96 protein-coding genes and 1 tRNA gene (2 of these 97 cut by a window edge) are annotated in these 115,343 nt (G+C 71.4%); 54 read left to right on the top strand and 43 right to left on the bottom strand.

Features of this window, described 5'->3' with window-relative positions; all coding sequences use genetic code 11:
- Window positions 1-49 carry the 5' portion of a hypothetical protein gene (locus ACLJN9_RS23185; protein ID WP_410813593.1) on the bottom strand. It extends 746 nt beyond the left edge of the window, so 49 of the gene's 795 nt are visible here — the first part of the coding sequence; the start codon lies at window positions 47-49; its stop codon lies beyond the left edge, outside the window.
- Window positions 50-216: 167 nt separating this feature from the next.
- Here ACLJN9_RS23185 and ACLJN9_RS23180 point away from each other — a divergent pair, with 167 nt between their 5' ends.
- Window positions 217-1,029 carry a DUF3097 domain-containing protein gene (locus ACLJN9_RS23180; protein WP_410813592.1) on the top strand — a complete coding sequence of 271 codons (813 nt, stop codon included), beginning with the start codon at window positions 217-219 and terminating at the stop codon, window positions 1,027-1,029.
- Window positions 1,030-1,080: 51 nt separating this feature from the next.
- On the opposite strand, the gene ACLJN9_RS23175 is transcribed toward ACLJN9_RS23180, so the two are convergent.
- Entirely contained in the window at window positions 1,081-2,394 is a 1,314-nt protein-coding gene (locus ACLJN9_RS23175; RefSeq protein WP_410813591.1) for a serine hydrolase domain-containing protein, read from the bottom strand.
- A gap of 133 nt (window positions 2,395-2,527) precedes the next feature.
- On the opposite strand from ACLJN9_RS23175, the gene ACLJN9_RS23170 reads away from it, so the two are divergent.
- From ACLJN9_RS23170 to ACLJN9_RS23155, 4 genes are all read left to right on the top strand, one after another.
- Window positions 2,528-3,001: an NfeD family protein gene (locus tag ACLJN9_RS23170; protein ID WP_410813590.1), complete on the top strand. Its 474-nt coding sequence runs from the start codon at window positions 2,528-2,530 to the stop codon at window positions 2,999-3,001.
- 5 nt (window positions 3,002-3,006) lie between these two features.
- Window positions 3,007-4,113 carry an SPFH domain-containing protein gene (locus tag ACLJN9_RS23165; RefSeq protein ID WP_410813589.1) on the top strand — a complete coding sequence of 369 codons (1,107 nt, stop codon included), beginning with the start codon at window positions 3,007-3,009 and terminating at the stop codon, window positions 4,111-4,113.
- 152 nt (window positions 4,114-4,265) lie between these two features.
- On the top strand, window positions 4,266-5,033 hold the full coding sequence (locus tag ACLJN9_RS23160) for a hypothetical protein (protein ID WP_410813588.1): 768 nt from the start codon (window positions 4,266-4,268) through the stop codon (window positions 5,031-5,033).
- A gap of 231 nt (window positions 5,034-5,264) precedes the next feature.
- Window positions 5,265-7,469: a transglycosylase domain-containing protein gene (locus tag ACLJN9_RS23155; protein ID WP_410813641.1), complete on the top strand. Its 2,205-nt coding sequence runs from the start codon at window positions 5,265-5,267 to the stop codon at window positions 7,467-7,469.
- A 44-nt stretch (window positions 7,470-7,513) separates the two neighbouring features.
- Here ACLJN9_RS23155 and ACLJN9_RS23150 read toward each other — a convergent pair whose 3' ends face one another.
- On the bottom strand, window positions 7,514-9,394 hold the full coding sequence (locus tag ACLJN9_RS23150; RefSeq protein WP_410813640.1) for a thiamine pyrophosphate-requiring protein: 1,881 nt from the start codon (window positions 9,392-9,394) through the stop codon (window positions 7,514-7,516).
- 50 nt (window positions 9,395-9,444) lie between these two features.
- Between ACLJN9_RS23150 and ACLJN9_RS23145 the strand changes: the two genes are divergently transcribed.
- Both ACLJN9_RS23145 and ACLJN9_RS23140 read left to right on the top strand, forming a co-directional pair.
- The gene (locus ACLJN9_RS23145; RefSeq protein WP_410813639.1) at window positions 9,445-10,302 is read left to right on the top strand and encodes a TrmH family RNA methyltransferase; all 858 of its coding nucleotides are present in this window, start codon (window positions 9,445-9,447) and stop codon (window positions 10,300-10,302) included.
- Between the two features lie 77 nt (window positions 10,303-10,379).
- Entirely contained in the window at window positions 10,380-12,131 is a 1,752-nt protein-coding gene (locus ACLJN9_RS23140; RefSeq protein WP_410813587.1) for a PucR family transcriptional regulator, read from the top strand.
- A 30-nt stretch (window positions 12,132-12,161) separates the two neighbouring features.
- On the opposite strand, the gene ACLJN9_RS23135 is transcribed toward ACLJN9_RS23140, so the two are convergent.
- Complete coding sequence (locus ACLJN9_RS23135; protein ID WP_410813586.1) at window positions 12,162-13,511, bottom strand: hypothetical protein; 1,350 nt, start codon at window positions 13,509-13,511, stop codon at window positions 12,162-12,164.
- Window positions 13,512-13,592: 81 nt separating this feature from the next.
- On the opposite strand from ACLJN9_RS23135, the gene murD reads away from it, so the two are divergent.
- Entirely contained in the window at window positions 13,593-14,942 is a 1,350-nt protein-coding gene (murD, locus tag ACLJN9_RS23130) for a UDP-N-acetylmuramoyl-L-alanine--D-glutamate ligase (protein WP_410813585.1), read from the top strand.
- Between the two features lie 54 nt (window positions 14,943-14,996).
- Entirely contained in the window at window positions 14,997-15,536 is a 540-nt protein-coding gene (locus ACLJN9_RS23125; RefSeq protein ID WP_410813584.1) for a hypothetical protein, read from the top strand.
- A 36-nt stretch (window positions 15,537-15,572) separates the two neighbouring features.
- Here ACLJN9_RS23125 and ACLJN9_RS23120 read toward each other — a convergent pair whose 3' ends face one another.
- Complete coding sequence (locus ACLJN9_RS23120) at window positions 15,573-16,595, bottom strand: hypothetical protein (protein WP_410813583.1); 1,023 nt, start codon at window positions 16,593-16,595, stop codon at window positions 15,573-15,575.
- A gap of 141 nt (window positions 16,596-16,736) precedes the next feature.
- Between ACLJN9_RS23120 and ACLJN9_RS23115 the strand changes: the two genes are divergently transcribed.
- Window positions 16,737-18,035 carry an aspartate aminotransferase family protein gene (locus ACLJN9_RS23115; protein WP_410813582.1) on the top strand — a complete coding sequence of 433 codons (1,299 nt, stop codon included), beginning with the start codon at window positions 16,737-16,739 and terminating at the stop codon, window positions 18,033-18,035.
- Window positions 18,032-19,519 (top strand): CoA-acylating methylmalonate-semialdehyde dehydrogenase, encoded by a 1,488-nt coding sequence (locus ACLJN9_RS23110; protein ID WP_410813581.1) that lies wholly within the window; start codon window positions 18,032-18,034, stop codon window positions 19,517-19,519. The genes ACLJN9_RS23115 and ACLJN9_RS23110 overlap by 4 nt, the downstream gene beginning before the upstream one ends.
- A gap of 235 nt (window positions 19,520-19,754) precedes the next feature.
- Here ACLJN9_RS23110 and ACLJN9_RS23105 read toward each other — a convergent pair whose 3' ends face one another.
- Window positions 19,755-20,744, bottom strand: a complete 990-nt coding sequence (locus ACLJN9_RS23105) for an N-acetylglucosamine kinase (RefSeq protein WP_410813580.1) — start codon at window positions 20,742-20,744, stop codon at window positions 19,755-19,757.
- 205 nt (window positions 20,745-20,949) lie between these two features.
- On the opposite strand from ACLJN9_RS23105, the gene ACLJN9_RS23100 reads away from it, so the two are divergent.
- The 5 genes from ACLJN9_RS23100 to ACLJN9_RS23080 are packed head-to-tail and all read left to right on the top strand — an operon-like array spanning window position 20,950 to window position 25,979.
- Window positions 20,950-21,912, top strand: a complete 963-nt coding sequence (locus tag ACLJN9_RS23100) for a MurR/RpiR family transcriptional regulator (protein ID WP_410813579.1) — start codon at window positions 20,950-20,952, stop codon at window positions 21,910-21,912.
- Window positions 21,909-22,658, top strand: coding sequence for a sugar isomerase domain-containing protein (locus ACLJN9_RS23095; RefSeq protein ID WP_410813578.1), 750 nt, complete (start codon window positions 21,909-21,911; stop codon window positions 22,656-22,658). The genes ACLJN9_RS23100 and ACLJN9_RS23095 overlap by 4 nt, the downstream gene beginning before the upstream one ends.
- A 26-nt stretch (window positions 22,659-22,684) precedes the next feature.
- The gene (gene ngcE / locus ACLJN9_RS23090) at window positions 22,685-24,121 is read left to right on the top strand and encodes an N-acetylglucosamine/diacetylchitobiose ABC transporter substrate-binding protein (RefSeq protein WP_410813577.1); all 1,437 of its coding nucleotides are present in this window, start codon (window positions 22,685-22,687) and stop codon (window positions 24,119-24,121) included.
- A 20-nt stretch (window positions 24,122-24,141) separates the two neighbouring features.
- Window positions 24,142-25,050 (top strand): carbohydrate ABC transporter permease, encoded by a 909-nt coding sequence (locus tag ACLJN9_RS23085; RefSeq protein ID WP_410813576.1) that lies wholly within the window; start codon window positions 24,142-24,144, stop codon window positions 25,048-25,050.
- Entirely contained in the window at window positions 25,050-25,979 is a 930-nt protein-coding gene (locus ACLJN9_RS23080) for a carbohydrate ABC transporter permease (RefSeq protein WP_410813575.1), read from the top strand. The genes ACLJN9_RS23085 and ACLJN9_RS23080 overlap by 1 nt, the downstream gene beginning before the upstream one ends.
- 12 nt (window positions 25,980-25,991) lie before the next feature.
- Here ACLJN9_RS23080 and ACLJN9_RS23075 read toward each other — a convergent pair whose 3' ends face one another.
- Together ACLJN9_RS23075 and ACLJN9_RS23070 are read right to left on the bottom strand one after the other, a co-directional pair.
- Window positions 25,992-27,701, bottom strand: coding sequence for an ABC transporter ATP-binding protein (locus tag ACLJN9_RS23075; RefSeq protein ID WP_410813638.1), 1,710 nt, complete (start codon window positions 27,699-27,701; stop codon window positions 25,992-25,994).
- Between the two features lie 50 nt (window positions 27,702-27,751).
- Complete coding sequence (locus ACLJN9_RS23070; protein ID WP_410813637.1) at window positions 27,752-29,506, bottom strand: ABC transporter transmembrane domain-containing protein; 1,755 nt, start codon at window positions 29,504-29,506, stop codon at window positions 27,752-27,754.
- A gap of 134 nt (window positions 29,507-29,640) precedes the next feature.
- Between ACLJN9_RS23070 and ACLJN9_RS23065 the strand changes: the two genes are divergently transcribed.
- Both ACLJN9_RS23065 and ACLJN9_RS23060 read left to right on the top strand, forming a co-directional pair.
- Window positions 29,641-31,320 (top strand): bifunctional 3'-5' exonuclease/DNA polymerase, encoded by a 1,680-nt coding sequence (locus ACLJN9_RS23065; protein ID WP_410813574.1) that lies wholly within the window; start codon window positions 29,641-29,643, stop codon window positions 31,318-31,320.
- A 142-nt stretch (window positions 31,321-31,462) separates the two neighbouring features.
- Window positions 31,463-32,056, top strand: a complete 594-nt coding sequence (locus ACLJN9_RS23060) for an NTP transferase domain-containing protein (RefSeq protein WP_410813573.1) — start codon at window positions 31,463-31,465, stop codon at window positions 32,054-32,056.
- Window positions 32,057-32,149: 93 nt separating this feature from the next.
- Here ACLJN9_RS23060 and ACLJN9_RS23055 read toward each other — a convergent pair whose 3' ends face one another.
- The 6 genes from ACLJN9_RS23055 to ACLJN9_RS23030 form a co-directional block, all read right to left on the bottom strand.
- On the bottom strand, window positions 32,150-33,037 hold the full coding sequence (locus ACLJN9_RS23055; protein WP_410813636.1) for an amidohydrolase family protein: 888 nt from the start codon (window positions 33,035-33,037) through the stop codon (window positions 32,150-32,152).
- Between the two features lie 14 nt (window positions 33,038-33,051).
- Window positions 33,052-33,861 (bottom strand): metal-dependent hydrolase, encoded by an 810-nt coding sequence (locus ACLJN9_RS23050; RefSeq protein ID WP_410813572.1) that lies wholly within the window; start codon window positions 33,859-33,861, stop codon window positions 33,052-33,054.
- Between the two features lie 99 nt (window positions 33,862-33,960).
- Entirely contained in the window at window positions 33,961-35,610 is a 1,650-nt protein-coding gene (locus tag ACLJN9_RS23045; protein WP_410813571.1) for a protein kinase domain-containing protein, read from the bottom strand.
- 99 nt (window positions 35,611-35,709) lie between these two features.
- Window positions 35,710-37,383: a serine/threonine-protein kinase gene (locus tag ACLJN9_RS23040; protein WP_410813570.1), complete on the bottom strand. Its 1,674-nt coding sequence runs from the start codon at window positions 37,381-37,383 to the stop codon at window positions 35,710-35,712.
- A gap of 83 nt (window positions 37,384-37,466) precedes the next feature.
- Window positions 37,467-38,801, bottom strand: coding sequence for a glycosyltransferase family 4 protein (locus ACLJN9_RS23035; protein ID WP_410813569.1), 1,335 nt, complete (start codon window positions 38,799-38,801; stop codon window positions 37,467-37,469).
- A gap of 141 nt (window positions 38,802-38,942) precedes the next feature.
- Window positions 38,943-40,886, bottom strand: a complete 1,944-nt coding sequence (locus tag ACLJN9_RS23030) for an amylo-alpha-1,6-glucosidase (RefSeq protein ID WP_410813568.1) — start codon at window positions 40,884-40,886, stop codon at window positions 38,943-38,945.
- Between the two features lie 42 nt (window positions 40,887-40,928).
- On the opposite strand from ACLJN9_RS23030, the gene ACLJN9_RS23025 reads away from it, so the two are divergent.
- The 5 genes from ACLJN9_RS23025 (at window position 40,929) to ACLJN9_RS23005 (ending at window position 47,373) form a co-directional block, all read left to right on the top strand.
- On the top strand, window positions 40,929-43,667 hold the full coding sequence (locus tag ACLJN9_RS23025; RefSeq protein WP_410813567.1) for an MGH1-like glycoside hydrolase domain-containing protein: 2,739 nt from the start codon (window positions 40,929-40,931) through the stop codon (window positions 43,665-43,667).
- A 296-nt stretch (window positions 43,668-43,963) separates the two neighbouring features.
- Window positions 43,964-44,998 carry a PQQ-binding-like beta-propeller repeat protein gene (locus ACLJN9_RS23020; protein WP_410813566.1) on the top strand — a complete coding sequence of 345 codons (1,035 nt, stop codon included), beginning with the start codon at window positions 43,964-43,966 and terminating at the stop codon, window positions 44,996-44,998.
- A gap of 121 nt (window positions 44,999-45,119) precedes the next feature.
- On the top strand, window positions 45,120-45,743 hold the full coding sequence (locus tag ACLJN9_RS23015) for a TetR/AcrR family transcriptional regulator (RefSeq protein ID WP_410813565.1): 624 nt from the start codon (window positions 45,120-45,122) through the stop codon (window positions 45,741-45,743).
- A 42-nt stretch (window positions 45,744-45,785) separates the two neighbouring features.
- Window positions 45,786-46,496: an HAD family hydrolase gene (locus tag ACLJN9_RS23010; protein ID WP_410813564.1), complete on the top strand. Its 711-nt coding sequence runs from the start codon at window positions 45,786-45,788 to the stop codon at window positions 46,494-46,496.
- A gap of 91 nt (window positions 46,497-46,587) precedes the next feature.
- The gene (locus ACLJN9_RS23005; RefSeq protein WP_410813563.1) at window positions 46,588-47,373 is read left to right on the top strand and encodes a L,D-transpeptidase family protein; all 786 of its coding nucleotides are present in this window, start codon (window positions 46,588-46,590) and stop codon (window positions 47,371-47,373) included.
- 9 nt (window positions 47,374-47,382) lie between these two features.
- Here the strand turns inward: ACLJN9_RS23005 and ACLJN9_RS23000 are convergent, their stop codons facing one another.
- From ACLJN9_RS23000 to ACLJN9_RS22985, 4 genes are all read right to left on the bottom strand, one after another.
- Window positions 47,383-47,658: a hypothetical protein gene (locus ACLJN9_RS23000; RefSeq protein ID WP_410813562.1), complete on the bottom strand. Its 276-nt coding sequence runs from the start codon at window positions 47,656-47,658 to the stop codon at window positions 47,383-47,385.
- A 47-nt stretch (window positions 47,659-47,705) separates the two neighbouring features.
- On the bottom strand, window positions 47,706-48,137 hold the full coding sequence (locus ACLJN9_RS22995) for a hypothetical protein (protein ID WP_410813561.1): 432 nt from the start codon (window positions 48,135-48,137) through the stop codon (window positions 47,706-47,708).
- 583 nt (window positions 48,138-48,720) lie between these two features.
- Window positions 48,721-49,416: a hypothetical protein gene (locus ACLJN9_RS22990; protein ID WP_410813560.1), complete on the bottom strand. Its 696-nt coding sequence runs from the start codon at window positions 49,414-49,416 to the stop codon at window positions 48,721-48,723.
- 2 nt (window positions 49,417-49,418) lie between these two features.
- Window positions 49,419-49,796 (bottom strand): PadR family transcriptional regulator, encoded by a 378-nt coding sequence (locus tag ACLJN9_RS22985; protein ID WP_410813559.1) that lies wholly within the window; start codon window positions 49,794-49,796, stop codon window positions 49,419-49,421.
- A gap of 201 nt (window positions 49,797-49,997) precedes the next feature.
- Between ACLJN9_RS22985 and ACLJN9_RS22980 the strand changes: the two genes are divergently transcribed.
- The 5 genes from ACLJN9_RS22980 to malQ all read left to right on the top strand — a co-directional run bounded on the left by ACLJN9_RS22980 (window position 49,998) and on the right by malQ (window position 56,407).
- The gene (locus tag ACLJN9_RS22980) at window positions 49,998-51,287 is read left to right on the top strand and encodes an ABC transporter substrate-binding protein (RefSeq protein ID WP_410813558.1); all 1,290 of its coding nucleotides are present in this window, start codon (window positions 49,998-50,000) and stop codon (window positions 51,285-51,287) included.
- Window positions 51,284-52,249 carry a carbohydrate ABC transporter permease gene (locus tag ACLJN9_RS22975; protein ID WP_410813557.1) on the top strand — a complete coding sequence of 322 codons (966 nt, stop codon included), beginning with the start codon at window positions 51,284-51,286 and terminating at the stop codon, window positions 52,247-52,249. The genes ACLJN9_RS22980 and ACLJN9_RS22975 overlap by 4 nt, the downstream gene beginning before the upstream one ends.
- Window position 52,250: 1 nt before the next feature.
- Window positions 52,251-53,093, top strand: coding sequence for a carbohydrate ABC transporter permease (locus ACLJN9_RS22970; protein WP_410813556.1), 843 nt, complete (start codon window positions 52,251-52,253; stop codon window positions 53,091-53,093).
- 9 nt (window positions 53,094-53,102) lie between these two features.
- Window positions 53,103-54,311: an ABC transporter ATP-binding protein gene (locus ACLJN9_RS22965; RefSeq protein ID WP_410813555.1), complete on the top strand. Its 1,209-nt coding sequence runs from the start codon at window positions 53,103-53,105 to the stop codon at window positions 54,309-54,311.
- A 116-nt stretch (window positions 54,312-54,427) separates the two neighbouring features.
- Window positions 54,428-56,407, top strand: coding sequence for a 4-alpha-glucanotransferase (gene malQ / locus ACLJN9_RS22960; RefSeq protein ID WP_410813554.1), 1,980 nt, complete (start codon window positions 54,428-54,430; stop codon window positions 56,405-56,407).
- Window positions 56,408-56,416: 9 nt separating this feature from the next.
- Here malQ and ACLJN9_RS22955 read toward each other — a convergent pair whose 3' ends face one another.
- Window positions 56,417-57,526, bottom strand: a complete 1,110-nt coding sequence (locus ACLJN9_RS22955) for a winged helix DNA-binding domain-containing protein (protein ID WP_410813553.1) — start codon at window positions 57,524-57,526, stop codon at window positions 56,417-56,419.
- A 121-nt stretch (window positions 57,527-57,647) separates the two neighbouring features.
- On the opposite strand from ACLJN9_RS22955, the gene ACLJN9_RS22950 reads away from it, so the two are divergent.
- The 4 genes from ACLJN9_RS22950 to wrbA all read left to right on the top strand — a co-directional run bounded on the left by ACLJN9_RS22950 (window position 57,648) and on the right by wrbA (window position 60,130).
- Window positions 57,648-58,040 (top strand): hypothetical protein, encoded by a 393-nt coding sequence (locus ACLJN9_RS22950; protein WP_410813552.1) that lies wholly within the window; start codon window positions 57,648-57,650, stop codon window positions 58,038-58,040.
- A gap of 56 nt (window positions 58,041-58,096) precedes the next feature.
- Window positions 58,097-58,855 (top strand): HipA family kinase, encoded by a 759-nt coding sequence (locus ACLJN9_RS22945; RefSeq protein ID WP_410813551.1) that lies wholly within the window; start codon window positions 58,097-58,099, stop codon window positions 58,853-58,855.
- The gene (locus ACLJN9_RS22940) at window positions 58,852-59,220 is read left to right on the top strand and encodes a DUF3037 domain-containing protein (protein WP_410813550.1); all 369 of its coding nucleotides are present in this window, start codon (window positions 58,852-58,854) and stop codon (window positions 59,218-59,220) included. Before ACLJN9_RS22945 ends, ACLJN9_RS22940 begins: the two co-directional genes overlap by 4 nt.
- A 292-nt stretch (window positions 59,221-59,512) precedes the next feature.
- Window positions 59,513-60,130 (top strand): NAD(P)H:quinone oxidoreductase, encoded by a 618-nt coding sequence (wrbA, locus tag ACLJN9_RS22935; RefSeq protein WP_410813549.1) that lies wholly within the window; start codon window positions 59,513-59,515, stop codon window positions 60,128-60,130.
- Between the two features lie 89 nt (window positions 60,131-60,219).
- On the opposite strand, the gene ACLJN9_RS22930 is transcribed toward wrbA, so the two are convergent.
- Entirely contained in the window at window positions 60,220-62,142 is a 1,923-nt protein-coding gene (locus ACLJN9_RS22930) for an anthranilate synthase family protein (RefSeq protein ID WP_410813548.1), read from the bottom strand.
- A 262-nt stretch (window positions 62,143-62,404) separates the two neighbouring features.
- On the opposite strand from ACLJN9_RS22930, the gene ACLJN9_RS22925 reads away from it, so the two are divergent.
- From ACLJN9_RS22925 to ACLJN9_RS22915, 3 genes are all read left to right on the top strand, one after another.
- Entirely contained in the window at window positions 62,405-63,790 is a 1,386-nt protein-coding gene (locus ACLJN9_RS22925) for an FGGY family carbohydrate kinase (protein WP_410813547.1), read from the top strand.
- A 127-nt stretch (window positions 63,791-63,917) separates the two neighbouring features.
- On the top strand, window positions 63,918-66,461 hold the full coding sequence (locus tag ACLJN9_RS22920) for a nitrate- and nitrite sensing domain-containing protein (protein WP_410813546.1): 2,544 nt from the start codon (window positions 63,918-63,920) through the stop codon (window positions 66,459-66,461).
- Window positions 66,462-66,466: 5 nt separating this feature from the next.
- Window positions 66,467-66,880 carry a roadblock/LC7 domain-containing protein gene (locus tag ACLJN9_RS22915; RefSeq protein WP_410813635.1) on the top strand — a complete coding sequence of 138 codons (414 nt, stop codon included), beginning with the start codon at window positions 66,467-66,469 and terminating at the stop codon, window positions 66,878-66,880.
- A 78-nt stretch (window positions 66,881-66,958) separates the two neighbouring features.
- Here the strand turns inward: ACLJN9_RS22915 and ACLJN9_RS22910 are convergent, their stop codons facing one another.
- Window positions 66,959-68,302, bottom strand: a complete 1,344-nt coding sequence (locus ACLJN9_RS22910; protein WP_410813545.1) for a GH1 family beta-glucosidase — start codon at window positions 68,300-68,302, stop codon at window positions 66,959-66,961.
- Window positions 68,303-69,109: 807 nt separating this feature from the next.
- Between ACLJN9_RS22910 and ACLJN9_RS22905 the strand changes: the two genes are divergently transcribed.
- Window positions 69,110-72,010: a glycoside hydrolase family 48 protein gene (locus ACLJN9_RS22905; RefSeq protein WP_410813544.1), complete on the top strand. Its 2,901-nt coding sequence runs from the start codon at window positions 69,110-69,112 to the stop codon at window positions 72,008-72,010.
- Between the two features lie 313 nt (window positions 72,011-72,323).
- On the opposite strand, the gene ACLJN9_RS22900 is transcribed toward ACLJN9_RS22905, so the two are convergent.
- Window positions 72,324-73,004: a DUF3159 domain-containing protein gene (locus tag ACLJN9_RS22900; protein ID WP_410813634.1), complete on the bottom strand. Its 681-nt coding sequence runs from the start codon at window positions 73,002-73,004 to the stop codon at window positions 72,324-72,326.
- A 136-nt stretch (window positions 73,005-73,140) separates the two neighbouring features.
- On the opposite strand from ACLJN9_RS22900, the gene ACLJN9_RS22895 reads away from it, so the two are divergent.
- Both ACLJN9_RS22895 and ACLJN9_RS22890 read left to right on the top strand, forming a co-directional pair.
- The gene (locus ACLJN9_RS22895; RefSeq protein ID WP_410813633.1) at window positions 73,141-74,028 is read left to right on the top strand and encodes a phosphatase PAP2 family protein; all 888 of its coding nucleotides are present in this window, start codon (window positions 73,141-73,143) and stop codon (window positions 74,026-74,028) included.
- On the top strand, window positions 74,025-74,699 hold the full coding sequence (locus tag ACLJN9_RS22890; RefSeq protein ID WP_410813632.1) for a maleylpyruvate isomerase N-terminal domain-containing protein: 675 nt from the start codon (window positions 74,025-74,027) through the stop codon (window positions 74,697-74,699). The genes ACLJN9_RS22895 and ACLJN9_RS22890 overlap by 4 nt, the downstream gene beginning before the upstream one ends.
- A 7-nt stretch (window positions 74,700-74,706) precedes the next feature.
- Here the strand turns inward: ACLJN9_RS22890 and ACLJN9_RS22885 are convergent, their stop codons facing one another.
- Window positions 74,707-75,570 carry a DUF1028 domain-containing protein gene (locus ACLJN9_RS22885; protein ID WP_410813543.1) on the bottom strand — a complete coding sequence of 288 codons (864 nt, stop codon included), beginning with the start codon at window positions 75,568-75,570 and terminating at the stop codon, window positions 74,707-74,709.
- 51 nt (window positions 75,571-75,621) lie between these two features.
- Window positions 75,622-76,842: a low temperature requirement protein A gene (locus tag ACLJN9_RS22880; RefSeq protein ID WP_410813542.1), complete on the bottom strand. Its 1,221-nt coding sequence runs from the start codon at window positions 76,840-76,842 to the stop codon at window positions 75,622-75,624.
- Window positions 76,843-76,996: 154 nt separating this feature from the next.
- Here ACLJN9_RS22880 and ACLJN9_RS22875 point away from each other — a divergent pair, with 154 nt between their 5' ends.
- Window positions 76,997-77,980 (top strand): LLM class F420-dependent oxidoreductase, encoded by a 984-nt coding sequence (locus tag ACLJN9_RS22875; protein ID WP_410813541.1) that lies wholly within the window; start codon window positions 76,997-76,999, stop codon window positions 77,978-77,980.
- Window positions 77,977-78,768: an SDR family oxidoreductase gene (locus ACLJN9_RS22870; protein ID WP_410813540.1), complete on the top strand. Its 792-nt coding sequence runs from the start codon at window positions 77,977-77,979 to the stop codon at window positions 78,766-78,768. Before ACLJN9_RS22875 ends, ACLJN9_RS22870 begins: the two co-directional genes overlap by 4 nt.
- Before the next feature lie 77 nt (window positions 78,769-78,845).
- Here the strand turns inward: ACLJN9_RS22870 and ACLJN9_RS22865 are convergent, their stop codons facing one another.
- The 5 genes from ACLJN9_RS22865 to ACLJN9_RS22845 form a co-directional block, all read right to left on the bottom strand.
- The gene (locus tag ACLJN9_RS22865; RefSeq protein WP_410813631.1) at window positions 78,846-81,215 is read right to left on the bottom strand and encodes a DUF3488 and transglutaminase-like domain-containing protein; all 2,370 of its coding nucleotides are present in this window, start codon (window positions 81,213-81,215) and stop codon (window positions 78,846-78,848) included.
- Between the two features lie 77 nt (window positions 81,216-81,292).
- Window positions 81,293-82,501, bottom strand: coding sequence for a DUF58 domain-containing protein (locus tag ACLJN9_RS22860; protein ID WP_410813539.1), 1,209 nt, complete (start codon window positions 82,499-82,501; stop codon window positions 81,293-81,295).
- Between the two features lie 14 nt (window positions 82,502-82,515).
- Entirely contained in the window at window positions 82,516-83,511 is a 996-nt protein-coding gene (locus tag ACLJN9_RS22855; RefSeq protein WP_410813538.1) for an AAA family ATPase, read from the bottom strand.
- A 26-nt stretch (window positions 83,512-83,537) separates the two neighbouring features.
- Window positions 83,538-86,162: a fibronectin type III domain-containing protein gene (locus ACLJN9_RS22850; RefSeq protein ID WP_410813537.1), complete on the bottom strand. Its 2,625-nt coding sequence runs from the start codon at window positions 86,160-86,162 to the stop codon at window positions 83,538-83,540.
- Between the two features lie 191 nt (window positions 86,163-86,353).
- Window positions 86,354-88,954 (bottom strand): hypothetical protein, encoded by a 2,601-nt coding sequence (locus ACLJN9_RS22845; RefSeq protein WP_410813536.1) that lies wholly within the window; start codon window positions 88,952-88,954, stop codon window positions 86,354-86,356.
- Between the two features lie 233 nt (window positions 88,955-89,187).
- Between ACLJN9_RS22845 and ACLJN9_RS22840 the strand changes: the two genes are divergently transcribed.
- A tRNA-Leu gene (locus ACLJN9_RS22840) sits at window positions 89,188-89,271 on the top strand.
- A gap of 19 nt (window positions 89,272-89,290) precedes the next feature.
- Here the strand turns inward: ACLJN9_RS22840 and ACLJN9_RS22835 are convergent.
- The gene (locus tag ACLJN9_RS22835) at window positions 89,291-90,586 is read right to left on the bottom strand and encodes a recombinase family protein (protein ID WP_410813535.1); all 1,296 of its coding nucleotides are present in this window, start codon (window positions 90,584-90,586) and stop codon (window positions 89,291-89,293) included.
- Between ACLJN9_RS22835 and ACLJN9_RS22830 the strand changes: the two genes are divergently transcribed.
- Window positions 90,585-91,445 (top strand): nucleotidyltransferase domain-containing protein, encoded by an 861-nt coding sequence (locus ACLJN9_RS22830; RefSeq protein ID WP_410813534.1) that lies wholly within the window; start codon window positions 90,585-90,587, stop codon window positions 91,443-91,445. The two genes, ACLJN9_RS22835 and ACLJN9_RS22830, sit on opposite strands and share 2 nt — an antisense overlap.
- A 176-nt stretch (window positions 91,446-91,621) precedes the next feature.
- On the opposite strand, the gene ACLJN9_RS22825 is transcribed toward ACLJN9_RS22830, so the two are convergent.
- Window positions 91,622-92,062, bottom strand: coding sequence for a hypothetical protein (locus tag ACLJN9_RS22825; protein WP_410813533.1), 441 nt, complete (start codon window positions 92,060-92,062; stop codon window positions 91,622-91,624).
- On the bottom strand, window positions 92,059-92,727 hold the full coding sequence (locus ACLJN9_RS22820; protein ID WP_410813532.1) for a DUF433 domain-containing protein: 669 nt from the start codon (window positions 92,725-92,727) through the stop codon (window positions 92,059-92,061). Before ACLJN9_RS22820 ends, ACLJN9_RS22825 begins: the two co-directional genes overlap by 4 nt.
- A gap of 240 nt (window positions 92,728-92,967) precedes the next feature.
- Between ACLJN9_RS22820 and ACLJN9_RS22815 the strand changes: the two genes are divergently transcribed.
- The 10 genes from ACLJN9_RS22815 (at window position 92,968) to ACLJN9_RS22770 (ending at window position 102,137) form a co-directional block, all read left to right on the top strand.
- On the top strand, window positions 92,968-93,351 hold the full coding sequence (locus ACLJN9_RS22815; RefSeq protein WP_410813531.1) for a hypothetical protein: 384 nt from the start codon (window positions 92,968-92,970) through the stop codon (window positions 93,349-93,351).
- Between the two features lie 265 nt (window positions 93,352-93,616).
- On the top strand, window positions 93,617-93,904 hold the full coding sequence (locus ACLJN9_RS22810) for a GNAT family N-acetyltransferase (RefSeq protein ID WP_410813530.1): 288 nt from the start codon (window positions 93,617-93,619) through the stop codon (window positions 93,902-93,904).
- A complete protein-coding gene (locus ACLJN9_RS22805) occupies window positions 93,905-94,126 on the top strand; it encodes a hypothetical protein (RefSeq protein ID WP_410813529.1) in 222 nt (73 codons plus the stop codon).
- Between the two features lie 299 nt (window positions 94,127-94,425).
- Complete coding sequence (locus ACLJN9_RS22800; RefSeq protein ID WP_410813528.1) at window positions 94,426-95,097, top strand: Crp/Fnr family transcriptional regulator; 672 nt, start codon at window positions 94,426-94,428, stop codon at window positions 95,095-95,097.
- 110 nt (window positions 95,098-95,207) lie between these two features.
- Window positions 95,208-96,029 (top strand): hypothetical protein, encoded by an 822-nt coding sequence (locus ACLJN9_RS22795; protein ID WP_410813527.1) that lies wholly within the window; start codon window positions 95,208-95,210, stop codon window positions 96,027-96,029.
- Entirely contained in the window at window positions 96,026-98,080 is a 2,055-nt protein-coding gene (locus ACLJN9_RS22790) for a hypothetical protein (protein WP_410813526.1), read from the top strand. Before ACLJN9_RS22795 ends, ACLJN9_RS22790 begins: the two co-directional genes overlap by 4 nt.
- 1 nt (window position 98,081) lies before the next feature.
- Window positions 98,082-98,840: a hypothetical protein gene (locus tag ACLJN9_RS22785; protein WP_410813525.1), complete on the top strand. Its 759-nt coding sequence runs from the start codon at window positions 98,082-98,084 to the stop codon at window positions 98,838-98,840.
- Window positions 98,837-99,346 (top strand): Pycsar system effector family protein, encoded by a 510-nt coding sequence (locus tag ACLJN9_RS22780; protein WP_410813524.1) that lies wholly within the window; start codon window positions 98,837-98,839, stop codon window positions 99,344-99,346. Before ACLJN9_RS22785 ends, ACLJN9_RS22780 begins: the two co-directional genes overlap by 4 nt.
- A gap of 236 nt (window positions 99,347-99,582) precedes the next feature.
- Entirely contained in the window at window positions 99,583-101,814 is a 2,232-nt protein-coding gene (locus ACLJN9_RS22775; RefSeq protein WP_410813523.1) for an EAL domain-containing protein, read from the top strand.
- A complete protein-coding gene (locus tag ACLJN9_RS22770) occupies window positions 101,811-102,137 on the top strand; it encodes a hypothetical protein (protein ID WP_410813522.1) in 327 nt (108 codons plus the stop codon). The genes ACLJN9_RS22775 and ACLJN9_RS22770 overlap by 4 nt, the downstream gene beginning before the upstream one ends.
- 616 nt (window positions 102,138-102,753) lie before the next feature.
- Here the strand turns inward: ACLJN9_RS22770 and ACLJN9_RS22765 are convergent.
- The gene (locus tag ACLJN9_RS22765) at window positions 102,754-103,020 is read right to left on the bottom strand and encodes a hypothetical protein (protein WP_410813521.1); all 267 of its coding nucleotides are present in this window, start codon (window positions 103,018-103,020) and stop codon (window positions 102,754-102,756) included.
- 23 nt (window positions 103,021-103,043) lie between these two features.
- Between ACLJN9_RS22765 and ACLJN9_RS22760 the strand changes: the two genes are divergently transcribed.
- On the top strand, window positions 103,044-103,919 hold the full coding sequence (locus tag ACLJN9_RS22760) for a tyrosine-type recombinase/integrase (RefSeq protein WP_410813520.1): 876 nt from the start codon (window positions 103,044-103,046) through the stop codon (window positions 103,917-103,919).
- Window positions 103,920-104,189: 270 nt separating this feature from the next.
- Here ACLJN9_RS22760 and ACLJN9_RS22755 read toward each other — a convergent pair whose 3' ends face one another.
- Entirely contained in the window at window positions 104,190-104,963 is a 774-nt protein-coding gene (locus ACLJN9_RS22755; RefSeq protein WP_410813519.1) for an SDR family NAD(P)-dependent oxidoreductase, read from the bottom strand.
- Between the two features lie 102 nt (window positions 104,964-105,065).
- Between ACLJN9_RS22755 and ACLJN9_RS22750 the strand changes: the two genes are divergently transcribed.
- Window positions 105,066-105,935 (top strand): helix-turn-helix transcriptional regulator, encoded by an 870-nt coding sequence (locus ACLJN9_RS22750; RefSeq protein ID WP_410813518.1) that lies wholly within the window; start codon window positions 105,066-105,068, stop codon window positions 105,933-105,935.
- 115 nt (window positions 105,936-106,050) lie between these two features.
- Here ACLJN9_RS22750 and ACLJN9_RS22745 read toward each other — a convergent pair whose 3' ends face one another.
- The 9 genes from ACLJN9_RS22745 to ACLJN9_RS22705 form a co-directional block, all read right to left on the bottom strand.
- The gene (locus tag ACLJN9_RS22745) at window positions 106,051-106,500 is read right to left on the bottom strand and encodes a hypothetical protein (RefSeq protein WP_410813517.1); all 450 of its coding nucleotides are present in this window, start codon (window positions 106,498-106,500) and stop codon (window positions 106,051-106,053) included.
- A gap of 22 nt (window positions 106,501-106,522) precedes the next feature.
- On the bottom strand, window positions 106,523-107,557 hold the full coding sequence (locus tag ACLJN9_RS22740) for an amidohydrolase family protein (RefSeq protein ID WP_410813516.1): 1,035 nt from the start codon (window positions 107,555-107,557) through the stop codon (window positions 106,523-106,525).
- Between the two features lie 11 nt (window positions 107,558-107,568).
- The gene (locus ACLJN9_RS22735) at window positions 107,569-108,246 is read right to left on the bottom strand and encodes an alpha/beta fold hydrolase (protein ID WP_410813515.1); all 678 of its coding nucleotides are present in this window, start codon (window positions 108,244-108,246) and stop codon (window positions 107,569-107,571) included.
- Window positions 108,247-108,373: 127 nt separating this feature from the next.
- Window positions 108,374-109,348 (bottom strand): Lrp/AsnC family transcriptional regulator, encoded by a 975-nt coding sequence (locus ACLJN9_RS22730; RefSeq protein WP_410813514.1) that lies wholly within the window; start codon window positions 109,346-109,348, stop codon window positions 108,374-108,376.
- Window positions 109,349-109,657: 309 nt separating this feature from the next.
- Window positions 109,658-111,838 carry a xanthine dehydrogenase family protein molybdopterin-binding subunit gene (locus ACLJN9_RS22725; protein ID WP_410813513.1) on the bottom strand — a complete coding sequence of 727 codons (2,181 nt, stop codon included), beginning with the start codon at window positions 111,836-111,838 and terminating at the stop codon, window positions 109,658-109,660.
- Entirely contained in the window at window positions 111,835-112,833 is a 999-nt protein-coding gene (locus tag ACLJN9_RS22720; protein ID WP_410813512.1) for an FAD binding domain-containing protein, read from the bottom strand. Before ACLJN9_RS22720 ends, ACLJN9_RS22725 begins: the two co-directional genes overlap by 4 nt.
- Entirely contained in the window at window positions 112,830-113,291 is a 462-nt protein-coding gene (locus ACLJN9_RS22715) for a (2Fe-2S)-binding protein (protein ID WP_410813511.1), read from the bottom strand. The genes ACLJN9_RS22720 and ACLJN9_RS22715 overlap by 4 nt, the downstream gene beginning before the upstream one ends.
- Window positions 113,292-113,609: 318 nt before the next feature.
- Window positions 113,610-114,257 carry a TMEM175 family protein gene (locus ACLJN9_RS22710; RefSeq protein WP_410813510.1) on the bottom strand — a complete coding sequence of 216 codons (648 nt, stop codon included), beginning with the start codon at window positions 114,255-114,257 and terminating at the stop codon, window positions 113,610-113,612.
- A gap of 132 nt (window positions 114,258-114,389) precedes the next feature.
- Window positions 114,390-115,343, bottom strand: the 3' portion of a protein-coding gene (locus tag ACLJN9_RS22705; RefSeq protein WP_410813509.1) for an SDR family oxidoreductase. Its footprint extends 75 nt past the window's final position; the window shows 954 of its 1,029 coding nt (coding positions 76-1,029); its start codon lies beyond the right edge, outside the window; the stop codon is at window positions 114,390-114,392.

Below are 115,343 nucleotides of genomic sequence, written 5' to 3'. Positions count from 1 at the left end.
TCGACCGGCGCGGCGTGAGTGTGGCCGCGCCCGTTGCGGGGGTGGACATGCCGAAAGGGTACGTGGTCACGACCGGCCCTGTCTCGACTGCCGCTCCGGCCGCCCGGCCTGCCCCGAACTGCTCCTTTCGCCCTGATAATCACCTCCGATGGGGTGGGGGCCGCGGGCGGTGTGTCGAGATCGTCGCCGGGTGCGGCGGGGGTTAGCGTGATCGACATGGCGGGGCGATACGGCGAGGACGTGTTGGCGGGAGACTGGCGGCGACGAAAGGTCACCCCCGAGGTGGACGCCGAACCGGATCTCGTGGTCGAGGACGCCGACTCCGGGTTCTGCGGCGCGGTCGTGGGTTTCGAGTCCGGCGCGGTCGTGCTGGAGGACCGGCACGGCAAACGGCGCAACTTCCCGCTCCTGCCGGCGGCGTTCCTGCTCGACGGTCGCCCGGTGACGCTGCGCCGCCCGACCCGCGCGCCGGTGCCGGCCGCCCGTCGGCGTACCGCGTCCGGTTCGGTGGCGGTGGACAACGTCCGCGCCCAGGTGGCCAAGGCCAGCCGGATCTGGGTGGAGGGCATCCACGATGCGGCGCTGGTCGAACGGGTCTGGGGTGACGACCTGCGCATCGAGGGTGTGGTCGTGGAGCCGCTGGACGGCATCGACGCCCTCGACGCGGAGGTCCGCGACTTCACTCCCGGGCCGACCCGGCGGCTCGGTGTGCTCGTCGACCACCTGGTGCCGGGCAGCAAGGAGAGCCGCATCGTGGCCCGGGTCACCTCGCCGTACGTGCTGGTGACCGGGCATCCGTACGTGGACGTCTGGCAGGCGGTCAAGCCGTCGGCGCTGGGCATCGCCGTCTGGCCGGTGGTGCCGCCGGGGCGGCCGTGGAAGGAGGGCGTCTGCGCCGCGCTCGGAGTGGCCGAGCCGGCCGACATGTGGCGGCTCATCCTGTCCCGGGTGGACAGCTTCGCCGACGTGGAGACTCCCTTGATCAACGCCATGGAACGCCTGATCGACTTCGTCACCGAGCCGGCCTGACCCGCCGAGCCGGCCTGCTCGGTGAAACTGCGCAGATGTGGGCGGCGTGGGTCAGAAGTCCTGGTCAGGGGTGCGGGTGTGGACGAAGGTGGCGATGTCCAGCGCGATCGCCCGGCCCTGCTCGTCGCGCAGGACGGTGAGGATCTCGCCATTCTCTCCGCCTGCGCGGCCTCGCCAGCGGTCCGGTCCCTCGGCGACGAAACGCAGGTCCGGCGCACCGACCCGGCCGGCGCGCAGCTCTCCGGCGGCGTCCACGAACACCTCGATCTCGATGCCCATCCACCACCAGCGGCCGGTCAGCTCGGCCAGCTCGGCGGGCGGCGCGGCGGTGGCCGGCCGCCACGGGGTGACCGGCGCGGGTTCGGCATCCAGCACCAGGGTGAGCAGTTGCCGGCTGAGAGCGCCGATGTGCCCGGTGCGGAGGCCGTACGAGTTGGCGAAGCCGACCACGGCGGTGCGGGTGGGCCGGTGTACGGCCAGTGCGGCGACGTAGCCGGGCATCGAGCCGCCGTGCCCGACGTACACCCGGTTGCCTTCCCGGAAGAGCTCCAGCCCGAGGCCGTGCCCGTGGGTCCAGGAATCGAGATCGCTGATCACCACGGGCGAGCACATCTCGGTCAGTGTCTCGGCCGCGAGTACGGCGGGGTCCGGGTCGGCCAGGAACGCCGCCCACCGGCCCAGGTCCCCGATCGTCGACCAGAGCTGCCCGGCGGGGGCCATCGCCCCGGTGTCGGTGCGGGGCTCCTCGCGCAGCGTGTCGTGCCACGGGTGGACGACGTAACCGCGGGCGAACGGTTCGGTGGCCGCGTACGTGGTGCGGCGCATTCCCAGCGGGGTGAGGATCCGTGCGCCGAGCAGGTCGGCCCAGGGCGTCCCGGTGAGCTGCTCGACGACCCCGCCGAGCAGCCCGTACGCCAGGTTGGAGTAGTGGTAGGTGGTGTGCGGCGGGTAGGCGATCTTGCCCGCGCTGAGCCCGGCGAGCAGGGTGTCCAGGTCGACGCCGGCGGCCCGCTCCCACCAGTCGCCCTCGGGTTCGCGCTGGATGCCGCTGGCGTGCGCGAGCAGTTGCCGCAGCGTGAGCGAGCCGACGCCGGTGCCCGGCAGGTGGCGCTCCAACGGATCGTGCAGCGTCAGCCGACCGGCGTCGCGCAACTGCATGATCAGCGCGGCGGTCATCGTCTTGCTGATCGATCCGAGCCGGTACTGCAGGTCGACGTCCGGGCGGGGGTGCTCGCCGGCGCAGGCCAGATGCGCCAGCGCGCCGTCGCGGACCACGCCCATCACCAGCGACGGTGCGCGGCCGTCGAGCTGCGCCTGGGCGACCTGACTGTCGACCTGTCGGGCGGTCTCGGGCAGCAGGGTCAACGGGATCTCCTCGCTCGTCGGCTCGGGCCGGGGCCGTCGGCGCGCGGTGTTTTCGGCGGCCGTGGTGGGTGTCGCCGAGCCTACTGATCATCGCGGGGCGGCCGCGCGTGCATTTGCGTGTCACGATCGGGGGGTGGACGCCGTGGTGTGGATCGTGTTGGGTGTGGTGCTGGCGGTCGCCGAGATCTTCACGACGACGCTTTTCCTGGTCATGTTCGCGGCCGGCGCGTTCGCCGCTGCCGGTGCCGCCGCTCTGGGCGCGCCGACCTCGGTGCAGGCGCTGGTCTTCGCGGTGGTGTCGGCGTTGAGTCTGGTGGTGGTCCGGCCGGTCATCCGGCGGCACCGTCGCTCCGCGGTGGAGAGCGGTGAGCAGGCGTTCGGCGTGGAGGCGATCGAGGGCTCCACGGCGCTGGTGCTCGAGCGGGTGGACGCCGACCACGGTCTCGTCAAGATCGACGGTGAGCTGTGGAGCGCCCGGCCGTACGACACGACGCAGACGTTCGAGCCTGGTCAACGGGTTCGGGTGATAAGAGTCCGGGGCGCGACCGCCCTGGTCTGGCAGGACGAGGTTTCTTCCGCCGGCGAGTTGCCGGAAGCGAGAGGGTGAACGGGATGACGGTCATAGGCGTGCTGGTGCTCGCGGTGGCGTTGATCGCCGTGGTGACGCTGGCCAAGGCGGTGCGGATCGTGCCGCAGCAACGCCAGGACGTGGTGGAACGGCTCGGAAAGTACAAGCGGACTCTCAGCCCCGGCCTCAACCTGCTGGTGCCCTTCATCGACGCGGTCCGCACCAAGGTCGACATGCGGGAGCAGGTCGTCAGCTTCCCGCCGCAGCCGGTGATCACCTCGGACAACCTGGTGGTCTCGATCGACACGGTTCTCTACTTCAAGGTGGTCGACTCGGTCCGGGCGACGTACGAGATCTCCAGCTTCCTCCAGGCCATCGAGCAGCTCACCGTCACCACGCTGCGTAACGTCATCGGCTCGCTGGACCTGGAGCGGGCACTGACCAGCCGGGACGAGATCAACCGGCACCTCTCCGGCGTGCTGGACGAGACCACCGGTCGCTGGGGCATCAAGGTGACCCGGGTGGAGATCAAGGCGATCGAGCCGCCGGCCAGCATCCGCGACTCGATGGAGAAGCAGATGCGCGCCGAGCGGGACCGTCGCGCGGCGATCCTCACCGCCGAGGGCCACAAGCAGTCGGTGATCCTCACCGCCGAGGGTGACAAGCAGTCCGCGGTGCTGCGGGCCGACGGTGACCGGCAGGCCCGGATCCTGCAGGCCGAGGGTCAGGCCAAGGCGATCCGGACGGTCTTCGACGCGATCCACCAGGCGAACCCGAGCCAGAAGGTGCTCGCCTACCAGTACCTGCAGGCCCTGCCGCAGATCGCCCAGGGCAGCGCCAACAAGGTGTGGATCATCCCGGCCGAGCTGACCAAGGCCCTGGAGGGGATGGGTGGCGCGCTCGGCGGGCTGAGCCAGATGGTGGGAGATCTTCCCGCGCCGGAGGCGGCCGAGCACGCGAGCCAGGTCGAGCGCGAGGCCGCGGAGGCCGCCCAGGCCGCCGCGGCCGCGGCCCAGCAGATCCACGACGAGGTACGCGTCGTCGAGGCGCAGGCCACCGGCGCCAAGGGGCCGCAGGGGCTGCCCGCGCCGGAGCCGGTCTCCCCGACCAGCCTGGTCGCGGACCCGACCGACGAGCGCGAGCGCGGCTGATCCCGTACACCGGCCGTTCGGCCGGATAAATGCGAGAAAGACTCATGGGGCGCTCCGAGGCCTGCCACGATCGGTCCTAGGACGGGTGGTGACCAGGCAATCGGGGCGCCCCGGCGCGTCGGAGCACCACTCGCGGACGAGCGAGGTGACGCATGAAGGATCCGGCGAACAGTGTGTGGTCCTCGGCCCCGGTGCCCGGCGCGCACGACCCGGCCGGCCCGCTGGGTTCCCGGAGCACCGGCGGTGGGTTCGGCGTACTGCCGTTCGTGGGCGAACCGACCCCGGCCGGGCCGGCGACGAACGCCAGTTGGGCCTGGTCGGTGCGCCGGTTCGCGCGCGCGGCGGTGTGGCTGCTGCCGGCGTACGCCATCCTCTACGGCGTGGTGGCGATGGCCAGCGACGGCGGGGTGGGCAACGACCCGTATCCGGCCGACGGCCGGGCGGCGTACCTCATCGGTTGGGTGGCCGCGGTCTGGCTCGGCCTGCTAGCACTGCTGGCCCTCACCGGGCTGCTCGCCGCGACCCGCAGCCGCCGGGTTGCCGCCGCCGGGCTGCTGGTCAGCATCGCCGGGACCGTCCTGATGCTGCCCTTCGCCGGGCTCGCCGAGCAGACGCCGGTCTTCGGCACCACCGCGCGTTCGCTGGTCCTGGCCGGCGCCACCTTCTACAGCGTGGGCTGGTTCCTGACCGGCTGGGCGGTGGCCCGCTCGGGCGCGTTCAGCCTGGGAGACGGGATCATGCTGATCATCGCTGCCCCGCTGCTCGGCCTGGGGGGCGCGCTGATCGGCTCGCTGCAGACGTTCGGCGCGATCTTCGTACTGATCGCCGGCATCGGCATCGGCTACCGCTCCGGCCGCCTGATGCCCCGCGAAACCGCAAGGGACGCCGCCAGCGCCAGCCTCTCCACCCCAACCCCCTGACAAAAGCCCCCGGCAGCCCCCGCCCGCGCCGCGCCCCGCCCCCACCCGGTGATCATGAAGTTATTGCCCTCGATGTCGGCGAGTCGTGGCAATAACTTCATGATCAACAGGGGTGGGGCGGGGTGGGTGGGTGGGGGTTGGTGGGGACTTGCTGGTGGGGGGCCGTGAAGTTGCTGACAATCTGCCTGCGGCACTGGTCGGTTGGCGGCTTTCGTGGCAATCCTGGGAGGCATGGCCGCCCAACGCTCGCCGCTGTCGCGGCTGTTCACCGTGCTGCTCGCTGGCTTGCTGGCCGGGCTTGCCCTGGCAGTCGCCGCGCTGCCGGGCAATCTGCTAGTCGGGTTCGCTGCCCGCTCCGCGCTCGGGTCGTACGCCGCGTTGCCCGCCTCGCTGCGTACCCCGGCCACCCCGCAGCGGTCCTACCTGTACGCCAATGACGGCAAGACGCTGATCACGACGTTCTACGACGTGAACCGCACCGACGTGCCGCTGGCGGAGATCGCCCCGGTGATGCGGCAGGCGATCGTGGCGGCCGAGGACCGGCGGTTCTACGCGCACGGCGGCGCGGACCTGCGCGGCCTGGGCCGTGCCGTGGTGGCCAACGTCAAGGGCGGCGGCACCGAGCAGGGCGGCTCGACGCTGACCATGCAGTACGTCCGGAACGTCCTCAAGACGGACCCCGCCCGCACCGACGAGGAGCGGGCCGCCGCCACCGATCCCACCGTCGGTCGGAAGATCCAGGAAATCAAGTACGCGGGTGCGCTCGAGCAGAGCCTCGGCAAGGACGAGATCCTCAACCGGTACCTGAACATCGCCTACTTCGGCTCCGGCGCGTACGGGATCGCGGCGGCCAGCCAACGCTACTTCGGCAAGCTCCCGGCGCAGCTGACCCTCGGTGAGTCGGCCATGCTCGCCGGCCTGGTGCAGTCTCCTGACGCGTACAGCCCGATCGACGGCAGCAAGGACGACGCGCTGGCCCGACGCTCGTACGTGCTGGACTCGATGGTCGCCACCGGGGCGATCACCGCCGCGCAGGCCGTGCAGGCGAAGGCCGAGCCGTTGACCCTGCACCCCACCGTGCAGCCCAACGGCTGCACCGCCGTGACCCAGGGTCATGACGACTGGGGCTACTTCTGCGACTACCTGCGCCAGTGGTGGCTGACCCAGCCGGCGTTCGGTGCCACGGTGGCCGAGCGCGAGCAGGCCCTGCGCGCGGGCGGCTACACCGTGGTCACCTCACTGGATCCGAAGATCCAGGCCACCGCGCAGCAGCAGGCCGCCAAGGTCTACTCGTACGACAACAAGCGTGCCCTGCCGATCGCGGCCGTGCAGCCGGGCACCGGTCAGGTGCTGGCGATGGCGGTCAACCGGCACTACAGCCTCGCCGACAATCCCGCCGGGCAGGCCAACTACCCGAACACCGTCAACCCGCTGATCTCCGGCGGAGCCAGCGTCAACGGCTACCAGGCCGGCTCGACGTTCAAGCTGTTCACCATGCTCGCCGCGCTGGAGTCCGGGCGTACCCTCTCGACCGGCTTCGACGCCCCCGCCAAGCTGCCCACCCGCTTTGTCGAGCAGGGTCCGGGCACCTGTGACGGCCACTGGTGCCCGGCCAACGACAACCCGGACTGGATGGACGGATACCGGATGATGTGGGACGGCTTCGGCCGTTCGGTGAACACCTACTTCGTCTGGCTGGCCGAGCAGGTCGGCCAGGACAAGGTGGTGGAGATGGCACAGCGGCTCGGCATCACCTTCCGGGCCAGGTCGGACGCGGACTTCGCCAAGGACGACGCCGCCAACTGGGGTTCGTTCACTCTCGGCGTGGCCGCCACCACCCCGCTGGACCTGGCCAACGCGTACGCGACGGTGGCCGCCGAGGGCACCTACTGCACGCCGGTGCCCGTGGTGTCGGTGACGGCGGCGAACGGCGCGAAGGTGCCGGTGGGGCAGCCGTCCTGCAAGCGGGTGCTCGACGCCGACGTGGCCCGCGCCGCGACCGACGCCGCGCGCTGCCCGGTCGGCCAGCAGTCGGCCTACGGGCAGTGCAACGGTGGCACCGCGACCAGTGTCACGAACATCCTCGACGGCCGCCCGGTGGCCGGCAAGACGGGCAGTTCGGAGCAGAACTCCACCGAGACGTTCGTCGGATTCACCCCGCAGGTCGCGGTCGCCGGTATCGCCGTCAACCCGGACGACCCGGCCGACTCGGTGGGCTCCGCGGTGCAGGCCAAGGTGATCGACGCGGTCGCCCGGGTCATCGCCACCGCGGTCAAGGGGCAGCCGGAGAAGACGTTCGTCGCGCCCAGCCGCGAACTGGCCGGCGACCCCCGCCGCCCGGTCGAGCGCGCCCCCGTCGTTCCGGACCGACCGCAGAACCGCGACAACGACCGTCGCTCCCTGCTCGAACGCTGGCTGGACGACCACCGCGGCTGACCCGAATTCCGCCATACGCCGTCGATCGAGGACGGGACCGGGGGTCAGCGCTCGCGGCGGCGGGGACGGAAACTGCTGATCGTGGCGGGCAGACCGCGCCGCACGATGCCGGCCCAGTCGGTGTCGCCGCGCAGCACCGCCGCCGCTGTCTTGCGCGCCTGGTCGAGGGTGAAGTGCGGCGGCAGCATCAGCTCCGCCGGGTCCACCAGTGCGTTGATCACCGTCGGCCGGTCGGCGGTGAGCGCACGCTCCCACACGCCCGGTACCTGGTCCGGAGCGTCGACCAACTCGCCGTGCAGCCCGAGCACCTGCGCCCACTGGTGGTAGGCGATGTCCGGTAGTTGCTGACTGTCCGGGAACATCGGCGTTCCCTCGCTGGAGCGCTGCTCCCAGCTGACGAACGCCAGGTCCCGGTTGTTGAGCACCAGCACCACGAACCGCGGGTCGGCCCAGCTCCGCCAGTACTTGGCCACGGTGATCAGCTCGTTGACCCCGTTCATCTGCATCGCACCGTCGCCGATCAGCGCGACCAGCGGCCGGTCCGGGTGGGAGAACTTGGCGCCCAGCGCGTACGGCATGGCACCGCCCATGGACAGCAACGTTCCGGAGAGGCTGGCCAGCATCCCGGGACGTACCTGAACGTGCCGGGCGTACCAGGCGGTCGCGGTGCCGCAGTCCACGGCGAGCATCGCGTCGTCGGGCAACCGCTCGCTGAGCGTACTGAACAGCAGTTGCGGGTTGACCGGGTCGGCGGTCTGCTCGGCCAGCTCGCGTTGGGCGCGCCGCCAGGCCGAGGTGTCCTCGGCGATCTTCTCCCGCCAGGCGGTCGGGCCGGGCCCGGGACCCAGCTCGTGCAGCAACGCGCGCAGCGTGGGCGCGGCGTCGCCGGTCAGGTTGACCTCGGTCGGATAGCGCAGCCCGAGCTGCGTGCCGTCCAGGTCGATCTGCACCGCGCGGGCCTGCCCCTCCTCCGGATAGAAGTCCGAGTACGGCATGTTGCTGCCGACGATCAGCAGCCGGTCGCAGCCGTCCATCAACTGCCAGCTCGGGCGGGTGCCGAGCAGCCCGATCGCCCCCGTCACCCACGGCTCACGGTGGTCGACGACGGTGAAGCCGAGAAGCGCGGTGGCCACCCCGGCGCCGAGCCGGTGGGCGATCTCGCGTACCTCGTCCCGCGCGCCGAGCGCGCCCTGGCCCACCAGCATCGCCACCCGCTGCCCGCCGCGCAGCACCTCGGCGGCCCGGCGCACGTCCGCCTCCGGCGGCGCCGTCGGCGTGCTGCTCGGCACGTTGCTGGTGTGGTAGTAGCCGTGCGCGTGCGGCGGGTTCGGGACGGCCGGTTCGTCCTGCAGGTCCGCGGGGAGGATCAGGGCGGTGACGGTACGCCGCGCCAGCGCCGTACGGCACGCCCGGTCGACCAGGTGACGGACCTGGGACGGGTGGTCGAGCTGGGCCAGGAACGCGGCGGCCACGTCCTTGTAGAGGGCGAGCAGGTCGACCTCCTGGTAGTAGCCGCCGCCTTCGGCGGTCACCGCGGTGTGCCCCACCAGGGCGATCACCGGCTGGTGGTCGAGCTTGGCGTCGTACAGCCCGTTGAGCAGGTGGATGGCACCCGGCCCGCTGGTCACCAGCGCGCAGCCCAGCGGGCCGCCGCCGTACTTGACGTGCGCCGAGGCGGCGAAGCCGGCGGTCTCCTCGTGCCGCACCTGGACGAACTGGGCCCGTTCGTCGGTGCGTTGCAGCGCGGAGGTGATGCCGTTGATGCCGTCGCCGGGGTAGCCGTAGTAGCGGTGCACGCCCCAACTGGCCAGGCGGGCGACGATGTGATCCGCGACGGTCGCGTGCCGGGGCAGTTTGGGCGATCCATCCGGTGCCGTGCGGCCTGTGCTCACCTGTCTGCTGCCTTCCGTCGGGTCCGCTTTCATCACCGGCCATTCCCGTCCCGTACGGTGCGAAACACCACCGCCGGTGCGGGCTGGACCGGCAACGCCGGCACCGGTCGGCCGTCCGGCAGAATCGTCGGGTGCCCGTGCATGAGATCACCGACCCCGAGGACGACCGGATCGCCGACTACCGCGCGCTCACCGACGTCGAGCTGCGCACCCGCTGGGAGCCGCCGCACGGCCTGTTCATCGCCGAGGGCGAGCTGGTGCTGCGCAGGGCACTTCGCGCCGGCTACCCCGCCCGGTCGTACCTGGTCGACGCCAAACGCATCGACCAGCTCGCCGACCTGGACACCGGCGACGCACCGGTCTACGCGGCGACGCAGGACGTGCTGCAACGGGCCACCGGCTTCCACGTACACCGAGGGGTGTTGGCGTCGTTCCACCGCCGGCCGCTGCCGACGGCGGCCGAGGTGCTCGCCGCCGCGCGCCGGGTGGTGATCCTGGAGGACGTCAACAACCACACCAACCTCGGCGCCGTCTTCCGGGGTGCCGCCGCGCTCGGCGTCGACGCGGTGCTGCTCTCACCGACCTGCGCCGATCCGCTGTACCGGCGCAGTGTGCGGGTCAGCATGGGGGAGGTCTTCGCGGTGCCGTACGCCAAGCTCGAGCGCTGGCCGGCGGGCCTGGACCAGGTGAAGGAGGCCGGCTTCACCGTGCTGGCGTTGACGCCGGCGGCGGACGCGTTGCCGATCCAGCGGCTCTCCCCGGACCAGCGGGCCCGGGCGGCGTTGCTGTTCGGTGCCGAGGGGCCCGGGCTGACCGGGGTGGCGCAGGGCGCCAGCGACGTGCGGGTGCGGCTCCCGATGCGGCGTGGAGTGGACTCGCTGAACGTGGCGGCCGCCGCGGCGGTGGCGTTCTGGGAACTGGGGCGCGACGACCCGCTGTGAGGCGTCCGACTGATCCGGATGGCCGGCCACCCGGCGGCCGGCCGTGGATGTCGGATTCCGGCGTCACTGACGGTAGCGTGGCGGCCGTGTTCCCTACCGTCCGTGAGGTCCTCGCCCTGGACCCGGTCCGCCACGGCGCGCCGCGCGTGGTCGCCGGAGACGCCGGGCTGGACCGGCCGGTCCGCTGGGTGCACGTCGCCGAGGTGCCGGACATCGCCACCCTGCTCGGCGGCGGCGAGCTGGTACTCACGACCGGCATCGGGCTGCCCGGCGACGACGCGGGGTTGCGCGCGTTCATCGGGGACCTGGCCGACGTCGGCGTCTCCGGGCTCGTCGTCGAGCTGGGCCGCCGCTACGTCAGCGGGGTGCCCCGGGTGATGGCCGCCGCCGCCGAACGGCGCGGCCTGCCGCTGGTGGAGCTTCGCCGGGCCACCCCGTTCGTGCGGATCACCGAGGCGGTGCACGCGTTGATCGTCGACTCGCAGCTCACCGAGTTGCGCGCCACCGAGGAGATCCACCAGCGGTTCACCGACCTGTCCGTCGAGGGCGCCGACGCCGCCGAGGTGATCCGCCAGGCCGCCGAGCTGTCCGGTTGCCCGGTGGTGCTGGAGAACCTGTCCCGGCAGGTGCTGGGTTACGACCCGGCGGGGGAGAGCGCCGAGCTGCTGCTGGACGGCTGGGAGCAGCACTCCCGGCGGATCCGGCCAGCCGGGCGGACCGCGTACGACCAGGACAGCGGCTGGCTGGTGACGGTGGTCGGCGCCCGGGGGCAGGACTGGGGGCGGCTGCTGCTGCGCTGGCCCGCAGGCGGTGAGCTGCCCACCCGCCGGGGCGTCGACCCGGCAGAGCCGCAGCCGCGCCCCGGCAACGGGCCACCGACCCGGCTCACCATCCTGATCGAGCGGGCCGCGTCGACCCTCGCGCTCGGCCGGCTCATCCGCCGCGACGCCGAGGGTCTGGAACGGCAGAATCACCGGACCCTGCTCACCGCGCTGCTCGACCACTCCCGGCCGGTGGACGAGGTGGCGCTGCGGGCCAAGGCGCTCGGCGTGGTGCTCGACCGACGGCACCTGGTCGGCGTGATGGTTCGACACCGGGCCGACGACCCGGCCGCCGACGGCGGCCCCGAGGCGGGCCCGGCCCGGCTGCGGGACCTGTCCGAGGCGGTCGGTCAGGCACTGCGCGAGGCGAAGCTGACCGCGCTGACCAGCGCCGTCGACGACCACTCGGTGGGCGCGCTGCTGGCCCTACCGGATGCGTCCGCCGAGGACCGCGCGCTGTCCGCGTTCGCCGTCGCGCTGCGCCGGGTACGCCTGGACGCCGGCGCGTCCCGGGCGGCGTCCGGCGCCGACGTGTCCCGGGCTGTCGGCGGCGCTCCGGGCGCCCTGATCGTGGCGGCCGGCTCGGGGGTGGGCAGCCTACGGGAGGCGCGACGATCACTGGTCGAGGCGCGACAGATCGCCGAGGCGGCCCGTCGGGACCGTCGGGACCTGCCGATCTTCCGCCTCCCGCACGTCGGCCTGGCCGGGCTGCTGCACCTGCTGCGCGACGAGCCCCGGTTGCAGACCTTCGTGGAGCGTGAACTCGGGGCGCTGCTGGAGTATGACGCCCGGCACCCCCGGGAGCGGCTGCTCGACACCCTGCGCGCGTACCTGGAGCAGGGGCGCAACAAGTCGGCCGGCGCGGTAGCCGCCCACCTGTCCCGGCCCGCGTTCTATGAGCGCCTCGCCCGCATAGCCCGCATCCTCGACGTGGACCTCGACTCGGTGGAAGCAACCCTCTCGCTACACGTGGCCCTGGTGGCCCTGGACGCCGTCCGCACCCCCTGATCCCCCGCCGCGGGCGGGGGTGGGGCGGGATCAGGTGAGGGAGGTCAGGGCTTTTGCATAGGTTGGCGGGATGTGGTTGGGGCCGCCGGGGGTGAAGACGTCGGAGGTTGCCACCGCGGACCAGGCGGTGGCCGGTACGGCGTCGACCAGGGCCTGGATCACCGGGGCGTCGCGCCACTGGTCCTGCTCGGCGAGCAGGCCGAGGGCCACCACCGACTCCTCGACCTCGCCCACGCACTCGAACGGTTTGTGGCCGTCCACGCCCAGCAGCTCCCGGTAGCCGGGAATCTGCTCCGGATCGGCGAGCAGGTCGCCGCCGAAGATGTGGGTGACCCGCTCCCGCGACATGTTCGGCGCCATGGCCAGGAAGACGAACCGGCACTTCGGGCAGTTCCGGCACCAGCGCTCGCTCGCGTCGCGCAGCTTGAACGCGGCGTTGCAACTGGTCACCACGTCGTCGTACCGGGTGAACTCGGCGAAGAGCCGGGCGATGTGCAGCTCGGAGAGCGAGCGCAGCAGCGAGAAGTACGGCTCGGTCAGGCCGGCGTGCTCGGCCAGCGCCCCCCGCAGCAGCCCTTCGGCCTCGACGCCCTTGGACCACTGGTGGTTGATCTCGTGACCGTTCCAGATCAGGTTCGGATCGGACGCCGAGCGCTCGTTGGACATCACCACCGGGCCGAGCCCGTGCAGCACGGCGGTGGCCACCGCGATCAGCGAATTGATGGCCGTGACCGGAATGTGCCCGTTCAGCCCTCCGGCCGCGTTCAGGTCGAACAGCGCCGGGTCGAGCCGCCGCCGGGCCGCCAGGGGGGTCAGCCCGGACGCCTCGTTGACCGAGACGATCACGTGGTTCGGGTTGACCGAGAACGGCACCGGGTCCAGTTCGGCCCGGCGCAGCGCCTCCAGGGTGACGATGGAATCCTTGCCACCTCCCACCGTGGAGAGCGGACGACGGTCGGAGTCGTCGTACACCCGTGGCGGCTCCGGCGAACCCGCCGGCACCTCCGGGCGCAGCTCCAGCACGTGCGGCAGCGCGTTGCGGTACGCGTACTCCGCGAGGCCCCTGCGGTAGATGGCCGTGACGTAGTCGACGGTCGCCGCGCCCAGCGGCGCCGGCAGCACGAGCCGGGGCGGTGCGGCGGCCTTGTAGTAGCTGACGCCGGCAACCAGGTGCAGCACCTCCAGCACCCGGCCGAGGGTGGCCACCGTCTCGTCCGAGGGCGGCTCCGCCGGCAGCGGCAGGGTGACGACCTCGGTGAACCGCTGCTCACCGGCCGGGCCGGTCAGGGCGTAGTCGAACAACACCTCACCGGTGGAGAAGTCGATCGAGTAGGACGGGAAGGTGAAGGCGTCCATCCGCCGGAGCTGCTCGTTGGGCACACGCCATACTAGGCCCTGGTTCGTCCGGCCGTGTCCGGACCAGGCCCGCCCTGCCGCCGCCGTGACCCTGAGGAGAGCCCAGTGCGCCTGTCTGACCTGCGCGGACGTACCGTCGCCGTCTGGGGGACCGGCCGGGAGGGCCGGGCCGCGGTGACCGCGATCGCCGCGCACGGCCCGGCCGAGCTGGTCGCCGTCGACGACAGCGCCAACTTCCTCTCGCTGCCCTGGGACGGCCCGCTGGCCGAGGCGGCTCCGCTGGTCACCGGCGAGGCGGGCTTCGAGCGGCTGGCCGCCGCCGACGTGGTGGTCCGCTCGCCGGGTGTGCCGCAGACCCACCCGTGGATGGTCGAGCTGCGCCGCCGCGGCGTGCCGGTCACCCAGGGCACCGCGCTGTGGATGGCCGACCACGCCGCGCGCACCGTCGGAGTCACCGGCAGCAAGGGCAAGAGCACCACCTCCAGCCTGATCAGCCACCTGCTCACCGCGATGGGCCGGCCGAACGTCTTCGGCGGCAACATCGGCGTGCCCACCCTCGACCTGCCGGAGGCGGAGCTGTACGTGCTGGAGCTGTCCAGTTACCAGTGCAGCGACCTCACCGACTCACCCCGGGTGGCGGTGGTCACCGCCCTGTTCCCCGAGCACCTGGACGCGCACGGCGGGGAGCGGGAGTACTACCGGGACAAGCTCAACCTGCTCGCCCACGCCCCGGAAACGATCGTGGTGAACGGCGCCGACCCCCGGCTCGACGCCGAACTGGGTGACCTGCCGGTGGTCCGCGCCGGTCGTCCCGACACCACCCGTGTCGCCACCGGCGGGGACGGTACGCCCTGGTTCCACCTCGGCGACCAGCCGCTCTTTCCGCGTGCCGTGCTGCCCCTGGTGGGCCGGCACAACGAGGGCAACCTCTGTGTCGCCCTCGCCGTGCTCGATGCCCTCGGCGTCGACGTGGTGGCCGGCAAGGACAGCCTCGCCGTCGCGGTCGCCGGGTTCCAGGGGCTGGCCCACCGGCTCACCGAGATCACCGACCCGTCCGGGTTGACCTTCGTCGACGACACCCTCGCCACCAGCCCGTACGCGGCCATGCACGCCATCGACGCGTACGACGGGCGGCCGTTGACCGTGATCGTCGGGGGCACCGACCGGGGGTTGGACTACACGCCGCTGGCCGAGCACCTGGCGGAGCGGGAGTTGACAGTCATCGGCATCCCGGACAGCGGCAGCCGGATCGTGGCCGCCCTCGAAGGGTTGCCCAAGGTGCGTACCGAGATCGTCGACGACCTGGTGGAGGCGGTGCGGCTGTCCCGCGAGCTGACCCCCGTCGGCGGTGTGGTGCTGCTGTCGCCGGCCGCGCCGAGCTATGGCCGGTACCGCAACTTCGAGCACCGCTCCGAGGTCTTCGCCCAGGCTGTCGAGGACACCATCGCCGGCTGAACTGGTCACCCGGCCACGGGTGGCACCCACGTACCGCGGCGAGAGGAGAGACCCGTGATCCCGATGTGGGCACGACTGACCGCGGTGGCGGTGCTCGCCGTGGTCGGCGGTGCGCTCGCGGCCTGGACCGTCGGGCTGTGGGCGGGGGACGATCCACATGCCACCGTCGACCACTGCTACATCACCTACGACCGGCAGGAGCAGGTGCACAGCCGGTGCGTGGGCAACTGGACCCGAGGGGGGCGTGGTCACTCCGGCCCCGTCCACGGGATAACGGTGAGCCGGTCCTGGCGGGTGCTGAGCACCGAGCCGGACGCGGCGTACGAGTGGGAGGTGGCGGTGCCCGACGACGAGCGGCGGCCGCGCGTGCTCGCCGACAGCGGGCAGGCGTGGACGCTGTCCGCCGCGGCGGCGCCAGCGGCCCTGACCCCGGCGGCCGGCGGGGCGCTGTTCGTGGGCCTCGCCTGGGCCGTCGTCTCGACGCTCAGCGCCCGGCGGCGGGCCCAGGCGGCCCAGCCCGCCCGGCTGATCGACGGTCGGTCGGCTGACGCGCCCGCTCCGCCCGACCGGCCGGCGGCCCCTCTCAGCGGCTGATCGGCGACGCGGCGTTCCCAGCCGCCGGCCGGGTCACTAGCGGGCGAGCTGGTCGTGCAGGGCGCGCATCGCGCGGATCGCGGAGCGGATCTCCTGGAGGTAGCGGCCCGGGCTGAGCGTCGGCTCCGGCAGCCGGGTCAGGTCCGCGATCGTGGGGTCCACGCCGACGGTGTCGATCCCGCAGCCGTACGGCACGGCCAGGGTACGCAGCGCGTCACAGTGCTGGAACGGCACGTAGATCGGCGCGGTCACCATCAGCACCGCGTCGCCGGGGGCGAGTTGGACGTGCCCGGCCCAGAACCGCTGGGTGTCGGCGGTGTGCGCGCGCCGCCGTTGGGGTTCGCTGGACGGTGCGGCCAGGACCCGCACCGGTGGGAGGCCCGCCGATCGGTAGGTCCGCGACGACCAGGACTGGTGCGGGTGCCCGGCGTCGACGCCGTCCCGCTCCACCGCGGCAGGCACCCCGAACACCCGCCGGACCGCCGTGTCCAGCACGTCCACCTCGGTCTCGTCGGCGGGCAGGCCAGCGTCGGCGAGCGTCCGGCGTTCCCAGTCCGACAGCGGCCGGAAGCTGCCCAGCATGGCGACCTCGCCGTGCACCCGCAGGCCGGTGTGCAGCAGGTGCGCGGCGTACGCGACCCGGCGCAGGCACGCGTGCGCCAGGCCGCCGAGCACCACCAGGTGGGCGTACGCCGGTCGTGCGGGGGGCACGGGCCGGACGAGCCCCAGCGCGGTGGCCACCGCGCGTACCAACTCGGCGGTGCCCGGGTCGAGGTCCGGCTCCCGGGCGTCGGGCCGCTCCCGGCCACCGCGGAAATCCCAGTGCAGGGCGGAGAACTCGTCGAGGAACCGCAGGGTGTCGGCGAGGTCGCCGGCCGGCCAGGTGCCGCCGAAGCGGGCGACGAGCCGGCGCAGCGGGTCGGCGCCGAGCCAGCCGGACATCCCGGCGATCATCGCGGGTACGCCCGCGGTGCCCGCCGGCAGCGCCACGTCCGGCCCGACGGTCGGCGGTCCGGTGCGTACCGGGCCGGACGGCGGCGACGCGGGGAGATCGGGCACCGTCGGATCGTACCGGCGTCGAACACCGGCTGACGCAGTGTCAGCAGCGGGCGCCCGCTGCGCTACAGAGTGGCAGTTGTCCATTCCGGTCACCGGTGGGAGCGTGCGGTATCCACGAACGCCGCTGGAAGGGTTACGCCGATGACCGACGACCTGCTGGCCCGGCACCGGGCCGTGCTCCCGTCCTGGATGCCGCTGTACTACGCCGAGCCGATCGAGCTGGTCGCCGGCTCGGGCCGCCGGGTCACCGACGCCCGGGGGCGCAGCTATCTGGACTTCTTCGGCGGTGTGCTGACGAACATGATCGGCTACGACATCCCGGAGATCCGCGAGGCGGTCGAGCGTCAGCTCGCCACCGGCGTCGTGCACAGCTCGACGCTCTACCTGATCCGGCAGCAGGTCGAGCTGGCCGAGAAGATCGCGCAGCGTTCCGGCATTCCGGACGCGCGGGTGTTCTTCACCAACTCGGGCACCGAGGCCACCGAGGCGGCCCTGCTGGTGGCCACCAACCACCGCCGCTCGCACCAGATCCTGGCCGTGCGCAACAGCTACCACGGCCGGTCGTACGCGGCGATGGGCGTCACCGGCAACCGCAACTGGTCGGCCAGCGGGCTCAACCCGCTGCAGGTCGCCTGGCTGCACTCCGGCGACCGGGTGCGCGGGCTGCTCGCCCGGTTGAGCGCCGACGAGCAGGTCGACGCGGCGGTGGAGGACCTGCGTGAGGTGCTGGCGACGCAGACCTCCGGCGACGTCGCCGCGCTGATCGCCGAGCCGATCCAGGGTGTGGGTGGTTTCGTGCACCCGCCGGACGGGCTCTTCGCGGGGTGGAAGAAGGTCCTCGACGAACACGGGATCCTGTTCATCGCCGACGAGGTGCAGACCGGTTGGGGGCGTACCGGGGAGCACTTCTGGGGCTACCAGGCGCACGGCGTCACCCCCGACCTGCTCACCTTCGCCAAGGGCATCGGCAACGGATTCGTGCTGGCCGGGGTGGTCGGCCGGGCCGAGGTGCTGGAGTCGGTGCCCGCCATCAGCTTCTCCACGTTCGGTGGCAACCCGATCTCCACGGCGGCCGGCAACGCGGTCCTCGACTACCTGGTCGCGCACGACCTGCAGGCCAACGCGGCCCGCGTCGGCGCGATCCTCGCCGACGGCCTGCGCGCCGCGGTGGGTGGGCTCGACTGCGTCGCCGAGGTACGCGGAAAGGGACTGATGCTCGGCGTCGAGTTCGTCCAGCCGGGCACCAGCGAGCCCGACCCGGCGTTGACCGACCGGGTCTTCGAGGGGTGCCGCAGCGGTGGCCTGCTGGTCGGCAAGGGCGGCCTGTACGGCAACGTGCTGCGGATGGGTCCGCCGTTGACGCTCACCGAGGACGAGGCCCGTGAGGGCCTGGCGATCCTCGTCGACGCGATCCGCTCGGCGGCCGGGGTGACGGCGTGAGTATCGGGCACTTCGTGGACGGTAAGCGGGTCGGCGGCACCTCCGGGCGGCGCGGCGACGTGTTCGATCCCGCCACGGGTCGGCGTACCGCCGAGGTGGAGCTGGCCTGCACCGCGGACGTCGACGTCGCGGTGCAGGCCGCCGCCCGCGCCGCCCGGGGGTGGCGGGACGCGTCGCTGGCGAGGCGGTCGGCCGTGCTCTTCGCCTTCCGGGAGCTGGTGCACGCCCGCCGGGACCGGCTCGCCGAGGTGATCACGGCCGAGCACGGCAAGGTCCTCGCCGACGCCGCCGGCGAGGTGCAGCGCGGCCTGGAGGTCATCGAGTACGCCTGCGGCCTGCCCTCGGCGCTGCGGGGCGCGTTCAGCGAGAACGTCTCCACCGAGGTCGACTCGTACACCATCCGGCAGCCGCTCGGGGTCGTCGCGGTGATCTCGCCGTTCAACTTTCCGGTGATGGTGCCGCTGTGGTTCGTGCCGGTGGCGGTGGCCTGTGGCAACGCCGTGGTGCTCAAGCCGAGCGAGAAGGACCCGAGCGCGGCCTTGCTGCTGGCCGAGTGGTTCGCCGAGGCGGGCCTGCCCGACGGGGTGCTCAACGTGGTCAATGGCGACTCCGAGGCGGTCGACGCGCTGCTGGAGCACCCCGAGGTGCGGGCCGTGTCGTTCGTCGGCTCCACCCCGATCGCCCGGTACGTCTACCAGCGCGGCACGGCCGCCGGCAAACGGGTGCAGGCGCTCGGCGGGGCGAAGAACCACATGGTGGTGCTCCCCGACGCCGACCTGGACCTGGCGGCCGACGCGGCGGTCAACGCCGGGTTCGGTTCGGCGGGGGAGCGGTGCATGGCCATCTCGGTGCTGGTGGTGGTGGAGCCGGTGGCGGACGCGCTGGTCGAGCGGATCGCCTTCCGGATGGCCGGTCTGCGCACCGGCGACGGCCGGCGGGGCTGTGACGTTCCTCCGCTGGTCACCGCCGCACACGAGGCGAAGGTGCGCTCCTACGTGGACGCCGGGGTCGCCGCCGGCGCGGTGCCGGTGGTGGACGGTCGCGACGTGACGCCGGACGGTGACCCGAAGGGTTTCTGGCTGGGCCCGACGTTGTTCGACCGGGTGACCCCGGACATGTCGATCTACACCGACGAGGTCTTCGGGCCGGTGCTGAGCGTGGTCCGGGTCAGGTCCTACGACGAGGCGGTGGAGCTGGTCAACGCCAGCCCGTACGGCAACGGCACGGCGATCTTCACCAACGACGGCGGTGCGGCCCGGCGCTACCAGCACGAGGTGGAGGTCGGCATGGTCGGGATCAACGTGCCGATTCCGGTGCCGACGGCGTACCACTCGTTCGGCGGGTGGAAGTCCTCGCTCTTCGGCGACCTGCACGCGCACGGCGAGGACGGGGTGCGCTTCTTCACCCGCGGCAAGGTGGTCACCAGCAGGTGGCTGAACCCCCGGCACGGCGGGGTCAACCTGGGGTTCCCCACCCAGACCTGAGGTGGGGCGGCGCTCTCGCCGCGGTCGACCACTGACCGATCCTGATCGCGCTCGGCCACGCTCCCAGCCGGGCCTCCGGCGATGATCGCGCTCGATCGTGGAAAGAGTCCCCACCTCGATGCCGGAGGGGACTGATTCCTGGATCGAGCGCGATCTTGCCGTCGCGTGGGGCGACGCGCGTGGGGCGACGCGCGGTGTGGGGCGATGCGCGGTGTGGGGTGTGGGCGGCGTGGGTTCAGGGGGTGGGTGGGAAGAGGCGGGCGTGCAGGGCGGCCGGGTCGGTGACCTCGGGGAGGTCGCGGGCGGCGAGCCAGGCCGCGGCGGCCGCCCCGTCCCCGGCGGTGCGCAGCGGAGCCTGCGGCCAGCGCCGGCCGACCTCGGCGCGAACCGCGGCGGCGAGCGGGGTGTCGCCGGTGAGCAGCCCGCCGCCGAGCACGACCGGCGTTTCGGCCCCGGCCGGGCGGATCCGGCCCATGCTCGCCACGAGGTGTTCGGCGGCCTCGGTGACCAACGCGGCGGCGACGGGTTCGCCGTCGGTGGCGGCGGTGACGACCAGCGGCGCCAGCCGGGCCAGCTCGACCGGGGGACGGCGGGTCACCACCTGGATCGTGGCGTCCACGGTGTCCCGGGGGCGGGGGGCGATCTCGGCGCTGCCCGTCAGTTCGGTGAGCACCGCCGTGGCCAGCGCGCCGGGGGTGTGGCCGGCGTCCAGGTCGGCGAGCAGCCGGCGGACCGCCTCGCGGCCCAGCCAGAAGCCGGACCCGGCGTCGCCGAGAAGCCAGCCGTGGCCGTCGGCGACCCGGTCCAGCCGCAGGTCGCGGACCTGGGCGGTGATCGCCCCGGTGCCGGCGATGAGCACCGTGCCGTCCGGGGCGGCACTGCCGGAAGCGTAGGCGACCAGGGCGTCGCCGTGCACCGTGTACGGGCAGCGCAGGCCGGCGTCGTGCCAGCTCTGGTCGAAGGCGGCCCGTCCGGCCGGGTCGGCGAGCAGTCGGGCCGCCCCCGCCAGCCCGATGGTGCCGGCGGCGACCCGGTCGGGGTCGACGTCGGCGAGTGCCCCGCGCAGGGCGGTCGACAGTTCGGCGGCGGCCCGGTCGGCGCCGTGGCTGGTGGGGTTGCCACCGCCGGCACGACCGGTGCCGAGGCGTACGCCGGTCAGGGTGAGGGCGGTCGCCCGGGTGGACGTACCCCCGACGTCGAGGCCGACCACGACGGTGTCGGACATCGGCACGGGCCTCCTCGCGGCGGGCGTTGGTGGGCTCGTTCATGCTGGTCGGCGTCGTCTCACAGGGCAAGACGCGATGGGTTCGACGGGCTGTGCGCCAGGTAACAGTTTGAAAACTTCGCCCACAGTCTTGACACGGAGGGCCCTTCAGTAAGAACTTTTACCACTAACAGTTAACAGTCTTTTCGGAAAGGTGAGGCGTCCCATGGTTGATCACGAGGTGGACACCGCCGCGGGGACCGCGGTGGTCGACGCCGACGCGTTCGACCGGCGGGGCGCGCTCGGATCGGCCTCCGACGGGGTGCTGGCCCGGGTCCGCAACGGGCTCGGCGAGCTGACCGGCGCGCTTCGCCGCGTCGCCGAGCACGTGCTGAGCGACCCGGAGGCCGCCGCCCGCGCCACGATCGTGGAGCTGGCCGAGCGCAGCGGCACCTCACCGGCGACCATCACCCGCTTCTGCCGGGCGATGGGCTTCGAGGGGTACGCCGACCTGCGGCTGGGCATCGCCTCCGAAACCGGCCGGGCCCGTTCGGCCGGCTGGACCGTCGACATCGGACGCGAGATCCAGCCGAGCGACCCGCTGGTCCGGGTGCTCGACCAGATCATGGCCGCCGACACGCGGGCCATGCACGACACCGCCACCCTGCTCGACCTCGCCGAGGTGGAACGGGCGGCCGTGGCGATCGCGGGCGCCAGTCGGGTGAACATCTTCGGCGCCAGCGGCAGCGCACTGGTCGGCGAGGAGATGCAGTTCAGCCTGCACCGCATCGGTGTGGCCGCGTGGGCCTGGAACGACGTGCACGAGGGGCTGGCCAGCGCCGCGCTGCTGCGTACCGGCGACGTGGCGCTGGGCATCTCGCACACCGGGCAGACCCGGGAGACCATCGAGATGCTCGCCGAGGCGGGCAGCCGGGGCGCCACGACCATCGCGCTGACCGGCTTTCCCCGTTCGCCGTTGGCCGAGCTGGCCGACATCGTGCTGCTCACCGCCAGCCAGGCGACCACCTTCCGGCCGGACGCGCTCTCCGCCCGGCACCCCCAGCTGGTGGTGCTGGACCTGCTCTACATCGCCGTCGCCCAGCGCACCCACGACCGCGCCCACGCGGCGTTCCGACGTACCGCGCAGGCCGTCGACGGGCACAAGGCCGCGAAGGGAGCCGTCTCATGATCAGCGCCCAGGGGTACGCGGACGCGGTCCGCCCGGTGCTCGACCGGCTGCTCGACTCCGAGGCCGACGGGATCACCCGGGCCGCCGACCTGATAGCCGAGAGTCTGCGGGCCGGGGGAGTGCTCCAGGCGTTCGGCGCCGGGCACTCCGAGGCGTTCGCCGCCGAACTGGTCGCCCGGGCCGGCGGCCTGGTGCCCACCAACCAGCTCTCGGTGCGTGATCTGGTGGTGCACGGCGACGCCCCGCGAGGCGTGCTCGCCGACCCCAAGCTGGAACGCGACCCCTCCATCGCCCACCAGATCTACGCGCTCGCGGCACCGCAGCCGCGCGACGTGTTCGTGGTGGCGTCCCAGTCCGGCATCAACGGCTCGGTGGTCGAGCTGGCGGCGCTGGTCACCGAGCGCGGTCACCCGTTGATCGCGGTCACCTCGGTCGAGCACACGGGACGGGTCGCCCCGCGGCACCCGTCCGGTCAACGGCTCGCCGACCTCGCCGACGTCGTGCTGGACAACGGCGCGCCGTACGGCGATGCACTGCTGCCGCTCGAGGGCGGCGGCGCGGTCTGTGCGGTCTCCTCGGTCACCACGGCGCTGCTGGCGCAGCTGTTGACCGCGGAGGTCGTACGACGGTTCCACCAGGCCGGAGAGGTACCCCCTATCTACCTCTCCGCCAACGTCCCCGGTGGGGACGAGCACAACATCGCCCTCGAGTCGCGGTACGCCGGGCGTCTCCGGCGTACCGCCTGACCCGAATTCCACAAGGAGAGACGACGATGTCGATTACCCCCGAGCACCCGGCCGCACTCGACCGGCGCACGGTGCTGCGTCGCGCCGGCGCCGTGGGCCTGCTCGCCACTCCGGCCATCGGCCTGCTCAGCGCCTGCGCCACCAGCGGCAGCGACAAGGAGAACGAGCAGGTCGCCGGCGGCACGAAGAGCGCCAAGAACCCCCTCGGCGTGAAGGAGGACGCGCCGATCGAGGTGGTCATCTTCAACGGCGGCTACGGCGAGAAGTACGCCACCGACGTGCACGAGCCGCTGTACAAGGCGGCGTTCCCCAAGGCGGAGATCAAGCACCAGTCGACGCAGGCGATCTCCACCATCCTGCAGCCGCGTTTCGCCGCCGGCAAGCCGCCGGAGTTCGTGAACAACTCGGGCGAGAAGCTGATCGACTTCGGCTCGCTCGTCGCCGACGGTCAGCTGCAGGACCTCACCGAGCTGTGGGACGCGCCGTCGGTCGACGACCCGGCCAAGAAGGTCCGCGACACCGTGGTGCCCGGCACCGTGGAGACGGGCTCCTTCAACGGCAAGCCGTACGTCCTGTACTACGTCTCCACCGTCTTCGGCATCTGGTACTCCGGCAAGCTGTTCAAGGACAACGGCTGGGTGCCGGCGAAGACGTGGGACGACTTCATCAAGCTGCTCACGGCCATCAAGGCCAAGGGCGTCACGCCGTACGGCTACGCCGGGGCGAACGCGGCCTACTACCAGTGGAACGTGATCCTCACGCAGGCCGCGAAGATCGGCGGCACCGACGTGCTGAAGAACATCGACAACCTGGAGGACGGCGCCTGGAAGCAGGACGCGGTCAAGCAGGCGGCCACGGCGTGGGCCGAGGTCGGCGCGAAGTTCACCGACAAGAGCTTCGAGGGGCTCAAGCACACCGACGTGCAGCTGCGGCAGAACCAGTACAAGGTGGCCCTGTACCCCAGCGGTGACTGGCTGGAGGGCGAGCAGAAGAAGGACACGCCGTCCGGCTTCGACTACCAGCTCATGCCGGTGCCGGGCCTGACCGCGTCCGACAAGCTGCCGGCCACGGCGCTGCGGGCCACCGCGGGTGAGGGCTACTTCGTCTCGGCGAAGAGCGCGAACCCCAAGGGCGGCCTGGAGTACATGCGCCAGATGCTCTCCAAGGCGGGCGCGAAGGGCTTCACCGAGGTCGTCAAGGCCCCGACCGTGGTCACCGCCGGCTCGGAGGGCTTCGCCTTCCCGCCCGGTGTGGCCAGCTCGCAGGCCGCGCTCAAGGCGGCCGGCCAGGACGTGTTCAACCTGTACTTCGACGGCTGGTACAAGGAGCTTGACACGGAGGCGCGGACCGCCACCAACGAGCTGATGTTCGGCCGGATCAACGCGGACGCCTTCGTGGAGCGGATCCAGAAGCGCGCCGACGCGATCAAGAAGGACAGCTCCGTCGCCAAGTTCAAGCGCTGATCGATCGGAGCGTAGGGGTCATGCGGCACGGCAAGTATCCATTCGTGATCGGGTTCCTGTTCGCCCCGGTCGCGCTGTACGTGACATTCGTGATCGCGCCGTACGCGCAGGCGTTCCAGATCTCGATGACCAACTGGAAGGGGCTCTCCGCTCCCCAGTGGGTGGGCTTCGACAACTACCGGAAGCTGCTCGACGACGGCGCCTTCTGGAAGGCGGTCCAGCACCACGGCGTACTGCTGCTTGCCCTGCCGCTGATCACCATCGCCATCGCGTTGTTCTTCGCCTTCCTGCTCAACGTGGGTGGCAAGAGCAGCGGAGGCCAACGCCAGGGGGTCTGGGGGGCGAAGTTCTACCGGGTGGTGTTCTTCTTCCCCCAGGTCCTGGCGGTGGCCATCATCGCGGTGCTGTTCCAGATGGTGTACCGACCGAACGAGTCGGGCCTGATCAACGGCGTGCTGATGAAGCTCGGCCTGGACCCGATCCTCTTCCTCATCCGGCCGAACCTGGCCCTGTGGTCGATCATCGCGGTCCTGGTCTGGCAGGCCGTCGGCTTCTACGTGGTGCTCTTCTCGGCCGGGATGGCCTCCATACCGGGTGAGATCTACGAGGCGGCGGAGATGGACGGGGCGACCCGGGTGACGTTGTTCTTCCGGGTCACCCTGCCGCTGCTCTGGGACACCCTCCAGGTGGCCTGGGTCTACCTGGGCATCGCGGCGTTCGACGCGTTCGCCATCGTCGCGGTGCTCTCGGTGGACGCCGGCGGCCCGGACGGCGCCACCACGGTGCTGGCCGTCGAGATCTACCGCAACGCGTTCGTCTACTCGAAGTACGGCTACGCCTCGGCGATGGGCGTGGCGCTGTTCTTCCTCACCCTCACGTTCGCGGCGTTGACGCTGCGGCTCACCAAGCGGGAAAGCGTGGAGTACTGATGAACCCCCAGTCGACGCTGCCGCCCACACCGGCGGCGCTACCGCCGAAGACCGGCGACCCGGACGCCACCGGTGGACGGGGGCGCAAGGGTCCCCGCTCGGAGGTGCGGCTCTTCGCCAGCCTGGGGCACATCGCGCTCGCCGTGTGGGCGGTGATCGTGATCGTGCCGATCCTCTGGACCTTCCTCGCCGCGTTCAAGAACACCAGTGAGATCTTCAGCAGCCCGTGGACGCTTCCCGCGGAGCTGCGCTGGGAGAACTTCGGCCGGGCCTGGACCAAGGCGCACGTCGGCCGGTACTTCCTCAACAGTGTCTTCGTGGTCTCGTGCAGCACCTTCGGCACCATGCTGCTCGGCTCGATGGCGGCGTACGTGTTGGCGCGGTACAAGTTCTGGGGCAACCGGGCGATCTACTACCTGTTCGTCTCCGGGCTGGCCTTCCCGGTGTTCCTGGCCCTGGTGCCGCTCTTCTTCGTGGTCAAGAACCTGGGCATGCTGGACACCTACCGAGGCGTGGTGCTGGTCTACATCGCGTACTCGCTGCCGTTCACGATCTTCTTCCTGGCCGCGTTCTTCAAGACGTTGCCGTCCTCGGTGGCCGAAGCGGGCTTGATCGACGGCTGCGGGCACACCCGGCTGTTCTTCCAGGTCATGATGCCGATGGCGAAGCCGGGCCTGATCAGCGTGGCGATCTTCAACATCATCGGGCAGTGGGCGCAGTACCAACTTCCCCTGGTGCTGCTCTCCAATTCCAAGGACAAGTGGGTGCTCACCCAGGGCATCGCGGACATCTCGGTCAACGCGGGCTACGAGGCGGACTGGTCCGGGTTGTTCGCCGCACTGACCATCGCCATCCTCCCGATGATCATCGTGTACGCGATCTTCCAGCGGCAGATCCAGGCCGGCCTCACCTCCGGCGCGGTGAAGTAGGGCTCGCCCCTCTCATCGGGTGGGCGGCCGCTCGTCGGCGTGGGCGTGGGCGTGCCAGGAGTGCCAGAGAGCGGCATACGCCCCGCCGGCGGCGACGAGCTCGTCGTGGCTGCCGATCTCGGTGATCCGTCCGTCCGCCAGGACGGCGACCCGGTCGGCGTCGTGCGCGGTGTTCAGCCGGTGCGCGATCGCGATGACGGTCCGCCCGACGAGGACGGCGGCCAGCGCCCGCTCGGTACGCCGGGCGGTGGTCGGGTCGAGCGCGGCGGTCGCCTCGTCCAGGATCAGCGTGTGCGGGTCGGCGAGCACCAGCCGGGCCAGCGCCAACTGCTGGGCCTCGGCCGCACCGAGTTGCCGGGCCCCGTCACCGAGCAGGGTGTCCAGCCCGTCGGGTAGTCCGGCGAACCAGTCGGCGCCCACGGTGGCCAGAGCGGCCCGCATCTGCTCGTCCGAGGCGTCCGGGGCGGCGAAGCCGAGATTGTCGCGTACCGAGCCGAGGAACACGTGGTGCTCCTGGGTGACCAGGGCGATCCGGCGACGACGCTCGGCGGGGTCCAGGTCGGTGACCGGGCAGCCGCCGATGCTGACGACGCCGCGGCGCGGTGCGTCGATTCCGGCGAGCAGCCGGGCCAGGGTGGACTTGCCGGCACCCGACGGCCCGACGACGGCCAGCCGCTCGCCGGGCCGTACCTCCAGGTCGATGCCGTGCAGCACGTCGTGCCCGCCGGCGTAGGAGAACCGCGCCGCGCGGACGACGAGTCGCGCCTCCCGGGACGGGGCCGTCGTGCCGGGCGGCTCCGGCGGGACCAGGCCGACACCGAGCACCCTGGCGAACGAGGCGAAGCCACGCTGCGCCTGCTCCGTCCACTGCAGCACCCGGTCCAACGGGTCGATGGCCTGCTGCAGGTAGAGGGCGGCGGCGACGACCGCGCCGAGCGTGACCATGTCCCGGGAGAGCAGGTAGCCGCCGACGAGCAGGACCAGGGCGACCGGCAGCGGATAGCTGGCCTCCACCACCGAGAAGAAGACGGTACGCAGCGCGAGGGTCGCCCGACGGGCCTGCCACACCTGGTCGATGTGTGTACGGCCGTGCCGGATCCGATCGTCGGCCAGGCGTAGCGCCTCGACGGTGCGGGCGCCCTCGGCGGTGGTGGTCAGCGTCTCGGTCAGCTCGGCCGACGCCGCGCCCTCGGTGATGTACGCGGGGCTGGCCCGCCGCAGGTACCAGCGGCTGACCGACAGGATCGACGGGAGCCCGGCCAGCGCGGCCAGCCCGAGCAGCGGATGCAGCAGGAAGATGGCCCCGAACAGCAACGTCAGCTGGACCGACGCGATGACGATGGTGGGCACCACGTCCCGGACGGTGGTCCCGACCGTCGCCACGTCGACCGAGCTGCGGGTGGCCAGGTCCCCGGAACCGGCGCGTTCGACGACCGAGACGGGCAGCTCGAGCGTCCGGGCGACGAACTCCTCGCGCAGTTCGGCGATGGCCCTCTCGCCGAAGCGGTGGCCGGCGTACTGGGCGTAGCGGGACAGCAGCGCACCCAGCAGGACGCACGCGCCGATCGCCAGCGCCAGCCGGTCGACCGTGGCCACGTCCGTACCCGTGCCGACCCGGTCGACGATGACACCGAGCAGCCAGGGCGGGGCGAGCCCGGCGATCGCGGCGGCGCTGTGCAGCGCCAGGACCATGCCGACCGAGCGCCGGTGCCGGCCGATCATTCGTCGTAGCTCACGGCGGACCACCCGACGGTCGGCAACCGGCAGCCGGGTCACGGAAGGACCCCCTCGACGTCGGCGGGCCGCTCGGTGTCGGGGTCGGCGCTGTCCCGGGCCACCAGGCGCCGGTAGCCGGGGTCCTCGTCGAGCAGGTCGGCGTGGGCGCCGGTGGCGACGACCCGGCCCGCGCGCAGGTGCGCGACGACGTCGGCCCGGGTGAGCAGCAGCGGCGACGTGGCGAGCACGACCGTCGTCCGGCCGGCCCGCGCGGTCCGCAGACGCTCGGCGATGCGGGCCTCGGTGTGCGCATCCACCGCCGATGTCGGGTCCACGAGGATCAGCACCTCCGGTTCGGCGAGCAGCGCCCGGGCCAGGCGCAGGCGTTGGCGCTGCCCGCCGGAGAGTGTCCGAGCACGTGCGTCGACCGGAGTGTCCAGCCCGGCCGGCAGGGCGTCGACGACATCCTCGGCCGACGCGGCCCGCAGCGCGGCACCGACCCGGTTGTCGCCGTCGGCCGCCGGATCGGCGAGTAGGACGTCGCGCAGCGTGCCGGCGAAGAGGTAGGAGTCGTGGTCGGCCACCAGGATCCGGGCCCGGACCTCGTCCAGGGCGACGCCGGTCAGCGGCACGCCGCCCCAGGTGGCCGCACTGGCGACGTACCGGCCGAGACGGTCGGCCAGCGCCAGCGCCGCCGCCGGATCGTCGGCCGCCACGCCGGTCAGCCGGCCGGCGGAAACGGTCAGCCCGGTCGCCGGGTCGTGCAGGTCGGCCGGGGCGTCCGGTCCGGCCACGGCGGTCGGCGCGGCGTACGGCCGGCGCGCGTCGGGGACGATGCCCGCACCGCGCCGACCCGGACCGCCGACGTCGTCGGGGGTGAGCCTGAGCAGGGCGATGATCCGCCGGGCGGCGACCCGGCCCCGGATCAGCTCGTAGCTGCCCATGAGCAGGAACCACACCGGCACGATCAGGGTCGCCACGTAGCCGTAGACGGCGACCAGCTCACCGACCGTGACTCTCCCGGCGACCGCCATCCGGGCGGTCAGCCACACCACCGCCGCCAGGAAGAGGCCGGGAATGGCGACCGTGGCCGCGTCGATCCAGCTGCGGACCGCGCCGACCCGGTAACCCTCGGCGAGCAGGTCCCGGGACCTGGTGGCGTACCGGCGGGCGAACAGGTCCCGGCCGCCGACTCCGGCGAGCACCCGCAGCCCGGCAACGATGTCGCCGGACCGGGCGGTGAGTGCGCCCTGCTGCCGGCGGTACACCGACTCGGCCCGTTCGAGGCGACGCAGTAGCGGCCCGACCACCAGCCCGACGGCCGGCACCCCCACCAGGACGCAGAGCGCGAGCAGCGGCGAGATCGACCAGAGCAGCACGGCTACGACGCCGTACGCGATGATCGCCCCGACCCCGGGCCCGGTCAGCGTCAGCACCCCCGCGGCCCAGTTGATGTCGGAGCCGACGACGGTCGCCACCTCGCCCGGGGCGACACGGCGGGGCAGCACCCCACCGATCCGGGACAGCTGGTGCAGCAGGACGGCCGCAGAGCGGGCCTTGGCGTCTTCCCGCATGAACGTCATCGTGCGGTGCCGCATGATGCCCACGTACGACAACGCCACTCCGGCGACCACGATCGCGGTGACCCAGATCGCGAGGGCGCGGCCGTCGTGGGCGCGGAGCCCGTCGTCGATGGCCCGGGCGATCAGGTAGGGCCGGGCCGACAGCCCGACCATCCAGGCCGTCCCGAACATGCTGCCGCGCAGCACCCGCCAGGGCTGGCGGCGGGCCAGCCACCACAGGTACCGCATCGGACCGCCGATGGCCGGAGTGCCAGGGTCGGGATGCGGGATCTGCGGAGGCACCCGGCCACGCTACCGAGCGCCCGGCCGACTCACCGACCCGTTTTCCGTTCCTGTCACAGGGGCGAGGAAGAATTGCGTTCGTGCTGGTGGCGGTGGTGGCGGGCGAGCGAGGTGGGGGCGTGCTGCGCCCGTTGGACGCCGCCGGCCGGCCCGCCGGCCCGAGCGAGACCGTCAGCGACCTCGCGGCGGCGGTGGCCGTCCGGGAGGCGGCCGAGCATCCGCGCTGGGTGTGGCCGGCCGCCTCCCCGGTCTACCCGGCGCTGCTGCGGGCCGGTGTGCGAGTCGAGCGCTGCCACGACGTCGAGCTCACCGAGGCGTTGCTGCTCGGCCACGCCGGCCGCTGGGGCGAGCCACGCTCCCTCGCCGCGGCCTGGGCTCGGCTCAGCGGCGCGCCGGTGCCCCCCGATCCGCCGTCCCGCCCGCCCGCTCCGCCCGGGCACGGTCAGGGCGCACTCTTCGACGCGCCGCCCGGCCCGACCGGTCCGGGCATCGACGCCCTGATCCAGGTGTACGCCGACCAGCTCGCCCGGGTCGCCGTCACCGAGCACCCCGGCCGGTTCCGGCTGCTGGTGGCCGCCGAGTCGGCCGGCGCACTGGTCGCGGCGGAGATGGGCGTCGCCGGTCTGCCGTGGCGGGCCGACGTGCACGACGCCGTCCTCGGCGAGCTGCTGGGTGAGCCGTCGCCGGTCGGTGGGCCGCCGCGCCGGTTGGCCGAGCTGGCCGCGTCGATCGCCGACGCGCTCGGCGTCCGCCGGCTGCACACCGACTCTCCGGGGGAGTTGCTGAAGGCGTTCGCCCGCGCGGGTGTGGAGCTGCCCAACACGCGGGCCTGGGTTCTGCGTGGTGTGGACCATCCGGCGGTGCCGCTGGTTTTGCAATACAAGGAGCTCTACCGGATCTGGACGGCACACGGCTGGTCCTGGCGCGAGCAGTGGGTGCGCGACGGGCGGTTCCAGCCGGAGTACGTGCCGGGTGGGGTGGTGTCCGGCCGCTGGGCCACGCGGGGCGGTGGCGCGTTGCAGATTCCCAAGGTGATCCGGCGCGCGGTGATGGCCGATCCGGGTTGGCGACTGGTGGTCGCCGACGCCGGCCAGTTGGAGCCCCGGGTGCTGGCCGCGGTCTCGGGTGACGCCCGGCTGGCGGCGGCCGGTGGGGCCGGCGACCTCTACGCCGCGCTGGCCCGGGACTCGTTCGCAGGTGACCGTTCCCGGGCCAAGGTGGCCCTGCTCGGTGCGATGTACGGGCAGACGGGCGGGGCCGCGGTGCCCGCGTTGGCGGTGCTGAAGCGCAGCTACCCGACGGCGTTCGGCTACGTCGAGGCCGCCGCGCGCACCGGTGAGGCGGGCGGGTTGGTGCGCTCGTGGCTGGGCCGGACCTGCCCGCCCGGCTCGGCTGGGTTCGGCGATCCCGACGACGTGCCGACCGACCCGGACGGCGCGGCCGACCCGCAGGGTCCCCGGGCTCGTGCCGCGCGGTCGCGGGGGCGCTTCACCCGCAACTTCGTCATCCAGGCCACCGCCGCCGAGTGGGCGTCCACGCTGCTGGCGACGCTGCGCAACGAGCTGGCCGGCACCGACGCCGAGCTGGTGTTCTTTCAGCACGACGAGGTGGTCGTGCACTGTCCGGCGGCGCAGGCCGAGGCGGTGGCGGCGGCGGTGGACCGCAGCGGTGAGCGGGCCACCGGGCTGCTGTTCGGGGACACACCGGTGCGGTTTCCGCTGGATCTGTCCATCGTCGACTGCTACGCCGACGCGGCATAGCGCACAATTTTCCGATTTGCCCCGCCACCCGGGGCCGGCCGCGCTCGTTGCATCCGGTGTCCGTAGGACGGGACGGACCGGGCGCCGTTGTGCCCGGTCCGCTCCACCGTGGAGGGGAGCGCAGCTGAACCGGATCGCAGGAATGATCATCGCCGCGGGTGGGGGACGCCGCATCGGCGGTCCCGAGGCGCTGCTGCACCAGGGGGAGAAGCCCCTGGTCAACCAGATGATCGACACGATGACCGAGGCGGGCTGCGAGCAGATCGTGGTCGTGCTGGGTGCCGCCGCCGAACAGGTCCGGGAAACCGCGGACCTCCACGACGCGACGGTAGTGATCAACAAGGCGTGGGGCACCGGGGTCGGCTCGTCCATCCGGGCCGGCCTGGCCGCCATGGACGACGACGAGATCGAGGCGGTGGTGGTGGTTCCGGTCGACATGCCGGGCATGACCGCAACGGCGGTCCGGCGGGTGGCCGCGCTGCCGTACCCGGATGTACTGGTCTGCGCCACGTACGACGGCCTGCGGGGCTACCCGATGCTCTTCGGGCGTCGGCACTGGTCCGGCATCGCCACCCTGGCGAGCGCCGACGTGGGCGCCCGTCCGTATCTGCTGGCACACAAGGACCAGATTGTCGACATCGCGTGCGACTCGGTGGCCGACGGCAGTCGGGTCGACACACCGGAGCTCATGGAGCTCTACGGGCTCACCGTCCCGCCACAGCGAATCGGCGTCTGAGTGGCGCCGGCTCGCTGCCCACGACACACCGGGCCGCTCCGGTAGCATCGCCCCTCCGACGCCATCGGCCCTGCCCGGGTGGGGAGTGGCGCGTCAGGACAGGTCGAACAGGGCGGCGGCGCTGTCCCAGCAGACCGCGCGCAGCCAGTCGTCGCCCAGGTCCAGCCGGGCCAGCCCGGTCAGCTGATCGGCGTACGGATAGGGGATGTTCGGGAAGTCGCTGCCCAGCAGTACCTTGCCCGCCAGCCCCAACTCACGCAGCCGGGGCAGCTCGTCGAGGGGGAACGGCACGAACCGGTCGAAGAACGGGGTGAACGCCATTGTGGTGTCCAGCCGGACCTGCTCGTACGTCTCGGTGAGGTCCAGAAAGGCCCGGTAGTCGGGGGCGCCGAGGTGCGCCACCACGGCAGTCAGCCCGGGGTGGCGGGACAGTAGCGCGGCGAACGGTTCCGGCCCGGTGTGCGCGGTCCCCACCGGAGCGTGTCCGGCGTGCACGACCACCGGCACGGCCGCGTCGGCGAGCATCCCCCACACCCGGTCCAGGGCCGGGTCGGTCGGTGCGAAGCCGCCCACCTGCACGTGCACCTTGAACAGCCGGGCCCCGCCGGTCAGTGCCGCCTCGACGTACCCTGCCGCGCCGGGCTCCGGGAAGAACGTGGCCGAGGGCAGGCAGCCCGGGGTCCTCCGCGCGAACTCCAGCGTCCAGCGGTTCAGCTCCGCCGCCATGCCGGGTCGGTGCGGATAGGCCAGCGCGCTGAACGCGCGTACCCCGAGCCGGCGCAGGTGCGCGACCCGGTCGTCGTCGCTCCACCGGTAGCGGATCGGCCACTCGGTGCCGACGAGCGGGCCGGCCGCGTCGAAGTACGCCCACACCCGGCGCAGCAGCCTCGGCGGCAGGAAGTGCACGTGTACGTCGGCGAGCCCGGGCAACCCGAGCGCCCTCCAGAACTCCGGCACCTGCTCATCCGCCGCCGGCGGGATCTGCGGCGGACCGGTCACACGTCGATGTGGAACCGTTGCAGGACCGACGGGGCGATCAGACCGGCGGTGGCGAGCATCGCGACCACGGTCAGGACGGCGCGCAGCACGACCACCTCGGTCTTGCTGCCGGTGCGCAGCGCGATGCCGTTCGGTAGGCCGATCATCGTCCACATCCGCCGCTTGATCGGGATCGGCCAGAGGATCGGCACCCCGGCACGGGTGATCATGTCGCCGAGGATGTGCACGAAGCAACCCACCCCCACGGCCGTGCCGATCAGCGGATAGCCGCGCCCGCCGGGGAGGTTGACGAAGGTGAACCAGGCCGCGGCGGCCGAGGCGAGGGTCACGATCACCCAGCCGGCCCGTTCCGCCCATTCGTCGAACAGGCCGCGCAGGGCCAGGCCGAACATGAAGAACAGGATGGTGATCACTGCCCACTTGCCGTAGGCGGCGCAGAGCGCGGTGGTGCCCCAGCCGACCAGCAGGGTGAACGGAAGTGTGTGCGTCAGCGTCCGGTGCCCGTTGTTGCGCCGGGGATCTCTACTGAGCTTTGTCGCGTAGTAGACCCCGAGCGAGATCTTCTCCATCACCTCGGCGATGAAGAGCGAGAAGACCCCGAAGGTGCGGGCCACGGTGGCACCGCCCTGGTTGCGGGTCACCTTGCCCGACAGGTCGAGGTCGGGAAAGAGCGCGCCGCCGGCGCACACCGCGGTGCCGACCGCCAACGCGAGCGGTGACTGCTGGTAGTCGGCGAACTGGTCCAACGCAAAGGACCCGGCCAGCCACACCGCCGCGCCGGAAAGCGCGTGCGACGGTCCCATCATCTCGGCCACCCTCCCCAGGGATCTTGAGCGCAAAACTACGCCACCGTGGTCGACGTCTACGCCGCAGGGGCATCACCCAGAGAGTCCACATCGGACGCTTTACAGTGCGGGGGTGAAGCTCTGCCGGATCATCGGCAAGTATGTCGCGTTGACCTGCCAGTCGAACTCTTTTGTCAACCACGAGACGGTGTAGGCGCGCCCGGCCGAGGTGTTGGCCAGCAACCGGAAACTGTGCACCCGCTCGCCGGCGGCGTTCTCCCAGCCGCACTCCCAGATCGCGCCACCTCTGAAGACATCCAGCGCGGAGATATCCACCCTGCGGTAGTCCGGCAGGGCGTCGCCGCGGGTCAGCCTGGCCTCCTCGGCTGTCCAGTACGCCACCGGGTCCGGTCGGGGCGGCCCCGTCTCGACGCTGAGCACCCGTGCACCGTCGGGGTCCCGGAAGCAGGTCGCCGCCCCCTCGGTCCAGCGGAGCCAGGCCACCGGCGCGGCGATCCGGAAGCCGGCCGGATCATCGTGCCAGACCCAGCCCTCCACCAGCCGGTACCGGACGCCGGTCGGTGGCGGCACCGACGGCACCGGCGTGGCCGTTGGCGGTGGCGTCCCACAGGCGAACGCGGCCGGCCGAGCGGTGGTGGCACCACCCCCGGAGCCGGACGGCGGTGCCCGATCGTCGTCCCGGTGCGTCAACGCCAGCGAAACGCCCACGGCGGCGAGCAGCGCGGTGACCGTGGCCGCGCCGCCCAGGGCGAGCAGCCGCCGACGCCGACGAACGGGCAGCGGCGAGGAGCCGGGCGGCGCCGCCGGTTCGTCGGGTCGGGCCGGCTGGTCCACCGGGGCGGGCACGGCAGCGCGGCCCGCGCTGCGTATTGCCGCCACCGCCGCCGACCGAGCCGGCCCGGTGGGCTCGTCGTGGCCGGCCGCCGCGCTGCGCAGCAGCGGCTCCGTCTCGGCGGCGGTCAACCGCCGCCAGGGGTCGCGCTGCAGCAGCCCGAGAAGCGCGGGACGCAACGGGCCGGCACGACGCATCGGGTCGGGCGGTTCGGTGGCCAGCGCACTCAGCGTCGCCATCGCGCTCGACCTGGCGTACGGCGACTGCCCCTCGACCGTCGCGTAGAGCGTCGCGCCCAGCGACCACAGGTCGGTGCGCGGATCGGACACTCCTTCGCGGGCCCGTTCCGGGGCGACGAACTGGGGCGAACCGAGCACCATGCCCGGCGCGGTCATCGACCCGTCGCCGCCGTCGAAGGTGGCCAGCCCGAAGTCGGTGAGGACCACCCGCCCGTCGTCGGCAACCAGCACGTTGTGCGGCTTCACGTCGCGGTGCAGCACCCCGGCGCTGTGGGCGGCTCGCAACGCGGCGAGCACGGCCAGGCCGATCTGGGCGGTGCGCTGCGGGCTCAGTGGCCCCTCGTCGCCGATGATCTCCTGCACGGAGCGGGACGGCACGTACTCCATCACGATCCAGGGGCACTCCCGGTCGTGCACCACATCGTAGATGCGTACCACGTTGGGGTGGTTGAGCCGAGCCGCGGCGCGCGCCTCCCGCAGCGTGCGCAGCCGAAGCTCCACCCGCTCGGCCTCGGCCAGCCAGGACGGCGGCACGACCTCCTTCACCGCGATGTCGCGGTGCAACATCTCGTCGCGGGCCAGCCACACCCGGCCCATTCCGCCGGTGCCGACCAGGTCGAGCAGCCGGTACCGACCCGCGATCAGCAACTGCTGCACGGTCGCTTCCCCCTTGGTCACCCCGGGTTACACGATAGCCACCGATCCGGCTTTTCTCATCCGCTGAGCGGCCTCGATCCACGACGGACGGCGGTCCGGGACAGGACCGTACGGTGCAGGTCAGAGCGGCGATCGGAAGCTGTCTCGCACCCGCGCCCAGTCCGCTGCCGCGCCGGCCCAGTCCTGGTCGTCGGTGATCCAGCCCAGCGTCCAGCGGCTGCCACCGACCGGTGTGCCCACGACCTGCTGCCGGGCGTGCAAGCGGGCGCCGTACGGCGCGTTCCACCGGCACTCCCACTCCGCGCCGCCGCCGCTCGCAGCGAGCCGGATCTCGTCGTAGCCTGGTAGCGCCCCTCGACCGTCCGCCGCGTCGCGTGCCGATCGCAGCCGGACCAGCGGGTCGCTGGCGCCACCCTCGGCGACGCTGAACGCCCGGCCGGTTCCCGGATCCTGGAAGCAGGCCACCGAGCCCTCGCGGTAGTGGCGCCAGCGCGCCGGCACGGCGACCCGGAAGCCGGTGGTGTCGGCGAACCAGATCCAGCCGGCCGGCGGGCGGAGGGCCTCACCGGGAATCGGCGAGCCGGCCGGCACCGGCGCACCGCCGGCGTCGGGGTGGACGCACGGCATGGGTGGCGGTGGCACGTCCCGCCCGCCCGGCGGTGGACCGGGTCGGTCGGGGCCGGGGCCGCCGGGGCCCGGGCCGGGGCCGAAGGGTCCATCCTGGCCACCACCGCCCGGCGGGCGGCTCGGCGGCGCCGTGGTCGACCGACCGGCGGTGCCCGTCGGCTCGTCGCCGGCGACGGCCAACGCGGTGCCGACTCCGGCGGCGACCGCCACCAGAAGTGCCGTGACCACCAGTGTCGCCCGGTGCGCCACGCGGCGGCTGGCCGCTCGGCCGGGCATCGGGGCCGGTGCGTCGGGGACGACCTCGCCGGCCGCCGGCTCGCCGGGGGCACCGGCCTGCTCGGCACCGTCGGCACCGGCGGGCGGATCAGCCGCGGCCGCGGTGAGCAGTCGGTGGGTCTCGTCGTGGTCGAGGCGGCGGCCCGGGTCGCGGCGCAGCAGCCCGGCGAGGACGGGCGCGAGCGACCCGGCGTGCGGTGCCGGGTCCGGCGGCCCGGCGGCCAGCGCGCTCAGCGTGGCCATGGCGGTGCTGCGGGCGTACGGGGAGCGGCCCTCCACGGCGGCGTGCAGGGTGGCCCCGAGCGACCACAGGTCGGCTGCCACGGTGGACACCCCCTCGGCGGCTCGCTCCGGGGCGACGTACTGCGGGGAGCCGAGCACCATGCCGGGGCGGGTCATCGCGCCGTCGCCGCCGTCGAAGGTGGCCAGCCCGAAGTCGGCGAGCATCACCCGCCCGTCGTGTGCCATGAGCACGTTCTGCGGCTTGACGTCGCGGTGCAGCACCCCGGCGCTGTGCGCGGCGTGCAGCGCGCCGAGCAGGGCCAGGCCGATCCGGGCTGCCCGGGTCGGCTCCAGTGGCCCCTCGTCGTCGAGTACGTCCTGCAGGGTGCGGGACGGGACGTACTCCATGACGATCCACGGGCTGCCCTCGACCGGGACGACGTCGTAGAGCCGGACCACGGCGGGATGGTTGAGCCGGGCCGCGGCTCGCGCCTCCCGTAGGGTGCGCAGGCGCAGCTCGGCCCGCTCGTGGTCGGCCAGCCAGCTCGGCGGCACGACCTCCTTGACCGCGACCTCGCGGTGCAACATCTCGTCGCGGGCCCGCCACACCCGACCCATGCCCCCGCGACCCACCAGGTCGAGCAGCCGGTACCGACCGGCGATCAGCACCTGCGCACGCTCCTCCTCAGCCGCTGTTCGGAGTACACCCTAACCAGCGGATCGGAGGCTACCTATCGGTCGTTGGCCTCTGCTCAGCAGGCGGCGTGGTCGGCGGCGGCGAGCAGATTGCCCTCCGGGATGGCGATCCGGTCACGTCCGCCCGCCAGTTGGGCGGCGGCCCTCCGGGCCTGCAGTGGGCCGTGTTCGCGGCGGGCGGTCGTGTAGCTGGCGGCGGTGCGGGCCGCGATGCTGGCCCAGCCGTACCGTTCGCCGACCATGGTGCGGGCGCGTCGGGCCACCCGCCGGGCGAAGATCTCGTCGCCGAGCAGTTGGCCGACGGCACCGGCGAGGGCGTCCGGGTCGCTGTGCGGGAACGTCACACCGGTGACGCCGGACTCGACGATCTCGGCGAGGCCACCGGTGCGGGCCACCGCCAGCGGCGCCCCGGCGGCCGCCGCCTCCAGCGCCACCATGCCGAAGGGCTCGTAGAGGCTGGGGACCACCGTCGCGTCGGTGGCGCCGAGCACCGCCGGCAGTTGGGTGGAGTCGAGGAAGCCGGTGAAGCGGACCGTCGAGCTGAGCGCCAGGCGGCGGGCCTCGGCCTCCAGGTCGGCGCGGTACGGGCCGTCTCCGGCGATCACCACCCGCAGGCCGGGGTGCTGCTCGCGCAGCCGGGGTATGGCGTGCACCAGGTGCTGCACGCCCTTCTCGTAGACCAGCCGCCCGGCGTACCCGACCAGCGGGCCCGTGCCGGCGAAGCGGGCGCGGGCCGAGGCGACCGCGCGGGGCCGGGCTCGCCAGGCCCGGTCGTCGACCCCGTTGGGCACCACGTCGACGTGGGCGGCCGGTACGTCGAACAGCGCGGTGACCTGCTCGCGCATGTACCCCGAACAGGTGATGACCCGGGTGGAGGAGCCGCTGAGCCAGTGCTCGACGCCGTGGATGGTCCGGTTCATCTCCTCCGGCAGCCAGCCCTGGTGCCGGCCCGCCTCGGTGGCGTGGATGGTGGTGACCAGGGGCAGGTCGAGGTGCTCGGCGAGGGTGATGGCGGTGTGGGCGACGAGCCAGTCGTGGGCGTGGATGACGTCGTAGGTGCCGGCTTCGGTGGCGCGTAGGGCGGTGCGGGTGAGCGTGTGGTTGAAGGCCATGGTCCAGGCCAGCAGGGAACCGGTGGCCAGCGGGAAGGTGACGGGGTCCTCCGGGGCGCGCAGGATGCGGACGCCGTCGGCGTACTCCTCCAGGGGTGCGCCCTTGGCGTGGCGGGTGATGACGGTGACGTCGTGGCCGGCGGCGGCGAGGGCGACGGAGAGGGCGTGGACGTGGCGGCCGAGGCCGCCGACGAGCACCGGCGGGTATTCCCAGGAGAGCATGAGCACCCGTAGGTGCCGGGCGGGGTGAATGTCGATCACGTGGGCGTCGGGTGACATTACGGCCCCCTCTGAGGTGTCCCCGGGCGCGCGCCAAAAGGCACCGGAGCCGATGCCTGCCGTCGCGTCTGGAATCTCCGACCCATCCTGCCGGGGCTCGGATAACCAGCGGAGACGCCGCCGTTGCGGTCGTGTAAAGCGCTATTGGCCAGCGCGGCGCACACGCAGCAACTCGGCCACCGACCACGCCTGGAACGGGCAGCCGGTTGCGGTGTGTGGCGCGAGGCCGTCGGCCGTCTCGCTCACCGAGCCTAGCCCATATTCGGTCAGATGCGCCTCAATACCGATGAAGACGTCATCGACCGACATCTTGCCCCGGCGGCACGCGTCCACGTACGGGCCGAGCAGCCACGGCCACACGGTGCCCTGGTGGTAGCCGCCGTCGCGCTCGGCCGGGCCGCCCCGGTGCCGGCCCACGAACTCCGGCGAATCCTCGGCGAGGCTGCGCGGCCCGAGCGGGGTCAGCAGCCCGGCCGCGATCCGGCGCAGCGTCGGCTCCTCCGGCTGCAACGGCGCGAACGGCAGCGACCAGGCCAGCAGTTGGTTGGGGCGCAACGCGTCGTCGTCGTGCAGGGCCGACCCACCCAGCGGGTACGCCGGCGCCGGCGCGTCCAGCACGTCGTGCAGCCAGCCCGCCGGGGCCGGATAGCGGCGCCGGAACGAGGCGGTGGCCTGTCCGTGCCGTCGCCACAGCTCGTCGGCGTTCCGACCGGCCAGCTCGGTCACCTCGGCGAGCCCGGCCAACCCGTTGATCCACAGCGCGTTGACCTCGACCGGCTTGCCGGTACGCGGGGTGACCGGCACCCCGTACACCCGGGCGTCCATCCAGGTCAGCGCGGCGCCCGGCGCGCCCTGGGCGAGCAGCCCGTCGGCCGGGTCGACGCCGATGCCGTAGCGGGTGCCGGCCAGGTGGGCGTCGATGACCGTGCGCAGCGCGGGCAGCAGTTCCTCGCCGAGGTCGGTGTCACCGGTGACGGTGACGTGCCGGCTCACCGCGTGCAGGAACCACAGGGTGCCGTCGACGGTGTTGTACTCCACCCGCCCGGTGTCGGCCGTGTTGGCGAGCATCCCCTCGGACAGCGTCGCCGCGTACGAGCGCAGCAGCTCGCGACCCTCCTCGGCACGGCCCGTGCAGAGGAACAGGCCCTCGTACGAGATCATCGTGTCCCGCGACCAGGCACCGAACCACGGATAGCCGGCCACCACGTCGACCGTCGTGCCGCCGGTGCGCACCACGAACGTGTCCGCGGCCAGGGCGAGGGTCGCCTGGACGTCGTCGGCCGGCTTCGCGGTCGCCACCACCTGCCGGTTGCGCCGCCGGGCGGTCGCCACGATCTCCACGGCCGGTGGCGGCTCCTCGTCGAGTCGACCGGCCCAGGCCCGCACGGACACCGTGTCGCCGGGGCGCTCCAGCTCGCCGGTGAAGCGGCCCGCGTACCAGAGATCCTCGTCCGGGTGCAGGCCCCGGGCGGCCTCCTCGCGGTGGTGTACGCCCAACCACCACTGCCCCTCCGGCGCCCAGTCCGGGCCGGCCAGTCGGTAGGCCCCCTCGACCACCGCGCCGTCGGTGACCGGCTCGACCTGCGGCGTCGGGCCGTCGGCGCGCCGCTCGCCGTGCGCGTCGCGCCAGGTGCAGGCGGCCGACAGCTCCAGCCGGACCGGCCCGCCGGCGACCAGCCGGTGCACCACCGCCACGCAGGAGCGGCCGGGCAGCATGGCCAGCTCCCGTTCGATCACCACCGCGCCGATCCGCCACCGCCAGCGGGGCAGCCCGTCGACCAGGTCGAAACGCTCCAGCAACTCGAAGCCACGCGGGTCCACGTCGCCGGAGGACCACTCGTGCGCGCCGAGCCGCACCCGCGCGCCGGACGGCAGCGTGACCGCCGGGTCCAGACTGACCAGCCCCACCCGGCGGGAGGCCGGTGTCTCACCGGGCACCACCAGCAGACCGTGGTAGCGGCGGGTCCGTAGGCCGCCGACGGTGCCCATCGCGTACCCGCCGAGGCCGTCGGGAACGAGCCACTCCCGGCTGGCCGCGCTGGTCAGGTCGCCACATAGCTGTGGGCCGAAGTGAATGTCGATCAACTTTCCTCCACCAGCGGCGGGGTGTAACACGCCACGACGAGAATGGCCGCTGTGGTCAAGTACCCCGGGGGCGTCAAAGATGTGCACGTGATCACCGACCGATCGTCCTCCGACGCCTCGCCACCCGACGCCGAGCGGCTCCGACTCGCTCAGGCCGACTCGGGGGAGCAGGACTGGCGCGCATGGGGTCCCTATCTGTCCGAACGGGCGTGGGGGACGGTACGGGAGGACTACAGCGAGCACGGTACGGCCTGGGACTACTTTCCGCATGACCATGCGCGGTCCAGAGCCTACCGGTGGAATGAAGACGGAATGGCGGGCGTCTGCGACGACCGGCAGACCTTCGCGTTCGCGCTGGCGCTCTGGAACGAGAAGGACCCGATCCTCAAGGAGCGGATGTTCGGCCTCGGTGGCGACGGGGGCAACCACGGCGAGGACGTCAAGGAGTACTGGTGGTACGAGGACTCCACGCCCACCCACTCCTGGATGCGCTGGCGCTACCACTACCCGCAGGCCGCCTTCCCGTACGACGAACTTGTCGCGGTGAACGCGCTGCGCGGCCGGGACGACACCGAGTACGAGCTGGTGGACACCGGGATCTTCGACAACGACCGGTACTGGGCGGTGACCGTCGACTACGCCAAGGCGTCCCCGACCGACCTGTGCATGGTGGTCACCGTCGCCAATCGGGGCGACCGGGCGGCCACCCTGCACGTGCTGCCCAGCCTCTGGTTCCGCAACACCTGGGCCTGGGGGTTGCCCGGCGGTGACCGGATCCCACGGCTGACCGGCTCCACGGCCGGTGCGGGATCGGGCCCGGGGGCCGGTGGCCGGCTGGTCGGGGAGCACCGGGTACTCGGCCAACTACTGCTGGAGGGCGACGGTGACCCGGTGCCGCTGCTGTGCGACAACGACACCAACGCCGAGCGGCTGTGGGGCCTGCCCGGTCGGTCCCGCTACCCGAAGGACGGCATCAACGACCATGTGGTCAACGGCGCGGCAACGGTCAACCCGGCGGGGGAGGGCACCAAGGGCGCGCTGCACTACGTACTCGACGTGCCGGCCGGCGGTCAGCGCCAGATCCGGCTGCGCCTGACCCGCACCGCGTCCCCGCCGGCCGCCGCCGCGCCGCCACGGGCGGATCTCGGCGACGGCTTCCAGACGGTGGTGTGGGCGCGGCGGGCCGAGGCGAACCGTTTCTTCACGGGCGTGATCCCGGAAGCCGCCACCGTCGACGAGGCTCTGGTGGCCCGGCAGGCCATCGCCGGGCTGATGTGGGGCAAGCAGTTCTACCACTTCGACGTCAAGCGCTGGCTGGAGGGCGATCCGGGCTCGTCGCCTCCGCCGGCCGGTCGCCGACACGGGCGCAACAGCGCCTGGTGGCACATGACCAGCTTCGACGTCATCTCCATGCCCGACCCGTGGGAGTATCCCTGGTACGCGGCCTGGGATCTGGCCTTCCACTGTGTCAGCATCGCCCGGGTCGACCCGGGCTTCGCCAAGGAGCAACTGCTCCTCCTGCTGCGCGAGTGGTACCTGCACCCCAACGGGCAGATCCCGGCGTACGAGTGGGCTTTCGGTGACGTGAACCCGCCGGTGCACGCCTGGGCGGCGCTCAAGGTGTTCGAGATCGACGGCGGCCGGGACTACGACTTCCTGGCCCGGGTGATGCACAAGCTGCTGCTCAACTTCACCTGGTGGGTCAACCGCAAGGACACCGGCGGCAACAACGTCTTCGAGGGTGGCTTCCTGGGGCTGGACAACGTCGGGCCGTTCGACCGCTCGGCGGCACTGCCGGTGGCCGGGGTGCTGGAGCAGTCCGACGGCACCGGCTGGATGGCCATGTACGCGCTGAACCTGCTCGACATGGCCATCGTGCTGGCCGAGCACGACCGGACCTGGGTGGACACCGCCACCAAGTTCTTCGAGCACTTCGCGTACATCGCCGCCGCCGCGTACTCCCAGGGGTTGTGGGACGACGAGGACGCCTTCTTCTACGACGTGCTGCGGCTCGCCGACGGCACGAAGGTGCCGCTGAAGGTCCGCTCGGTGGTCGGGCTGCTGCCACTGGCCGCCACCACGCGGCTGACCGCGAAGACCCTGCACCGGCTGCCGGAGCTGGGCGCCCGTCTGCGCTGGTTCCTCACCAACCGCCCCGAGTACGCCGAGGTGGTCGGCGCCCGGCGGCTGGGCCCGGACGGCCGTCAGCAGCGGTTGCTGTCCATGGTCGGTCCGGAGCAGATGGTCCGACTGCTGGCCCGGATGCTGGACCCCGAGGAGTTCCTCTCCGATTTCGGCCTGCGTACGCTGTCCCGCGCGCATCTGGACAAGCCGTTCTCGGTCACGCTCGGCGGGCAGGAGTTCTCCGTCGGGTACGAGCCGGCGGAGTCGACGAGCGGCCTGTTCGGCGGCAACTCGAACTGGCGCGGCCCTATCTGGATGCCGACGAACTACCTGCTGATCAGCGCGTTGCGTGACTACGCGTCGTTCTTCGGCGACGACCTCCAGGTGGAGTACCCGACCCGGTCCGGGGTGAAGCTGACGCTGGACGAGATCGCCGACGACCTCTCCGCGCGGCTGATCTCGCTCTTCACCCAGGACGACTGGGGTCGACGGCCCATCTACGGCGCGTGCCGGATCTTCCAGACCCACCCCGACTGGCGGGACCTGATCGCCTTTCCGGAATATTTCCACGGCGACAACGGGGCCGGGCTGGGCGCGTGGCACCAGACGGGCTGGACGGCTCTGGTGGCCGACCTGATCCTCACCCTGCGCCGCTGACTCCGCCCCGCCCACCGCCCGGCGGCAGCCGGTGCGGCATCAACGACGTTGTCACGATTGGAGACGCCGTCACGGGCCTGACACGCCCGGAGCGGTCCTGCAGGATGTTGCTCGCCGGCCGCAAGATCGAGGCCATCAGGGCGTACCGGACGGCGACCGGCACCAGCCTCAGGGAGGCAAAGGGCGCCGTCGAACTGCTCGTCAAGCAGCGCGGCCTGGGATGACCCGGCCCGACCGCCGGCCCTGCCGGGCGATATCTCGCCAGGTCAGGAAAGTCGGAGCGGAAGGCTGGGCCGGTGGATCGATCGCTGAACGTGTGGTGGTCACGATGTCTGCACCTGCGTTCGAGCGGGACGACGGTGGCGACGGCATCCGGTGCCCTGGTCGTGGCGGAGCGGCACTCGCGTCTGGTCAGACTGGATCCGCGGACCGGGGAGCAGGTGTGGGAGCAGCGCGTCGAGGACTGTTTTGGCACCACCGTGGTCACGGAAGACCGTTGTCTCTATCTGAGTCAGGCCGGCGTCCTGCACTGCTTCGACATCCACAACGGGCAGCGGATGTGGTCGAGACCCGACCTGTTCCTGCACCACTACGTCAGTGTCAGCGGGTCCGTCGTGCTCCTCGGCGGGTGGCGGGGCTACCGCCCGCTGACACGGGTGGATCTGACGAGCGGTGAGCGGCTTGCGGGGACGTTCCCCTGGCTCTCGCCGCACGACAGTCTGGCCTGGCCGTTGCCGGTGCGGTGGGGGCCGGAGCCGGGCGACGTGGTCGATGCGGTTTTCCTCGCGTGCGCCAGTCAGGCGACACTGCTGCTGGTGGACGCCCGGACCGGCGTTGCCAGGGGCGAATGGTCGCTGCCGGCGCCGGTGAGCTTCCCCGACTCCGGCGCGGCCTACCGTGTCTGCGCCGACGGCCGGCTGGTCTTCCTCAGCGGTAGGCGGACGGTGCTGGCCCTGCATCCCGCGGGCGGCCTGGAGACCGTCTGGCGGCACGACCGTGACCTGCCGTCGATGCCGCCGATCCTCAGCGGCGGGACGCTGTGGTTGGCGGAGAAAGCCGGCGTCACGATCGTCGACCTTGACCGTGGCGCCCGGGTCGAGGTGACGCGCCTTCTGCCCGGCGCCGTCTCGGATGCCGTTCCCCTCTCCGGCGGCGCACTGTTGACCCGCTCTCGCAACCACCTCGTCATGGTCGACCGGGACGGTGGGTTCGCCGTCGCCGCGCGACTGCCGGGGCACGTCGAACGACTACTACCCGACGGTCGAGGTCTGTTGCACGCCATCGGCAAAGGTCACCTCACCACGGTCGACATCTCGACCATGTCGGGTTGACCGCTCCTGCTGCCGGCGACAGCACGAGCGGGCAGGTGGGCATCCGCCGGCCGGGGAATGGGCAGTCACCAATCCGTCACCGCACCGCTACGGGCGGTGTCGGCCACTTACGCTCGTGGGCGTGTCCGGACCTGCCGAGGGAGCCACCGAAGAGGACCGACGCGACCTCATCGTCGCGGTCGCCCGGGAGTTGGCCGAGGCCGAGGGCTGGGCGGGGGTGAGCACCCGGCGGCTGGCCGAGCGGGCCGAGGTCGACGTCGGCGACCTCTACCGGCACTTCGCCGACCAGGATGCGCTCCTCGCCGCCGTCGCGGTGTGTGCCTTCGCCGACCTGGCCGCGGATCTGGCCGAGGCGCACGCGGACGCCATCGCAGATCCCGAACGGGCGTGGCCGGCGGTGATAACGGCGTACCTCGACTTCGCGTACACGAATCCGGAGGTCTACGACGCGATGCTCGCGCTGACCCCCGACCTCGCCCTCGGCGTGGACGGGGTGCCGGCCGCGCCCCGGGCCGTCCTCGCCGAGCTGCGGGCGGCCCTGACCCCGCTGGCCGAGGGGCGTGACCCGGACGTCCTGGCCGAGGTGGGCTGGAGCCTGCTGCACGGGGTGGTGATGCTCACCAGGGGCGGTCGGCTGCGCCCCGAGGCGCAGGAGGAACGGGAACGGATGATCGCGGAACGGTTGCTGGGGTGGCCCGGACCGGCGAGCGGAAAGTCGCTGGGTGTGCCGGACGACATGCCCTAAGGTCTCCGCTCGGCGGAGCAGTCGATCACGAGGTGGTGGCGCATGACGGTGGACGCGGCGGCGCGGCGGCAGGCCCAGGTGCTGGTCTTCGACGCGGACGACACCCTCTGGGAGAACAATGTCGTCTTCGAGCGGGTGATCGACGACTTCCTGGCCTGGCTCGACCATCCCACCCTGGACCGGGTAGAGACCCGGGCGATCCTCGACGACATCGAGCGGGCCAACGCCGTGGCGCACGGCTACGGCAGCAAGGTCTTCCTGCGCAGCCTCGCGGAGTGCCTGGAACGGCTGCGTGAGCGACCGGCCAGCGACGCCGAGCGTCGGGAGATCGACCGGCTGGCGGTGGCCCTGGTCGAGCACCGGGTGGAGCTGATGCCCGGGGTCGCCGACGCGCTCGCCGACCTCGCCGGCCGGCACGAGCTGCTACTGCTGACCAAGGGGGATCAGGTGGAGCAGCAGCGCAAGCTGGACGCCTGCGGCCTGCTGCACCACTTCCGCGCCGCGCACATCGTCCCTGAGAAGAACGTCGACACCTATCGGTGGCTGGTGCGGGAGCACGGCTTCGACCCGGCCGCAGCGTGGATGATCGGCAACTCCCCGAAGTCGGACATCCTGCCGGCCCGCGCGGCCGGGCTGAACGCGGTGTTCATTCCGAACGAGAACACCTGGGTGCTCGAGGACGACGAACTCGACCCCACCGACGCGGGCGTTCTGCGACTGGCCCGGTTCCGCGATCTCCTGCGGCACTTCTGAGCGTCCGAGCCGGAACAACGACCCGGCCACGAATCGACCGCCTTCGGCGAGCGGGGAGGACGCGAGCCGCGTCGACTGTCAGGATGGCGGGATGAAGCGCAGATCCCTCCTGCTCGGCACAGCCGTGGGCCTGGCAGCACCGGCCGTGCTCGTCCCTGCGGTGCCCGCGCTCGGCGCGAGCAGGCCGTCGCCAGCCTGGGGCAGGGCTCCGGTTCCGCGATCCACCCGGCCGACGGTGCCGCGCCGCAACCTGGCCGCCCGGCTGACGACCCTGCCGACGCAGACCAACCAGGTGCTGATCGTCGGCGCCACCAGCTACTCCACCACGTACGCCACCCTTGAGGCGTACGTGCGGATCAAGGGTCGCTGGCAGCCCGCCTCGTCGTCGTTGCCCGCCCGGCTCGGCTCCAAGGGCTTCAGCGACAACCACGTGGAAGGCGTGCCGACCACACCCACCGGGGTCTACTCGATCGGCCCGACGATGTACGGCATCGCCGCCAACCCGGGCGTCCGCTACCCGTACCACCGGCTGGTCAGTGGGGACTGGTGGAACGAGAACCCGACGTCCTCGCGGTACAACTCCTTCGAGCACCGCTCGACCAACCCCGGTGGGGCCAGTGAGGCGCTGTGGAAGGAGGTGCCCGCGTACACGCACTTCGCGGTGATCACCTACAACATGGCACCGACCGTGCGGACCCCGGTGCCGAACGCGGGCAGCGGCATCTTCCTGCACCAGTTCAGCACCGGCGGCGGCAACGCCACCGCCGGCTGCGTGTCCCTCGCCAACAATCACCTGGTCGACGTGCTGAGCTGGCTGGACCCGGCGCTGTCGCCGCGCATCGTGCTCAGCCCGTACGCCCAGCTCGGCCGGTACTGACGGCGGCGGTCAGCCGACGTTGCCCCGGACGATCGCCACCGCCACCCGACAGAACTCGTCCATGTCCGGGTTGAACCCGGCCGCGATGTCAGGATGCAACCCGGACCGCGTCTCGTCCAGCAGCCGCTGGCAGACCTGCTCGACCGGCTCCCCGGCGTAGTCGCCGCGGATCCGGTCGATGGCGGCCTGGAGCGCCGAGGTCAGCTGATCCTCCAACGGGCCGCGCAGCTTCTGCTGCACCGGGTCCAGCCCGCGCGGGTCGAGCGTGACATGTGGCTCCGACATCGGTGCTCCCTTCGTCGGCGTCCGCGATACCCCACCGCGGGCGTCGGTCAAACCCCGGTCGGTACGGCGGCGACCCGCACCTGGTACGAGAAGTCCTCCGCCGGCTCCTCCTGGTACGACAGCCGGCGGATCTGCCGGTCATCGTCGTAGAGGGCGACGTCCACCAGGACGCCGAGGTGAGCCAGACCGATGCTGGACACCCGCTTCTTGTCCTGCAGCACCGCGCAGACGCCGCCGAGCAGGGTGCTGGCGTCGGCCGTACGGTGCCCAGGCGGGCAGCGCAGGACCAGGTCCACCTCGATCGGCCCGGGCAACGGCGTCCAGCCGGTGCGCTGGGCCGCGGCCAGGGCGGCCTGGAGCAGGGTGCGGACCCTCGTCGCCTGCCGATGCCCGGCCGCGAAGATGGACAACGCTTCGGTCTTGACCGGTGGCAGGCCGCTCACCTCGAATGTCAGGGCGAGAGCGCGGGTGTCCTGCACGACGGCACCTCCTCGTTGGGGACGATCCTGCCCAACCGGTGGAGCGGCGGTGGGACGTTCCCGCGATTACCAACCGTTCGGGCGGGCGGGGGTCGGCCGGAGGCGTGTCGACGGCGGCGGCGGACGCGCTGGCTGCGGAGCTACGAAAACGCTAGCCGACGCTGCCCGCGCTGGGTAGTCGGTCGTTCACCCACTGGGACGCGGCGCGAAGGCGCAGGAGTCGTTGCCCTCGGGTTCGCCGGCCAAGCGCAGATCCAGGTGTACGCCGGCCCTGCCGACCCGCGTCTCGGACGGTGCCGACCGGGCCGGCGTCCGCGGTCGCGGCCTGGACGGAACCGGCGTGGGGAATCTTGGACAGTTACCGTTATGCCCGGACGGTAACTGTCCAAGATCTCCAGGCGTGGCGAGTGGAGCGGCTCGGACGACCGTCACGCGCAGTACGCGATGCGATGGCCGTGCTGGTCGTCCGCCCGCCTGCGCGAAGGTGGCGAACCAGCTCACCCCACCGGGATCACCCGCCGGCCGAGGTGCGCGGGCGCGTTGTCTCGTGCGCCGGGGTTTGTGGCTGACGCTGGCCACACCGTCAGGCGGGTTTCGTTCTCGTGGCGTCGGTCCGGGGGGTGTCGGAGGCGCCTTGGCCGCTGCGCAGCGACAAGCGACGTGCCAGGACTGTGGCGCCCGCAAGCGCGGCCAGGACCATGGCGATCTCCGAGACCACCACTGCCGGTGCCGTGCTGTAGCCAGTGGACCAGGCGAATGCCATGGTGATCGGCGTGATGACAATGCCGGCCACCGGCATCAGGACACCCATGATCCGGGCCGTCCTCCGGATCTCGGGCAGGTCGCGTAGTCGGATCCGCACCGCGGTGACTGCTCCCGCAACGACCACGGCGGCTGGAATGCCGTAGTAGACGGCGACGGCGAGCTGTATCGGTACGTGGCTCGAGCGAGGGATGTCCATCATGCGGGTGAACGTCTGGTACCCCACCGTCAGGAGTCCGTAGCCGAGTACGCCACCGACGACCGCACCAATCAGTGCGGTGCCGAGAAGACGGTCGTAGTCTCGGCGCACCCGTCGGATGCCGGACTCGTCGGCGAGCCGTCGGGCAAAGCCGGCCACGTCACCGCTGAGCATCTGTACGGGGTCGCCCCCGTCGGCAGCCGCAGCCCGCAGGTCCATGCGCAGATCGGCGGCGAGTGCGGCACGATCGGCCGAACCCACCCCGTACGCGCGCCACGCCTGGTCGGCCTCGGCCAGAACACTGTCGATGGTATCCACGGTCAACTCCTCGTGCGGCTGTGGTCGGGCGGGGTGAGGATGGCGCCAACGGTGTCGGCGAAGCGGATCCACTGTCTCTGCCAGGCATCCAGGTGGACCCGGCCCGACCTGGTCAGCGCGTAGACCTTCCGAGGCGGGCCGGTCGGGCTGACCTGCTGCTCGTCGGCGACGAGGCCGAGTCGGCGCATCCGGGTCAGCAGTGGATAGATGGTGCCGTAGCTGATCGTGCCAAAGCCTGCCGCCTCCATCCGCCGGACCAACTCGTAGCCGTGCGCGGGCTCGCGCGTCAGCAGTGCCAGCAGGCACATGTCCAGCGCACCGCGAAGGAGTTGGGTCTGCCGGTCGTTGTCGTCGATCGGCTGGTTCTCCGCCGCTGTCATGCGACACATATTACCGAGCTAGTTGGTGCCGCGATATACCGAAACGGTAGAAGCCGTGGTTTCGCGGCTTCGACGGTGGGGCAGTGTAGCCGCACAGAGCATCCATGCCGGTATGTTTCTGCAGCTCCCCGGCCTGGAAGAGTCTCGCCGTGCGCCGGGGCACGGGTGCCTTCCCCGGTTTTCGCCGTAGAGAGGGGGAAGGTGATGACGGACCCCGGAACGGCTCCACACCGGCGTCGGTCGGTTGTCCGGGTTGGGGCGGCGGCCGCCGCACTGGCGCTGGTCGCGCCGCTGGCCGCGTGCGGCAGCGACGGTGGCGGTGGCACGCCGACGCTCAACCTGTACTACCCGCCCGAGCAGAACCTGCAGAAGGTCGTCGACGACTGCAACGCCCAGGCCCAGGGGCGCTACGAGATCGCCTACCGGGTGCTGCCCCGACAGGCCGACGACCAACGGGTGCAGATGGTGCGCCGGCTGGCCGCCGAGGACACCGGAATGGACCTGCTCGGCCTGGACGTCACCTGGACCCAGGAGTTCGCCAGCGCCGACTGGGTTCGTGAGTGGACCGGCCAGGACAAGGCCGAGGTCGAGCAGGGCACCCTCGCCGGGCCGCTGGAAACCGCCCGGTACGAGGACAAGCTCTATGCCGCGCCGAAGAACACCAACGTCCAGCTGCTCTGGTACCGCAAGGACCTGGTGCCACAGCCGCCGACGACCTGGGACCAGATGATCACTGCGGCGCAGCAACTCAAGGACCAGGGCAAGCCGTACCAGGTACTCACCATGGGCGCCCAGTACGAGGGTCTGGTCGTCCTCTACAACACCCTCGCGGAGAGCGCCGGCGGGAAGATCCTCAGCGACGACGGCAAGAAGTCCGTCATGGACGCCGGCACGGTTCGCGCGTTGGAGCAGTTGAAGCGCTTCGCCACGTCGGGCGTGACCTCGCCGTCGTTCAGCAACGCCACCGAGGACCCGGTCCGGCTGGAGTTCCAGTCCGGCGGGGGAGCGTTCCAGGTGAACTGGCCGTTCGTCTACCCGGCCCTGCAGGAGGCCAATCCCGAGCTGGCCAAGCAGGTCGGCTGGGCTCGACTGCCAGGCATCGACGACAGCACCCCCAGCAAGGTCACCATCGGCGGCGTGAACCTGGCGGTCAGCTCCTACTCCAGGCACCCGGAGCTGTCCTTCGAGGCGGCCCGGTGCATCCGCAACGCCGAGCATCAGAAGTTCTCCGCCATCAACGACGGCGTTCCGCCCACCATCGAGGCCGCCTACGACGACCCGGAGATGACCGATGCGTACCCGATGAAGGACACCATCCTCGAGGAGTTGAAGGAACCGGCGACCCGCCCGCTGACTCCGGCGTACCAGAGCATCTCCACCGTGATGTCGGCGATCCTGTCGCCGCCGTCGGCGATCCGTCCGCAGAAGACCGCCGACGAGCTGCGTGGCGCCATCGCCGACGCCCTCCAGTCCAAGGGGGTCCTCCCATGACCCGGCCCGCCACCACCGAAGAGACCGCCGGCCGGCACGCCACCGTCCCCACCCAGCGCGGTGGCAGTCGTAGGGCGCCGCTGAGCGAGAACAAGAAGGCCGAACGGAGGCTCGGCTGGCTGCTCTGCGCGCCCGCCGCGCTGGTCATGGTCGCGGTGACCGCGTACCCGATCGTCTACTCGGTCTGGTTGTCGCTGCAACGCTACGACCTGCGCTTTCCCGACCAGCGCGAGTTCATCGGGCTGGAGAACTACGTCACCGTGCTCAGCAACGAGTTCTGGTGGACCGCCTTCGGCGTGACCATGCTGATCACGGTGGTCACCGTGGCCGCCGAGTTGGTGCTCGGTATGGGCCTGGCGATCATCATGCACCGCACGTTGGTGGGCCGGGGCGTCGTGCGGACGGCGGCGCTCATTCCGTACGGGATCGTCACGGTGGTCGCGGCGTTCTCCTGGCGGTACGCCTGGACGCCGGGCACCGGCTACCTGGCCGACCTGTTCAGTGACGGCGCACCGCTCACCGAGCGGGCCAGCTCCCTGGCGATCATCATGCTGGCCGAGATCTGGAAGACCACGCCGTTCATGGCGTTGCTGCTGATGGCCGGGCTGGCGCTGGTCCCGGAGGACCTGCTCAAGGCCGCCTCGACCGACGGCGCGACCGCCTGGCAGAAGTTCACGAAGGTGATGCTGCCGGTGATGAAGCCGGCGATCCTGGTGGCGCTGCTGTTCCGCACACTGGACGCGTTCCGGGTCTTCGACAACATCTTCGTGCTGACCGCGGGGGGCAACGAGACGTCGTCGGTGTCGATGCTCGCCTACAACAACCTGATCCGGGGTCTCAACCTCGGCATCGGCTCGACGATGTCGGTGCTGATCTTCATCACCGTGGCGATCATCGCCTTCGTCTTCGTGAGGCTGTTCGGCACCGCTGCCCCGGGTAGCGACGACTCCGAGAGGCGCTGACATGGCCACCGGTACCGAAACCACCACCCGCGCCAGGCTGCGCTGGGGTCTGCTGGACGTCCTCGTGATCGTCTTCGCGCTCGTCCCGGTGCTGTGGATCGCGTCATTGTCGTTCAAGACGCCGGGCACCCTCACCGACGGGAAGTTCGTCCCCCGCGAGTGGACGCTGGACAACTATCGGACGATCTTCGAGACCGACCAGTTCGTCCGGGCGCTGGTCAACTCCATCGGCATCGCGCTCATCGCCACGCTGGTCGCGGTGGTGCTCGGCGCGATGGCCGCGTACGCGATCAGCCGGCTGGACTTCCCCGGCAAGAAGCTGCTGGTCGGGGTCTCCCTGCTGATCGCGATGTTCCCGCAGGTGTCGCTCGTGTCGCCGCTGTTCGAGATCGAGCGTCAGCTCAAGATCTTCGACACCTGGCCCGGGCTGATCCTGCCGTACATCACCTTCGCGTTGCCGCTGGCGATCTACACGCTGTCGGCGTTCTTCAAGCAGATCCCGTGGGATCTCGAGAAGGCCGCGAAGATGGACGGCGCCACCCAGGGGCAGGCGTTCCGGCGGGTGATCGCGCCACTGGCCGCGCCCGGGTTGTTCACCACGGCGATCCTGGTCTTCATCTTCTGCTGGAACGACTTCCTGTTCGCCATCTCGCTGACCTCCACCGAGCGGTCCCGTACGGTGCCGGCCGCGCTGTCGTTCTTCACCGGTGCGTCGCAGTTCGAGGACCCCACCGGGGCCATCTGTGCCGCCGCCGTGGTGATCACCGTTCCGATCATCCTGTTCGTCCTCTTCTTCCAGCGCCGCATCGTGTCCGGCCTGACCTCCGGCGCAGTCAAGGGATAGGTGATAGTCGTGGCTGACATCGTGCTCGACAAGGTGAGCAAGAGCTTCCCGGACGGCACCGTCGCGGTGCAGGACGTCGACCTGGAGATCGCCGACGGCGAGTTCGTCATCCTGGTCGGCCCCTCGGGCTGCGGGAAGTCCACCACCCTCAACATGATCGCGGGCTTGGAGGACATCAGCTCGGGGGAGCTGCGCATCGGCGGCCAGCGGGTCAACGACAAGGCCCCCCGGGACCGGGACATCGCCATGGTGTTCCAGTCGTACGCGCTGTACCCGAACATGACAGTGCGGGAGAACATGGCGTTCCCGCTGCGGTTGGCGAAGCTGAACAAGGAAACCATCGACCGGAAGGTCGACGAGGCGGCGAAGGTGCTGGAGCTGACCTCGCTGCTGGACCGCAAGCCGGCCAACCTTTCCGGTGGGCAGCGTCAGCGGGTGGCGATGGGCCGGGCGATCGTCCGGCAGCCGAAGGCGTTCCTCATGGACGAGCCGCTGTCCAACCTGGATGCCAAGCTGCGGGTGCAGATGCGCACGGTGGTGTCCCGCCTGCAGAAGCAGCTCGGCACCACCACCGTCTACGTCACGCACGACCAGACCGAGGCGATGACCCTCGGCGACCGTGTCGTGATCATGCGCGGCGGTGCGGTGCAGCAGGTCGGGCCTCCGCAGGAGCTGTACGACCACCCGCGCAACCTCTTCGTGGCCGGCTTCATCGGCTCACCGTCGATGAACTTCCTGCACGCTGCCGTACAGGAGGGCGGGCTACGCACAGCTCTGGGTGACGTGCCGCTCGGCGACCGGGTCCGCCGCGAGCTGGAGGCCGCCGACGCCCCGCGTGAGCTGATTCTCGGCATCCGCCCCGAGCACTTCGAGGACGCCGAGCTGGTGGACGAGGACACCCGCCGCCGGGGCCTGGAGTTCGAGGCGCCGGTGGAGATCGTCGAGTCGATGGGCTCGGACAAGTACGTCTACTTCACCGTCGAGGGCGAGAAGGCCAGCGCCGCCGAGTTGGAGGAGCTGGCCGCCGATGCGGGCGCGGCCGACTTCGGCGGCGCCGGCGGCAACCTGGTCACCCGGCTGTCGGCCGAGTCCCCGGTGGCCGAGGGGCAGTCCCGCCGGGTCTGGTTCAACCTGGAGAAGATCCACCTGTTCGACCCGGCCAACGGGCGCAACCTCACCCTGCACGAGGGCCGGGCGGCCGGCGCGCTCGCCGACTGAGGACGGCGTCCACCGTGACGGGGCCGGCGGGTTCGCCCGCCGGCCCCGTCGTGTCCTGCGCCGGGCGCCCGGCCGTGGCAAGGTGGTCGCAGGTCGCGTCGCGAAGCGGGGTACGCATGAATCGAGGACTGGCCGCGCTGGCCAACGCGCACGGCGTGTCCACCTGGTACGAGGACTGGCGGCACCGTCGCGTCGAGGTCGCGCCCGAGACCGTCGTGGGCGTGCTCGGCCTGCTCGATGTGGACGCCACCAGCCCGGCGGCCATCGCCGACGCGCTCGCCGCCGCCCGCGCGGTCGACCGGGCCGCCCTGCCGGAGACGGTGGTGCTCACCCAGGGCGCCACCCGGGCGCTTCCCGGCCCGGGCCTGGTGGCCCTCGAGGACGGCGGCCGCCGCGCGGTCGACGGCGAGCTGCCGGCGGACCTGCCGCTGGGCTGGCACCGCCTGACCTGCGCCGAGCGGGAGGCGACGCTCGTGGTGGTGCCCCGCCGGCTGCCCGTGCCGCCGCACACCTGGGGCTGGATGCTCCAGCTCTACGCGCTCAGCTCGGAACGCTCCTGGGGAATGGGCGACCTCGGTGACCTCGCCGAGGTCACCGGCTGGGCCGGTGCCACCGGCGCGGGGCTGGTGCTGCTCAACCCGCTGCACGCCGTCGGGCCGGCGCACCCGGTCGCCGCCTCCCCGTACTCGCCAGCCAGCCGGCGCTTCGTCAACCCGCTCTACCTGCGGGTCAGCGACACCGCCGCGTACCGGGTGGCCGACCCGGCGACCCGGGCCGTGGTCGACGCGTTGCGCCCCGACCGCGGTGACCTGATCGACTACGACCAGGTGTGGGCCGCCAAGCGGCACGCCCTGGAGGTGCTGCACCCGTACGCCCAACGGGTCGACCTCGTCGCGGACCCGGCGCTGGCCAGCTTCGCCACCTGGTGCGCGCTCGCGGAGCGGCACGGCAACGACTGGCGTGCCTGGCCGGCGGAGCTGCACCACCCGGACGCCCCGGCGGTCGCCGAGCAGCGCCGCCAGCTCGCCGACCGGGTGGCCTTCCACGCCTGGCTGCAACACCTGTGCGACGAGCAGCTCGACGCCGTCACGGCCGCGGCCCGGGCGGCCGGAATGCCGGTCGGGGTGGTGCACGACCTGGCCGTCGGTATCGACCCGGGTGGTGCGGACGGCTGGCAGCTCGCCGACGTGCTGGCCCAGGGCGTGCGGGTCGGCGCCCCACCGGACGACTTCAACCAGCTCGGCCAGGACTGGGGCCTCGCCGCGTGGCGGCCCGACCGGCTCGCCGCCACCGGCTACGCGGCCTACCGGGACATGCTCCGGCGGACCCTGCGGCACGCCGGCGGCCTGCGGGTCGACCACGTCGCCGGGCTGTGGCGGCTGTGGTGGGTGCCGCCGGGCGCCGGGGCCGCCGAGGGCACCTACGTCCGGTACGACGCCGAGGCGATGCTCGGCATCCTCGCCCTGGAGGCCCAGCGGGCCGGCGCGGTGGTGGTCGGTGAGGACCTCGGCACGGTCCAGCCGGCGGTGACCCGGGGGCTGCGCGGGCGAAACATGCTCGGTTCGACCGTGTTGTGGTTCGCCCGCGACGACGACGGCGACTTCGTCCCCCCGTCGCGGTGGCCGCGCAACGCCCTGGCCACCATCTCCACCCACGACCTACCGACCGCGCCCGGCTTCCTGACCGGCGAACACGTCCGGGTCCGCGACGAGTTGAAGCTGCTCGGCACCGACGTGGCGGTGGAGCGCGCCCGAGCCGTCGCGGACCGGGAACGGCTGCTGGCGATGCTGCGCGCCGCCGGGTTGCTGCCGAGCGACGACGCGCTGGACGACGCCGACGTGGTGGTCGCGATGCACGCCGCGCTCGCGGCCAGCCCGACGCGGCTGCTCGGCGTGTCGCTCTACGACGTGTTGGGCGAGGTACGCCAGCCGAACATGCCAGGCACCGTCGACGAGTATCCGAACTGGCGGCTGCCGCTGCTCGCGACCGTGGCGCAGATCCGCGCGGACCCGCGGGTCGCCCGGATCGTCGACCTGCTCACCGCGGCCCGCCCACGCCCGGCCCACCCACGAGTGCCCCGCGCCGTCGACGGCTGACACCGCCGGTCAGGCCGGCCAGTCGACGCGTGGCGGCAGCCCGAGGAAGTCGGCGTACCGGCCCAGGGCCCGCTCCACCCGGGCGCGTTGGCCGGCGTCCAGTGGTGTGAGCGGCTGGACCGCCACGGTTACCACGGATCGGCTGATCTTGCGCTTCCACACGCCCACCACCCGGCCGGCGCGGACCACTGTCGCCTGGAAGATGCCGTTGTTGCCCGGCACGACGGCGTCGCGGTGAGCGGAGTCGAGCATCAGCGACCGGTCCCGGTAGCCGAGCAGGTACTCGTCGAAGCCGGGCAGCACCAGCACGTCGTCGACCGGGGCGCGCGGTGCGTCGGCCAGCGCGGAGGCGACGTACATCTCCTCGCCCTCGACCCGCACGACCGCCAGCGCGTCGCCGACGGCGGCCAGCCCGCGCCGCGCGTCGGTCAGGGTGAGGCCGGTCCAGCCGGCGAACTCGCGGGCGGTGACCGGCCCGTGCCCGCGAACGTAGCGGTGGGCGAGCTCGACGAGCGCCTCGTCCCGGTCCAGCAGCCGCGGCCCGGGCGCCCACTCGTCGAGTAGCGCGAAGGTCTGCTCGGTGCCGACGTTCGGCGCGACGCAGGTCACCCCGCGCACGCTGGCGTACCAGAGCAGGTGGTAACCCCGCTGCCCGTCGGTGCCCAACCCGGCCGCGCGCAGGGTGGCCAGGCACTCCGCGCGGGTGAGCCGGCCGCCGCCGGCCAACGCGGTGCCGAGGACGTCCACCGCGCGGTCCGCGTCGCTGTCGGTGAACCCGAGCTGCGTCCGCCGGGTCGCCGCGCCGGCCAGCGAGCGTACGCCGGTCAGCTCCAGCATCCAGCGGGCGTCGGCCGGTGGGACGAGGTGCACGGTGCCCCGCATCGGCCAGGTGCGCAGCGCCTCGTGGCGCTCCAACGCCGCCTGCACGTCGACGACGGTCCGCCCGGGCAGCCGGGCGCCCAGCGACCACAGGCCGCTCGCCAGGTCCTGAGCCTGCATCGCGCCGAACCACTCGACGACCTCGGCGACGGTGCCGGGCCGGGTGCTCGGGTGCGTGCGCAGCAGCAGGCTGGTCATCCGCATCGCCAACGCGTCGGCCGCGCTCAGGTCGACAGGCACGGGTCGCCCCTCTCGGTTGCCGGGCCGCCAGCCTAGGACCACCCACCGACGCTTAACGACCGTCGGAGGGGGAAGGCGGCTGACCGAAAGTACGCGCACCGCGCGTACGGGAGGGAGCCTCATGACTGCCGCAAGCGAGCCGGCCCGGGGTGCCAACGCACCGGCCGGATCCCGGACCCACCGGGCGGACAGCAGTGGGAAGACGAGCGCGGCCGCCACCTTCGCTCTGGTGTTCGGCGTGGCCGGTCTGTTCAGCGTGCTGACCGCCATCCTCGCCTGGATCGGGTTGGTGCTGGGCATCATCGGGATCATCGTCGGCATCGTCGGGCTGAGGATGGCCCGCCGACCAGGGGTGACCGGCCGGGGCGTGGCCATCGGCGGCCTGGTGCTGAGCATCCTGGCGGTGCTGATCGGCCTGGGCCTCGCCGCGGGCATCACCACCTTCGTCAACAACGACCGCGCGGTGGACCGCCTTCAGCAGCAGGTCGACGACCTCCGCAAGAAGCTCGACTGACACCGCGGGCCGGCCGAACTCCGGTCGGCTCCGGAGATCACAGTAGGGTGGGCGACGTGCTCCGCCAGGTCACCGCGATCCGCTACGTCACCCCGCTGCGCGAGGGTGGCTCGCTGCCGGGCGTGGTGGAGGCCGACGACCTCGGCACGTACGTGGCGAAGTTCCGCGGCGCCGGGCAGGGACCCAAGGCGCTGATCGCCGAGGTGATCTGCGGTGAGCTCGCGCGCCGGCTGGAGCTGCGGGTCCCCCCACTGGTGGTGCTCGACATCGACCCGGTGATCGGGCGGGCCGAGCCCGACCAGGAGGTGCAGGAGCTACTGCGCAACAGCGGCGGCGCCAATCTGGGAATGGACTTCCTGCCCGGGGCGCTGGGCTTCGACCCGGTCGCACACCCCGTCGACCCGACGCTGGCCTCGCGGGTGCTCTGGTTCGACGCGTACGTGGAGAACGTCGATCGGAGCTGGCGCAACCCGAACCTGCTGGTCTGGCACCGGGAGCTGTGGCTCATCGACCACGGCGCCTGCCTGTACTTCCACCACAACTGGCCGCGGGCCGGCGCCGCCGTGCACCGGGCGTACCGCGCCGACGACCACGTGCTCGCGCCGTACGCCTCCCGGCTGGCCGAGGCCGACGCGGAGCTGGCCCCCCGGGTCACCCCGGCACTGCTCCGCGAGGTGCTGGCGCTGGTGCCGGACGAGTGGCTCACGGCCGCCGACTTCGACTCGGCCGACGCCGGGCGGGAGGCGTATCTCGCCCACCTGTCGGCCCGGGTCGCCCGTACCGCCGACTGGCTGCCGCAGGGGAGCGCGGCATGAGACAGCCCTTCGAGTACGCCCTCATCCGGCTCGTGCCCCGCATCGAGCGGGGCGAGCAAATCAACGTCGGCGTGCTGCTCTACTGCCAGCAACGCGACTTCCTGGCCGCCCGGACGCACCTGGACGCCGACCGGGTTCGCGTTCTGGCACCCGACGTGGACCTGCCGGCCGTGGCCGCGGTGCTCGACTCCTGGGACCGGACCTGCGCCGGCGACGGACCGGCGACAAGGATGCGGCTCGGGGAGCGGTTCCACTGGCTGGTCGCGCCGCGCAGCACGATGATCCAGACCGGGCCGGTGCACACCGGGCTCACCGCCGACCCGGCGGCGGAGCTGGAACGGCTGATGGCGGCGCTGGTCCGCTGAAGCGGCGGTGACCGGCGGGCCGACCCCTGATCGCGCTACGCCAGCGTCGTTGCGGGCGGAGCGCGATCCCCCGTTCAGGTGCCCCGGCGCGGGGCGGCGGAGAACTCCCGTCGGCACCGGTGGCATCAGGATCGCTGTCCGTGCCGGCGCAACGGTCGGAACGCCGCGGAACTTGCGCAAAATTTGAGCCCGCGCCCGGTCCGTCGGCGGGCGGCAGCCAGCGCCGCCCCGCGTTTGACCGCGCGGGCAAGGGGTAGTCGCCGGAGCTGATCCAGACTAGGAGGGGTATCTGATGGCTGCCCAGACCAAGGTAGCGGTGATCTACTACAGCGCCACCGGCACGACGTACCAGTTGGCGCAGGCCGTGTGCGAGGCCGCCGGTGACGCCGGCGCCGAGGTGCGTCTGCGCAAGGTGCACGAGCTCGCGCCGGACGAGGCGATCCGCTCCAACTCCGGTTGGCAGGCGCACCAGCTGGAGACCCAGGACGTGCCGGAGGCGATGATCGACGACCTGGCGTGGGCCGACGTGGCGATCCTCGGTGCGCCCACCCGGTACGGCATCATCGCCGCCCAGCTGAAGCAGTTCATCGACACCACCGGCCCGCTCTGGGCCCAGGGCGCGCTGGCCAACAAGGTCTACTCCGGCTTCACCTCGACGGGTACGGCGCACGGCGGTCACGAGACCACGCTGACGTCGCTCTTCAACGTCTTCTACCACTGGGGTGGCATCGTGGTCGCCCCCGGATACACCGACACCAGCCAGTTCATCGCCGGCAACCCGTACGGCGCGTCACACACCAGCAACAACGGGGAGATCCCTCCGGACGCCGTTGCGTTGGGGGCCGCCGCGCTCACCGCCCGCCGGGCCGTGCAGATCGGCGCCGCGCTGAAGAAGGGCATGGCCGGCTGACCGACGCAGGGGCGACCGGTGGCGCGAACGGGGGCTCTCGGCCCGCCCGCACCACCGGTCCACCCAGCCCTACCCCGGGGCGGGGAGGGCTATGCCCGCCCGCCCGTGGCGGGCACCTCGTCGGGGCGCGGCGCGGGCAGCAGATCGCCCAGTAGCTCGGTCAGCACGGCGATCCCGTCCGGGCTGAGCACCGACTCCGGGTGGAACTGCACCCCCGCGAAGCCGCGCCCACGCAGCGCGTGCACGGCGCCGTCACGAACGTCGCGGGCCACCTCCACCGGGCCGTACGCGGTGTCCAGACGGTCGACCTCGGCCCGGGCGGTGAACGTGGAGTAGAAACCCACCCGACGGGTGCGGCCGAACAACCGCACCTCCCGTTGCAACCCCTGGTAGGGCGCCTCCCGCCGGTGCAGTGGCAGCCCCAACAGCCCGGCCAGCACCTGATGGCCGAGACAGACCGCCAGGGTGGGGCGGCCGCTCGCCAACAGCCCGGCCAGCAGCCCGCGCAACGCCACCATCTTCGGCTCGTCGCCGCTGCCCGGGTCGCCCGGCCCGGGCCCGGCGACCACCAGGTCGTAGTCGTCGACCGGGCCGCTGTCGTGCCATGGCCGCAGCGTGACCGCGAGACCCAACGCGCCCAACTGGTGGGCCAGCATGCCGGTGAACGTGTCCTCGGCGTCCACGATCAGCGCCCGGCGGCCGATCAGCCCGGGCAACCCCGGCGCGTCCGGTGACCGCTGGTCCAGCCAGAACCGCGCCAGCGGCGCGTTGCGCGCGGCCAGCGCCTCGCGTACCGCCGGGTCGTCGGCCAGGCGCGCGACCGGCCGGCCGTCGCCGACGGGCGCCGCCGGGCCGAGACCCAGGGCGGCCAGCACCCCGGCGGCCTTGGCGTGCGTCTCGGCCACCTCGCCGGCCGCCGTCGAGTGCCGCACCAGGGTGGCGCCCACCGGCATCCGCAGCCGGCCGGTGGGGGAGATCTCCACGGTACGGATCAGGATCGGCGCGTCCAGCGTCTGCCGGCCCGCCTCGTCGTGACCGAGCAGGGCCAGCACGCCCGCGTAGTAGCCCCGGCCGCCGCGTTCGTGTCGGGCGATCACCCGACAGGCGTTCTCCATCGGGCTGCCGGTGACCGTGGGGGCGAACATCGTCTCCCGCAGCACCTCGCGGACGTCGCGGGTGCCCCGCCCGGCGAGCAGGTACTCGGTGTGCGCCAGGTGCGACATCTCCTTGAGGTACGGGCCGATCACCTGACCGCCGTGCTCGGCGACGGTGGCCATCATCTTGAGCTCCTCGTCGAGCACCATGTACAGCTCCTCGATCTCCTTCTCCTCGGCGAGGAAGCGCAGCAGCGCCGCACGGTCCGGCGCGCCGCCGCCGTGCCGGAACGTGCCGCTGATCGGGTTCATCATCACCAGTCCGTCGTCGACGCTGACGTGCCGCTCCGGGCTGGCACCGACCATCGTCCGGGCGCCGGTGTGCACCACGAACGTCCAGTACGCCCCGCGCTCGGCGACCAGCAGGCGACGCAGCGCGGCCAGCGCGGCCACCAGCGGCGGGCCCTGCACGGTGGCGTGCAGGGTGCGGTGGAGGACGAAGTTCGCGCCCTCGCCACGGCCGATCTCCTCGGCCAGCACCCGCTGCACGGTCCGCGCGTACTCCTCGTCGGTGACGTCGAACGCGGCGTCGACGGTGCGGACCGGCTCGTCGGGCAGCGCGGCCAGGACGTCGGCCAGGGCGAGGCGCCGATGCTCGCGGACCTGGAGGCACTCCAGCGGTGCGCCGTCGTCGACGCAGGCGAAGCCGCGCTCGCTGATCTGGCGGTACGGCACCAGGGCGAGCGTCCGTGCCCCGGGTGCGCCCGGCGGCAGCGGAATGTCCGTCAGCCGGTCGACGGTGTCGACCGGACCGGTGAACAGCTCCAGTTCGTCGGCGCCCTCGCGGCGCAGCAGCGCGAAGGGGCCGGGGTCGTCGCCGCGTGCGACGGCGGCGATCAGGTCGTTCAGGTGCGTCATCGGGTCTCCGTCGGGCCGGGCGCCGCCAGTGGGGCGGCCATCCGGGCCGGAAGAGCCGGCGGCCGCCTCGGTGGCGGCCGCGTGGTTGGAGCTACGCGCGGGGGGTGGCCGCCAGATTGGCGGGCCACCAGCAGGTCGAGTGCGCGAGCATGCGATCCACCCTACGCGTCCGGCGCACGGCCCGGAACCCGATCAGCGCGTCCCGGTGTGCCCGGCCCGACCGACGTTCCGGCGCGGCCGGCACCGGGTAACTTGACCGGCGATGAACATTCTCGCGCTCGATCTGGGCACCTCCTCGGTCCGCGGGCTGGTGCTGGACGCGGACACCCGACCGCTGCCCGGCGCGCTGGCCCGCCGGAAGATCAGGCTTGCCATCGGCGACGACGGCACCGGCACGCTCTCCGGCCCCGCCTACCTCGCCTGCCTGGTCGACTGCCTCGACGAGCTGGCCGCCGCGGGGCACCTGCACGACATCGACCTGGTCGCGGTCTCCGCGCAGTGGCACTCGGTGCTCCCCCTGGACCGCGACGGCACCCCGCTGGGCCCGGTCCTCACCTGGCTGGACACCCGGCCGACCCCGCTCGGCGGAGCATCCGGTCCGGCCGACCCGGACGACTTCCACCAGCGCACCGGCTGCTGGTGGCACCGCAACTACTGGACCGTGCGACTGCCCTGGTTGCGCGAGCAGTCCGGCACTCCGATCGCCCGGTTCGTCGGCCTGCCCGAGTACGTGCTGGGTGAGCTGCTCGTGGCGGCACCGATGTCAATCTCACAGGCCAGCGGCACCGGCCTGTTGAACCTGGGCAGCCTGGCCTGGGACGACGAGGCGCTGACGCTGGCCGGGGCGGGGCCGCAGGAGCTGCCGCCCCTGGGCGAGCTGGGATGGCACGGTCGGCTGCGGGCCGACCGCGCCCGCCGCTGGCCGCAGCTGGCCGAGGCCCGGTGGTCGCCGCCGGTGGGCGACGGCGGGGCGTCGAACGTCGGCTCGGGCTGCGTGGACCCGAGCCGGGTGGCGGTCACCGTCGGCACGTCCGCGGCCGTACGGCTGATGCAGCGCATCCCGGCCGGCGAACCGCTTCCCCGGCTGCCCGAACGGCTCTGGCGCTACCGGGTCGACCATGACCACGTGGTGACCGGGGCGGCGTACTCCAGCGGGGGCAACCTGTTCGCCTGGGCCGACCGGGAGCTGCGGCTGCCCCGGGGCGCCGAGCTGGACGCGGCGCTGGCGCTCGTGCCGGCGGGCGGTGGTTGGCTGGCGGATCCTCGTTTCGGCGGAGACCGGGCACCCGGGTTGGCCCCGGCGGGCACGGGCGAGCTGCGCGGGCTCAGCTTCGGCACCACGGCGGTGGACATCCTGGCCGGTCTCATGCAGGGGTTGTGCGAGCTGGTCGCCGAGGACCTGGCGGTGGTGGAGTCCACGATCGACAGGTCGGTCGCGGTGGTGCTGGGTGGCGGCGCCGTGGCCGCGTCGGTGTGGTGGCGGCAGGCGTTCGCGACCGCGCTCGCGCCACGGCCGGTGTCGCACCAACGAAACCCGGAGATCGGTGCCACCGGCGCCGCGTTGGTGGCGCTGGGCCGCTTCGGTGACGCCGTCGAGCTCGCCGACATCGGCCGGACGGACGAGCTGGTCTCACCGACCACGACATGAGGTTCCCACCCGCAGTATCCTTCCTGCACTTCCGCCACGATCGGGCCGTTGACAGCGCTCCCGAGCCTGGTTGGATGGACTGCGCTCCCCGGACCGCGGTGGACGAGGCCCGACGGAGGAGGCAGGGGTGGCGGTAGGTCCCGACCCGGCGACCGGTGAGGTGTCGAACCATCGCCGTCGTCGATTCGACGTCCGGGTCGTTCCGCATCGCCGCCGCTCGCCGTTCCGGCTACGGGACTGGCGGATGAGCACCAAGCTGGCCACCGTGCTGCTGGTGCCGTCGATGGCGTTCCTGGTGCTCGCCGGTGTGCAGACGAGCGCGCTGGTGGGCCGGACCACGGCGCTGAACGACTTCGCCCGTCAGGTGGCGATCGGTCGGCAGATCACCGCGGTCGTGCACCAGCTCCAGCAGGAGCGGGACCGCTCCGCGGGGGAGTTGGGGGAGCTGCGTGTCGGCGGCGACCGGGAGGCCTCGGCCGCGGCCCTGAAGCCGTTGCAGTCGGCGACCGATCGGGCCATCGTGGACCTGCGCCGGGCGGCCGTGCCGCTGGCCGACGCCGACGCCTCCTGGCGGGTCGCCTACTCCGAGGTGCTGGAGGCCTACGACCAGGTGGTGGACATCCGGCCGGCGATCCCGCCGGCGGTGCTCAGCAACGACACCATCCTGAGCAACTACCACCGGGCCGTCGACGCGCTGCTCGACCTGCTGGCCGAGCCGACGCCGGGCCAGGAACGGCCGGCGTTGAGCGACGCCGTGCTGCGCTACGTCCAGCTGGCCCGGGTCAAGGAGCTCTCCTCACGGGTCCGTGGTCAGCTCTACGCGGCCTCGCGCGCCGGCCGGTACGGCACGGAGGACCGGGTGCGGCTCACCGACCTGCGCGCCCAACAGCTCACCGCACTCGGCGCGTTCCGGGTGGCCGCGACCACCGAGCAGATCCGCCGGTACGACCAGACGTCGGTGGAGCCGATGTTCGTGGTCGCCACCAGGCTGGAGGAACGCAGTCTGCCGTCCGGTGACTCGCCGCCCGAGGTGCTGCCCTCGGAGCAGTGGTGGTCGGCCAGTCAACAGCGTCAGGAGCTGTTGCGGCAGGTCGAGGCGGGGGTTCTGGACGACGCCGTGCGGCAGGCCGACGACGTCAGCAGCGGCCAGCTGCGGACGACGCTGCTCGTGGTGGGCGGCATCGTGGCGGTGCTGCTGGGCGCTCTGGTGATCTCACTGCTCGTCGGCCGGTCGGTCGCCCGGTCGATGCGGCTGCTCCGCAGCCAGGCGCTGCGGATCGCGCAGGTCGAGCTGCCGGACGCGCTGGACCGGTTGCGGACCGTCACCGGCGGCGTGCCCGACATCGAGGTGGCGCCGGCGGTGGTCCGCTCGCTCGACGAGATCGGCGAGCTGGCCGAGGCGTTCGTGGCGGTGCACCGCAGTGCGGTCACCGTCGCCGTCGAGCAGGCGCTGATGCGGCGCAACGTCAACGCGATGTTCGTCAACCTGGCCCGGCGCAGTCAGGTGCTGGTGGAGCGCCAGTTGGAGCTGCTGGACGATCTGGAGCGCGAGGAGGGCGATCCGGACCAGCTGGAGAACCTGTTCAAGCTCGACCACCTGGCCGCCCGGATGCGCCGTAACGACGAGAGCCTGCTGGTGCTGGCCGGCACCGACTCGACCCGACGCTGGAACCGGCCGGTGGGCCTCGGCGCGGTGCTGCTGGCCGCAGCCGCCGAGATCGAGCAGTACCAGCGGGTCCGCCTGGAGTCGGTGGGTGACGTGTACGTGGTCGGGCACGCCGTCGGTGAGCTGGTGCACATGCTGGCCGAGCTGCTGGAGAACGCCACCGCCTTCTCCCGCCCGGATACGGTCGTGGCGGTGACCGCCTGGGTCGAGGTCGGGTCCGCGTTGGTCGAGATCGCCGACCGTGGCCTGGGCATGAGTCCGGCCGCGCTGGCCGGGGCGAACGCGACGTTGGCCAGTCCGCCGGCCGCGGACGTGGCGGCGGTCGAGCGGATGGGCCTGTTCGTGGTCAGCCACCTGGCCGCCCGGCTCGGGGTGCGGGTGCGGCTGGGTGGCGGTCAGGATGGTCTCGTCGCCCAGCTCGTGCTGCCCGCCGCGTTGCTGGCTCCGGCGGGCGCGATGGAGTTGGATGCGCCGGCGCCGGCCCGGATGCTGGCCGCGAGCGCCGCTCGCGGCAAGGGAGCTCAGCGGGTGCCCGGCGCCACCCGGGCGACCGGCGCGCCGGGGCCGGCCGTGGCGCCGCTGGACCTGCCGGTGGCCGGCCGCCGCCCGCCGGGGGCCGCGGTGCCGCGCCAGGCCCGCCCGGTGCCGGTCCGGGCCGAGGACGTGCCCGCCCCGACGCCGTCGGGCAACGGCGACGGCTGGTGGTCCCGGCAGGGCCCGAGAGCGCCTGCCGGGCCGATGCCGGTCGTGCCGCCGGCCACCCCGGTGACCGCCGGCACGAACGAGCGGGGCCTGCCGGTGCGGGTGCCGATGGCACAGCTTTCCGCGGTCACCCGCCCGGCCCGGCCGGAAGCGGCGCCGGCGCGCGACGACCTGGACCCGGAGGCGGTCGGTGGCATGCTGTCCCGGCTCTACAGCGGGGTACGGCGAGCCGAGGCCGAGGACACCACCGAGATATCCGTGCCACCGTCCGGGGGGCACGATGAAGGGGGACGACGACAGTGACGACGTTGAGCCAGGAGGCACGGGACCTGAGCTGGCTGGTGGGCGCGTTCGCGGAGCGGGTGCCGGGTGTGGCGCACGCCGTGGTGGTCTCCTCCGACGGGCTGCTCGTGGCGATCTCCGACAACCTGCCCCGCGACCACGCGGACAAGCTCGCCGCGGTGACGTCCGGCCTGATGAGCATCACCGCGGGCGCGGCCCAGATGTTCGACGGCGACGTCGTCAAGCAGACGGTCGTGGAGATGGGCCGGGGCTACTTCCTGGTGATGCAGGTGCGGGACGGGTCGATCCTGGCCACGCTGGCCGCCGGGGACGCCGACATCGGCGTGGTGGGCTACGAGATGGCCCGGCTCGCCAAGCAGGCGGGAGAGATGCTCACCCCCGCGTTGCGGGCGGAGCTGCAGCAGGCTCTGCCCCGTTGACGCCGCCGGCCGCGTCCCGGACGGTCACCGGCTCACCGGAGCCGAACACCGTCCGGGCCCGGCCGTCCGGGTCGCCGTTCAGAGGCCGCCGTCGGAGATGACCGACCGGTACCAGTGGGCGCTGCGCTTGAGCACCCGCCGTTGGGTGGAGTAGTCCACGTAGACCAGTCCCCACCGCTGGTCGTACCCCTCGGCCCATTCGAAGTTGTCGAGTAGTGACCAGACGTGGAAGCTCTCCAGCGGCACGCCGTCGGCGATGGCCCGGTGGGCGGCGGCCAGGTGCTCGCGCAGGAAGGTGATCCGGCCGGCGTCGTCGACGGTGTCGTCCGTGGCCAGGGTGTCCGGGGTCGGCAGCCCGTTCTCGGTGACGGTGAGCGGGATCGGGCCGTAGTCGCGGGTGACCCGGGTCAGGATGTCGTACATCCCGTCGGGGTAGATCTGCTGCCACTCGGCTACGGACGTCGGCCAGCGGTGCTCGGTGCGGCCGTCGGCGGTCACGTAGATGGGCGTGTAGTACTGCACGGCCAGCAGGTCGACCGGGGAGGAGATGACCGCCAGGTCGCCGTCGTGGATGCCGCGGACCATCCGGCTCCGGGCGCCCAGGTCGGCCAGCACGTCCTGCGGGTAGCTGCCCTTGAGGACGGAGTCGAGGTAGAGGCGGTTCTCGTACCCGTCGTAGAGCTGGGCGGCCGCGGCGGCCTCCGGTGTGTCGTCCGCGGCGTAGCAGGGGTGCAGGTTGAGCGCGGGCCCGATCCGGCCGGTGCCGCCGACGGCGCGTAGTGCGCGGACGGCGAGCCCGTGGGCGAGTTGCAGGTGGTGGGCGACCAGGTAGGCGGCGTCCGGGTCCTGCCGGCCGGGGGCGTGGTGGCCGCTGAGGTAGCCGTTCTGCACCACGGTCTTGGGCTCGTTGATGGTGAGCCAGGCCGGCACCCGGTCACCGAGGGCGCGGAAGACCGCGTCGGCGTAGTCGGCGAAGCGGTGGGCGGTGTCCCGGAACTCCCAGCCGCCAGCGTCCTGCAACGCCTGCGGCAGGTCCCAGTGGAACAGGGTGGCCATCGGGGCGATACCGCGCTCGTGCAGGCCGTCCAGGAGCCGGCGGTAGAAGTCGAGCCCGCGCTGGTTGGGTGCGCCGGTGCCGTCGGGCTGGATCCGTGGCCAGGAGATGGAGAAGCGGTAGCTGCGCAGGCCGAGGTCGCGCATCAGGTCCAGGTCTTCGGCGTACCGGTGGTAGTGGTCGGCGGCGACGTCGCCGGAGTCGCCGTTGCGGGTGCGTCCGGGGACACGGCTGAAGGTGTCCCAGATCGACTCGCCGCGGCCGTCCTCCTTGGCGGCGCCCTCGATCTGGTACGCGGAGGTGGCCGCGCCCCAGCCGAAGTCGCGGGGAAAGCGCAGCGGGCCGGCGGGCCCGGTAGGCATCGACATGGATTCTCCTCGTGGATACGGGGCCGCCGCCGAAATTCGGGAGCGCTCCCAGAATAGGCCAGGGGCGGCGGGGCCCGTCAGTCGGCCGTCGTGTGGGCCGGTGGTGTCGGGTTGAGGCGGTACGGACCCCCGGACAGCGAACGAGGCCGACCGGGCGGCGCGGCGCGCCTGTCCCGTCGGCCTCTTTTCCCATCGTGTCCGGGGGTTTAGTGTGGGGACGGAGGAGGGCAACCCCCGTCCCCACCGTAACTGCACACGCACGGGCGGAATGTGGGTCCTGCCGTGCGTGTCGCGCGGGAGCCGGGCCACGCGAGTGGCTCTGGTTCCACCTCCCTCCCTGTGCGGGACGATGACTGACGGCGGTGTCCGGGCTGGCCCGTCGTCAGCCTTCGGGCTGGTCGCCGGGTCCGTCGAAGACGGTCCCGGCGATCTTCTTGTTGGAACCTTCGTCGATGGAAGCGCTCCCATCGATGATGCTGCGACTGTAACGCCCGTCACGGCTTTGTGAAAGACCCAAAACGAGATCGAAACACGGCTCTGCTCCGGGTCGCCCCGCGCTTGCCGTGGGAGCGCTTCCATGTCAGACTGTCGATTCAATACGGCAGGAGCCAGATCGCGCCACGCGGGTTCGCCGAGGGCAACCGGGAGCACCACCTCCGGTCACGGCCACCCGACCGCACCGCCGATCCCCGGCCGGGCCCGGGGCGACCACCTTCCCGGCGCCTCGACATCCCCGCGCACCACCACCCCCGCGGGCAGGCGCCCCGCCGGGATCCACCCGGCCTGGTCCGAGGAGACACCGCGCACATGAGACAACTGGCACGACGCCGTCGAGTGGCGATCATCGCCGCCGCCGCGCTCGCCGCCGGCGGGGTGACCCTGCCCGCCGGCGCCGCGCAGGCCGCACCCGCCTGCGACGTGGTCTACGCGACCAACGACTGGAACACCGGCTTCAGCGCCAACGTGACGATCAGGAACCTCGGTGACCCGGTCACCGGCTGGACGCTGACCTTCGCCTTCCCCGGCAACCAACGCGTCACCCAGGGCTGGTCGGCGCGATGGAGCCAGACCGGCAACCAGGTCACCGCGACCAACGAGTCGTGGAACGGCAACCTCGGTACCGGTGCCAGCGCCAACATCGGCTTCAACGGCTCCTACACCGGCACCAACGCCAAGCCCACCTCGTTCGCCGTCAACGGGGTCACCTGCGGCGGCGCGGCACAGCAGCCGCCCACCGTCGGGCTCACCGTGCCGGCCGGCCCGTTCCAGGCACCCGCCGACGTGCCGTTGACCGCCACCGCCACCGACCCGGACGGCACCGTCAGCAAGGTCGAGTTCTACCGCAACGGCCTGTTGGTCAACACCGACACCACCGCCCCGTACGCCTACACCCTCGACGACCTGCCGGCGGGCGCCTACACGGTGCAGGCCAAGGCGTACGACAACACCAACCTCAGCGCCACCGCCGAGAGGTCGTTCACCGTCAGTCCGGCCGCCGGACCGACGCTGATCGCCACCCCCTCCGCGGTCACCGTTGCCGAGGGCGGCAGCTCCACGGTCAACCTCAAGCTCAGCGCCGCCCCGACGGGCACCGTGCCGGTCACCCTGACCCGCACCGGTGACGCCGACATCACCGTCGCACCCGCCACGGTCAGCCTCACCCCGAGCAACTGGAACACCGGGGTCACGGTCACCGTCGCGGCGGCCGAGGACGCCGACACCGCCGGTGGCACCGCCACCGTCACCGCCTCGGCGACCGGCTACGCGCCCCTCGCCGTCACCGCCACCGAGGTCGACAACGACGTGCCCGGCGGCGACAACGTCTACACCGCGCGCTTCCTGGACCAGTACAACAAGATCAAGAACTCGGGCTACTTCAGCCCCGAGGGCGTGCCGTACCACTCGGTCGAGACGCTGATCGTCGAGGCGCCCGACCACGGGCACGAGACCACCTCGGAGGCGTTCAGCTTCTGGCTCTGGCTGGAGGCGCAGTACGGGCGGGTCACCCAGAACTGGGCCCCGTTCAACAACGCCTGGACAGTGATGGAGAAATATATAATTCCGAATCATTCCGACCAGCCAACAGCTGGTGCCCCGGGTACGCCGCAGTACGCCGCCGAGCACGACCTGCCCAGCCAGTACCCGTCGGTGCTGGAGCCGTCCGTCCCGGTCGGCCAGGACCCGCTGCGTGGCGAGCTGCAGAACACCTACGGCACCGGTGACATCTACGGCATGCACTGGCTGCTGGACGTGGACAACACCTACGGCTTCGGCCGCTGCGGCAACGGCACCACCAAGCCGGCGTACATCAACACCTTCCAGCGGGGCACCCAGGAGTCGGTCTGGGAGACCGTGCCGCAGCCGTCCTGCGACACCTTCGCCCACGGCGGCCCGAACGGCTACCTGGACCTGTTCATCAAGGAGTCCGGTGCCTCGGCGAAGCAGTGGAAGTACACCAACGCCCCGGACGCCGACGCGCGGGCCGTGCAGGCCGCCTACTGGGCGCTGACCTGGGCGAAGGCGCAGGGCAAGCAGGCCGACGTCGCGGCCACCGTGGCCAAGGCCGCCAAGATGGGCGACTACCTGCGCTACGCCATGTTCGACAAGTACTTCAAGAGGATCGGCAACTGCGTCGGTGCCAGCGCCTGCCCGGCCGCCAGCGGCAAGGACTCGGCGCACTACCTGCTCTCCTGGTACTACGCCTGGGGCGGCGCGTACGACGCCGGCCAGAACTGGTCCTGGCGGATCGGGTCCAGCCACAACCACTTCGGCTACCAGAACCCGTTCGCGGCCTGGGCGCTGACCAACACCCCGGAGCTCAAGCCGGCCTCGCCGACGGCGGTCGCCGACTGGACCAAGAGCTTCGAACGGCAGCTGGAGTTCTACACCTGGCTGCAGTCCGCCGAGGGCGGCATCGCCGGTGGCGCCACCAACAGCTGGGGCGGCAACTACGGCCAGCCGCCGGCCGGCACCTCCACCTTCTACGGCATGTTCTACGACGTCGACCCGGTCTACAACGACCCGCCGTCCAACCAGTGGTTCGGCATGCAGGCCTGGTCGATGCAGCGCATCGCCGAGCTGTACCTGCAGACCGGCAACGCCAAGGCCAAGGCACTGCTGGACAAGTGGGTGCCCTGGGCGATCGCCAACACCACCGTGGGCGCCAACTGGTCGATCCCGTCGGACATGAGGTGGACCGGCCAGCCGACCACCTGGAACCCCGCCAACCCGCAACCCAACACCAACCTGCACGTCGAGGTCACCGTCAAGGGCCAGGACGTCGGCGTCGCCGCCGCCTACGCCCGAACCCTGATCGCGTACGCGTCGAAGTCGGGCAACGTGGCGGCCAAGAACACCGCCAAGGGTCTGCTCGACGGGCTCTACGCCGCCAGTGACGCCAAGGGCGTCTCGAAGCCCGAGAAGCGTGGCGACTACCGACGCTTCGACGACACCTACGACGCGGCCACCGGTCAGGGCACCTACATCCCGCCCGGCTGGACCGGAAAGATGCCCAACGGCGACACCATCGCCGCCGGCAAGAGCTTCCTCGACATCCGCTCCTCCTACAAGAACGACCCGGACTGGCCCAAGGTGCAGGCGTACCTGAACGGCGGCCCGGAACCCACCTTCACCTACCACCGGTTCTGGGCTCAGGCCGACGTCGCCATGGCGTACGCCGACTACGGCAACCTGTTCCCGAACGGCTGAGAGCCACCCGGGGTGGGCGACATCGATCGTCCACCCCGGGTCCGGCCGGGTTCGGATGGACGACGGAACCCGGCCGCGGACGGCCTGACACCCACGGTCAGGCCGGGGGTGGGCCGGCCGTCCGGTCAACGCAGCGGGTCGGTCGGCCCGCCCCACCGCCCGGTCTGGAGGCTGTCGCGAAAAAGCCCAGAAATTCGGGCCGTCACGGGATCACACCGATGACCGTGACGGAGTAACGTACGTCACCGGAGAGGCCGCTCCCCCCGTGGCGGCCTCTCCACTTATGTGCCTGCCACCGCCCTGCCGGGCGGGGTCACCCGGGCGGATCGGCGGGCTCGCCGGTCACCGGGTGACGCACCCCCGGATGCCCGGGCGGCAGCGACCGACGCAGCACCACCCAACTCAGCGCCAGCGCCGCCGCGACCAGCGGCCAGGTCAGCGCAACCCGGGCCACCACCAGCGCGAGCACCTGCCCGCCCAGATACAGCGGCACGAACACCGCCAGCCGCAGCAGGTAGGTGGCCGTCCACACCCAACTGGCCCGGCCGTAGGCGCCCAGCAACGCCGGATCGCGCCGCCAGCGGGCTCGCTGGCCCAGCGCCGCACCCACCAGCACCCCGAGCAGCGGCCACCGCACCACGATGCTGACCGCCCAGGCCAGCGCGCTGGCCGCGTTGGAGAGCACCTGGATCAGAAAGAAGTTCTCGGCCCGGCCGGTGCGTACCGCGATCAATGCCGCGACGCAGACCGCGAGCAGGCCGATCAGCACCGAGCGCGGTCGGTCACCACGACGCAGCCGTACGCCGGCCACCACCGCGCCGACGGCTACCGCCGCGCCGACCCCGGCCCACAGCGATTCGCTGCCGAGCAGCCAACCCGCCGCGAACGCCAGCGGCGGCAGGGTGGCGTCGACGGCGCCGTTCCGGCCGCCCAGCAGATCCGCCAACGACTCGACCCGGGGCGGCTCGTCAGGACCCCGGTCGAGCCCGGCCAGCTTGTCCGCATCGGACGCGGCCTGGCCGGCGTCCCGCTCCGGTATGCCCCCCACCGCCACCTCCTCGCCTGCGTCCAACCTAACCGTCGACCGCCGGTGGGCCACCGGCCGGCCGGCCGACACCGGCCGCTACGGTGTGCGGATGCGAGCGACGGCACGGGGTTGGACGGCGGTCTGGTTGGTGGTGCTGGCCCTTGCCCAGACGGCCCTGTTCCTCATCCTCTGGCGGGTGGCCGTGCACACCGAGATCGGCCAGTGGGTCGACACCGTGGCGCTGACCGGCAACCGGATCGGCCAAGCCCGCATCGACGGCCCGGTGGACAGGATCCTCAATGCGATGTCGGTGGTCTCCCTGTTGGCCGCCACGGCGACGATCGGGTTCATCGCCCTCATCCGCGGGCGGATCGCCCTGGCCATCACCGCGACCCTGCTGATCGCCGGCGCGAACGTCACCACCCAGCTGCTGAAGCACGGGCTGAGCCGGCCGGACTACGGCCTCGACCCGGAGCGCGTCTTCGTCGGTAACAGCCTGCCCAGCGGGCACACCACGGTGGCCGCGTCGGTGGCGGTCGCGCTGATGCTCGTGCTGCCGCCCAAGGTTCGGGCCGTCGGTGTCTTCCTCGCCACCGCCTACGCCGCCGCCGCCGGGGTCGCCACCCTCTCCGCCGGCTGGCACCGGCCCAGCGACGCGGTCGCCGCCTACCTGGTGGTGGGCGTCTGGGCCGCGCTGGCCGGGATCGTCCTGCTGATAACCCAGCGGGAGCAGGCCGAGGTCGCACCCGGCGATGCGCACCGACTCGCCGCGCTGCTGCTCGGCGTGGCCGGTGTGCTCGCCCTGATCGTCTGCGGGCTGGCCCTGTCCTGGCTGGTCGAGCTGCGCGGCACCGGGCCGGGCGAGCTGAGCCGCCGACCGCTCTTCGTCGGGTACGCAGGCTCCGCCGCCGGCATCGCCGGCACGATGGCCGTGGTGATGGCGCTGATACTCACGGTCGTGCACCGCCTGGTGCCGCGGGTCAAAGGCTGAGCGTGGATCTTGTTCGGGTGGCGTTCCGCACCGAGTGCGTCCGGCTCACCGAGATCCTGACCGAGCTGGACACCGCCGACCTCGACCGGATGACCGACTGCCCGCCGTGGACCGTCCGGGAGTTGATCGCCCACGTGCGCGTCGGCGCCGGCCGGCTGACCGACACGCTGGCCGCGCCGGCCCCGCCGCGCGCCGAGGTGGACGCCGCCGGCTACTTCGGTACGGCGAAATTCACCCCGGAGGTGGACGCCGACCGGATCGCCGGCGGCCGGCGCGACGCGTGGCAGGGGGACCGGACGGCGCTGCCGATCGATTTCGACCGGGCGTGGCGGGCCGCCGACGCGGCGGTCGCCGCGGCACCGCCCGGGCGGGTGATCCGGACCCGGCACGGCGACGCGATGCTCGTCTCCGAGTTCCTGTGGACCCGGGTGCTCGAGGTGGGCGTGCACGGCCTGGACCTGGCTGCGGCGCTGGACCGACCGCCGTGGCTCACCGCGCCGGCGGCGGCGGTGATCGCCGACCTGCTCACCGGTGGGCGACCGGCGCCAGCCGGGCTGGGCTGGGACCGGCCGACCCTGATCCGCAAGACCACCGGGCGGGCGGCGTTGACCCCCTCGGAGCGGTCGACGATCGACGCGGCGGGTTACCTCTGGCTCGCGTTCGGCCGCTGAACGCCGGTCAGGTCGCGGAGCGGGGCGCGGGCACGTGCGGGGCGACACCGCGCAGGTGCGTCAGCACCACCGGGTCGATCCGCCCCGGCACCAACCGCTCCTCCAGGTTCTCCAGCCCGGCCCAGGAGATCAGAGCCGCCTCCGGCCCGTCGTTGCTCACCGGGTGACCCAACGCGGTGAGCAACACCGCCACCTCGTCGGCGACGGCACCGGTCAGGTCGAGCAGCGTGGCCGGGTCGGGCCGGCTGAACAGCAGGGTGTGCACGCCGAGCAGCCGACCCAGCTCGGCGACCGGGTCGGGGTGGTCGTCGACCCGCAGGTCCACCAGCACGTCGCTCCTGCCGCCGTACCCCGCGCCGCGCTCGACCACCAGCAGGCCGGCGCTCTGCCGGCCCCGCCGGTCGCCGCCGGCCTCGTCACCGGCGCGCAGCGCGGCCACCAACCGCTCGGCGAACGGCAGCGTCGAACCGGCCAGCCAGGCGTCGCCCAGCGCGTCGACGACCTCCGGGCCGGTGAGCACATTGCCCTGCGCAGCCCAACCGTCACCGGTACGTCCGCCGGCCCACGGGTGACAGGCCGGCCCCGTCCAACTGGCGCCCGGACCGCTGGCCCCCACCACGCCGAGCTGGCGGTGCTCCCGCTCGGCGTCGGCGGCGATCAGGCCGGCCACCACGTCGGCAGCCGGCACACCGGTGCGCAGCAGGGTCAGCCCCTGCGGGCGGTAGGCGAGGTTGACGTGCGCCTGAGTGGCCAGGGCGCCGGTCTCGGCCTCCGCGGCCGGCACCAGCGCCCCGGCGGCGAGGAATTTGCTGGCCACCACGACACCGTGCAACCGGCCGTCGGCGGAGCGGGCCACGAGGGAGAAGGTCACCCGCCGAGACTAACCTGCCGCGCCGACCTGACATCGCCGCGTGTCGATCGCTCAGAACGGTGTGGCGGCCGCCTCCGGTGGTGCGCCCCGCGCTCGCCACGCATCGACGACGGCCACGGCGATCAGCACCAGCACCCCGACGGCGCTGGCAGCCAGTCCCGGAAGGAACAGCAACGGCACCGCCGCCGCGGCCAGCACCAGGATGGCGATCCACCGGGACGGGGAGACCCGCCCGAACACCTCGTACTCGAAGCGGGCCCGACCGGCCAGGAACAGCGCCGGCCCTCCGACGACCATGGTCAGCCACGACCCCGGGAGCCGCTCCAGCGGATGGTCGATGAGCAACTCGTACCCGACCGCGGTGGCGGCGAGACCCACCACCATGAGCAGGTGGGTGTCGGCCGCCGAGCGGCCGATGTTGGCCGGGTGGCGGGCCATCATCACCGCCTCGCCCAGGATCTGCCCGGCGCGCTGGACGTAGATCCGCCAGAGCACGATCGAGGTGGCCAGCGCCAGCGCGAACGCCGAGGCGTGCCCCCACTCGTACGGCCCCTTGCTGTACGCGAAACCGGCCACCAGGATCGTCTCGCCCAACGCGACGAGGAAGAACTGCTGGTACCGCTCGGCCAGATGCTCCCCGGCGATCTCCCACTTCGACACCGTCGACCGCCCCAGCCCCGGCACCGGCCAGCCACACCGGGCAGCCACGTACTCGATGGTCAACGCCGCCGCCCAGAGCGTCACCTTCGCGTTGGTCGGCAGCAGCGCTCCGGCGATCCAGAACACCCCGCTGACGGCGAACACCACCGCCATGCGCACCTTCAACCGGCGGTACGGGTGCGCTCCGAGCGCGATCGACAGGACAAGCGGGCGGGACACCTGGGCGACCACGTACCCCACCGCGAACATCAACCCGGTCTGGCTGAACGCCCGGGGAATCGCCACCCCCATCACCATGCTGCAGACCAGTGCGGTCAGCACGACGGTCTGCAGGGGTGCCATGTGCGGGTCGTACCGGCTGGTCGTCCACGCGGTGCCCTGCCAGAGCGCCCAGAGCGCCAACAGCAGCAGCAGCGTCTTGCCGCTCGCGGTCACGGCCGCCCAGCCGTGCACCCGACCGGGCTCGTGGGTCAGGTCCTCGAACGCGCGCGTGGAGATCCGGGTGAGCGCGAAGACGTAGACCAGGTCGAAGAAGAGCTCCAGGAAGGTGGCCCGGTGGACAGCGGCGTCCGCACGCAGCGGTTGCAGGCGTCCCGACGCCCCGGAACCCATGGTCAGCGGCCTGCGCCGTCGGTTCGCTCCACCTCGAAGTCGTAGCACCGTCCGCCGCGGAGGCGGCCTGATACCGGCAAATCCGCCCGGTCCGGGGATCTTGCTCCTGGACCCCGTCAACGGGCACGATCGATCGGTGACGAATCGATGGGGCATGACTGTGCCGTTGGGCGGGATCCCGTTGGCAGACCACGCCGCGGTCTACGCGACGCTCGACCGGGCCGGGTTCACCGACGTCTGGTCGTCCGAGGTCGCCGGGACCGACGCGTTCACCCCTCTGGCGCTCGCCGCGGCCTGGCAGCCCCGGCTGCGGCTCGGCACCGCGATCACCCCCGTCTTCACCCGAGGGCCCGGGCTGCTGGCGATGAGCGCGGCGGCGCTGGCCGAGGCCGCGCCCGGCCGGTTCTCGCTCGGCATCGGCGCGTCCTCGCCCGTGCTGGTGCGGGACTGGAACGCGGTGCGGTTCGATGAGCCGCTCCAGCGCACCCGGGACGTCCTGCGCTTCCTGCGCGCCGCGCTGCGCGGCGAGACCGTCGACGAGGTCTACGACACGTTCACCGTGCGTCGGTTCACCCTGGAACGGCCGCCGCCGGTGCCACCGCCGATCCTGCTCGCCGCCCTGCGCCCGGGAATGCTCCGGCTGGCCGGCGCCGAGGCCGACGGCGTCATCCTCAACTGGCTCAGCGCCGACGATGTGCCCCGCGCGCTCGCCGAGCTGGGCGAGCGCCGCACCGGCTTCGAGGTCGCCGCCCGGATCTTCGTCTGCCCCACCGAGGACGCCGGATACGCCCGGACGCTCGGCCGCCGGCTCATCACCAGCTACCTCACCGTCCCGGCGTACGCCGAATTCCACCGCTGGCTCGGCCGCGACGTGGTGCTGGCGCCGATGTGGCAGGCCTGGGCCGCCGGGAACCGGCGCGGCGCCGGCGCGGCTGTCCCGGACGAGGTGGTCGACGCGCTGGTGCTGCACGGGTCGCCGGAGCACTGCCGCGCCGAGGTGCGCCGCTATGCCGACGCCGGCGTGGACGTGCCGATCCTCGCGCTGCTGCCCACCCCCGAGGTGACCGCCGGCGGTGCGGCCGCACTGACGACCCTCATCGCCCGGTTGGGCGCCGACGAGGCAGGAGCGTCGACGTGAACCTCACCGACCGGATCGTGGTGGTCACCGGTGGCGCCGGCGGCATCGGCGCGGCCCTGTCCCGCCGTTTCGTCGCCGAGGGCGCCGCCGCCGTGGTGGTCGCCGACCTGGACGCCGACGCGGCCCGCGCGGTCGCCGAGGGCATCGGCCCGATCGCGCACGCCACCGCGCTCGACGTCACCGACGAGGATCAGGTCCGCGCGCTGGTCGACGACACCGAGCGGCGGTACGGCCGGATCGACCTGTTCTGCGCCAACGCGGGAGTGGCCACCGGCGGGGGAGTGGAGGTGGACGACGCCGGCTGGGACCGGGCGTGGCGGGTGAACGTGCTCGCCCACGTCTACTCGGCGCGGGCGGTACTGCCCGGGATGCTCGCCCGCGGCAACGGTCACCTGCTGCACACCTGCTCGGCGGCGGGCGTGCTGACCGCCGTGGGCGACGCGGCGTACACGGCGACGAAGCACGCGTCCGTGGGGTTCGCCGAGTGGCTGGCCGTCACCTACCGGGACCGGGGCATCCGGGTCAGCGCGCTCTGCCCGCAGGGCGTGGACACTCCGATGCTCGCCGACGGAATCGCCGAGGGTCACCTGGGCGCCCGGGTCATCGCCGCCTCCGGCGCGGTGCTCACCCCGGACCAGGTTGCCGACGCGACCATCGCCGGGCTGGCCGAGGAGCGATTCCTGATCCTTCCGCACCCGGAGGTCGCCGACTACGCACGCCGCCGCGCCGAGGACCCCGACGGCTGGCAGGCCGGCCTCCGCAAGCTGGTCCGCCGCCTGACCGCCTGACCCCCTCCGCCCGGTCGCCCCCGGTGATCAAGAGGTCTGCCTCAGGAATGGGTCCGGCGGTGACGCGACCCTCTTGATCACCGCAGGGAGTGGTTGGTCGGGCGGCGGCGCAGGGGAGCCGGGTGGGTGGACCAGAGCAGGCGGCGCCACCAGGGGCGGGCGGACCGCAGGGTGGCCACGTAGGCGGTGGTGACCTCGGCGGCCCGGTTCGCCTGGGCGGCGGTCGCCGCGCCCGGGGCGAAACCCACCTGATTGAGCAGGTCCGCCAACTCGTCGACGCCACCGACGTCCATGCCCGCGGCCCCGGGCCTGCCCCGGCGGCCGGTGACCAGGGCGGCTGCGAGGGCGTGGCGGGCATGGCCGGCCACCTCCGTGGCCGCCAGGTCGGCACCGACCGGCCGGCCGGCCAGCCGCAACGCGTCGGTGACCTCCCGCCAGGCGCCGACGATGCGCTGTTCGGGGTCGCCCCGCCCAAGCCGGGCGCGGGTGAGCGAGCGGCGCATCGCCAGCAGGGTGAGCAGCAGCGCACCCACCAGCAGCAGCAGACCACCGCTGCCACCGGCAACCAACACCGGGGTGGACACACCACCCCGACCGGTCGACCCGTCGAGGGCGGCGACCGGCTCCGGCGAGGCCGTCGGCTCCACGGTCGGCGCCGGTGCCTCCGATGGCGGCGGATCCTCCGGCGTCGGGCGGAAGTCCTCCTCCACCGGCCTCGGCTCGTTGTCCGGGCGGGGCAACGGGTTGAACGACACCCAGCCCAACCCGTCGAAGAGCACCTCCGGCCAGGCGTACGCGTCGCCGGCCCGTACCGGACCCTGCCCGCCGGACTGGAAGCCCACCACCACCCGGGTGGGTAGCCCGGTGAGCCGCCCGAGCACCGCGAACGCCGCCGCGAACTGCTCCGAGGTGCCCGCCTGCCCGCCGGCGTTGCGCGGTCCGAAGAGGAAGTAGCCCAGGTTCGGGTACGCGTGCCCGCTCGGGGCGTCCGCCGCCACCCGGTAGTGCTCGGCCAGGAACTGCTCGATGGCAGCCGCCCGCTCGTACGGGGCGCCGTTCTCCTCGGCGAGCTGCGCGGCCAGCCGGCGCAGCGGTTCGGGCACCCCGTCGGCGACCCGCAGTACCCGGGCCACCTCCGGGCCGGCCGGCACGTTGGCGGTGGCCAGCAGGTTGGCGTCCGGGCGCTCCTGAGCCGAGGTCACCGTGTACCGCAGCCCCGGCGACAGCCCCTCCGGCCGGATCAGGGTCCCGGTCGCCGGGTCGTACGCCACCCGGGCACCGCTGACCTCGCGGGGGGTGGCCATGGCGGGCAGCAGCCGGCCGCTCAGCTCGGCCACGGTGATCTGCTGCCGTACCGTTCGCACCGCGCTGTCCCGGGCCGGCGTCGAGGCCGGCAGGATCCGACCGGCGTTGCGGTACGTCGCGCCGACACGCCAGGTGACCCCGTCGTAGTCGCTGAGCACCGCCAGCCGGATCCGGACGCTGTCGCTGGCCGGGGTCGCCGGGCTGCCGGACGCGGCCGGACCCTTTCCGGTGTCGGCCCCGGTCGGGGCGCCGCCGGCGCTCGGCGCGCCGGAACCGACAGTGGTCACGTCGAGCAGCTTCTGCTCCGGGTGCAGCGCCCAACCCGAGATCCGGATCAGCGGGTTCTCGTCCAGCGTCTGCACCTGCGGCGGCTGCACGTACCGGCGGGGGTCCACCGGCCGACCGTCGACCTGCCCGGCGATCACCGGGCCGAGCAGCGCGACCATCCCGACCACCACCGCCACCCCGAGCGTCGCGCTGACGGCGAGCCGGAGCCGCACCGCCGCGCGTACCCCTGGAGTCAGGTCGGCGCTCGGATCGCCGCCGTCCGGCGGCCTGGCGGTGGGCGCCGCCAGGCCGACCGCCGCGACCGCGACGAACGCCAGCGTCACCCCGATCGCCGGTTCGGCGTTCGGGCCGACCACGTAGAGGGCGGCGGCGTAGAGACCCGCCGCCGGCAGGTAACCCAGCAGCACCCGGCCGCTGCGCAGAGCCACCTCCGCGCCGGCCAGCCCGGCCAGCCAGGCGGCAACCACCGGTACCAGCACCGTGTCCGGCGTGGGCTCCACCGGGATCATCGCGGTGAGCAGCCGTGGAATGCCGTTGCGCGCGGCGTCCGTGGTCACCTCCAGCAGGCCGCCCGGCAGGCCGGCGCGGGCGGCGGCCAGCCGCAGCGACCAGAGCGTCCAGCCGGCCATCGCGGCCACCGACACGGGCGCCACCAGCCAGGACGGCAGCCGCCGTGCCGCCACGCTGACCAGCACCGAACCGGCGGCGGCGCCGATGACCAGCCGGGTCAGCAGGTCGCCGGCGTACACCCGGCCGAGCACCAGCCCGGCCAGCGCGGTCAGCGCGATCAACGCCAGCGGGACGACGGACGCCCGCACCACCCGCAGCAGCCGACCGCCGGCCGGCTCGTTCAGCGGCGTACCCCGGCTCGGAACACCGTCGCGGGAGCCGACGGTGCGCGCGTCGCCTGGCCGCTGCGGGCCGACGCCCGTCACCACCGGCGCACCCCGTCCCACTCGGCGGCGAACTGCGCGCCGTCGGCCGCGTCGACCACCACCAGGCCGGCCGCGCCGGGCGGCGTCGCCTCGGCCGCGCCGAACACCCCGACAACCACCGACGGGTACGCGCCACGCAGCGCGCCGACGTGCCCCAACTCGGCGCGGCCGCCCGGCCCGGTCAGGAAGATCAGGGTGTCGCCGAGCCGGTCCTGCCGCAGCCGGGTGGTGGCCGCGCGCAACGCGTCGTCGTCATCGGAGAGGTCGGTGGCGGCGAGCCGGTCCAGTGGCCCGAGCCGGTGCCCGCCGGTCGGGTCGTCGTCCACGTCCACGCCGGGCCGATCGCCGTGCCCGCGCTCGGCCGGGTTCGCCGGTTCGGCGGCGACCAGCAGCAACAGCACCGGCAGGTCAGCGCGGTGCGCGGCGGTCACGACCGAGGCCGCTGCCTCGCAGGCCGACTCGAACGACTCCGCCACACCGTCCACCCGCTGCGAATGCGCGGCCGCACGGTTGTCCAGCAGTACGACCAGACGGGGCAGACTGGTGTCCACGTTCTCCCGCACCATCAGCTCGCCCACCCGGGCGCTGGTCCGCCAGTGCACCCGACGCAGCTCGTCGCCCACCACGTACTCCCGCAACGAGTCGAACGTGATCGACCCGTGCGGCACCCCGTCCAGCCGGCCGTCGAGACTGCGCCCCGCACCCCTCGGCACCGCCGTCAGCGGGTGGACCCGGGGGTGGACCCAGACCGGCGTCGTCGCACCGTACGGGCGGGCCAGCGCCACCAGGCCCAACGGATCGCGCCGGGTCACCCGCAGCGGCCCGACCGGCACCACCCCACGGCGGTGCGTCGGCACGTCGTAGCGGACCTCGGTGTCGCGGCCGGGTCGCAGGCGCAGCAGCGGCACCGGCACCGTACGGAGCCCGCACCGGTCCTCGGCCAGCAGATTCGCCGAGCGCCACCGCCCGGTGTTGCGGACGGTCAGGGTCATGCTGGCCGGCTCGCCGCGCGCAACCCGGTCCGGGTCGGCGGAACGGGCCACCGTCAGCCGGGGCCGCCAGGCCGCGGTCAGTGCGGCGTAGCCCACGGCCGCGCCGGCCGCCCCGCCGAGCAGCGTCAACTCGGGGTACGCGAACCGGAAGCCCATGCCCAGCAGCACGACGGCGGCGACGAGCAGCCCGACCCCCCGGGCGGTGATCCCCATGCCGCTGCTGCCGGTCAGCCCTGTACCGGGGCCGGCTGCCCCGACGGCAGCGGCACCGGCACCGAGGCGATGGCCTGGCGCAGCACCTCAACGGCGGTCAAGCCGCGCACCTGGGCATCCGGGGTGAGCAGCAGCCGGTGCGCGAACACCGATTCGGCGAGCGCCTTCAGATCCTCCGGCATGATCCAACCCCGACCGTCGATCAGCGCGTACGAGCACGCCGCCCGGGTCAGCGCGATCACGCCCCGGGGACTGACCCCGACGCGTACGTGCTGGTGGGTGCGGGTGGCGGCGGCGAGCCGGACCGCGTACGCGTAGAGCGGCTCGGCGATGTGCACCCGGCGGGCCATCCGGACCATCTCCCCGACGGTGGCGGTGTCGGTGACCGGCGTGAGCGCCTCGGGGGAGCGGACCGTCGCGCCGCGCAGCACCTCCACCTCGACCGCCTCGTCCGGGTAGCCGACGGAGAGCTTGACCAGGAAGCGGTCCAACTGCGCCTCGGGCAACCGGTAGGTGCCGTCCATCTCCACCGGGTTCTGCGTGGCCACCACCAGGAAGGGCTCCGGCACCGGGTGCCGGACCCCGTCGACCGTGACCGTGCGTTCCTCCATGACCTCCAGCAGCGCCGACTGGGTCTTCGGCGACGCCCGGTTGATCTCGTCGGCGATGACGATGTTGGCGAAGACCGGCCCCGGATGGAACTGGAAGTCACGGGTCGCCTGGTTGAAGATGGTCACCCCGGACACGTCCGAGGGGAGCAGGTCGGGCGTGAACTGGATCCGGCGCCACTGACCCTTGACGGTGGCGGCGATGGCCCGGGCCAGGGTCGTCTTGCCAACCCCGGGCACGTCCTCCAGGAGCACGTGACCCTGAGCGAAGAGCGCGGTCAGCGCCAGCCGGACCACCTGCGGCTTGCCGAGCACCACCGAATTGATGTTCTCGGCCAGTCGGGCGGCCAGGGCGGCGAAGCCCTGCACCTCCGGCTGGGTGAGCGGCTCGTGGGTGTTCACGGTCGGTGGTGCTCCTTGCCTGGCGGTCAGCAGGTGGGCAGGACGTTGATGGTGTCGCCGCCCTCCAGGTTGAGCCAGGCCCAGGGAATGTAGTTCTTCCCCCTGTAGTTGACCTGCACCCACCAGGTGCTGCGCTTGTCGTTGTTGTAGATGTAGGCGTAGACCTCTTCACCCGACTTCTTGCAGTACGCCTGGAGTCGGGTGCCGGGCTCCGCCCAGCCCACCTGTTTGTCGTTGTCCTGCCGGGTGACCGAGAAGACCTCGTTGCCGTTGCGGCCGCTCACGTCCCTGTTGCAGTACGTCGACTCCGGGCCGGAGGCCCCGTTGCGGCAGGTCGCGATGCCGTACAGGGCGGCGGTGTCCTGCGCCCTGGTCGCGGTGCCGTTGCCGGCGGCGTTGCTCGCGGTCACCGTGAACGTGTACTTCGTGCCCGGCGTCAGGCCCGGCACCGTGATGCTGGAGCACGCCCCGGCCTTCGCCGGCTCGCCCGGCGTACTCACCGAACAGGTGGCCTGACCGCCGCCGGCGTCCACGGTGAACGTGACCGTGGCCGAGGTGGCGGTCGCCGACGACCCGGTGACCGTGACCCGTGGTTGGGCGACCGTGCGGGCCGTGGCGGTGGCCTCCGGGCCGGGCCCGGCCTCGTTGACCGCCTTCACCTTCACGGTGACGTTCTGGCCGTTGCCCAGCCCGGTGACGGTGGCGCGGGTGTCGGTCACCTCGCTGAGACGCCCGCCGACGTCGACCAGATACTTCGTCACCGGACGGCCGTTCGCCTCGGCCGGCGCCCACTGCACCGTGATCGCGCCCGGCTGGTTGGCGACCGTGCCGGCCTGCAGGTCGACCGGCCGACCGGGTGCCGCGAACGGCACGACGGTGTTGCTGACCGGCGAGGCCGCCGAGCCGGCGCCCCTGTCGTTGACGGCCACCACGGTGAACGCGTACTGGGTGCCGAACTCCAGCTCCCCGGCGGCCACCACCAGCTCCGTCTTCGTCGACTCACCGACCGGGGCGTTCGTCCCCGCCGAGCTGGCCGTGACGGCGTATCTCGCGATCGTGTTGCCCTGCCCGTTCGCTGCCGGCCACCTGACCAGCACCGTGCCGTCCGGCCGCTCCTGCGCGGTGACGCTCGCCGGCGGGTCGGGCACCGCGGCCGTCGGGGTCACCGGGTTGCTGCTCCGCGACGGACCATCGCCCTTGGCGTTCACCGCGTGCACCGCGAACCGGTACGTCTCGCCGTTGGTCAGGCCCTTGACCTCCACCGAACGCTGGTTGGCGCCCACCTCCAGGCGCTGGCTGGCGCCCTCCACCACGTACCTCATGATCTCGGCGCCGTTCGCGGCGGCCGGCCGCCAGCTCACCCGGGCCTGCGCGTTGCCGGCGGCGGCGGTGACGCTGCGCGGCGCGCTCGGCTTGCCCACCCGGGGCTTCTTCGGCGGTGGCGGCGGCGCAGGCGCCGGCGGCGGATCGCCACCGAGCACGTCGTTGGCGTACTTGTCGACCTCGCGCATCTGGTTCTTGTCATCCACCACCCGCGCGGTCGCCGAGTCGGGGGAGTTGATGAACAGGTGGTTCTCCCGTACCTCCAACTCCAGTGGCCCGTCGGGGCGACCCCGGACGGTGTCGACCAGTTGACCACCAGCGTCGAAGGAGTAGATCGTGCCGGTCGCCTCGTCGGCGCAGTAGAACCTGCCCGCCCAAGCCACCGCCGGGCTGAGCCGGTCACCGGTGCCCGGCACCGTGAACGCCCGCTCCTCGCCGGCGTCACCCACCACCACCACGCGCCGCTCGGCGGGCACGGTCACCGGGACCCGAGAGCCACTGGTGCGTGCCGGCAGTCCCGCCGGCCCGGTCAGCGTCAGCGAGGTCGGGCGCACCTCACCGCGCTGCACCCGGACCAACCTTCCGGCGGTACGGTCGAGCACCGCCACCCCGTCGTCCAGGGTGGAGACGACCAGCTCGTGACTGGCCTCCGCGACGTCGTACGTCTCGACCCGCTCCGGGCTCAGCCCGCCGCCGGCCGGCGCCGCAGAGGCCGGCGCGGACGGTAGCTTCGCCGCGGTGACCGCCGACACCGTGCCCTCACTGGGCACCGCGATCCAGAGGCGGCCCTTCCCGTCGAAGGCGCCGCCGGTGATGCCCGGGGGATAACGCACCGGCTCGCCGACCGGCGTCAGAGAACGCGGGTCGAGCTGCCGCACGATGCCCTGCACGGCGTCGACGACGAACGCCGCGTCCTCGTGCAGAGCGACGCTCACGCCCAGGCCCGGCGTGGTCGGGGTGGTCGCGGTGAGCTGCAGCGTGGCCAGGTCGAGTGAGCTGACCTGCCCGGTTTGCAGGTCACGCAGGATCAGCAGCCGGTCGGTCTGGGCGACCTGCATCGGGTGGCGGCGGGCGCCGGGCACCTCGGTGCGGGTGTCGACCCGCGCGGTGACCCCGTTGACCCGCGCCAGCTCGCTGCGTGCCGCACTCCACAACCAGGAACTCGCGTCGTAGTTGGCGACCGCGTTGTCCGCCGCGCCCAGCCCCAGGACGGTCAGCCCCATGGCGGCCACCAGCGCGGTCACCGTGCCGACGGTCACCAGCCCACCGCGCAGCCGGGACCGCGAACGGGGGGCGTCGGTCTCCACGGCATCGTCGATGCTGGCCACAGCCGGCTGCCTCCCCTGAGTCGTGGCAGGTGCGCGCCTCGCGGCGACCCCTCCCCTGAGCCGGGTGCCATCATATGGCGCTGCTGGTGGCGGGGGAACCCGCACGGTCACCCCTGTGGATACCGAGCGTGTGCGTTGTGGACGCGCAGCTCAGTTCCGGTCCGCCCGCGCGGCGGCCGGTCTGGCCACAATCAGCTCGGCGGGGTGGCCCGCTCCCGCCTCGTGCAGACCTGTCCCGAGGTGGCGAAGCTGTCGGTGGAGTAGACCGCCAGCACGGTGAAGCAGTAGTCCACCCGGGAGCTCAGCCCGTTGATCGTGTGGCTGGTCCGACCCGGGTCCACGGTGGCCAACACCCCCAGCGCCTGTCCTGACCGGCCACCGGCGACCATGAACGGCACCGCACCGTCGGAGGGGTCCGTCCAGGTCAGCGTGATCGTGACCAGGTCGTCCCGGAGCTTCAGGTCACCCGGTGCGGGCCCCGCCGCCGTGAGTGCTGTCGCCGTCGGGGCCGTCCCGGCCGGCGGCGGCGGGTCATCGCGGGTCAACACCACCGCACCCAGGCCGGCGACCGCCAGCACTGCCACCCCGGCCGCCACCACCGCACCGATCAGCGTCGCCCGGCTCCGGCCCGCCGACCGGCCCTCATCGGCGTACGTCGGCCGGTACCCGTCCTGGTCCGGGTGGTACTGCTGGCCCGGGTACACCTGCCCCGGGTGGTACTGCTGGCCCGGGTACGTCTCGTGGGTCTGGTACGACTCCTGGTTCGGGTACTGCTCGCGGGTTGGATACGGCTCCTGGGCTGGGTATTGCTCGTGGCCTGGGTACGGCTCGTTGGTCGGGTGCGGCTCGTGCGGTGGGCGGCCCTCGGGGATCGGTCGGGGGGCCGGGGTGGTCGGGTTCGGCCGGGCGGTGGGCGGCTGGCCCTTGCCGCCGTCCGGCCCGATCGGGTCGCCGCTCGTGGGTCGGACGGGTGGGATCACCTCAGTCGGTGCCGAGGCCGGGGCCGGCTGGTGCGGCGGCGCTGCCACGGCGTTGACCACGCCCGGATCGACCCCACCGTCGGTCCCGGTCTCGTCCACGGCCGTCGCAGACCGGTTCGCCTGTTCGGCGTCGGGCGTGGGCAGTGGTCGCGGGGGCGCGGTGCGGGCCCACGGTGGCGTGGTCAACCCCCACGGCGGTACGGGTGGCGCGCTCACCGGAGGCGCTGAGACAGGGTGACCGTAACCGGGCGGCCCCGACACCGGGTGGGGCTGGCCCGGCGGTCCGGATACCGGGTAAGGCTGGCCCGGCGGTCCGGACACCGGCTGGGGCTGGTTTGCCCCTGAGGCTGGCCGGTCGTAGCCGGGCGGCCCGGAGACCGGATACGGCTGGCCCGGCACTCCGGACTCGGGCTGGCCGTACCCGGCCGGTCCGGAGACCGGGTAGGGGTGCCCGGGTGGCGCGGAGACGGGCTGGGCATAGCCAGGAGGCCCGGACACCGGGTACGGCTGGGCGGGCGGCCCGGACACCGGGTACGGCTGGGCGGGCGGCCCGGACACCGGGTACGGGTGTGCGGGCGGTGCGGAGACGGGTTGGGGGTGACTCGGCGGCCCGCTCGCCGGTGCCACCGCTGCGCCTGCCGCATCGGCTGACCCACTCGCATCGACCCCCATGGCGGCGAGGCGGGCGGCCTCCTCGGCCAGCAGCGGTTCGATCTGGCGTACCTGAATCGTCGGGTTGTCCCAGCCAGGCGCGGAACCCGGCGGCACCGCTGGAGCGGTTGGCGCGACCGTCGACACCTGGGCCGGTGACGCCGACGCAGGAGACGGCGCCTCGACCGGGGTGGGGTTCGGTCGATCGACCGTCCGCTGACGAGGCGGTACCGCCGTGCCGGACGGTTGCGGACGGGACGGTGGCTGGCCGACCTGGTCCGCCGGTCTCGTCAGCTGGCCGTCCTTCGGCGGCCGGGGCGGTAGGGGTGCGGCCGGTTCAAGCTGCTGCTCCGCGGCGCGCGGGCGCGGCGGCACGGGAGGTGCGAGGGTCGTGGGCCGCGGGTCGAGCCGCGCCGGCGCGACGGAGGACGGCACCGGCCGCGCCGCCGGTTGCGGCGACACAACCCGGGGGGCGTTGGCCGCTACCGGGGGCGGGCCGGAAGCCGTCTGTTCCCGTACCACCGGTCGGGTGGACCGCGGCGTGGTCGGCGGTTGCGGCGGAGCCCATGGTGAAGCGGCGGTCGGCCCGCGGTCCGCCGCCGCCATCGCGGCCAGGGTCGCCAGGGACAGCGTCGGGCCGGACAGCGCTGACCGGGTGCCGGGATCAGTCGCGACGGGTGCCGAGGTCTGGTCGGGCGCCGACGGCGAGCCGGTCTGCTCGGCCGGCCCTGGTACAGGGTCGCCGAGGTAGTGGCGGGCGGCGCGTACCGCCGGATGGTGCTCCCCGAGCACGGCGGGCCCGGCGGTGGCCACGCGGGTGTAGTTGCGACGAGCCTCGTGCCGGTTGCCCAGTTCCTCGGCGACCTCGGCGAGCTCGAAGGCGAGCGCGAGCATCACCGGGTCCGAGTGTTCCCAGCGCCGCTCACCCGCCGCGAACGCCTCCTCCAACACCCGACGGGCGCCGAGCGGGTCGTCCGCCTCCCGGTGCAGACGGGCCAGCAGGTGCGCGGTGTGCAGCACCTCGGGATGGCCCTCGCCGAAAGGCGGTCGTGCGGAAACGACAGCCTCCGCGAGCAGCTGCCGAGCGGCGCTGAGGTCGCCCGCGGTGCGCAGGGCGAGGGCCCGGTGCTGGGCGGCCGCCAGGGGAGAGGGATGGGGCACGTGGCAATGCTGCCGCCAGAGGGCCGCCCGACGCTACCCGGACACGCCTTCGGCGGTGCTTCGGCGACGGCTGGGCAGCCGGGCTGAGCAGCGATGTGAGCAGCTTGATGGCGGGGCCGAAGGCGATGTGCATGATCCACGAGTGCCGTGTACAGTAACTCCCCGTGCGGCCCGCCGGGCCGACCATCGGGTGGAAAGATCATCCAGGTCGGCGAGGTAGGCTGAACGAGCAGGTCCGGGTGGCGGAATGGCAGACGCGCTAGCTTGAGGTGCTAGTGCCCGTATAGGGCGTGGGGGTTCAAGTCCCCCCTCGGACACATCATTACCACATATAGATCATGATCCGCGCAGGTTGGCCTGCGCGGATCTTTCTGTGGTTGGTGTGCAGTGCTCATGGTCGCAGACGATGGTGATCTTCCTCTTGTGCAGGAGTGCGACCAGGTCATGGGGAGTCTGGATGCCGCCGGGGAGGCGGGGATGGTCGGCCAGTCTTGCGATGAGGTGGTCTTCCCTGAGGTAGAGGATCTTGCGTCGGTGATTAGAGGACTGTTGGGTGCTGGTGTGGCCGTGGCGGCATCGGTAGCCGGGGCGTTGGTTGATCCAGTGAGATTCCAATCTTCGGCCGCAGGGTCCGCAGCGCAGTAGGCCGGTGAACAGGTAGCGGCGGGTGGTGCCGTCGTGGGCGCTGCGGTGGGAGCGGATGGTTTGGACGGCGACGAAGTCCTGTTCGCTGACCAGCGCGGTGTGGGCCTGTTGCGTGGAGACCACCCAGTCCACGGTCGGGTTCCGCCGGATCGGTTCTCGCTCCGAGCGGCTAGCGTCGGCGTCGTTGTCCGCGGATTGCCGGTTCCAGACCTGCCGACCCGTGTAGCGAGGGTTGGCGAGGATCGCCGCGACCGTTCGTAGGGTCCACCGGTCGCCACTGCGGTGGGGATTGCGGCCGGGATCGACGCCCGACGGGCACGGTATCCCGGCGTCGTTGAGGGCGCGCGCCATGCTGGCGAGACTCTGGCCGTCCAGGCGTTGGGCGAACATCCACCGCACGTGTCCGGCCGTGGCCGGATCCGGTTCGAGGCGTTGAAGCCGGCGACCCCATCGCGCTTGGGCGGCGTTCGGATGAGGGCCGGCGTCGGTGAGTCGGTAGCCGTAGGGCGGCCGGCCTCCGAGATACCGTCCCTGCTCACGCGCTTGGGTCCGCATCGCCGTGACGACCCGGAACCGGGCGCGCTGCACCTCACGTTTCGACTGGGCGCCCAGCATCATGATCAGCGCCTGATGGGCCGGGTCGTGGTGATCGACAGGCCCCTCCGTCTCGGGCAGCCACAGCTCCACAGCGTGCTGTTCGAGCACGGGAGTCAGGTGCTGCAGCTGATTGGCGGAGAACGCCCGCTCGTACTCGCCGACCACGATCGCGTCGAACCCGCGATCTGGATCGTCGAGCGCGGCCAGCAGCGCGGCGGCCTGCGGACGCTGTAGGAGCCGCCTGGCACATAGGGGATCGGGCAGCTGATCATTCTGGCGATCACTTTGATGCTGCGGCCCGCGGTGAACAGCGAGTGAGTAGGGCATCGTTGATCTGCGTGCCTGGAGCAGCTCGACGAGCGGGATCAGCGATGTGACTATCAGTGGCATGAAGAGACAACGGGCGGCGCTGCTTGTCGAGCAATTCCTCGAGCGTCTTGGCCAGCTGCAGGACGAATGGCCGCTTCGGTTGGTGACCGAGGTGTACGTGTTTGGTTCGTTTGCACGGGGGGCTCCGGAGCCGGCTGACGTTGATCTGGATATCGAATTCGATGGGACTGATTGGCAGTTTGCGAGTGAGAGGGCCCAGGCGCTCAGTGCTGGCCGGGATCCGCTCGGAGACTTGCGCCGGCCGCTGGTCGGCCGGACACGGGGATGTCAGTTGGTCTACAACATGCGGACGCGGGCGGATTTCGACCTAACGCTGTTGTGGCGCCGAGGTGACGACCTGAGCGTCGCTCTGAATCGGCTGCGTGGCATCGCGGTAGATCCGACGGCGGCCCGTGCCCCGCGGGACGCGATGAGCCCCGAGTTTGAGGGGCTTGACCGGTGGTTGCCGCGACCGGTGCGCGAGCAGCTTCTCGAAGCGGTAGCCATGCGTGCGATCGAACTGGAAAGAGTGGCTCTTGAGGACCGCGTCGTGGATAGCGCTGCGAGTGCGTCGTACCTGCGGAAGAGATGGCAGCCCGGCGGTGTGTCGTTCAGAGCGGGGCAAGCCGTGCTCGCCCACTACGAGCGGCAGGGGGTGGACTCAGGATCTATTCACCTGCATGGGCAGGACGTCCGAGGCGAGGTGACACCGTACTTCGCTGGCTTCGGGCTGCGGTACCTGTCGTCGGCGCCCCGATGCCTTGCCGACTACGACGGTGTGGAGTGGCTTGAGGTAGTCCGTCCGACACTACGTGGCGAACTGACGGCATTGCGGATCCGCCCGCTTGACCGAACGCGCCTGCGCAAGTTGCGCTGGTAGGGCTGAGCTGCGATGACATGGCCAGGTGCAGCGACCCTCTGACAATCGTCGTGGCGTTGAAGTGCAGCAGGAAGCTGGTACGCAGGTATGCCGGGCCAGGCCCGGCTTCGGTGAGTCCGACAGCGGGGAGATCCGTCGGCCAGTTGCAGGTGGAGGACGTCGGATGACGGGCGGCGCTAAAAAAGCGAGATTTTGCGCATGCCGGTGCGGGTGACGCCGTAGATGAAGGGTGCCGGTTCCGCCGCGCAGCGCTCGATGTCGCGCCAACGACTCATGACCACCTCGAGCTGGGCGAAAACGCTGGACGCGTCCTCGCCGGTGAGCGCGATCATCTTTGCCGCATGGTCTCGCACTGCGGCGATCTCCAGCCGATGTTCTTGTATGTGGCGGTCGCGCGTGATGATTAACCAGCCCTGTCGGGCTACCTCCGGGATCCACACGGTGTCCTTCACCGCGGGGCTAGCGATCGGGCAGGGCGGCCGGTGCCGCTTGTGGATCACTGCTCCGGGGTCGCCGGGGTAGGTGATGTCGGGGCGTAGTCCTGCGAGAACCCGTGCGAGACCCAGTAGGTCAGCGTCGAGGTAGTAGCGAACCTCAGCGGGTTTGATCCGGCTCACGCCGCTCGCTGGGAATTCTCGTATGCCAGCGCCCACCGGACATCGGCGATGTCGAGTTGGTAGGTCTCGGCTATCTCGCCGACGTCGAGGCCGACTTCGTCCTGCTCCCAGATCGTTTCGGTGCTGATGCCCTTGATCGACGGCCGGCCGAAGCGGACGTCCGGCAGGATGCGCACGGGCGACTGCGGGTTGGGGTCTGGGCGCCAACCGGCGGCGAGGTCACCGTCCCACGTCACGCGCTCCCAGAACGCGGCTGAGGGTGGTGTGAGCAGCAGTTGGCCGCCGACGACAGCCACTAGGCAGTAGTCCGGGTCGAGGCCAGCGGCGGTCTGGGCTTCGAGAACTAGTTTGCGGCCAGCGACGTAGGGACGACGGTCGGCAAGGGGGTAGGGGACGTCGAACCGCTCTCGGAGCAGGTCGATGAAGGCCCGCAGTTCCACCATTGGCACTCGGTGGGTTCGGCGATACTCACGCAGCAGGCCAGCCTCGACGAACTCGGCCCACGTCACGGAGCGGCCACCGCGCGGTTCGGTGCGCAGGATCGGTTTGTAGCTTTTGCCTCGCCGTTCGTCGCCCTCAAGCCAGTAGTGCAGCGTCGACTGAGCGACGCGCAGCAGCCGCGCCGCTTCGGCCTCAGAGAAGACTTCACGCTCAAGGACGCTCACCACGTCGACAGTCTCGCACGACACCGACGGGTCTTCCGGTCGCGCTCGGACTTGGCGCGCGTCGCACGCCTCAAGCCATGACAGCGAAGCAGCATCATGGACCGCTCGTGTGCCGAGGGGCGCGGCCGGTGGACTCGCCGTCATCGTGCTGGTCGTCGTTAGGCCTGATCGCAGCATCCGAACTTGACAATCACGTACGTCTGAAGCAAGCTAAGAGCTCAGAAGAAGAGATGGGAAGTGGTGGCTGTGGAGATCACCCTAGTGATTGACGACGAACTCGTCGCTGACGGGCTGCGTGGTAAGGAACCCCTACGAGTGCGAGTCGTCGTTGACGTCGCCGACCAGTCGAGCGCGCCGGCGCAGCCGGTCGGTCCGCCGAAAGGTCCGCTCGCGCCTCTCATGGCCCGCGGGGACCTCCAGGTGGGGGAACGCCTTTACTGGCGTCGACCTCGCCTTGGTAAGACCTTCATCGCTGTCGTTCTGGCATCGGGAGAGCTGGAGATCAACGGCCGCCGCTACCAGTCACCCTCCGACGCCGCCAGTGCCTGCGCAGGGGGAGCGGCCAACGGCTGGACTGCCTGGCGCCGCGAGCGAGACGGGACGCCGCTCAACAAGCTCCGGTGAGACAGCCCACGCCAACACCGTCACCGCGATAGCCGAAACTCTGTCGGTTGATCACCACAGGCATTGAGCCATTTCCAAGCTGACTTGCAGCTCAGTGTGGGTGCGCAGCGCAACGTTCGCTCGACTGCAGGGGACGTTGAAACAGCGCCAGGGCAACATAAGCGGTCACAGCTGGCCACTACAAGCTGGTCCTGCCGGACATCGCAGAATAGCTGGTGACCGCTCAGACTGTGGGTCCCACCACTGGTGCCGTACCCCCGGAAGAATGGTCATGATCAGGTTAGCCAGGCAGGAGGACCTGCCGGCCCTCCGGGACATCGAGCGCGCCGCCGGGAAGGCGTTCGCCGACATCGACATGGCGTTCGTCGCAGATGACGAACCGCCGTCGATCGAGACGCTGCGGACCTTCCAAAAGGACGGCCGGGCGTGGGTAAGCGTCGATCGGAATGATTACCCGGTCGCTTACCTGATCGCGGACATCATCGGCGACGACGCACACATCGAGCAGGTCTCCGTGCATCCGTGCTACTGCGGGGAGGGGCTCGGCCGCTAGTTGATTGAGCATCTCGGCGACTGGGCGCGCGAGCGCGGTGCCCGGGCGCTGACCCTTGCCACCTTCACCGAGGTGGTCTGGAACGGCCCATACTACGGACGATGCGGCTTCCGCCAGCTGGACGACTCGGAACTGACCCCGGGCCTGCGGGCCGTCCGCGCCGGCGAGGCCGCGCACGGGTTGGATCGGTGGCCGCGAGCCACGATGCGGCGCGAGGTTTGACGAACGGACGGCCGAGGCTGGAGACCGCCGGGCGTATTTGGCCCCTGCCGGTCGCATTGTGATGGCGGCTGCCCTTTGTCGGTGTGTTCCGGAGGGGCACCGCACCGCCTCTCGTCTATGTCACGGGCCGCCACCTCCCTGAGCAGGTTGGGCGGTCCCGCCGCCCTCGGCGCCGGCGACTGACTGCCTCCGGCCAGTCCGGCGGAACTTCGGCGCCGCCTCAGCGTGATGCCGCAGTTTCGGGCGGAGGGGCCAGCTCGAGGGTAGGCCGAAGGGAATCTACTCGTTACCTTCTGTGCGTGGACGTTGACGACCTGTTCGCCAGCAGTGGCGGTCTCGCTTCATTTCTTTCGACAACCGACTGGGCCACGATGTGCTCGCTCGGCTCCCGGTGCCTCATGGCCGCCGACTACCCGTTATTCCGACAGGGCGACGAGGGGGAGCACGCTTACGTGATCCTTAGCGGCGCGGTCAAGGTAGTTCGTGGCGAAGCAGCAGGTAAGAGCGCGATCCTGACGATTCGCGGGGCTGGCGACGTCGTGGGCGACCTGGCTGTGATGGACGGTGGCCGCCGCTCCGGAACGGTTTCGACGCTGACCCCCATGGTGGTCCGGGTGGTCTCAGGGGCGAGTTTCAAACGGTTCATCGAGCGACCCTCCGTCACCGCCGCCTACGCCCAGTATATCGTCAACCGCCTCCGACAGTCTGACGTCCAGCGGACCGAGATCGCCATCCTTCCGGTACGGCAGCGCCTAGCCCGGGCACTGCTCCGGCTCTACGTGACGGCTGACGCCGCCGGTGGCCAACGCGCCTTCGAGTTGCCGCAACAGGATCTGGCAGAGCTAATCGGCGCGTCCCGGAACGCCGTCGTCCTCGCGCTCGGGGTTCTCCGCGCCGAAGGCGTGCTGGACACCCATCGCATGCGGGTATCGATCCTCGACGTCGATGCACTGCACCGGCAGGCCGGATGACGCAGTGATTGATAACCGCGTCACCTCTGCTGTGCACAGTGGTGGGCAGCGCTACCCAAGCGGGCCGGACACGATTGCCTTCATTCGGCCGCCTGCGAAGGGAACGCGACATGGAGCAGTCACCCCCGTTCGAGCAGTCCCGCCCGCTACCGCCGTACCGCGCGGTGTTGGCGGTCGACGCGAAGGGCTTCACAGACCTGCCCGGCTGCACGCACGAGAACGTCTCCCGCACCATTCACCGGCTCGTAGGGGACGCGATGCGGGATGCCGGGTTGGACGCGGAGTGGTCGAGTCCCGAATTCTACGGCCCAACCGGGGACGGCCTGGCCGTGGGCTTGCCCACCCGGATACTCCCGTATCTCGTCCATCCCTTTCCGGCCATGCTCCAGAATCGTCTGGACGACCACCGGCGCCAACACCCGGGGGAGGAGCCTCTGCGGTTGCGGGTGAGCCTGCACGTGGGTCCCCTGCCGACTGACCCGGCGGCAGTGGGGCAGGGGGGCAATGGGACAGCACGTAACGAGACGCACCGACTACTGGACTCCGGGGTGGTCAAGAGCGCGCTCACGGAAGCCAAACCGCGCATCACCCTAGTTGCCATGATCGTCTCGGACCGGGTCTTCCACGACGTGATCAGTGCTGGTTACTCCGGTCTGCACCCGGACCACTTCGTCGACGTGGAGGCCCGGGTGGAGGGCAAGGCGTTCGCGCAGCGTGCGTGGCTGCACCTACCCACCCCGTCGGGCGCCTGGCCGGTGGGCCGGACGAACGAAGCGGAACCCACATCGGAGTCTCAGTCCCCGCCAGGGCTCGCCAACCGGCCGTCGCAGCAGCCGGTGGGCACCAACTACGGGCAGGTGGTCGGGGGTGGGACCGTGCACGGCGGAATGCACCAGTCCTTCGGCGGTAACTCCCTCGGGAGCCGATCGTGAGCCCCGAAGAGACTGTGGCTCTCGCCGAGGACGACCGGCTCGAGGAGGACCTCTACCCGGAGGCTGTCAGCGGCATCAACGTCGGGCAGGTGATCACCGGCGGCACCGTGCACGGCGGAGTGCATCAGACCTTCGTCGAGAACAAGCTGATCAACGAAGCCATTCGCCGGCACCATCTGCTACGGGCCTATGTCGAACAGGTAGTGCGGTCACTCGCGCCACGCAGCTACCGACTGGCCAGCCAGGGCCAGGATCTCACTCTCGACCGAGCCGCCGCATCCCGCCTCGTCGGCGACCAGCCATGGGTGGTGGTGCTGGGCCCGGCCAACTCCGGGCTGCGGACCGCCGCGGTCGCGCTGCTGTACGAGTCGAGCCAGGCGGGGCGGCGATTGGAGGAAATTCTGATCGATGAGGAGCGGGGACGCCCGTTCGCTGCGGCGGAGCTTCCGGCGGAACGGGGGGTGACATACCTGTTGTGCCTGCCGGACCAGCGGGAACGGGTGAGTCCCGACCTGGGCCGCCGGTTGCAGGCCCACGCCGCGCACCTGGCGACCCTGGACGCGAATCTGGTGGTCGCGGCGACCCCAGCCGTCTGGGCCGTCGCCGGCGGCGTCGGGACCGTCACCCTCTTTGAGGTCCCGCCCCCAGAGGTTGCGGAGGTGGTACGTCGCGAGTGCGCAGTGCACGCCGTCGACGCTTCCGCCATCATCGGGAATCCTGCCATCGGCGACTTGTTGACCCGAGCCACGGTAATGGACGCTATGCGGCTTACCGGGATCATCGTGACCGCCCTCCGTAACCATCCCGAGCATGACGTGACGAAGCTCGTCGAGGAGGTGTGCGGGGCCTACGGTGACTGGGACGACGTCCTGGCCAACTGGTTCAGCGGAGCCGAGAGTGTCCGGCATCGGCTGTTCCTCGTCGCAGCCGCCCTGCTCGAGGGAGAGCCACCGGCAGAGGTGCTGGACGCGGTTAACTCGCTCGGGCGGACCCTCGGTGACTTGCCCTCCGCCCGCTCCGACGGGCTCGCGGAAGTCGGACTACGGGCGCTGATGAGCGAGATCAAAGCCGAAGTGGTGGACGGTGGGCTCCGGTTCGAGCGGGCGAACTACGGCGCGGCAGTACTGACCTTTCTGCACGGTGATCGCTCTGCCTGGTTTCACAAGAAGCTGTGGGAGTGGGCCATGGACCTGCCGTTACGGCGAAACGACAATCGGCAGACCCGGCTGGCCGAGCGGATTGTCGGGAATCTGGTGGCCATCGTGTTGCGGAGCCGGGACACCCGCCCGCTGGTGTGGCTGAATCGCTGGACCGGACGGCCGAATCTGCGGCCCCACGTGGTGCAGGCCCTGACGGCCAGCGCCATGAGCGATGAGGTGGGAGCTGACGTGCGGAGCCTGCTCTACCGCTGGTCGCGCTTGGAGCGTGCGAGTGACCAGTCCCTCTGCACCATCGCCGAGGTCTGCTCAGGTGAACTCGCCCGGCTCTATCCCCGGGTGTCGCTGACCCGTCTGAGCCACATCGCCCACCGTGATTCTCCGGTGGTCCGGGATGCGATCGTGACTGCGGTGAGCCGGCTCTGGGAGATACCCCGGCTACGCCCTCGGATCGTCGAGGCGGTTACCAACTGGTCCGAAGGCGAACCTGGTGGTCGTACGAAAGCGGCTTGGGCCGTGTTCGCAGCGCTCGCCTGCAGTGAGGCTCATCCGGTGTTGCTGACCTGGCATGACGAGTTGTCGCGCATCGGGCTCGTCGGGGTCGTGGCCCGACTCTTCGATCAGATCGAGGTCGATGACGTCCGTAGGGAGTTCGGCGAGAGTCTGCTCGACGCGGCGCTCTCGTCCGCCGCTAGTCGGATCCGGATTGTCGAGTTCCTCGGGGACGTGGTGCGTCGTGGGGACGGCGGGACCCGCCGTCTCGTGCGCCTCTCCAAGCTGACGTTCGCGTGGCAGCCGGTCGATCACGACGTGATCAGCCCGGATCGGCGTGACGTGCGCGACCACATCGTCGAGAGCCTGCACCAAGTCGATCCGCTCACCGTAGGAGCATAAGATGCGTGATCTCTTGCGGGGTCTCTCCCGGGAGTGGACGTCCGGGAATGAGAAGCACCCCCCCTTCCCGGCCCCGTCACACACGTTCGAGGCCACGCTGGCTAGCGCTCTGCCCGGCGCGAATTTTCAGGCGGTGGTGACCATTGAGTGGCGGGGACGTGAGCCGGAGGCCGAGGCCAAGGTTCGTGCCTTTGCCTGGGACCACCTCGCCCGGTGGGCTGCCCCCCGGCGCGTCACGGTTGCGAGCCACCTGGCTGATCTAATCAATGTCAGGGGCATCACCGAGATTGCCGTGCCGCAGACCAGTCTGGTCCTCACTCATCTGCGTGTCCGGATCACCGTGTCTCCCGAGGCGCTTGCCGCTACCACCGCATGGGAGGAGGCCGAGCGACGCGCGACCCTGGAGAAGCAGCGTCGGGGAGACGAACTGCGTCAGCTTCGGTGGCTGCGTGACGAAATCTTCGGCAGGCCGGACATAGCTCGGATGTACTGGCATCTCCACCACCCGGCCGATCTTCGGTCCATGACGGACCCTCTCTTCGATACGATCGCCGCTCAACTTGGCGGTGATGAGCGTGTGACCGCGTCCCCGCAAGTCGAGGAGGACCCAATCGGTGTGCTCATCGGAAAGTTTGTCGCCGGGCTCAATGCAGACGAGCGCCGGCACCTAATCAGCCAGCTCGACCGAGTGTTCCGTAGCTTCGACCGCACGGACCTCGCCAGCCAGCTGGGGAACCCGAGTGACCGAGTCGAGTCGTGACGGGGACGCTCCGGTCCTCCGGTTTGCAGAGCGAAGCGGGATGGAACGCCCTCCAACAACTACACGAGACGATCCGTTTCGCCGACGTGAAGGCGGCTGCGGTCCTTGCAGCCGCCGGGCTCCTGGGCGGCAGCCTGTGGTCCGGCCAGGACTCCCTGACCGTGACGGGTCCGGCCTGGTCGCCGGTGCTCCCGGTGTTCTCCGCGGTAGCGGCCGCGGCGAGTGCGCTCCTCGCGTTGCATACGCTGATGCCGCGACGACAGGCGGCTGCGTCGGAGCCTCTGTACCACTTCGCGTACGTAGCCGAGCGTTACGGACGCAACAGCCAGGGATTCGTAGACGTTTGGTTGGCAACCACAGTCGATGAAGACGCCACCGCCAGGATGCTGGCGGGACACGTCTGGGCGGCGCACATGGTGGCGAGTCGCAAGTTCGCCTATGTCACGTGGTCGATCCGACTTCTGGTGCTCGGAGTGTTGGCCTGGCTCGTGGCCGGGCTGGTCTGACGAGTCAGCCGGTGTCGCCGAACCCGGTGGCGGGATTGCGTCAGGTATGGCCCAAGCCCGGGGGCAAGGCGGGAAGGCTGGGTGCCTCCGGCGCTAGGAGCGCAGCCGACCGCGGCTGGACGACCGACGGTACGCGTGGCAGCGCCGCAGCTACATGACGGAAATCTGACCTACCACTCAGGGCGGTGTGCGCACTGGGTTCTCGATAGGGTCACTCGGAGCGTCGAATCAAACTCATGCTGTCACTGGCGGTGGGACGTCTTGGGGGGTTGATGGCACCGAGCAGACGGTGGGCGGTCCTTATCGGGGTCGACCAGTGCGGCCTCGACTTGCAGCTACCGGCGCTCCGGTTTGCCGAGAGCGATGTGCTTGCCGTGCGCGACGTGCTGCTGGACCAGGAAATCGGCACCTTTGACGACGGCGCGGTGAAGATGTTCGTCGGCCCAGATGCCGGCTGGCGCCAGATAAAGGTGTTTCTCCGCGACCTGGCGCTAAAATCAGAGCCATCGGACGTGCTATTCGTCTATTTCGCCGGCCACACGCTGGTCCCGCAGTGGAGTGACCAGCTCGACGCCTACTTGGTAACGGCTGATCTCGATCCGGGAACGCTCGCCCGGGAGCCCGACCATGGCCTACGGATGTCCTTCCTCAAACGAGACATCTTCGACGCCTTCGCAGGTGCCTCGTTCTTGGTGCTCGACTGCTGTCACGCAGGGGCTTACGCCGAGGCGGACCGACGTAACGCCAAGGTTCTGCTGTCGTACGCAGAGGCGGTGGACCGCCCTCGCCACAACGCCCTACTTGCCTGCCCCAGCGAATCGATAACTCGGGAGATGCCCGAGTACGGGCACGGAACGTTGACCCACCACGTGTTGCGGGCCTTGCGGGGCGCGGCCGGCGATGAGATGGGGCGGGTCTCGTTCGCGCGGATGGCGACATTCGTAGCCGCGCAGGGCATGGAGCCGCCACCGGTGCACACCGCGCACGTCTACGGGGCCACCACGATACTCACTCAACCACCCGTGTCCCGGCACGATCGCCAGGCTCTCAACAGTCCAGCGAATCCGGGCATCTTACGCCCGTGCCTCAACCCGCTTGAGGACCAGACCAGCTCGATCCGGCAGCTGCTGGATCGGCTGTTCCGCACGGGCGTGCGCTCGGCGCCTCAGGCACCTCAGGGTGGACGCGATGGACGAGTCGAGTTCGTCCGGCATGCGCTCGACGCGGAATCGGCCGCGGTGGTGCAGTTCGTCAGCGGCAACTTCAGAATCGTCGACCAAACGGCGCAGTTCGACAAGGATACGTTGTCGCCGATGCTGGAGATCGCCGCTGCCGACGGTGCAAAGCACCCGAGGGCGACGCCGGGATACGTCGTCTCCCACGGCGTCAGCCGCCGAATGCTCTGCGTGCCCCTGTCGATCGAGGGCGACCGTACCCTCACTCTTGCCGTGGTCGACCCGGCCCCTGCTCAACTCGACATGGGAGAACCGCTGGCGGTGATGCTCCGGGCGGTCTGGGGCACGGATCCGGTCGCCGACCCGGTGCAGGCGGAGATGACCGTCCTGACTGCCCTGCGTACCTCGTTCGGTCGACTGCCGATCAAGCTGTACGACGATGCCTTCAGCCTGTACCAGCAGCTCATCGGGTCGATCGTCATGGTGTTCGAGCCGGTGGTCGAATTGGACCAGCGTGCAACAGGTGTCAGTGTCCAGAGTTTCGAGGCGCTGGCCCGGCGCCACGAACGTGATCGTCGCGCTCCCTGGTCCACGCTCCGGATGGCGCACGACTGGGGTGACCGTTTCGTCGTGGAGCGCGACTCCATTCTCGTGGCCAAGTCGATCCACTCCTACGCCGAGGCCGATGCCGCCACCGGACGGCAGGGAACCAAACCGCTCTCGGTCAACGTGGCGGTTCGCTCGCTTCTCAGTGACGCGTACTTACATCACGTGAACAAAGCCCTGGGCGAGGCGGGCTTGAATCCTCGGACCCTCACCCTGGAGATCTCGGAGCAGGACCCGATCACTCCGGAGCCGGGCGAGCGATGGCCACAGGAGCCCCTCGTCTACTTCCACAACCGGCTCACGAGGCTCGCAAGAGAGCTACGGATCAGCTTCGCGGTTGACGACTTCGGGGTCGGCTACGCATCGGTGGCGAGGATGGCCGAGCTGCCACTGACCCAGATCAAGGTCGATCGGGCAATACTGCACCACCCCTTGGCGTTGGAGGAACTCACGCTCGTGACGCGAGTCGCCCGTTACGCCAGCGATCAGGGGCAGACGGGACAGCCGAGGACCGTTATCGTCGAGGGATTCGACGACGATGCGCCGATCAGCCTGCACGAGATCTTTCGGCTTGGTATCCACCATGTGCAGGGGTATTTCAGTGGCGCGATCGCCTCGACGTCGTTGCCAGAACTCGAACCGACGGTTCAAGACAGGATCGCTTCACTCGTCAGAGGAGAACAGTGACCAGCGTCAAGCTACTGCTGCCGCGCGAAGTGATCGACGATCTTGATCTTTCCTATGAAGGAGTCCGTGACGGGGGCGCAATAACTTTGGCGATCGAGGGCGTCGCCGTGCTGGCAAACCTTGCCACACTGGCCACCTTGCAGCCACAGCTCGATGCCTTGGTCACCGCGCTACGTAACTGGCGCCTTCGTCATCACCGAGAGCCGGCCGTGTTGACGGTCGAGGGGGCAGGGATCAGTCTGCGGATCGAGTTGCCGCCCAACATGGACCGGGCAACTGTCCTCCGACAACTTGAATCGTTGCTCAATGAGAAGAGTGGGTAGACGCATCCGAGGGATCGCCAATCAGGCGGCGCACGGTCAATTTCAGCGGACCGGAGGCGTCTGGGCGGCAACTGCTTGATGACGGCTTGCCCGCGTTTTAAATGAAGCGGTCCAGAGAGGTGTTGCCCGAGCCGACGGGCATCAGCGGATGCTCCTGCTTGGTCGCCCTCATGCTTACGCTCAGCAATGCTGGCACCGGCTTGAGCCAATCCCGGCCGTGCCGTAACCTATGAGCATGCGCACCCTGAATGGCGCACAGGTGATACGTACAAGTGTTCGAATCTCCCCTCGGACACCGGTATTCGTGGAGATTGGCGAGAGATCAACCGATCTCTGCGAGTCTCCAGACGAAGGCACGGAGCATCCATGTTCCTAGCGAACATCGGGGGCTGTTCCGCCTGAGCTGATGCTCGTGCGACTGTGCTGGTGGCAGCGATGAGTCGCGGACGTCGCCTTCAGCGCTGGGATGTTGAGCACCCGTCGAAGCGCTCATCCCCACTCCGTTACCGGTCATGCTGCCGGAGCCGGCGTCCCCGCCGACACTGCCGCCACCTGCGGTCCGGGCAGGCGACCATGTTCTGTTCGACGTGGCCCGCCCTGACGCGGCGGGCCACGGTCACCGCCGCCCGCTGCTGCGGCCCTGGGCTGGACACCCGGCCTCGCCCTGCACGTTGACGTGGTGCACGCCGCCGTGGTCATCACGCCAGCGCCAGACGGTGCGCACGTCGTGGGCACCCGAGAGGAACTGCCGCTGCCGGCCGCCGTCCGCCACTTCTGCGGCATCACTCCGGGCGATCTGGTGCTCCTGGGCGCCTTCCCGGGTCGGGATCTGATAATCGTGCAACCTCCAAACACTGTCGCCGCAGACCTGGCGGGCCCGCACGCCCGCATCCTCGGAGAGTCCCGATGAACGCTGACCCCGACCGCGTGACCACCGCCCCCGCCCTGCTGAAGTACCTTGGGCTCAGCCCCACTGATCTCACGGGTCCCGATACGCCTTCGGTGCCAACAGTCGCCGAATACCTGCCCATTGTTGAAGCTGCCGCCAGCCCAGGCACGCGGCGCACATACGGCAGCTCCTGGTGCCGAATGGCAGTAGCCCTGGGGGAGCGGCGTATTGACGTGGTGTCTGCCAGCGACCTCGAAGCCCTCATGCGACAGGCCGCCGCCGGCGCCCGCCCTCGCCGCAACTCCCGCAACGGCAGGCTTGCCGGTGAGCACCTCGTCGCCGCCGCCCGGGCCTTTTATAACCGCGCCATTGCCGACGGCTACCTGACCGTCGTGGACAGCCCGGCCCATCGGGTCCGCAAACCTCGTCGGCTGCCCAACACCCGCCGCGCTCTCACCCCTGGCGAACTGTCCGATATCAACGCCGCCGCGCGCAGCGGCGGCAAAGACATCGTCCTCGACGCTCTGCTGCTGCGTCTGCACACCGAAACGGCCTACCGGCGCAGCGGCACACTCGCGCTACGCCTGGTCGACTTGGACACCGACCACGCGCTGATCCGGTTGCGCGAGAAGGGCGGCACGCAACGCTGGCAGCCCATCACACCGATGCTCGCCAGCCGGTTGAGCGACTACGCCCGAGCCCGCGGCGCCGTCGCACCGACTGATGCGCTGCTGCGCTACCGCAACGGCAACCCACCACCTACCGCCGCTACGACCTTCTGTGGAACCGCATCGGACGGCAGCTACCGTGGGTCGCCGCCCGCGGCATCTCCACCCACTGGCTACGCCACACCACCCTCACCTGGGTCGAGCGGCACTTCGGCTACGGGGTAGCCCGGGCCTACGCCGGACACACCGACAGCCGAGGACCCGCCGCCACCACCTACATCAAGCTGACCTGCACGCCGTCGCCACCGCTCCGGCAGCCCTCACCGGCCAACCCCACCCGCTGGGGCGCCGCGCCGATGCCGGTGAACGTGTGCGACGCGGGCTGCGGGCATGGTGTCCGAGTTGGCACCGTGCGTGCCCGCGGGATGAGAATGAAAACGGTCGGGTGCTCGGTAGGTGATCAGCGCTGCCGTCCATCAGCCTGCACGGCTGGACTCAGCCGGAGCGGGTCGCCGTGATGCCTCCGTCGACAGCGATCTCCGCGCCCTGGACGTAACCGGCGCGCTCCGAGAGCAACCACGCCACCGCGTCGGCGATTTCGTCGGGGGTCCCGGGGCGTCCGGCGGGAGTGCCGGCGGTCATCTGAGCGATGACGTCGCCGTCGGATGCGTTGATCGGGGTACGCGTTGCCCCGGGGGAGACGGTGTTGACCCGCACACCGCGGGGGCCGAACTCCGCAGCCCAGCTGCGGGCGAGTTGGATCTCGGCGGCCTTGGTCGCGGAGTACAGCCCGACGATGGGGTGCCCGACGTGGGCCATCCAGGAACCGATGACGACGATCGCGCCGTGACCGCGTTCGGCCATTGCCGGGGCCAGTGCGGCGGTGAGGACGTGGGGGGCGCGGACGTTTACCGCGAGCGTGGCTTCCAGGTCGGTGTCGGTGAGGCTTACGGTGTCGACGGCCGGGCAGAGGGCGGCGTTGTGGACCACTGCGTCCAGTCGCCCGCCGGCGGCCTCGACGACGACCCGGGCGAACTCCCGCAGCACCTCGGGTGGGCTGGTCAGGTCGGAGGCGACGAACACGGCGTGTCCACCGCTGCCCTCGATGTCGGCGACGACGGCGGCACCGCGAGTCTGATCGCGGCCGGTGACGACGACGCGCCATCCCTGCGCGGCCAGCGTCCGGGCGGTGGCGGCACCGATGCCGCTGGTGGAGCCGGTGATCAGGACGGTGCGGGTCTGCTCGGCGAGAGTCTCGGTGGAGGTCATGGTCACCATCCTCACGGTAGGCGCGCTGCCCGCACCAGGGCGCGTTATGCCTGGTCACGGCATGACCAGGCGCGCATCACGGTCCGCTCCTACACTGCCAGAGTGCCTGCTGATCGTGCTGCCCTGGGGGCGTTCCTGCGGTCTCGGCGTGACCGCCTGACCCCCGCCCAGGCCGGTATCGAGGCGTTCCCCGGCGCGCGGCGGGTGCCGGGTCTGCGCAAGGAAGAACTCGCCGTGCTCGCCGGGTTGAGCCCGGATCACTACAGCCGCCTGGAACAGGGACGCCAGCACACCGTCACCGATGAGGTGGTGCGGGCGTTGTCGCGGGCGCTGCAGTTGGACGAGATCGAGTCCGCCCATCTGCGGGATCTGGCCGCCCCGACCTCGAACCGGCGGTGGGCGGGGCCGGAGGTCGCTCAACGACCCGACCCGGGGATGCTGCGCCTGATGGGGGTGCTGAGCCATGTTCCGGTGCTGCTGCTGGGGCGCCGTTCGCAGGTCCTGGCGCGCAATGGGCTGTTGAGCGCGGTGCTGGGGCCCGCTCTGGAGCCGGGGTCGTCGTTCGCGCGGTGGCTGTTCCTGGACCCCGACGCGCGGGTGCGGATCGTGAACTGGCCCGACTTCGCCGCCGCCGCGGTCGGGGCGCTGCGCTACGAGGTGGGACGCCACCCCGACGATCGTCGACTCGTCGATTTGGTGCAGGAGCTGCGCCGCGGCGATCCCGACGTCGCGCAGTGGTGGGACGACCAGCGGGTCACCTTCCGTTCCTCGGTGACCAAGCACGTGGCCCACCCGACGGTCGGACCACTCAGCTTCGGCATCGAGTCCGTCATCGGCCCGCACGACCCCGAGCAACGCCTGGTCGTCTACACCGTCGAACCCGACTCACCCACGGCGCGGGTGCTGCCCATACTGGCCAGCTGGATGGCCGAGGCGCAGGCGTCCCTTACCACTGGCGGATCAACCACCTAGACGAGTGTGCCGAGGAGAGATTGACCGCAGTTTCGCAAGGTTCTCGAACTGTTAAGAGCTGAGGGCTTTCCGTCGGGTCAGCTCGGAATACGCTAGACCAACTGCCGCCGATAATCTATCGGCGAATTTCGATGAGAAGGATCCAGGCGTAGTAGGTGGCGACAACCAACCCCGCTACGATCTCCAGCGTCAGCCAGTACAGCCCTCCGCCGGCTTCGACGACGAGGGAGGCTCCGGCGATGACGGCCGGGATAGTCGCGACGGCGCCGAGGCTTACCCGGCTGAGGTGCCATCTGAGCTTCTGTTCCGCGGAGTGACTGCGGAAGACGGAGATGAGTACCGCCGAGGTGAGGGCGATGCCGACGACGAGGATCTCGCTGCCGAGCAGGACGCGGGACTGACCGGGGGTCAGGCCGATGACGCATAGCAGGACGAGTCCGATGAGGATGCTCAGCGTCTGCGCGGCGAGCGCCGGCAGCACGGTGTGCCGCAGGACGTGTTCGTGGTTGAGAGACACCGCGACGAAGATCAGTCCGGCGAGGGCGGCCGAGGCGCCGCCGGCCATGATGAAGAGTTCATGCCAGAGATCAGGTTCGTATCCCATGTGTGTCTCCGTGATTGTGGCTGTTCGGGTGAAGGTTCAGCAGGTGGTGTGCCGTGGTGCCGCCGAGAAGTTCCGCGTGGTCGTGGCTCAGGTCGGCTGCGGTAAGCCGTTCCAGCGGATCCGAGACACCCATATCAAACGGATAGTCGGTGCCCATGGCTACGCGGTCGGCTCCCACGGCGTCGATCAGTGCGCGTAGAGCCGCTGGCGCGTACACCAGCGAGTCGAACCAGAGCCTGCGCAGATAGGCACTGGGCGGTTGCCTGCAGGTCCGCGCGTCGGCCCGAGCGTGCCAGGCGTGATCCAGGCGGGCGATCCCCGCGGGCAGATAGCCACCGCCGTGGGCGGCGAGCAGCCGCAGCCGGGGGTGCCGGTCGAGGGTGCCGTCGAGGATCAGCCGGCTGAGCGCGACGGTCGTCTCGATGGGGTTGCCGATGGTGTTGGAGAGGTATCCAGCGTTGAGACGATCACCAAGGCTGCAGCCCCAGGGGTGGATGAAGACGATCGCGTCGAGCTCCTCGGCGCACGCCCAGAAGTCGTCGAGCGCGGGATCGCTGAGTTCCGCCGGGCCCGCGTGCGAGGAGATCTGGACTCCGCGCAGTCCCAGGTTGATGGCCTCGCGGAGGCTGTCGGCGGCAAGGTCGGGGTGGTGCAGCGGCGCGGCGCCGAGGCCGTGTAGGCGTTCCGGCGCGTGCGAGCAGTGGGTGGCGATGCCGTTGTTGACGGCGCGGCTGTACCGGACAGACAGGGCGGAGTCGGCCCACTCATGCTGCACCGGCAGGGGACTGACGAGCTGGACGTCGATGCCTGCGGTGTCCATCGCGGCGAGGCGGTGCGCGGGGTTGGTGAGCGCGCCGTAGAGGGCGGTGACCTGCCGCCGGTTGGCCTCTGCCGAGGTTGTCCCGGCGGCGCGGGCCTCGGACGCCTGGGCGACCGCCAACGCGGGTTCACCCCCCATGAGGCCTTCGGCTTCTGGGATCAGCGCATGGGCGTGGACGTCGACCGTGGTGGTGTTCATGGGTCTCCTCATCACTTTCGGAGTGCGCCGCGGATGACGTCGGCGACCTCGCGCGGGTGCGAGACCGGGGACAGGTGATGTGCGGGCAGTTCGGTGGTCACGGCGTTCGCGCGTACGGCGAGTTGCCGTTGCAGGGCCGGGTCGAGGATGCGGTCGGCGGCCGACACGACGTAGGAGGTGGGGAGGTCATGCCAGGCGCCGGGGCCCGCGGGGGCGGTGAAACACGCACGGTGGGTCGGCTTCTGGGTAGCCGCGAGTACCTGGGCCGTCTGCGGCGCGATGTCGGCGGCGAGCGCGTCGTGGAACAGGTTCGGGTCGATGGTCGACCAGCCGTCCTCGACGAATCGAATCGCGTTCCCACCGGGCATGGTTTGACCCCGGTCGTTGAGAGTCATCAGCGACTCGCCCTCGTCGGGCACGTAGCCGGCGACGAAGACCAGCGAGTCGACCCTGGAGTGGCCGAGCGCCGCGCCGGAGATCACCATTCCGCCCGAGGAGTGCCCGACCAGAGTCACCGGCCCGTCGAGCAAATCGAGCTGCCGTCGCGTCCACGCGATGTCGTCGTTCAGCGAGGTGGCCGGCAGCTGGACCGCGTACGTGACGTGGCCGTCGCGCTGCAGATCCTCGATCACCCCTGCCCAGACCGATCCGTCGCTCCACGCCCCGTGCACCAGCACTACCGTTCCCATAAGTCGCTCCAGTCGCTGCGTTGATCTTCTGCAGCCAGTGAAACGCGGGCAGAAGCGGTGCATCGAGACGGAGGGGCGGTTGCGGGTGGAATCGACATCGGTGGCGGCCGGATGACGCATCTCGACGTCAGGTGCGACGGGCGGCGTACTGGGTGACGGCGGCTTTGACCTGGCGCAGGACCGGGACTGTCTCGACCGTGCCGACGGTCGGCAGGGCGGCGATGTGGGTGCTGAGATAGCGGTAGAGGTGGCCGGCGTCGCGGCTAGCCACGTACGCGAACATGTTGGCCGTTCCGGTCGTGGCCGCGGCGTACGCGACCTCGGTGTGCTTGGCCAGCGCCCGCCCGGTGGAAACCAGGCCGTCGGCGCGCACCTGTAGCCAGAGCATGGAGTACACGACGGGACTGAGCAGCAGATGGTCGACGTCCACGTCGAAGTGGAGAATTCCGGCGGCACGCAGATCCTGAAGCCGCCGTCGCACAGTGCTGGCCGAGGCGTGGGTGGCGGCTTCGAGGTCCTCGACACTGGCCCGGCCGTCGCTTCGCAGAGTCTCGACGATCCGTCGGTCGACCTCGGTCAGCCCAGAAGGAGACGCCGTGACGGCCGGGACGTGTTCGACCAGCTGCGCCACCTGGGATGCGTCAAGCGGCCCATACTTGGTGAACGGTGAGCCAGCACCGCCGTAAAACCGGGACAACACCTGCTGGGCCTGCACGTCCAGAACCTGGCGAGTGCGCGGCAGTACGTCCAGCAACAGCGAATCGACGCCGTAGCCATCCACGGCGGCCACGATCTCGGTACCGCCCGAGCACAGGCTCACCCAGCTCGTATCCCGACGACGAGCCAGGGCATCGGCGACCTTCCCCGCAGCCTCCGGCATCGCCCGCACCCGGACCACCCACTGGGCCCCGCCCGTAACCTCGGGTGCCAGAAGACCCACGACGCGCAACGCCGACGTGGCTTTCAGCCTCGCATAGCGGCGTGCCACCGTCTGGTCCGAAACCCCCAGTACTTCCCCGATGCGCCGAAAGGGAGCCCGCCCATCGATCTGCAACGCGTGTACCAACGCTCGGTCGAGATCATCGACGTCGCCAGTCCCCACCAAGCAGACGATACCGGCTCGAAAATCGCCACCCTCGTGCTTACCTTCAAGTCGCCACAGGCACCGGCTGTGGCAACTCGGCCAGCGCAAACCGGTCATCGCCGTTGGCCACAGCTCGAAACAGACCCATGGTGCCGGGCCCTACCCAACGTGCGCGTCGAGTCAGGCGAGCGGTCGTCGCGACGGTGACGGTCTTTCGGGTGCCAGAGCGGTACGTGGGTTTCGGCCGGTTCGGCAGCCGACGACATTTTGGGGGCAACTGTTGAGGCGCTGCTCGACGACGGCGAGATCGATGGCTTGAGCCAGGAGTCAGAGCATGTCTTCGAGGCGGATGGGCAGGTGTCGGTGCCGGGTGCCGGTGGCGTGGTAGATGGCGTTGGCGACCGCCGGGGCCACGCCTGCCATTGCTACCTCGCCGAGTGATTTGACGCCCAGGGCGTTGAGTCGCGGGTCGGGCCGGTTGACGAATCCGACGTCGAGGTCGGGGATGTCGGCGTTGACGGCGATGACGTAGTCGGCCAGGTCGGCGTTGAGGAATCCGCCGTGGCGCGGGTCGGCGTCGCTGAGTTCCCGCAGAGCGGCGCTGATGCCCCAGATGACCCCTCCGCGCATCTGGCTGGCGGCGGTGACGGGGCTGGCCACGCGGCCGCAGTCGGCGATGCTCACCGTTCGGGTTACTCGTACTCGCCGGGTGATCGGCTCGACGCGCACTTCGATGAAATGGGCAACGTAGCTGAAGGTGACGAAGCCGGGGTAGTCCGGGCCGGCGATGGCCAGCGCGCCTCTGCGGACGTTGGCGACGGCTTCATCGTTCTGACCGGGTCCGAGGGTGACAGTTTCGACCTCGATCGGTTCGCCGCCCAGAGCGCGGACGGCGGCAGCGACGTCAACGGGCCCGCTCGCGGTAACGCCGAGTTTCCCGCGTAGCGCGGCTAGGGCGTCGTGGACGCCGGGCAGCGCGGTCGCGGTGCCCCACGCTCCTGCGGTGAGGGGTTGCGGTACGACCGCGGTGTCGCCGAGGTCGATGTGCACCCGGTCGGCGGGCACACCGAGGTCCGTGATGACGGTTTCGGTGATGGCGGTGCGGATGCCCTGGCCCATCTCGTGTCCACCGACATGCAGGAGCAGACTGCCGGAGGCGTCGGCGCGTAGGCGAGTAATCGCCGGGACGTTGGAGCACGGGTAGGCGCCGATCGCCACGCCCCATCCGATTGCCGAGCCGTCGTCAGCGGTCATCGAACCCGGCTGCGGTGTGCGGCGCGACCAGCCGAACCGCTCGGCGCCCTGGCGGAGGCAGTCGGCCAGGAAGCGGGAGGAGAACGGGTGTCCGGTGATGGGGTCGGTCTGGGTGTCGTTGGCCAGCCGCAATGCCACTGGGTCCTGGCCCCAGGCGTAGGCCAGTTCGTCGACGGCGGACTCGAAGGCGAACGCGGCGGGGTGCTCGTGTGGGGTTCGCATGTAGCCGGGGGTTTGCACGTCGGTGCGGACCAGCCGTTGATGTCCGCGGAAGGCGTTGACGCCGTAGAGCCGGGCGGTCATGTCGGTGTAGTTGGCGGGGAACAGGTCGTGGCGTGAGGTCTGCTGGTCGACCTCGTGGATCGCGGCGACCAGCAGCCCGTCGGCGTCGGCGCCGAGCCGCACCCGGTGACGCGAGGCCGGCCGGAACGACGCGCCGAGGAACATCTGGGTGCGCGTCAGCACCAGCTTCACGGGTCGGCCGAGCCGCCGTGCCGCGATCGCCGCCAACGCGGTGTGTGGCTGTAGGGAGTTCTTGTTGCCGAACGCCCCGCCGATGTACGGGGACGAGACGCGCACCGACTGCGGGTCGAGGCCCAGTTGGGTGGCGACGCCGAAGCGTAGCGCGTTGGCGTTCTGGGTGCCCTCGTGGATGGTCAGTCGGTCGCCGTTCCACTCGACGACGGATCCGATCATCTCCATCGGGGCCGGGTGCTGCGGTGGGCAGTCGTATCGCAGATCCACGCGGGTGTGCGCGGTGCGGAAGGCCTCGTCGGCGTCGCCGTGCACGATGTCGGCGAGCATCGGCATCGGGATCGCAGTCTGCTGGTCGACGGTTTCGGTGCCGTCAGAGTTCAGCAGCACTGCGGCGGCCTGCGGTTCGTAGTCGGCGCTGATCAGACGGGCAGCCTCAGCCGCCTCGTGTGGGGTGTCGGCGACCACCAGGGCGATCGGTTGGCCTCGGTAGGCTATCCGGTCGTCGGTCAGTGGCTGAAGGCTTTGGAATCCGTGGCCGCCGCCCATGACGAACCCGGCAGATTTCAATTCCTCGCCAAGCGGATGGGTGAGCACCAGCCGGACACCCGGGCAGCGTTGCGCCTGGTCGGTGTGCACGGCGGCCACCCGGCCCACCGCGATGGTGGACACCGCCAGCGCCGCGTGCAGCACCCCGTCGGGGAGCCGGTCGGCGCCGTAACGGACCACCCCGGTGACCTTCTCGCGGGCGTCGACGCGAGACAGACTTGGCCCGCTCATCGGCCACGTCCCCACGCGATGGCCACGGCGTCGGCGACGGTCCGGATCGCCAACTCCACCCGGAACTCGTTCTGCTCGCCGGGCCGTGCACCCTGTAGCGCCAACTCACCAGCGCGGCGGGCGTCCTGAGCGGTGGCGGCGGTGCCGGTCAACGCCTGCTCGGCGGACGGCACCCGCCAGGGGCGCGACGCGACGCCGCCGAGCGCGATCCGGGCGTCGCGGATCACCCCGTCGGCGACGTCCAAGGCGACGGCGGCGGAGGCCAACGCGAAGGCGTACGACTCGCGGTCGCGGATCTTGTGGTACGTGGATGTCGGTCCGGCGCCGGTGACCGGAATCCTGATTCGAGTGATCATCTCGTCGGCCGCCAGGTTGTGCTCAAGGTCCGGCCGATCGCCCGGCTCTCGATACAGTTCCGCAAGATTCATGGAGCGCTCCCCGTCGGGGCCGAGGATGTCCAGGGCCGCGTCGAAGGCGAGCAGCGCTACCGCCCAGTCGCCCGGGTAGTTGGCGATGCACGACGGGCTCGTGCCGAGCAGCGCCAGCGTCCGGTCCGCGCCGCCGATCGCCGCGCAGCCGCTGCCGGGATCGCGCTTGTTGCACGGGAAGGCCGGTCCGCCCCGAAAGTAGGGGCAGCGGGTGCGCTGCAAGAGGTTGCCACCGACCGTGGCCATCACCCGCAACTGCTCCGAGGCCGCCTTCGACAACGACTCCGCGAGCGCCGGATACCTCGTACGCAGCACCGGGTCCTCGGCCACGTCGGCCATCCGCGCGCCGGCGCCGATCACCAACTCCCGGTCACCGCCGGTGTCGATCGTCGTGAGCTCCTCGATCCGGCTCACGTCCACGATCGCCTCGGGCAGTTCAACGCCCAGTTTCATCAGGTCGTACAGAGTGGTGCCGCCGGCCAGGAAACGGGCCGCCGGACCACTGTCGCGGATCATCTGCACGGCATGGGCGGGACTGTCGGCCACCGCGTAGGCGAACGGTCTCATCGCCCGGCCACCTCTCGGACGGCGGCGACGATACCCTCGTACGCCGCGCACCGGCACAGGTTGCCGCTCATGTACTCGCGGATCTGAGCGTCGTCACGGGCGTGGCCCTCGGCGAGACAGGCGACCGCGGACATGATCTGACCCGGGGTGCAGTAACCACACTGCAGCGCGTCGTGTGTCACGAACGCCTCCTGCATCGGATGCAACGTCCCGTCCGCGCCACCCAGCCCCTCGATCGTCGTCACCTCGGCGCCGTCGGCCTGGACCGCCATCATCAGGCAGGACAACACCCGCCGGCCGTCGCGGTGCACCGTGCACGCGCCGCACTGGCCGTGGTCACATCCCTTCTTGGTCCCGGTGAGATCCAACCGCTCGCGGAGCACGTCCAGTAGCGACTCCCGCGGGTCGACCGTCACCTCCGCGGGCTCCCTGTTGATGATCATATGAACCTGCTGCATCACGTCACGATAGACGACGATCTGTATTCGAAAGGCCGAAACCCGTCCATTCAAGGATGATTCCGTCTCGTGGCGTGGGCCGTGGCCGGCCCCGCCCACGGGCAGCTCAGCGACGATGTCGCGTCGCACAGGTTGGCAACGTCAGCGCAACGCACCAGGCGCAGGTGCGCCTGGCGGCCGCCGGTCATACCGCCGCGTCGCAGCCGAGGAAACGTCCGAGATGCCTGGCCGCCTGCGCGAATACGGTCCCGCCGAAGACCAGATCCTCGACAACCCATAAGACAGTCGCGTCGGCGGCAGGCGCAAGCTGTCATGTAATCATCGTCGCGCTTCGGTGGCGGTGGTGTCCCCTCCCTCCTCGCCGGGAATTGGTAGGTAGTTGGCGGGTAGGAAGCCAGCGATGATGGCTACGCCCGCGATCGGCACGAACGCGCCGACACCGATGCCGGCACCGATCCAGAGCAGCGCGAGCGCGAATCGGCGGCCGATTGCCCGCACGCCGAAGGTGCCGAGGCTGGGGTCCAGCAGTTTGGCGCGGCGGAGGTGGGCCCACATGATGTTGAACAGGACACCCGCCGTCCACAGTGTGGAGCCGTAGACGACGACCGCTGTCCGTAGGCCCTGCTCAACGCGGAGGGCGCCGGCGAGAAGTGACGTGCAGAACGGCAGGAACGCGATGAGCATCAGGAGCAGCGTGTTGAGGAGCAGGACTCCTCGGTCGACGTGTCGGACGCGGTCGAAAACGATATGGTGATTGACCCATACCTGCCCGATGACCAGGAAGCTCAACGCGTACGCCAGGTACGACGACCACAACCCGCCGAGGCCCCGCAGGAGGTGCGCGAAGTCCTCCGGCGGTTGGATCTCCAGCACGAGCAGCGTCACCGCGATGGCGAAGACAGCGTCGCTGAAGGCGACCAGTCGGCCCGGACGACGCACCGGCCGCGGATTCCCGTTGTCGGACACACCCTGATTGTGCCTTTCGTTCGATACGCTGGGTCGCCGACGCTCCCATGCCGTGTCGAGTGTTGGGATGGGTTCCGGACGATGCGCACGGTGGTGGTGGTGATTCCTTCTGGTTGATCCACATGTTTGGGATTAGTCCGCGAGGCCGTGATCGACGATGCTGCGTCCGGCGGCGACGATCGCTTCACGTGCGGGTCGGGGAGCGATGCCGAGGAGCGTTCGGGTCTTGTCGTTCGATACTCGCTTGACGTAGCCGAGGTCGGCGGCGACGGACTTGAACTCATCGTTGAACAGCGCGGCCGCCCGCACGACGATGTTGGGAATCGATCGGGTCGGCACCTTCGACGCCTGCGCTCCCAGGTCCCGCTTCAGAATTGCGCCGATCTCCTTCATGGCGACTGCCGGCTCGCCCGTCCCGACGAGAAATCGCTCGCCCGCAGCTTCAGGTCTTGTCATCGCAGCGATGTGGGCGGCGGCGACATCCCTGACATCCACGATCGGCACAAAAAGATGCGGGTAGCCGGGCATCTTTCCGTTCAGGCTGCGCTGGATGATGTGATTGGCACCGGAAACGTCGTTGCCTATGAGCGGACCCATGACGGCGACGGGAAGGATCGTGGTCAGTTCCATCTTCTGACCAGGCTTCTTATTGAAGTCCCAGGCCGCTTTCTCGGCGAGGATCTTGCTTCTGCCGTAGGCGTCGACGCCGGGCCCATTGAGCGGTGACCAGTCGTCCTCCGTAAAGACGTGATCGATGTGTCCATGGCCGAACCCGACGGCGTGGAACGCGGAGGTGAGGACGACGCGACGCACCCCGGCGTCGCTGGCGGCACGAAGAACTCGCAGCGCGCCGTCGCGGGCGGGGGAGATTACCTCGTCCTCGTCCTTCACCTTGCCCGTGTGGATAGGCGAGGCCAGGTGGATCGCGAAGTCCATCCCCGCAACCGCGGCCCGCCACCCCGTGTCCTGCATCAGGTCCGCCTCGACGAAGGTCAACGCTTCGTCTCCGGTGACACCGGCGAGGCGAAGAGCGGAGCGGACCGTATTCTCCTTGATGAGGGAACGGATTGTGGTGCGAACCGTGTA

The sequence above is a fragment of the Micromonospora sp. 067-2 genome, assembly GCF_046549295.1.
GTDB lineage: Bacteria > Actinomycetota > Actinomycetes > Mycobacteriales > Micromonosporaceae > Micromonospora.
This window is presented reverse-complemented; position numbering and strand designations above follow the sequence as displayed.

Bases quoted from the DNA above. Each gene is read 5' to 3' on its own strand.
- ACLJN9_RS22835 (WP_410813535.1), bottom strand. From the start codon at position 90,586: ATGCCACTGATAGTCACATCGCTGATCCCGCTCGTCGAGCTGCTCCAG.
- ACLJN9_RS22875 (WP_410813541.1), top strand. From the start codon at position 76,997: ATGACTGTGCCGTTGGGCGGGATCCCGTTGGCAGACCACGCCGCGGTC.
- ACLJN9_RS22910 (WP_410813545.1), bottom strand. From the start codon at position 68,302: ATGTCGATGCCTACCGGGCCCGCCGGCCCGCTGCGCTTTCCCCGCGAC.
- ACLJN9_RS22760 (WP_410813520.1), top strand. From the start codon at position 103,044: ATGAACGCTGACCCCGACCGCGTGACCACCGCCCCCGCCCTGCTGAAG.
- ACLJN9_RS22985 (WP_410813559.1), bottom strand. From the start codon at position 49,796: ATGACAGCGGCGGAGAACCAGCCGATCGACGACAACGACCGGCAGACC.
- ACLJN9_RS22785 (WP_410813525.1), top strand. From the start codon at position 98,082: ATGCGTGATCTCTTGCGGGGTCTCTCCCGGGAGTGGACGTCCGGGAAT.
- ACLJN9_RS22970 (WP_410813556.1), top strand. From the start codon at position 52,251: ATGGCCACCGGTACCGAAACCACCACCCGCGCCAGGCTGCGCTGGGGT.
- ACLJN9_RS22830 (WP_410813534.1), top strand. From the start codon at position 90,585: ATGAAGAGACAACGGGCGGCGCTGCTTGTCGAGCAATTCCTCGAGCGT.
- ACLJN9_RS23080 (WP_410813575.1), top strand. From the start codon at position 25,050: ATGAACCCCCAGTCGACGCTGCCGCCCACACCGGCGGCGCTACCGCCG.
- ACLJN9_RS22735 (WP_410813515.1), bottom strand. From the start codon at position 108,246: ATGGGAACGGTAGTGCTGGTGCACGGGGCGTGGAGCGACGGATCGGTC.
- ACLJN9_RS23155 (WP_410813641.1), top strand. From the start codon at position 5,265: ATGGCCGCCCAACGCTCGCCGCTGTCGCGGCTGTTCACCGTGCTGCTC.
- ACLJN9_RS23000 (WP_410813562.1), bottom strand. From the start codon at position 47,658: ATGTCGGAGCCACATGTCACGCTCGACCCGCGCGGGCTGGACCCGGTG.
- ACLJN9_RS23100 (WP_410813579.1), top strand. From the start codon at position 20,950: ATGGTTGATCACGAGGTGGACACCGCCGCGGGGACCGCGGTGGTCGAC.
- ngcE (WP_410813577.1), top strand. From the start codon at position 22,685: ATGTCGATTACCCCCGAGCACCCGGCCGCACTCGACCGGCGCACGGTG.
- ACLJN9_RS23180 (WP_410813592.1), top strand. From the start codon at position 217: ATGGCGGGGCGATACGGCGAGGACGTGTTGGCGGGAGACTGGCGGCGA.
- ACLJN9_RS22860 (WP_410813539.1), bottom strand. From the start codon at position 82,501: ATGGGGATCACCGCCCGGGGGGTCGGGCTGCTCGTCGCCGCCGTCGTG.
- ACLJN9_RS23115 (WP_410813582.1), top strand. From the start codon at position 16,737: ATGACCGACGACCTGCTGGCCCGGCACCGGGCCGTGCTCCCGTCCTGG.
- ACLJN9_RS22745 (WP_410813517.1), bottom strand. From the start codon at position 106,500: ATGGCCGGCGGCGCCTCGGCCGCCCTCGCCGGACTGATCTTCGTCGCG.
- wrbA (WP_410813549.1), top strand. From the start codon at position 59,513: ATGGCTGCCCAGACCAAGGTAGCGGTGATCTACTACAGCGCCACCGGC.
- ACLJN9_RS22940 (WP_410813550.1), top strand. From the start codon at position 58,852: ATGAGACAGCCCTTCGAGTACGCCCTCATCCGGCTCGTGCCCCGCATC.
- ACLJN9_RS23165 (WP_410813589.1), top strand. From the start codon at position 3,007: ATGACGGTCATAGGCGTGCTGGTGCTCGCGGTGGCGTTGATCGCCGTG.
- ACLJN9_RS22795 (WP_410813527.1), top strand. From the start codon at position 95,208: ATGGAGCAGTCACCCCCGTTCGAGCAGTCCCGCCCGCTACCGCCGTAC.
- ACLJN9_RS22880 (WP_410813542.1), bottom strand. From the start codon at position 76,842: ATGGGTTCCGGGGCGTCGGGACGCCTGCAACCGCTGCGTGCGGACGCC.
- ACLJN9_RS23085 (WP_410813576.1), top strand. From the start codon at position 24,142: ATGCGGCACGGCAAGTATCCATTCGTGATCGGGTTCCTGTTCGCCCCG.
- ACLJN9_RS22775 (WP_410813523.1), top strand. From the start codon at position 99,583: ATGCTGTCACTGGCGGTGGGACGTCTTGGGGGGTTGATGGCACCGAGC.
- ACLJN9_RS23160 (WP_410813588.1), top strand. From the start codon at position 4,266: ATGAAGGATCCGGCGAACAGTGTGTGGTCCTCGGCCCCGGTGCCCGGC.
- ACLJN9_RS23070 (WP_410813637.1), bottom strand. From the start codon at position 29,506: ATGCGGTACCTGTGGTGGCTGGCCCGCCGCCAGCCCTGGCGGGTGCTG.
- ACLJN9_RS23060 (WP_410813573.1), top strand. From the start codon at position 31,463: ATGATCATCGCCGCGGGTGGGGGACGCCGCATCGGCGGTCCCGAGGCG.
- ACLJN9_RS22715 (WP_410813511.1), bottom strand. From the start codon at position 113,291: ATGCAGCAGGTTCATATGATCATCAACAGGGAGCCCGCGGAGGTGACG.
- ACLJN9_RS22755 (WP_410813519.1), bottom strand. From the start codon at position 104,963: ATGACCTCCACCGAGACTCTCGCCGAGCAGACCCGCACCGTCCTGATC.
- ACLJN9_RS23025 (WP_410813567.1), top strand. From the start codon at position 40,929: ATGGCCGCTGTGGTCAAGTACCCCGGGGGCGTCAAAGATGTGCACGTG.
- ACLJN9_RS23095 (WP_410813578.1), top strand. From the start codon at position 21,909: ATGATCAGCGCCCAGGGGTACGCGGACGCGGTCCGCCCGGTGCTCGAC.
- ACLJN9_RS23075 (WP_410813638.1), bottom strand. From the start codon at position 27,701: ATGATCGGCCGGCACCGGCGCTCGGTCGGCATGGTCCTGGCGCTGCAC.
- ACLJN9_RS22950 (WP_410813552.1), top strand. From the start codon at position 57,648: ATGACTGCCGCAAGCGAGCCGGCCCGGGGTGCCAACGCACCGGCCGGA.
- ACLJN9_RS22725 (WP_410813513.1), bottom strand. From the start codon at position 111,838: ATGAGCGGGCCAAGTCTGTCTCGCGTCGACGCCCGCGAGAAGGTCACC.
- ACLJN9_RS22810 (WP_410813530.1), top strand. From the start codon at position 93,617: ATGGTCATGATCAGGTTAGCCAGGCAGGAGGACCTGCCGGCCCTCCGG.
- ACLJN9_RS22975 (WP_410813557.1), top strand. From the start codon at position 51,284: ATGACCCGGCCCGCCACCACCGAAGAGACCGCCGGCCGGCACGCCACC.
- malQ (WP_410813554.1), top strand. From the start codon at position 54,428: ATGAATCGAGGACTGGCCGCGCTGGCCAACGCGCACGGCGTGTCCACC.
- ACLJN9_RS23035 (WP_410813569.1), bottom strand. From the start codon at position 38,801: ATGTCACCCGACGCCCACGTGATCGACATTCACCCCGCCCGGCACCTA.
- ACLJN9_RS22720 (WP_410813512.1), bottom strand. From the start codon at position 112,833: ATGAGACCGTTCGCCTACGCGGTGGCCGACAGTCCCGCCCATGCCGTG.
- ACLJN9_RS23150 (WP_410813640.1), bottom strand. From the start codon at position 9,394: ATGAAAGCGGACCCGACGGAAGGCAGCAGACAGGTGAGCACAGGCCGC.
- ACLJN9_RS22930 (WP_410813548.1), bottom strand. From the start codon at position 62,142: ATGACGCACCTGAACGACCTGATCGCCGCCGTCGCACGCGGCGACGAC.
- ACLJN9_RS22740 (WP_410813516.1), bottom strand. From the start codon at position 107,557: ATGAACACCACCACGGTCGACGTCCACGCCCATGCGCTGATCCCAGAA.
- ACLJN9_RS23005 (WP_410813563.1), top strand. From the start codon at position 46,588: ATGAAGCGCAGATCCCTCCTGCTCGGCACAGCCGTGGGCCTGGCAGCA.
- ACLJN9_RS23010 (WP_410813564.1), top strand. From the start codon at position 45,786: ATGACGGTGGACGCGGCGGCGCGGCGGCAGGCCCAGGTGCTGGTCTTC.
- ACLJN9_RS23105 (WP_410813580.1), bottom strand. From the start codon at position 20,744: ATGTCCGACACCGTCGTGGTCGGCCTCGACGTCGGGGGTACGTCCACC.
- ACLJN9_RS22925 (WP_410813547.1), top strand. From the start codon at position 62,405: ATGAACATTCTCGCGCTCGATCTGGGCACCTCCTCGGTCCGCGGGCTG.
- ACLJN9_RS22905 (WP_410813544.1), top strand. From the start codon at position 69,110: ATGAGACAACTGGCACGACGCCGTCGAGTGGCGATCATCGCCGCCGCC.
- ACLJN9_RS23050 (WP_410813572.1), bottom strand. From the start codon at position 33,861: ATGATGGGACCGTCGCACGCGCTTTCCGGCGCGGCGGTGTGGCTGGCC.